Source organism: Pseudomonas sp. (assembly GCF_050739935.1).
Lineage (GTDB): Bacteria > Pseudomonadota > Gammaproteobacteria > Pseudomonadales > Pseudomonadaceae > Aquipseudomonas.
Genome location: NZ_JBOICF010000072.1, coordinates 1 through 81,799, shown reverse-complemented (window position 1 = coordinate 81,799; position 81,799 = coordinate 1). Strand labels below are relative to the sequence as shown.

The 81,799-nt window shown below is 59.1% G+C and carries 76 protein-coding genes and 1 pseudogene; 37 read left to right on the top strand and 40 right to left on the bottom strand.

Annotated elements, in window-relative coordinates; translation table 11 throughout:
* Positions 1-112 precede the first annotated feature (112 nt).
* The 4 genes from sutA to glnK all read right to left on the bottom strand — a co-directional run bounded on the left by sutA (position 113) and on the right by glnK (position 2,930).
* Positions 113-445, bottom strand: a complete 333-nt coding sequence (sutA, locus tag ACRER8_RS15045) for a transcriptional regulator SutA (RefSeq protein WP_431747026.1) — start codon at positions 443-445, stop codon at positions 113-115.
* Positions 446-538: 93 nt separating this feature from the next.
* The gene (locus ACRER8_RS15040) at positions 539-970 is read right to left on the bottom strand and encodes a secondary thiamine-phosphate synthase enzyme YjbQ (protein WP_110948811.1); all 432 of its coding nucleotides are present in this window, start codon (positions 968-970) and stop codon (positions 539-541) included.
* Positions 971-1,220: 250 nt separating this feature from the next.
* Positions 1,221-2,558: an ammonium transporter gene (locus ACRER8_RS15035; protein WP_431747025.1), complete on the bottom strand. Its 1,338-nt coding sequence runs from the start codon at positions 2,556-2,558 to the stop codon at positions 1,221-1,223.
* A 33-nt stretch (positions 2,559-2,591) separates the two neighbouring features.
* Positions 2,592-2,930, bottom strand: a complete 339-nt coding sequence (gene glnK, locus ACRER8_RS15030; RefSeq protein ID WP_002555808.1) for a P-II family nitrogen regulator — start codon at positions 2,928-2,930, stop codon at positions 2,592-2,594.
* A 421-nt stretch (positions 2,931-3,351) separates the two neighbouring features.
* Between glnK and ACRER8_RS15025 the strand changes: the two genes are divergently transcribed.
* Together ACRER8_RS15025 and ACRER8_RS15020 are read left to right on the top strand one after the other, a co-directional pair.
* Entirely contained in the window at positions 3,352-3,615 is a 264-nt protein-coding gene (locus ACRER8_RS15025) for an accessory factor UbiK family protein (RefSeq protein ID WP_431747024.1), read from the top strand.
* Positions 3,616-3,788: 173 nt separating this feature from the next.
* Positions 3,789-5,282 carry a YifB family Mg chelatase-like AAA ATPase gene (locus tag ACRER8_RS15020; protein ID WP_431747023.1) on the top strand — a complete coding sequence of 498 codons (1,494 nt, stop codon included), beginning with the start codon at positions 3,789-3,791 and terminating at the stop codon, positions 5,280-5,282.
* Between the two features lie 277 nt (positions 5,283-5,559).
* Here the strand turns inward: ACRER8_RS15020 and ACRER8_RS15015 are convergent, their stop codons facing one another.
* Entirely contained in the window at positions 5,560-7,536 is a 1,977-nt protein-coding gene (locus tag ACRER8_RS15015) for a methyl-accepting chemotaxis protein (protein WP_431747022.1), read from the bottom strand.
* Positions 7,537-7,874: 338 nt separating this feature from the next.
* A complete protein-coding gene (locus ACRER8_RS15010) occupies positions 7,875-8,795 on the bottom strand; it encodes a LysR substrate-binding domain-containing protein (RefSeq protein WP_431747021.1) in 921 nt (306 codons plus the stop codon).
* A gap of 165 nt (positions 8,796-8,960) precedes the next feature.
* Between ACRER8_RS15010 and ACRER8_RS15005 the strand changes: the two genes are divergently transcribed.
* Complete coding sequence (locus ACRER8_RS15005) at positions 8,961-10,343, top strand: NorM family multidrug efflux MATE transporter (RefSeq protein ID WP_431747029.1); 1,383 nt, start codon at positions 8,961-8,963, stop codon at positions 10,341-10,343.
* A gap of 32 nt (positions 10,344-10,375) precedes the next feature.
* Here ACRER8_RS15005 and ACRER8_RS15000 read toward each other — a convergent pair whose 3' ends face one another.
* Positions 10,376-12,046, bottom strand: coding sequence for a putative bifunctional diguanylate cyclase/phosphodiesterase (locus ACRER8_RS15000; RefSeq protein ID WP_431747020.1), 1,671 nt, complete (start codon positions 12,044-12,046; stop codon positions 10,376-10,378).
* A 202-nt stretch (positions 12,047-12,248) separates the two neighbouring features.
* Here ACRER8_RS15000 and rep point away from each other — a divergent pair, with 202 nt between their 5' ends.
* The 4 genes from rep to ACRER8_RS14980 all read left to right on the top strand — a co-directional run bounded on the left by rep (position 12,249) and on the right by ACRER8_RS14980 (position 16,919).
* Positions 12,249-14,258: a DNA helicase Rep gene (gene rep / locus ACRER8_RS14995; RefSeq protein WP_431747019.1), complete on the top strand. Its 2,010-nt coding sequence runs from the start codon at positions 12,249-12,251 to the stop codon at positions 14,256-14,258.
* Positions 14,259-14,298: 40 nt separating this feature from the next.
* Complete coding sequence (locus tag ACRER8_RS14990) at positions 14,299-14,871, top strand: xanthine phosphoribosyltransferase (protein ID WP_431747018.1); 573 nt, start codon at positions 14,299-14,301, stop codon at positions 14,869-14,871.
* 154 nt (positions 14,872-15,025) lie between these two features.
* Entirely contained in the window at positions 15,026-15,910 is an 885-nt protein-coding gene (locus ACRER8_RS14985) for an MBL fold metallo-hydrolase (RefSeq protein ID WP_431747017.1), read from the top strand.
* Positions 15,911-16,103: 193 nt separating this feature from the next.
* A complete protein-coding gene (locus ACRER8_RS14980; RefSeq protein WP_431747016.1) occupies positions 16,104-16,919 on the top strand; it encodes a sulfite exporter TauE/SafE family protein in 816 nt (271 codons plus the stop codon).
* A 128-nt stretch (positions 16,920-17,047) separates the two neighbouring features.
* On the opposite strand, the pseudogene ACRER8_RS14975 reads toward ACRER8_RS14980, so the two are convergent.
* The 8 genes and pseudogenes from ACRER8_RS14975 to dadA all read right to left on the bottom strand — a co-directional run.
* A pseudogene (locus ACRER8_RS14975) lies at positions 17,048-17,149 on the bottom strand (hypothetical protein); the annotation flags it as partial.
* Between the two features lie 200 nt (positions 17,150-17,349).
* Positions 17,350-19,272, bottom strand: a complete 1,923-nt coding sequence (locus ACRER8_RS14970; RefSeq protein ID WP_431747015.1) for an acetyl-CoA hydrolase/transferase C-terminal domain-containing protein — start codon at positions 19,270-19,272, stop codon at positions 17,350-17,352.
* A gap of 156 nt (positions 19,273-19,428) precedes the next feature.
* Complete coding sequence (locus tag ACRER8_RS14965; RefSeq protein WP_431747014.1) at positions 19,429-19,731, bottom strand: DUF2845 domain-containing protein; 303 nt, start codon at positions 19,729-19,731, stop codon at positions 19,429-19,431.
* A gap of 31 nt (positions 19,732-19,762) precedes the next feature.
* Positions 19,763-20,185 (bottom strand): c-type cytochrome, encoded by a 423-nt coding sequence (locus tag ACRER8_RS14960; RefSeq protein WP_431747013.1) that lies wholly within the window; start codon positions 20,183-20,185, stop codon positions 19,763-19,765.
* Positions 20,186-20,356: 171 nt separating this feature from the next.
* Positions 20,357-20,905 (bottom strand): cupin domain-containing protein, encoded by a 549-nt coding sequence (locus tag ACRER8_RS14955; RefSeq protein ID WP_110947737.1) that lies wholly within the window; start codon positions 20,903-20,905, stop codon positions 20,357-20,359.
* Positions 20,906-21,054: 149 nt separating this feature from the next.
* The gene (gene alr, locus ACRER8_RS14950; RefSeq protein ID WP_431747012.1) at positions 21,055-22,128 is read right to left on the bottom strand and encodes an alanine racemase; all 1,074 of its coding nucleotides are present in this window, start codon (positions 22,126-22,128) and stop codon (positions 21,055-21,057) included.
* A gap of 88 nt (positions 22,129-22,216) precedes the next feature.
* Positions 22,217-22,570 (bottom strand): RidA family protein, encoded by a 354-nt coding sequence (locus ACRER8_RS14945; RefSeq protein WP_431747011.1) that lies wholly within the window; start codon positions 22,568-22,570, stop codon positions 22,217-22,219.
* Positions 22,542-23,843 carry a D-amino acid dehydrogenase gene (gene dadA / locus ACRER8_RS14940; RefSeq protein WP_431747010.1) on the bottom strand — a complete coding sequence of 434 codons (1,302 nt, stop codon included), beginning with the start codon at positions 23,841-23,843 and terminating at the stop codon, positions 22,542-22,544. Before dadA ends, ACRER8_RS14945 begins: the two co-directional genes overlap by 29 nt.
* A gap of 154 nt (positions 23,844-23,997) precedes the next feature.
* Between dadA and ACRER8_RS14935 the strand changes: the two genes are divergently transcribed.
* Positions 23,998-24,486, top strand: coding sequence for an Lrp/AsnC ligand binding domain-containing protein (locus ACRER8_RS14935; protein WP_431747009.1), 489 nt, complete (start codon positions 23,998-24,000; stop codon positions 24,484-24,486).
* A 142-nt stretch (positions 24,487-24,628) separates the two neighbouring features.
* On the opposite strand, the gene ACRER8_RS14930 is transcribed toward ACRER8_RS14935, so the two are convergent.
* The gene (locus tag ACRER8_RS14930; RefSeq protein ID WP_431747008.1) at positions 24,629-24,982 is read right to left on the bottom strand and encodes a YkgJ family cysteine cluster protein; all 354 of its coding nucleotides are present in this window, start codon (positions 24,980-24,982) and stop codon (positions 24,629-24,631) included.
* A 255-nt stretch (positions 24,983-25,237) separates the two neighbouring features.
* Here ACRER8_RS14930 and ACRER8_RS14925 point away from each other — a divergent pair, with 255 nt between their 5' ends.
* Entirely contained in the window at positions 25,238-26,527 is a 1,290-nt protein-coding gene (locus ACRER8_RS14925) for an NAD(P)/FAD-dependent oxidoreductase (RefSeq protein WP_431747007.1), read from the top strand.
* Between the two features lie 133 nt (positions 26,528-26,660).
* Here the strand turns inward: ACRER8_RS14925 and ACRER8_RS14920 are convergent, their stop codons facing one another.
* Positions 26,661-26,894, bottom strand: coding sequence for a DUF1127 domain-containing protein (locus ACRER8_RS14920; RefSeq protein WP_431747006.1), 234 nt, complete (start codon positions 26,892-26,894; stop codon positions 26,661-26,663).
* A gap of 174 nt (positions 26,895-27,068) precedes the next feature.
* Here ACRER8_RS14920 and ACRER8_RS14915 point away from each other — a divergent pair, with 174 nt between their 5' ends.
* Both ACRER8_RS14915 and ACRER8_RS14910 read left to right on the top strand, forming a co-directional pair.
* The gene (locus ACRER8_RS14915) at positions 27,069-28,496 is read left to right on the top strand and encodes a PLP-dependent aminotransferase family protein (protein ID WP_431747005.1); all 1,428 of its coding nucleotides are present in this window, start codon (positions 27,069-27,071) and stop codon (positions 28,494-28,496) included.
* Between the two features lie 59 nt (positions 28,497-28,555).
* On the top strand, positions 28,556-30,139 hold the full coding sequence (locus ACRER8_RS14910) for a phospholipase D family protein (RefSeq protein WP_431747004.1): 1,584 nt from the start codon (positions 28,556-28,558) through the stop codon (positions 30,137-30,139).
* Here the strand turns inward: ACRER8_RS14910 and ACRER8_RS14905 are convergent.
* Together ACRER8_RS14905 and ACRER8_RS14900 are read right to left on the bottom strand one after the other, a co-directional pair.
* Positions 30,136-31,281 (bottom strand): MFS transporter, encoded by a 1,146-nt coding sequence (locus ACRER8_RS14905; protein WP_431747003.1) that lies wholly within the window; start codon positions 31,279-31,281, stop codon positions 30,136-30,138. The genes ACRER8_RS14910 and ACRER8_RS14905 overlap by 4 nt on opposite strands.
* A gap of 870 nt (positions 31,282-32,151) precedes the next feature.
* Positions 32,152-33,645 (bottom strand): aldehyde dehydrogenase, encoded by a 1,494-nt coding sequence (locus ACRER8_RS14900; RefSeq protein WP_431747002.1) that lies wholly within the window; start codon positions 33,643-33,645, stop codon positions 32,152-32,154.
* 275 nt (positions 33,646-33,920) lie between these two features.
* Between ACRER8_RS14900 and ACRER8_RS14895 the strand changes: the two genes are divergently transcribed.
* On the top strand, positions 33,921-34,283 hold the full coding sequence (locus ACRER8_RS14895; protein ID WP_431747001.1) for a cupin domain-containing protein: 363 nt from the start codon (positions 33,921-33,923) through the stop codon (positions 34,281-34,283).
* A 190-nt stretch (positions 34,284-34,473) separates the two neighbouring features.
* Here the strand turns inward: ACRER8_RS14895 and rpmG are convergent, their stop codons facing one another.
* Complete coding sequence (gene rpmG / locus ACRER8_RS14890) at positions 34,474-34,629, bottom strand: 50S ribosomal protein L33 (protein ID WP_010225867.1); 156 nt, start codon at positions 34,627-34,629, stop codon at positions 34,474-34,476.
* An 11-nt stretch (positions 34,630-34,640) separates the two neighbouring features.
* Complete coding sequence (gene rpmB, locus ACRER8_RS14885) at positions 34,641-34,877, bottom strand: 50S ribosomal protein L28 (protein ID WP_108236194.1); 237 nt, start codon at positions 34,875-34,877, stop codon at positions 34,641-34,643.
* A gap of 361 nt (positions 34,878-35,238) precedes the next feature.
* Between rpmB and ACRER8_RS14880 the strand changes: the two genes are divergently transcribed.
* Positions 35,239-36,828, top strand: a complete 1,590-nt coding sequence (locus ACRER8_RS14880) for an ABC transporter substrate-binding protein (protein WP_431747000.1) — start codon at positions 35,239-35,241, stop codon at positions 36,826-36,828.
* Positions 36,829-36,987: 159 nt separating this feature from the next.
* Here the strand turns inward: ACRER8_RS14880 and radC are convergent, their stop codons facing one another.
* Positions 36,988-37,662: a RadC family protein gene (gene radC, locus ACRER8_RS14875; RefSeq protein ID WP_431746999.1), complete on the bottom strand. Its 675-nt coding sequence runs from the start codon at positions 37,660-37,662 to the stop codon at positions 36,988-36,990.
* Positions 37,663-37,796: 134 nt separating this feature from the next.
* Here radC and coaBC point away from each other — a divergent pair, with 134 nt between their 5' ends.
* From coaBC to argB, 4 genes are all read left to right on the top strand, one after another.
* Positions 37,797-39,005, top strand: coding sequence for a bifunctional phosphopantothenoylcysteine decarboxylase/phosphopantothenate--cysteine ligase CoaBC (coaBC, locus tag ACRER8_RS14870; RefSeq protein ID WP_431746998.1), 1,209 nt, complete (start codon positions 37,797-37,799; stop codon positions 39,003-39,005).
* Between the two features lie 6 nt (positions 39,006-39,011).
* Positions 39,012-39,467: a dUTP diphosphatase gene (gene dut / locus ACRER8_RS14865; protein ID WP_431746997.1), complete on the top strand. Its 456-nt coding sequence runs from the start codon at positions 39,012-39,014 to the stop codon at positions 39,465-39,467.
* Positions 39,468-39,573: 106 nt separating this feature from the next.
* Positions 39,574-42,174: a phosphomannomutase/phosphoglucomutase gene (locus ACRER8_RS14860; RefSeq protein ID WP_431746996.1), complete on the top strand. Its 2,601-nt coding sequence runs from the start codon at positions 39,574-39,576 to the stop codon at positions 42,172-42,174.
* A gap of 25 nt (positions 42,175-42,199) precedes the next feature.
* Positions 42,200-43,105, top strand: a complete 906-nt coding sequence (argB, locus tag ACRER8_RS14855) for an acetylglutamate kinase (RefSeq protein WP_431746995.1) — start codon at positions 42,200-42,202, stop codon at positions 43,103-43,105.
* A 156-nt stretch (positions 43,106-43,261) separates the two neighbouring features.
* On the opposite strand, the gene ACRER8_RS14850 is transcribed toward argB, so the two are convergent.
* Together ACRER8_RS14850 and pyrE are read right to left on the bottom strand one after the other, a co-directional pair.
* Entirely contained in the window at positions 43,262-43,876 is a 615-nt protein-coding gene (locus ACRER8_RS14850; protein ID WP_431746994.1) for a DUF4124 domain-containing protein, read from the bottom strand.
* A 22-nt stretch (positions 43,877-43,898) separates the two neighbouring features.
* On the bottom strand, positions 43,899-44,540 hold the full coding sequence (pyrE, locus tag ACRER8_RS14845) for an orotate phosphoribosyltransferase (protein WP_431746993.1): 642 nt from the start codon (positions 44,538-44,540) through the stop codon (positions 43,899-43,901).
* A gap of 82 nt (positions 44,541-44,622) precedes the next feature.
* Between pyrE and ACRER8_RS14840 the strand changes: the two genes are divergently transcribed.
* Positions 44,623-45,402 carry an exodeoxyribonuclease III gene (locus tag ACRER8_RS14840; RefSeq protein WP_110948345.1) on the top strand — a complete coding sequence of 260 codons (780 nt, stop codon included), beginning with the start codon at positions 44,623-44,625 and terminating at the stop codon, positions 45,400-45,402.
* A 219-nt stretch (positions 45,403-45,621) separates the two neighbouring features.
* On the opposite strand, the gene ACRER8_RS14835 is transcribed toward ACRER8_RS14840, so the two are convergent.
* Both ACRER8_RS14835 and rph read right to left on the bottom strand, forming a co-directional pair.
* On the bottom strand, positions 45,622-45,990 hold the full coding sequence (locus ACRER8_RS14835) for a DUF4870 domain-containing protein (RefSeq protein ID WP_431746992.1): 369 nt from the start codon (positions 45,988-45,990) through the stop codon (positions 45,622-45,624).
* Between the two features lie 37 nt (positions 45,991-46,027).
* Complete coding sequence (gene rph / locus ACRER8_RS14830) at positions 46,028-46,750, bottom strand: ribonuclease PH (protein ID WP_431746991.1); 723 nt, start codon at positions 46,748-46,750, stop codon at positions 46,028-46,030.
* A gap of 278 nt (positions 46,751-47,028) precedes the next feature.
* Here rph and ACRER8_RS14825 point away from each other — a divergent pair, with 278 nt between their 5' ends.
* The 6 genes from ACRER8_RS14825 (at position 47,029) to ACRER8_RS14800 (ending at position 52,442) form a co-directional block, all read left to right on the top strand.
* Positions 47,029-47,892 carry a YicC/YloC family endoribonuclease gene (locus ACRER8_RS14825; RefSeq protein WP_431746990.1) on the top strand — a complete coding sequence of 288 codons (864 nt, stop codon included), beginning with the start codon at positions 47,029-47,031 and terminating at the stop codon, positions 47,890-47,892.
* 13 nt (positions 47,893-47,905) lie between these two features.
* Positions 47,906-48,526 carry a guanylate kinase gene (gene gmk, locus ACRER8_RS14820; RefSeq protein ID WP_431747028.1) on the top strand — a complete coding sequence of 207 codons (621 nt, stop codon included), beginning with the start codon at positions 47,906-47,908 and terminating at the stop codon, positions 48,524-48,526.
* Between the two features lie 277 nt (positions 48,527-48,803).
* Positions 48,804-49,067: a DNA-directed RNA polymerase subunit omega gene (gene rpoZ / locus ACRER8_RS14815; protein WP_025257879.1), complete on the top strand. Its 264-nt coding sequence runs from the start codon at positions 48,804-48,806 to the stop codon at positions 49,065-49,067.
* Positions 49,068-49,127: 60 nt separating this feature from the next.
* The gene (spoT, locus tag ACRER8_RS14810) at positions 49,128-51,236 is read left to right on the top strand and encodes a bifunctional GTP diphosphokinase/guanosine-3',5'-bis pyrophosphate 3'-pyrophosphohydrolase (RefSeq protein WP_431746989.1); all 2,109 of its coding nucleotides are present in this window, start codon (positions 49,128-49,130) and stop codon (positions 51,234-51,236) included.
* A gap of 23 nt (positions 51,237-51,259) precedes the next feature.
* On the top strand, positions 51,260-51,640 hold the full coding sequence (locus tag ACRER8_RS14805) for a RidA family protein (protein ID WP_133751196.1): 381 nt from the start codon (positions 51,260-51,262) through the stop codon (positions 51,638-51,640).
* Between the two features lie 64 nt (positions 51,641-51,704).
* On the top strand, positions 51,705-52,442 hold the full coding sequence (locus ACRER8_RS14800; protein ID WP_431747027.1) for a hypothetical protein: 738 nt from the start codon (positions 51,705-51,707) through the stop codon (positions 52,440-52,442).
* Positions 52,443-52,583: 141 nt separating this feature from the next.
* On the opposite strand, the gene ACRER8_RS14795 is transcribed toward ACRER8_RS14800, so the two are convergent.
* A complete protein-coding gene (locus ACRER8_RS14795) occupies positions 52,584-53,444 on the bottom strand; it encodes an SDR family oxidoreductase (RefSeq protein WP_431746988.1) in 861 nt (286 codons plus the stop codon).
* Between the two features lie 211 nt (positions 53,445-53,655).
* On the opposite strand from ACRER8_RS14795, the gene exbB reads away from it, so the two are divergent.
* From exbB to ACRER8_RS14765, 6 genes are all read left to right on the top strand, one after another.
* A complete protein-coding gene (gene exbB, locus ACRER8_RS14790; protein WP_431746987.1) occupies positions 53,656-54,621 on the top strand; it encodes a tonB-system energizer ExbB in 966 nt (321 codons plus the stop codon).
* Between the two features lie 3 nt (positions 54,622-54,624).
* The gene (gene exbD / locus ACRER8_RS14785) at positions 54,625-55,050 is read left to right on the top strand and encodes a TonB system transport protein ExbD (RefSeq protein WP_108236211.1); all 426 of its coding nucleotides are present in this window, start codon (positions 54,625-54,627) and stop codon (positions 55,048-55,050) included.
* Positions 55,047-55,790 (top strand): energy transducer TonB, encoded by a 744-nt coding sequence (locus ACRER8_RS14780; protein ID WP_110948335.1) that lies wholly within the window; start codon positions 55,047-55,049, stop codon positions 55,788-55,790. The genes exbD and ACRER8_RS14780 overlap by 4 nt, the downstream gene beginning before the upstream one ends.
* Positions 55,791-55,881: 91 nt before the next feature.
* Positions 55,882-56,811 (top strand): hydrogen peroxide-inducible genes activator, encoded by a 930-nt coding sequence (locus tag ACRER8_RS14775; RefSeq protein WP_431746986.1) that lies wholly within the window; start codon positions 55,882-55,884, stop codon positions 56,809-56,811.
* A gap of 8 nt (positions 56,812-56,819) precedes the next feature.
* Positions 56,820-58,895 carry an ATP-dependent DNA helicase RecG gene (gene recG / locus ACRER8_RS14770; protein ID WP_431746985.1) on the top strand — a complete coding sequence of 692 codons (2,076 nt, stop codon included), beginning with the start codon at positions 56,820-56,822 and terminating at the stop codon, positions 58,893-58,895.
* Positions 58,896-58,980: 85 nt separating this feature from the next.
* Positions 58,981-60,375 carry an HDOD domain-containing protein gene (locus ACRER8_RS14765; protein WP_431746984.1) on the top strand — a complete coding sequence of 465 codons (1,395 nt, stop codon included), beginning with the start codon at positions 58,981-58,983 and terminating at the stop codon, positions 60,373-60,375.
* A gap of 162 nt (positions 60,376-60,537) precedes the next feature.
* On the opposite strand, the gene ACRER8_RS14760 is transcribed toward ACRER8_RS14765, so the two are convergent.
* The 4 genes from ACRER8_RS14760 to ACRER8_RS14745 form a co-directional block, all read right to left on the bottom strand.
* Positions 60,538-60,912 (bottom strand): SCP2 sterol-binding domain-containing protein, encoded by a 375-nt coding sequence (locus ACRER8_RS14760; protein ID WP_431746983.1) that lies wholly within the window; start codon positions 60,910-60,912, stop codon positions 60,538-60,540.
* 261 nt (positions 60,913-61,173) lie between these two features.
* On the bottom strand, positions 61,174-61,503 hold the full coding sequence (locus ACRER8_RS14755; protein WP_431746982.1) for an HU family DNA-binding protein: 330 nt from the start codon (positions 61,501-61,503) through the stop codon (positions 61,174-61,176).
* Between the two features lie 189 nt (positions 61,504-61,692).
* Positions 61,693-62,841, bottom strand: coding sequence for an NAD(P)/FAD-dependent oxidoreductase (locus tag ACRER8_RS14750; RefSeq protein WP_431746981.1), 1,149 nt, complete (start codon positions 62,839-62,841; stop codon positions 61,693-61,695).
* A 33-nt stretch (positions 62,842-62,874) separates the two neighbouring features.
* Positions 62,875-63,042: a rubredoxin gene (locus ACRER8_RS14745; RefSeq protein WP_431746980.1), complete on the bottom strand. Its 168-nt coding sequence runs from the start codon at positions 63,040-63,042 to the stop codon at positions 62,875-62,877.
* A 202-nt stretch (positions 63,043-63,244) separates the two neighbouring features.
* On the opposite strand from ACRER8_RS14745, the gene ACRER8_RS14740 reads away from it, so the two are divergent.
* Positions 63,245-63,820 (top strand): chorismate--pyruvate lyase family protein, encoded by a 576-nt coding sequence (locus ACRER8_RS14740; RefSeq protein WP_431746979.1) that lies wholly within the window; start codon positions 63,245-63,247, stop codon positions 63,818-63,820.
* Positions 63,820-64,710 (top strand): 4-hydroxybenzoate octaprenyltransferase, encoded by an 891-nt coding sequence (gene ubiA / locus ACRER8_RS14735; RefSeq protein ID WP_431746978.1) that lies wholly within the window; start codon positions 63,820-63,822, stop codon positions 64,708-64,710. The genes ACRER8_RS14740 and ubiA overlap by 1 nt, the downstream gene beginning before the upstream one ends.
* 33 nt (positions 64,711-64,743) lie before the next feature.
* Here ubiA and ACRER8_RS14730 read toward each other — a convergent pair whose 3' ends face one another.
* Positions 64,744-65,124 (bottom strand): COG4315 family predicted lipoprotein, encoded by a 381-nt coding sequence (locus ACRER8_RS14730; RefSeq protein WP_431746977.1) that lies wholly within the window; start codon positions 65,122-65,124, stop codon positions 64,744-64,746.
* 171 nt (positions 65,125-65,295) lie between these two features.
* On the opposite strand from ACRER8_RS14730, the gene phoB reads away from it, so the two are divergent.
* The 3 genes from phoB (at position 65,296) to ACRER8_RS14715 (ending at position 68,771) form a co-directional block, all read left to right on the top strand.
* Positions 65,296-65,985 carry a phosphate regulon transcriptional regulator PhoB gene (phoB, locus tag ACRER8_RS14725; protein WP_062379821.1) on the top strand — a complete coding sequence of 230 codons (690 nt, stop codon included), beginning with the start codon at positions 65,296-65,298 and terminating at the stop codon, positions 65,983-65,985.
* Positions 65,986-66,030: 45 nt separating this feature from the next.
* Entirely contained in the window at positions 66,031-67,332 is a 1,302-nt protein-coding gene (gene phoR / locus ACRER8_RS14720) for a phosphate regulon sensor histidine kinase PhoR (RefSeq protein ID WP_431746976.1), read from the top strand.
* A gap of 98 nt (positions 67,333-67,430) precedes the next feature.
* Positions 67,431-68,771 carry a hemolysin family protein gene (locus ACRER8_RS14715; RefSeq protein WP_431746975.1) on the top strand — a complete coding sequence of 447 codons (1,341 nt, stop codon included), beginning with the start codon at positions 67,431-67,433 and terminating at the stop codon, positions 68,769-68,771.
* Between the two features lie 275 nt (positions 68,772-69,046).
* Here ACRER8_RS14715 and ACRER8_RS14710 read toward each other — a convergent pair whose 3' ends face one another.
* The 8 genes from ACRER8_RS14710 to ACRER8_RS14675 form a co-directional block, all read right to left on the bottom strand.
* Positions 69,047-69,955, bottom strand: a complete 909-nt coding sequence (locus tag ACRER8_RS14710) for a peptidoglycan DD-metalloendopeptidase family protein (RefSeq protein ID WP_431746974.1) — start codon at positions 69,953-69,955, stop codon at positions 69,047-69,049.
* Positions 69,956-70,379: 424 nt separating this feature from the next.
* Positions 70,380-71,276, bottom strand: coding sequence for a response regulator (locus ACRER8_RS14705; RefSeq protein ID WP_431746973.1), 897 nt, complete (start codon positions 71,274-71,276; stop codon positions 70,380-70,382).
* Positions 71,277-71,460: 184 nt separating this feature from the next.
* The gene (phoU, locus tag ACRER8_RS14700; protein ID WP_431746972.1) at positions 71,461-72,219 is read right to left on the bottom strand and encodes a phosphate signaling complex protein PhoU; all 759 of its coding nucleotides are present in this window, start codon (positions 72,217-72,219) and stop codon (positions 71,461-71,463) included.
* A gap of 54 nt (positions 72,220-72,273) precedes the next feature.
* Positions 72,274-73,104, bottom strand: a complete 831-nt coding sequence (gene pstB, locus ACRER8_RS14695) for a phosphate ABC transporter ATP-binding protein PstB (RefSeq protein ID WP_431746971.1) — start codon at positions 73,102-73,104, stop codon at positions 72,274-72,276.
* A 107-nt stretch (positions 73,105-73,211) separates the two neighbouring features.
* The gene (gene pstA, locus ACRER8_RS14690) at positions 73,212-74,882 is read right to left on the bottom strand and encodes a phosphate ABC transporter permease PstA (RefSeq protein ID WP_431746970.1); all 1,671 of its coding nucleotides are present in this window, start codon (positions 74,880-74,882) and stop codon (positions 73,212-73,214) included.
* A gap of 16 nt (positions 74,883-74,898) precedes the next feature.
* Positions 74,899-77,184 carry an ABC transporter permease subunit gene (locus tag ACRER8_RS14685; RefSeq protein WP_431746969.1) on the bottom strand — a complete coding sequence of 762 codons (2,286 nt, stop codon included), beginning with the start codon at positions 77,182-77,184 and terminating at the stop codon, positions 74,899-74,901.
* 191 nt (positions 77,185-77,375) lie between these two features.
* A complete protein-coding gene (locus ACRER8_RS14680) occupies positions 77,376-78,347 on the bottom strand; it encodes a phosphate ABC transporter substrate-binding protein PstS family protein (protein ID WP_431746968.1) in 972 nt (323 codons plus the stop codon).
* 157 nt (positions 78,348-78,504) lie between these two features.
* A complete protein-coding gene (locus tag ACRER8_RS14675) occupies positions 78,505-79,797 on the bottom strand; it encodes an MFS transporter (RefSeq protein ID WP_431746967.1) in 1,293 nt (430 codons plus the stop codon).
* A 380-nt stretch (positions 79,798-80,177) separates the two neighbouring features.
* Between ACRER8_RS14675 and ACRER8_RS14670 the strand changes: the two genes are divergently transcribed.
* Both ACRER8_RS14670 and ACRER8_RS14665 read left to right on the top strand, forming a co-directional pair.
* Positions 80,178-80,579 carry an acyl-CoA thioesterase gene (locus tag ACRER8_RS14670; protein ID WP_431746966.1) on the top strand — a complete coding sequence of 134 codons (402 nt, stop codon included), beginning with the start codon at positions 80,178-80,180 and terminating at the stop codon, positions 80,577-80,579.
* A 99-nt stretch (positions 80,580-80,678) separates the two neighbouring features.
* Positions 80,679-81,590, top strand: coding sequence for a D-hexose-6-phosphate mutarotase (locus ACRER8_RS14665; RefSeq protein ID WP_431746965.1), 912 nt, complete (start codon positions 80,679-80,681; stop codon positions 81,588-81,590).
* The last annotated feature ends 209 nt before the right edge of the window (positions 81,591-81,799 follow it).

Genomic DNA, 81,799 nt, shown 5'->3' with positions numbered 1-81,799 from the left:
ATAGCTGACCCACCGCATTCGCCAGCAAGCCGACTCCTAAGGTCACGATACCCACAGGCAAAAAAAAGCCCGCAGCGACAGCGGGCTTTTCTTCAGCAGGCATCAGACACCCTTAGATAGGGCGGCTACCATACTTGTTGTCAGGCTTCTTGGGCGGATCGGCGACCACATTGGCCTCCACTTCCTGCACTTTGCCGCCACGAGCAAGAAACTCTTCCATTGCGCGAGCCAGAGCATCGCGTTCTTTGTTCTTGGCTTCTACGCTAGGCAGTTCATCTACCGAAACCGCAGCCTTGGCCTTGCCTTTGGTCGGGGTTGCCGATGCTTCGGGGCTGTCTTCGACATCCGCTACATCGTCATCGGGAGCAGCAGCAAGCTCCTCACCGTCGTCCTCACCTTCCAGATCGTCTTCCAGACCTTCGTTATCGATGTCATCGTCGCTCATGTTCTACCTCATGACTTGCGAAAGCAGATTAGTTATAGCCCAGCTGCGCTTAATTTCTAAGACAGCCAGAAAAAATTCAACTACCGCTGACAATCAGCGGTCGTGCCCCTCTCCCTGAAGGGTAGCGAGGACTTTACGCGCACCGCCTGCATCGCGATGCTCTCCTAAATAAACACCTTGCCAGGTTCCCATCGCCAGGCGCCCGTCCGTGACCGGAACAAGCAACTGACAACCCAGCAAGCTGGCTTTGAAGTGCGCGGGCAGGTCATCCGGGCCTTCGTCGTCATGTTCATAACCGTCACGCCCTTGTGGGATGAGGCGGTTGAAGAAGCGCTCGAAGTCGCGCCGTACTGCCGGATCGGCATTCTCGTTGATGGTTAACGAGGCCGAGGTATGCTGCAGCCACAAATGCAAAAGCCCGACTCGGCAATCACGCAGTCCGGGAACGCCTGCGACGATCTCGTCGGTTACCAGATGAAATCCGCGAGGCCGTGCCCGCAGGGTGATTCTGGTCTGTTGCCACATACAGTTCTCCGCCCTTCGGCGCGCATTCTAACGCGGTAAAAAAAAAAGCAAAGTGCGTAATGAGTGACGTTTTTTGTAAGCCTCAAACCCGGAGCGCCAGGCCATTGCAATCAGGGCCAAAGCTGCCCTGAAACCAAGACAGTTCAAGGGTTCGCGCTCAGCTTGTCCATCATCGGTTCGCTGTCCTGCCTATCGACAAACTCCAGACAAAAAAATGCCCGGAAATCCGGGCATTTTTTTACAGCCGTAATTACAGGTTGTAGCCACGCTCGTTATGTTGCGCAAGGTCCAGGCCCACAGCTTCTTCTTCCTCGGTCACACGCAGACCCATGACGGCGTCCAGCACCTTAAGGATGATGAAAGTCACGACCGCGGTGTAGATGATCGTGAAGCCTACGCCTTTGCACTGAATCCAAACTTGTGCAGCGATGTCGGTCACAGTACCGAAGCCGCCCAGCGAAGGTGCTGCGAAGACACCGGTCAGGATCGCGCCGAGGATACCGCCGATACCGTGAACGCCAAAGGCATCCAGGGAATCGTCGTAGCCCAGCTTGCGTTTCAGGCTGGTTGCGCAGAAGAAGCAGACCACGCCAGCAGCCAGACCGATGATCAGGCCGCCCATCGGGCCGACAGTGCCGGCAGCCGGGGTGATGGCGACCAGTCCGGCAACCACGCCGGAGGCGATGCCCAGTGCGCTTGGCTTACCGTGGGTCAGCCATTCAGCGAACATCCAGCCCAGTGCAGCGGCGGCGGTTGCGATCTGAGTGACCAGCATCGCCATACCGGCAGTGCCGTTGGCCGCAGCGGCGGAGCCAGCGTTGAAGCCGAACCAGCCTACCCACAGCATCGCCGCGCCGACCAGGGTATAACCCAGGTTGTGCGGAGCCATTGGGGTGGTCGGGAAGCCTTTGCGTTTGCCCAGTACCAGGCACGCTACCAGGCCAGCCACACCGGCGTTGATGTGAACGACGGTACCGCCCGCGAAATCGAGAACGCCCCAGTCCCACAGCAGACCACCGACGCCACTCCAGACCATATGCGCGATCGGCGCGTAAACCAGGGTGAACCAGATAGCCATGAAGATCAGCATCGCGGAGAACTTCATGCGTTCTGCGAAGGCGCCGACGATCAGAGCCGGGGTGATGATGGCGAAAGTCATCTGGAAGGTGACGAACACGGCCTCTGGGAACAGAGCCGTTGCGCCCGTGATGCTGTCGGGGGTAATGCCCGCCAGGAACGCCTTCGACAGGCCGCCGACGAAGGAGTTGAAGTTAACGACGTTGGCTTCCATACCGGTGGTGTCGAACGCCAGGCTGTAGCCGTAGATGCACCACAGGATGCTGATCAGGCCGGTGATGGCGAAACACTGCATCATGACCGAAAGAACGTTTTTCGAGCGAACCATGCCGCCGTAGAACAGCGCCAGACCGGGAACGGTCATGAACAGCACCAGCGCGGTGGAAGTCAGCATCCAGGCGGTATCGCCTGAGTTGAGTACTGGGGCTGCCACTTCGTCTGCCGCCATGGCCAAGCCAGGGGTTACGAGGGACAACAGGGCTCCTAGCCCTGCGAATTGACGCAGAGTCATATTGTTTTCTCCTGGGGCGTTGGGTTTGGCGGCTTAGATTGCGTCGGTATCGGTTTCGCCGGTACGGATGCGAATAGCCTGTTCCAGATTGACCACGAAGATCTTCCCGTCACCGATTTTGCCGGTGTTGGCCGCTTTGGTTATCGCTTCGATAACGCGGTCCAGATCCTTGTCGTCGATCGCAACGTCGATCTTCACCTTGGGAAGGAAGTCGACTACATATTCCGCACCGCGATACAGCTCGGTGTGGCCTTTCTGACGTCCGAAGCCTTTGACTTCAGTTACCGTGATGCCCTGCACGCCGATTTCCGACAACGACTCGCGTACGTCGTCCAGCTTGAACGGCTTGATGATGGCAGTGACTAGCTTCATGAAACTTTCTCCCGAATTGGTGGACTTGCCCCAGGAAAACAAACCCGTCTCAAGTCTAAGCGCAGTGTCTGGCTTTGTAACGCGTCGATGGCCCGAAACAGACCCGACCAACTCCAGAAAACCGCTTCTGACGAAAACCTTCCCCGCTCCGCCTGCCGCACTGCATTCGTCACAGCGACTGCATCAGTGCATGGGTCATATGCCACTAAGCAGAAAGCTTGCCATCTCGTGAAATCCCGCGAATTACGGGACATTGAGCGGGCTCCTGCAGGTTCAGATCGCCATCATCCAATTCCTCCGCACAACAACAGTGCGGACGTGCACCGCCGCATGCGCGAAAATCGTGCAATGCCACTCTGGCCAAAGGACTATAAAAGCCGCGTGCTACACTCCCGCCCATCTGATATTCCGGAAGTTGACCATGCTCGCGCCCAAAGCCTTTCTAGATGCCCTGAGTGGCCACGCCTCGCGGTTGTTCAACGGCGAGACCCCACTGCCCCGCAACGAATTCGAAACCCAGTTCAAGGCGCTGCTGCAAAGCGGCTTCAGCAAACTGGATCTCGTGAGCCGGGAAGAATTCGACAGCCAGATGATCGTCCTGGCCCGCACCCGTGCCCGTCTTGAGGCACTGGAGGCGAAGATGGCAGAGATGGAAGCGCAGGTGGCGGGGCAGCCGAAGGAATAAAGGATTCGCCTATCCGGTGCCCTGCGCAGGGGCAAGGCTGCTCTCCAGGTGGGCTGCCGTGCATCAACAGGGTCCCCTGGAAACACCCGGTAGAACTTGCGCCATCCTTCCCCACAATCCCATGACTATCCTTCAGCACGCCGCAGGAAGCGGTGCTGCCATCAAGGATCGACATGTCTCTCGCCATCGTTCTGAGCCGCGCGCAAGTCGGCGTCGAAGCACCTGCTGTCACCGTCGAAACCCATCTGGCGAACGGCTTGCCCGCATTGACGCTGGTGGGTCTGCCCGAGGGCGCGGTAAAGGAGAGCAAGGATCGGGTACGCAGCGCGATTCTCAATTGTCGGCTGGATTTTCCGGCGCGACGCATCACCTTGAATCTCGCGCCTGCCGATCTGCCCAAGGACGGCGGACGTTTCGATCTGGCAATTGCGCTTGGGTTGCTGGCGGCGAGCGCGCAGGTTCCGACACGGGCGCTCGATGGTGTGGAGTGTCTGGGCGAACTGGCGCTGTCCGGCGCGATACGGCCGGTGCAAGGCGTATTGCCCGCCGCATTGGCCGCTCGGGAAGCGGGACATACATTGATCGTTCCGGCAGTAAACGCTGAAGAAGCCTGCCTGGCTTCGGGATTGAAGGTAATTGCGGTCAGTCATCTGCTGGAGTTGGTGTCTCATCTCAACGGTCACACCACCATCGCCCCTTACAAATCCAATGGCCTGATCCTGCAAACCCAACCTTATCCGGACCTGAACGAAGTTCAGGGTCAGCCCGCCGCCAAGCGCGCATTGCTGGTTGCGGCTGCTGGCGCGCATAACCTGCTGTTCAGCGGACCACCGGGCACCGGGAAAACTCTGCTCGCCAGCCGACTTCCGGGGCTGTTGCCACCGCTGGACGAGCGTGAAGCGCTGGAAGTCGCGGCGATTCAGTCGGTCGCCAGTCATGCACCGCTGACCAGTTGGCCTCAGCGCCCTTTTCGACAGCCTCATCACTCAGCCTCTGGGCCTGCATTGGTCGGCGGCGGCAGTCGTCCCCAGCCCGGCGAAATCACCTTGGCCCATCATGGGGTGCTATTTCTTGACGAGCTGCCGGAATTTGATCGACGAGTGCTGGAGGTTTTGCGGGAGCCTTTGGAGTCAGGGCATATCGTGATTTCACGGGCCAGAGACCGCGTACGCTTCCCTGCGCGTTTTCAATTGGTAGCGGCGATGAACCCCTGCCCTTGCGGTTATCACGGCGAGCCGACCGGGCGTTGCCGCTGTTCCACTGATCAGATTCAACGCTATTGCAATAAATTGTCCGGTCCGTTGCTGGATCGAATCGACCTGCACCTGACCGTCGCCCGCGAGGCAACGTCACTGGCCGCCACGCCGCAAACCGGGGAGAACAGCGCCAGCGCGGCACTTTTGGTTTCCGAAGCGCGCGAGCGTCAACAAAAGCGGCAGGGGTGCGCCAACGCGTTTCTCGACCTCCCCGCATTGCGCCGGCACTGCGCGCTGGCGGCCGAAGACGAGGCTTGGCTCGAAAGCGCTTGTGAACGTTTGAGCCTGTCGCTACGTGCGGCTCATCGCTTGCTGAAAGTAGCGCGCACACTGGCGGATCTGGAGCGGGTGGATGCAATCTCCAGAAGCCATATTGCGGAGGCGCTGCAGTATCGGCCGTCGACGGGGTGAGCAAACATGAGGTGTGTGATACAGCATGCTTTTGATTCTGGCCGTAGGCCGTAGGAGCAAGCTTGCTCGCGATCTGGCGCGCAGCGGCAGTAAAACCTAACGACACCGTCTGTCAGACATGACTAAGGCGCCTGAATTTACTCTGTGGGAGTGAGCTTGCTAACGAAGATTTAGCGTCAGGCGTCAACAATTCTGCGTATGTATTGACGCTTTCGTGAGCAAGCTCACTGCCACAGGTCGCGCGCCGTTCTCGTGAACTGGTGCAATCGCAATCAAATCACCGAAACCGATCAACTTCGTTACGCAGATCCGCTGCCAGTGCATTCAACTCCTGCGCGGTCACGGCCAGGTTTGAAACCACTTCGCGCTGCTCGCTGTTGGCCAGGGCGATGCTTTGCAGGTTGGCGCTGAGCAGGGTGGCGGTATTGCTCTGCTCTTGGGTAGCGGTGGTAATCGACGCGAATTGCTCGCCCGCCGAGCGGCTTTGTTCGTCGATATGCGCCAGAGCCGCAGCGACCTTGGCGTTGCGCGACAGACCTTCCTGCATCAGCGTGTTGCCCTGTTCCATGGTGCTGATGGCGTTGCCGGTTTCCTGCTGGATGCTGGCGATCATGCCGGAAATCTCGTCGGTCGCCTGACGAGTGCGCGAGGCCAGATTGCGCACTTCATCAGCAACCACTGCGAAACCACGGCCTTGTTCGCCCGCACGCGCCGCTTCGATGGCAGCGTTGAGTGCCAGGAGGTTGGTCTGTTCAGCGATGGACGTAATGACGCTGACGATGCCGCCGATTTCCTGCGAGCGCTGGCCAAGGGTGTCGATCACCTGTGCGGTGCTGCCCAAAGAACCGGCAATCTGCTCAAGCGAAGCCGACGCTTCTTCCATTGATGCGCGACCGATGCGGGTCTGTTGTGCATTTCCCTGAGCAAGGCGCTCGGTATGGCCCATGTTGTCGGCGATGGTCAGGGCCGTGGCACTGAATTCTTCGACGGCCCCGGCCATGCTGGTGATTTCGCCGGACTGCTGCTCCATCCCTTCGTAAGCGCCTCCCGACAACCCGGACAACGCCTGAGCGCGTCCGCTGACTTCCTGCGCCGCCGTTCGAATATGCGACACCATCGTCTCCAGCGCCTCACCCATCTTGTTGAAGCTACCGGCCAACTGACCAATTTCATCGTGACTGGCAATGTTCAGGCGAGCGCTGAGATCGCCCGCGCCAAGGGCTTCGGCCTGGTTCACCAGATCCGACAGCGGCTGCAATTTGCTGCGCAGCAACCAGATCGCCGCGCCCACGGCAATCAGCATCGCCAACAGGCTGCCGATTGCCAGTTGAGTACCAACGCTCCAGGTCACCGCGCTGATTTCAGCCTTGGGCATGGTCGCCAGAATCGACCACGGGCCGCCAGAGAAAGGCACCCCGACGGTGTAGAAATCGGCCCCGGCGTCTTGCCAGAAACCGCCTTTACCCGGCGTTTTCACAAACTCCGCCAAGGTTTTACTCGCCTGATCCGGATCCTTCACACCCGCTGGCGGCACCAGCCACTTGTTCTGTTCGTCGAGCAAGGCCAGCGAGCCGGTCGAACCAATGCGGAAGCTTTTGAGATTATCGAACTGCGCATTCTGCGCTTCGGTGTAGTCGAAGCCCACGAACAGCACGGCGATGACCTTGCCGCTGCTGTCGCGCACCGGAGAATACTGGGTCATGTACAGGCGATCGAACAGCAGCGCGCGGCCCACATAACCTTGGCCGGTCAGCAGTTTCTCGTAGGCCGGGTGCTTGTGATCGAGCACCGTGCCGATGGCGCGGGAGCCGTCCTGCTTGCTCAGCGAGGTGCTGATGCGGATGAAATCGTCGCCACTGCGCACGAAGACCGTCGCTACGCCGGCGGTCATTTTCTTGAAATCATCGACTTCCAGGAAATCGTTATTCAAAGGCTTGCCGTCGAGCAACAACGCCGGGGTTTGCATGCCCGCTACGGTGATTTGCTGATCGGCCCGCACAGTCAGCCCGCTGCTGAAGCGCTTCTCGAACAGCCCGCTCAAACGCTGGGTACTGTCGCGCAAGGTGCTGTGGAAAGTGTTCAACTGGTCCGCCAGCAACCGTGCTTCGCTGCCCATGTGTTCCTCGCGGATGACGAGGTTCGCCGAGTCCAGCGATCGCAGGGCGAACAGGGTACTGCCGCTGATGACAACGGCCAGAATAACCGCCAGGGCGATGCCAAGCTGCGAGGCGATACGGGCACGGGGCTGAGGCATGAAGACTCCTTGCCGAACGACTGGACCATCCTGATCTCAGGCAAGCATTCGGACTGATTTGTAATAGAGGGTATTGATGAACCGATAGCGAAGACTCGGTTCTGTAATTACAGATTCGGCTGACAGGAAAAATACTTGAGTCCTACACGTGGTCTTAAGGCGGCAGATGGATCTAAGGTATCTATGGCGAACCTCAGTGGGACGAATTCATTCGCGAGAGGCCGGCAAAGACACGACATATGGTCGTCTGAAATGCCGCATCTCGAATGAATTCGCTTCCACAGGTTGATTAGCGCTCGCCTGAATTCCAACACAACGCCTAATTCGCGCCCTTTGTTTCACTCCAATATCGTCACATCCGGTAATTCCATCGCCTGCACTTCGCCCTGCAGAAAATCACCGAGCCTGCGCAGGCGCTCGCCACCGGGGCGGGTCTTGGGCCAGACCAGGTAATAGTTCTCGCCACTGACCACCGCGGTGCGCCAAGGCAGGCTGAGACGGCCCTGGATCACATCCTCGGCAACCATCAGCAGGTCGCCCATGGACACCCCATAACCCCGCGCAGCCGCGATCATTCCCAGTTCCAGCGTGTCGAACACCTGCCCGCCCTTGAGCGAGATCTGGTCCGACAGCCCCATCCGCTCCAGCCAATTGCGCCAATCCCGGCGGTCGGGGGTGGGATGCAGCAGTTCGGCGCTGGCCAGCCTTTCGACATCCCAAGGTGCGTCATCGAGCAAACTTGGAGAGCCCACCGGAATCAACAACTCGGGAAACAGATAGGTCGCTTCCCAGTCCGGCGGAAAATGCCCACGGCTGAGCAGTACGGCGCAGTCGAAAGGCTCCTGAGTGAAGTCGACATTGTCGATATCCATCCAGGCGCTGGTCAGTTGCACCTCATTACCTACCTGCAAATGACGAAACCGGCTGAGCCGCGCGAGCAACCAGCGCATGGTCAACGTCGATGGCGCCTTCATGCGCAAAATGCCCTCTTCCGCCATCAGCGCACTACAGGCCCGCTCCAGGGCCGAAAACCCTTCACGCACGCCGGGTAGTAACTCCCGTGCAGCCTCGGTCAATTGCAGATTACGACCGTTGCGGCGAAACAAACGACAGGCAAAGTGCTGTTCGAGGGTGTGGATATGTCGGCTCACCGCGCTCTGGGTGATCGACAATTCTTCGGCGGCGCGGGTAAACGAGCTATGTCGCGCCGCAGCTTCAAATGCACGCAGCGCATACAACGGAGGGAGACTACGAGACATTCGGCGCGTTCCTCTTTGCCTGATAGCGGGAGAAGGCACTGTACTGGAAAATTCTCAGGATGAGTTTTACTCATGCCAGTGATCGTATTTATCCCTTTGTGCATTGAGCGTCGAATCATGACAATGAGCTGCTCATCAATGCCTCAATCTTCCGAGCGCCAAGACATGCAACAGCACGCCTTCAAAGAACTGTGGATCATCCTGCGCGTGGCCGGACCGCTGATCGCATCGCAGATGGCGCACATGCTGATGGTCTTCACCGACACCGTGATGATGGGCAAGCTCGGCCCGGAGTCACTTGCCGGGGGCGGGCTGGGCGCGGCCAGTTATAACTTCGTATCGTTCTTTTGCGTCGGCGTGATGGCAGCGGTCGGCACGTTGGTCGCCATTCGCAAAGGCGCCAACGACGACGCAGGCGCTACTCGTCTGATTCAGGCCGGGCTGTGGCTGGCGTGGGGCATGGCGCTGATTGCTGCGCTGATTCTGTGGAATCTTGAGCCGATCCTGCTCAACTTCGGCCAGGACGAAGCCAATGTACACATGGCCAGCCAATTCCTGCTCACTCTGCCATTGGCTTTGCCCGGCCTGTTGAGCTTCATGGCACTGCGCGGTTTTACCAGCGCGCTGGGGCGTGCGACGCCGGTGATGGTCATCAGTCTGGTGGGCGTGGCGCTGAACTTCGGGCTTAACTACGCCTTCATTTACGGGCTGTTCGGCCTGCCGCATTGGGGCCTGATGGGGATCGGGCTGGTCACGGCGATCGTCACCAACAGCATGGCCTTGGCCCTCGCGCTGCACATTCGATATCACAAGGCTTACGCTGCGTACCCGATTCACAAGGGCCTGATGAATCTGTCGCGTACCTGCCTGAAAGAGCTGTGGCGTCTGGGACTGCCGATTGGTGGCACCTATGCGGTCGAAGTCGGCTTGTTCACGTTCGCCGCGTTCTGCATGGGTGCGATGGGCAGCACCGAAATGGCCGCGCACCAGATTGCCCTGCAATCGGTGTCGATGGCGTTCATGGTTCCCGTGGGAATTTCTTACGCAGTCACCATGCGCATCGGCCTGCATTACGGCGGCGGCAATCTGCTGCTGGCGCGCACCGCCGGCCGCGTGGGGATCGCCTTTGGTGGGCTGCTGATGCTGGCGTTCGGCATTCTATTTTGGGTCGCGCCTTATTTGGTGATCGGCCTGTTCGTGGACGTCAACGATCCGAAGTATCAGGGTGTGGTCGAACTGGCAGTGAAGCTGTTGGCGATCGCTGCGTGGTTCGAGATTCTGGATGGCACGCAGACGATTGCGATGGGCGCGATTCGGGGCTTCAAGGACGCCAAGACGACTTTTCTCATCGGGCTGGCGAGCTATTGGGTGGTCGGCGCGCCGCTGGCATGGAGCTTCGGCTTCCTCGCGCATCAAGGCGCGGTCGGCGTGTGGTGGGGCCTGGCGATCGGCCTGCTGTGTTCGGCAGTCGCCCTTACCTACGCCTTCGAACGCAAGAGCGCCAAGCTGTTGCGTAAAGAGGCAACGGGTGTGGTGGTGATGGGTTGACACACCGTATTTCTAGTAAGGTCGGGGATAGTTCACAACCCCTGCGTCACCCGCCCTTGCCCTTGATCGAACGCCAGATACTCCAGCAGCTCCGACAATGCCAGCGGATGGCTGATCAGATAGCCCTGCGCCTGATCGCAACCAAAACTGCGCAACAGCGCCAGCTGCTCCGGCGTTTCGACGCCCTCGGCCACTACTTCCAGACTGAGGTTGTGCGCCAGGTTGATCATGGCGTGAACCAGCTTGCGGTTTTCTTCACGCTGCTCCATCTCGCCGACGAAGCTCTTGTCGATCTTGAGCAGGGTGATCGGCAGGCTGTTCAGGTGCACGAACGATGAAAAGCCAGTTCCGAAGTCATCCAGCGAGAAGCGCACACCCAGCCGCCCCAGCGCGTCCATCGTCTGCTTGACCAGATCGCTGCGGCGCATGACGGCGGTTTCGGTGAGTTCGAATTCCAGCCACTGCGCATCCACGCCGCGATCGGCGATCAAACGGCTCAAGGTCGGCAACAACTGGTTGTCCTGGAATTGGCGGAACGACAGATTGATTGCCATGTGCAGAGGCGGCAGGCCCTTTTTGCGCAAGGTCTGCATGTCACGCAGGGCGCGGGAGATGACCCAGTAACCCAGCGGCACGATCAGCCCGCTTTGCTCGGCCAGCGGCACGAATTCGCTCGGCGGCAACAGCCCCCGCTCGGCATGGCGCCAGCGCACCAAGGCCTCAAGTCCGAGAATGTTTCCGGTGTTCAGGCACAGGCGCGGCTGGTAATGCAGCTCCAGCTCGTCGCGACGCAGCGCCCCGCGCAGCTCGCTTTCCAGATCGGCCAGGCTGCGAGCGTTGCGGTTGATGCGTTCGTTGAAGACGTGAAACGTACAGCCCTGCGTGCCCTTGGCCTGCTGCATGGCGATGTGCGCGTGCCACATCAACGGATCGGCACCGGCATCGACGCGGGCATGGGCAATGCCCAGGCTGCAGCCGATCAGCAGGCTTTCGCCATCAACCCAGTAAGGCTCGGACAACGCCTCGGTGATGCGCTCGGCCATCCATTCGGCACGTTCCGGGGCGCGGCGGGTATCGATCAGCAGTGCAAATTCGTCGCTGCCCAGACGCGCCAGTTGATCGCAGGCTTCGAGCTGACTTTTCAGACGCGACACAACCTGCAGAATCAACCGGTCCCCGGCCTGATGCCCCAAGGCGTCGTTGGCGCGGCGGAAGTTATCCAGATCCAGATGCCCCAGCGCCAGCCCGCGTCCGTCGAACTCTGCCAATCGCGCGGCAAGTAGGGTCTGAAAGCCCTGACGATTGGCGATGGCGGTCAACGGATCCTGTTCGGCCAGACGCTGAAGGGTGTTCTCCAGCAGACGTCGCTCGCGAACATGACGTAGGCAGCGGCGCAGGTTTTGGGTCGATAAGACGTCACGGACCAGCCAGTCGCTGACGCCCAGCGGTTCAGCGTCAGGCTCGACATCGAGCAACAGCACCGTGGGCCAGTTGCATTGGCCGGCCGCAGGCTGCAAGGCGAGCGTGGTGAAAAGAATGAAAGAATGCGAAGGGTCGCCTGGTTCGCCAACAGCGTCCCAGCTCGATGCGCAGTCGAGAAACACGGCTTCCCCAAGGGGCGCCAGGCACTCGCGCATCAATGCTGGCCATTCCGGCGTATCTGCCAGAAGCAGCAAACGCAAGGGTTCGACAGGCGTAGACAAGCTAGCTCCCCACACAAACTAAAGATATTGGCATCCACTCAAACGAGGGTCACCAAACGCGGAAATCTGCCGCGCTGCGCAAATGTAACAAAACGGAGAAATATAGATAGCGTGGCGCATCACAGTGTCGGACGGTCGCTGCACAATCCTCGGACCCTGTTAAAATGCCCGCCCATTTTGCAATCGACCCCCTTTTTCTCTCATGTCCCGACTCAATCCCCGGCAACAAGAAGCCGTGAACTACGTCGGCGGCCCTCTTTTGGTGCTCGCCGGTGCAGGCTCCGGCAAGACCAGCGTGATCACACGCAAGATTGCCCATCTCATCCAGAACTGCGGCATTCGCGCGCAGTACATCGTCGCCATGACCTTTACCAACAAGGCGGCGCGGGAAATGAAGGAGCGGGTCGGCACCCTTCTGCGCGCGGGCGAAGGGCGCGGCCTGACGGTTTCGACGTTCCACAACCTGGGCCTGAACATCATCCGCAAGGAGCATGCCCGCCTGGGTTACAAGCCTGGCTTCTCGATCTTCGACGAGACTGACGTCAAGGCGTTGATGACCGACATCATGCAGAAGGAATATTCGGGCGACGACGGCGTCGACGAGATCAAGAACATGATCGGCGCCTGGAAAAACGACCTGATCCTGCCTGCCGAGGCCCTGGCCAACTCGCGCAATCCTAAGGAACAGACCGCTGCCATCGTCTACAGCCACTACCAGCGCACGCTCAAGGCATACAACGCGGTGGATTTCGACGACCTGATCCTGCTGCCAGTTAAGCTGTTCGAAGAGCACGCCGACATTCTGGAAAAGTGGCAGCACAAGGTGCGCTACCTGCTGGTGGATGAATATCAAGACACCAACGCCAGTCAGTATCTGCTGGTGAAAATGCTCATCGGCACCCGTTGTCAGTTCACCGTGGTGGGCGACGATGATCAGTCGATCTACGCCTGGCGCGGCGCGCGGCCGGAAAATCTGATGTTGCTCAAGGACGACTACCCATCGCTCAAAGTCGTCATGCTGGAGCAGAACTACCGTTCCACCAGCCGCATCCTGCGCTGCGCCAACGTGCTGATCGCCAACAATCCCCATGCGTTCGAGAAGCAGCTGTGGAGCGAGATGGGTCACGGCGACGAGATCCGCGTGATCCGCTGCAGGAACGAAGACGCCGAAGCCGAGCGTGTGGCGGTCGAAATTCTCAGCCTGCATTTGCGCACCGACCGGCCCTACAGCGACTTCGCGATCCTCTATCGCGGTAACTATCAGGCAAAACTGATCGAGCTCAAGCTTCAGCACCACCAGATTCCCTATCGTCTGTCGGGCGGCAACAGTTTCTTCGGGCGTCAGGAAGTCAAAGACCTGATGGCCTACTTCCGCCTGCTGGTGAACCCGGATGACGACAATGCCTTCCTGCGCGTGATCAACGTGCCACGCCGGGAAATCGGCTCCACGACCCTGGAAAAGCTCGGCAATTACGCCACCGAGCGCAAGGTGTCGATGTATGCGGCCACCGATGAGATCGGCCTGGGCGAGCATCTGGACAGCCGCTTCACCGACCGTCTCAAGCGCTTCAAGCATTGGATGGACGGCGTGCGACAACAGTGCGCCACCCAAGACCCGATCGCCGCCTTGCGCAGCATGGTCATGGATATCGACTACGAAAACTGGATTCGTCAGAACAGCTCAAGCGACAAGGCCGCCGATTACCGCATGGGCAACGTGTGGTTCCTGATCGAGGCGCTGAAAAACACGCTGGAGAAAGACGAAGAAGGTGGCATGACGATCGAAGAGGCCATCGGCAAGCTGGTCCTGCGAGACATGCTCGAGCGTCAACAGGAAGAGGAAGATGGTGCAGAAGGTGTGCAAATGATGACCTTGCACGCCTCCAAGGGCCTGGAATTTCCCTACGTGTTCATCATGGGCATGGAAGAGGAAATCCTCCCGCACCGCTCCAGCATCGAAGCCGACACCATCGAGGAAGAACGTCGCCTGGCCTACGTGGGCATCACCCGCGCCCGTCAGACCCTGGCTTTCACCTTCGCCGCCAAGCGCAAGCAATACGGCGAAATCATCGATTGCCTGCCAAGCCGCTTCCTCGACGAACTGCCACCGGACGATCTGGCCTGGGAAGGCAACGACGACACACCTACCGAAGTAAAAGCCGTTCGCGGCAATACGGCATTGGCGGACATTCGCGCCATGCTGAAAAGATAAACTCTACATTTCGCGCATTCGCGCCCTGAGGAACAGCAACGTGGAAGCACTGCACAAGAAAATTCGCGAGGAAGGCATCGTACTTTCCGACCATGTATTGAAGGTCGACGCGTTTCTCAACCATCAGATCGACCCGGTCCTGATGCAGCAGATCGGTGACGAGTTCGCCACGTTATTCGCCGACTCAGGCATCACCAAAATCGTCACCATCGAAGCCTCGGGCATTGCGCCTGCGGTGATGACCGGACTGAAACTGGGGATCCCGGTGATTTTCGCGCGCAAGCATCAGTCACTGACCCTGACGGAAAACCTGTTTTCGGCGAGTGTCTATTCATTCACCAAGCAGACCGAAAGCACCATCGCGATCTCCACGCGCCACCTGACCAGCAGCGACCGCGTGCTGATCATCGATGACTTCCTGGCCAACGGCAAGGCGTCCCAGGCACTGATCTCGATCATCAAACAGGCCGGCGCCAGCGTGGCCGGGCTTGGCATCGTGATAGAGAAGTCGTTCCAGGGCGGCCGCGCGGAACTGGACTCGCAAGGCTATCGTGTAGAGTCTCTGGCACGCGTTAAATCGTTGAACGGTGGCGTGGTGACGTTCGTGGAATGATGTCCACGCGTCTGCCGCAGGCGTAGGGGCCGGCTTGTTGGCGAAGGCGGTGTGTCAGCTGCCTGATTCATTTCTGACACGAGGCCTTCGTCAGCAAGCCGGCTCCTACAATGTCGAGAGAAACCGGGCGAACAAGGTAAAAACGGAGAGAAGCATGAACATCGGTGAAAAACTGAGCGTAGAAGCGTTCTTCGATCCGCAAACCTCGACCATCAGTTACCTGGTCCTGGACCGCTCGACCCTAAAGGCCGCGCTGATCGACAGTGTGTTGGACTATGACCCGAAATCCGGGCGCACTGGTACCGAATCGGCGGACAAGCTGATCGCCAGGGTCCATGAGCTGGGCGTTTCGGTGGAGTGGATTCTGGAAACTCACGTTCACGCCGATCACGTGTCCGCTGCCGCTTATCTCAAGGACCAGCTTGGCGGTACCGTCGCCATTGGCAGCCACATCACCCGCGTGCAGAAGGTCTTCGGCACCTTGTTCAATGCCAAGGGCGAATTCGCCCGCGACGGCAGCCAGTTCGATCGGCTGTTGGAGGACGATGCGCACTTCCAGATCGGCTCGCTGCAGGCCAGAGCCATGCACACCCCCGGCCACACGCCCGCCTGCATGACTTACCTGATCGAAGCAGACGGCCAGACCATCGCCTTCGTCGGCGACACCCTGTTCATGCCTGACTACGGCACTGCCCGCTGCGATTTCCCCGGCGCCGACGCGCGCATGATGTATCGCTCGATCGGCAAGATCCTCAGCCTGCCACCCCAGACACGCCTGTTCATGTGCCATGACTACCTGCCCAACGGCCGTGAGCTGATGTATATGACCACCGTCGCCGAACAACGCGCGAACAACATCCACATTCGCGAGGGCATCGATGAAGAAGCCTTCGTGCAGATGCGTGAAAAGCGCGATGCAACACTGGACATGCCAGTGCTGATCTTGCCCTCGGTACAGATCAACATGCGCGGCGGCCACATGCCAGAGCCAGAAGACAACGGCGTGCGCTACCTGAAGATCCCGATCAATGCGTTGTGAGTTGTGATGCTCACGCAGCCCCTAAACTTTAGGAGCGAATTCACCCGCGAGGCGGGTACATCCGACACATAAATGTCGCCTGCCACGTCTTTCGCGAATGAATTCGCTCCCACAGAAGATTTTCGTCGACTATTGCATGCGGTAAAACCGCCCAACGAGTTGATCAATCCCAACAACAAAAGCCCCACTGAACATGAATGGACACGAACTGATCGGAGCCGGCCTCGGTACGATCATTGGAGCGGTATTGGCGCTCACTGGCGCAGGCGGTGGAATTCTTGCGGTGCCTTTGCTGGTGTTTGGCCTGGGCCTGACGATGGTCGAAGCGGCACCAGTCGGACTGCTGGCGGTGGGGCTGGCTTCGGCGGTGGGCGCCTTGCTGGGTTTGCGTCAGGGCATCGTGCGCTATCGAGCGGCCTTGTTCATCGCAGCGATCGGCGTCTGTTTCGCGCCGCTGGGTCTGTGGCTGGCCCATCAGGTGCCCAATACGCCACTGGCGCTGAGTTTCGCGCTGGTGCTGCTGTATGCCTGCGGCCGAATGTATCGCAAGGCAACCCATGAGCTACGACACGGGAAGCCACTGGACCGCGCGGGGTTTCTGCCGTGCGTGCTCAATCCACTGGAAGGCCGCCTGCGTTGGACCCTGCCCTGCGCCCGTTTTCTGGCGGTTACGGGAATGTTATCGGGCTTGATGTCTGGGCTCCTTGGGGTTGGCGGCGGTTTCGTGATCGTTCCGGCGTTGACCCGCTACACCGACCTGAATCTGAAAAGCATCGTGGCAACATCGCTGGCGGTGATCGCCTTGGTTTCCACCGGCAGCGTGGTGGCCGCCAGCATAAGCGGAGTGATGCACTGGGCGGTGGGCCTGCCCTTCGCGGCAGGTGCCGTAGTGGGATTGATGGCCGGGCGGCAGGTGTCGCGGTTTCTGGCGGGGCCGAGACTGCAGCAGTTGTTTGCCATGACCGGTTTTTTCGCGGCGATCTTGTTGATCATCAAATCCGTTTCCTGACGCGACGCAATCATCCCTGTGGGAGCGAATTGATTCGCGAGAGGCCAGTACATCCGACTCATAAATGTCGCCTGCTAAATCCTTCGCGAATGAATTCGCTGCCACAGGGTATGCGTACTGCCAACTACCTAACTCGTCGCCTGCAAGCCTGCCAGCATCAGCCGTTGATACAGCTCCTCACGCAGCCCCTGCGGATCATCCAGACCCATGCGCCGCAGGTGCTTGGCGAAGCAGCAGTTGTTTGCCATGACCGGTTTTTTGTCGGGCGCGGCGACCTTGTTGATCGTCAAATCCGTTTCCTGACGCGACGCAATCACCCTGTGGGAGCGAATTCATTCGCGAGAGGCCAGTACATCCGACACATAAATGTCGCCCCTCAAATCCTTCGCGAATGTATTCGCTCCCACAGGGTATGCGTACTGCCAACTATCTAACTCGTTGCCTGCAAGCCTGCCAGCATCAGCCGTTGATACAACTCCTCACGCAGCCCCTGCGGATCATCCAAACCCATGCGCCGCAGGTGCTTGGCAAATGCGCCTGGCTCCGGCGCTTCCAGCGTTGCCTTGCCCAGCTCGATGATTTCCGTGAGCTTGAATTTGCTCTTGAGCCAATTGAGCGCGCGCAGCAAATCACGCTCCTCGGTGGTGAAATCGCTGCCCAGCGGGTACTCGACGAACAATGACGGAAACTGATCGCGAATCTCTTTCAGTCGTTCCGGGGTGTTCTGGGTGAACAGCGGATCAAGGCGAAAACCTTTCGGCAGCTTGCCAGCCTTCTGCGCCTGATCGATCAGGCCCGGCTGAAACCGTGCGTCGGTGATGTTCAGCAAGGCTTCGATCACCGCCGCGTCAGTCTTGCCACGCAGGTCGGCAATGCCGTACTCGGTGATGACGATATCGCGCAGGTGGCGGGGAATCGTGGTGTGGCCGTACTCCCAGACGATGTTCGAACTGACCTCGCCGCCCGACTCACGCCAGCTGCGCAGGATCAGAATAGAACGCGCGTCTTCCAGCGCATGGGCCTGAGCCACAAAGTTGTATTGCCCTCCCACACCGCTGACCACGCGCCCATCCGCCAGCTGATCGGACACCGCCGCGCCAAGCAGCGTCACCGTAAACGCGCTGTTGATGAAACGCGCATCGCGTCGTTGCAAGCGCTTCAAGGTTTCATCGCCATACAGTTCGTTGATGTAGCTGATGGCCGTCATGTCGATCTGCTCCGTCTGAGCAGGCGAAAACTCGCGCAGGCGCTCATAGAAACTTCGCGGCCCCAGGAAGAAACCACCGTGGATCAACACGCCGTTGCCGTGCGTCGACTCGTCCAGCAGCCCGGCATCAGCCAGTTTCTGTAGCGCGGTATCCGGATAGACCTTGCGCCGGATAATGCCGGCGTCGAGCAACACCAACAGGCCATTGACCAGCATTTCGCTGCAACCGTAGAGACCGGCGGCAAAGGGCATCACCCCACCCTCGGCTTCGATCAGCGGCTTCCAGGTGGCAATCCCATCCAGTTCGGCCAGGCATGCGCGGTAAGTCTCGTTGTCGGCTTGCCGCGCCAGCAACGCCGCAGTCAGCGCGTCGCCCATGGAGCCGATGCCGACCTGTAACGTGCCGCCATCCCGCACCAACGTGCTCGCATACAGGCCGATAAGGTGATCCTGAAAGCCGACCGGCATATTAGGCGTAGAAAATAAAGTGCTGCGTTCTTCGTATTCGATCAACAGATCGAAGGTATCGGCGCTCACCTCTGCATGACCTGGCATATAAGGCAGATCGGCGTGGACGTGGCCGAGCACGAGAATGCGCTCGCCTGCTGCGCGCCGCTTTTCCAGCATGGGCAGCAAATCGAGGGTGATGTCCGGGTTGCAGCTCAGGCTCAGGTGATCAGGACGTTGCTGATCATGAGCTATCAATTGCGCGACCAGATTCAGGCCGTTCGCGTTGATGTCGCGCGCGGCGTGGCTGTAGTTGCTGCTGACGTAATCCTGCTGCGCCTGAACACTGTCCAGAAGACTGCCGGGCTGCATGAAGAATTGCTCGACCTGGACATTCGGCGGCAGGCTGCTTTTGTGCAGATCGGCGAGAAAATCCAGCTCCACATAGTCGCCAAACACGCGCTCGATAAAGGGTTCGAGAAAGCGTCCCTGCAAACCATCGCCCGCTTTTGGACGTCCCAGACACAGCGCGGTATAGATGGTCAGTTGCCGGTCAGGCAGCGATTTGATCCGGGCATAAAGCGCATTGGCGAACCGGTTGGGCTTGCCCAGCCCCAAAGGCATCCCCATGCGGATGTGCGCCGGCAGCTCGGCCAGCACATGATCGACAGCTTGCTCGATCGAGCAGGAATGCGGCATCCGGCCTCTCCTGGTTTGTTATTCGTTGTACTTGGACCGGGAATGAGGGGCAATTGCTGCATGGACGGGCGGCAATCTGCTTTTTGATTCCAGCCGCAGGAGCAAGCTTGCGCCTGCGGCCTGCCGGGCAGAAGCGAGATTGTGTTGAGAAGAAGATCAATTCCTTCGGGTATCGATCGCTACGAGCTTGTCATCGATGAATCGCAGGTGCTGATACGCACCATTCCGAGGGCCGTATACCCAGAGGCTGACCTTGGCAGCGTTAAAAGGTCTCGCACTACCGCTTCGCATGACCGGAGGCTGCTCGACACTGCTGTCCGGCGCGCCGCATTTTTCGCGAACCACGCTAGCGGTATCGCCCAGACTGATCAACGACGTCCCGCAGCGCATCGTGGCGGCTGCCATATCGGCGAACATCAGTAGATAAATGCCCAGCAACAGCAGTGTTTTCTTGAACATACGATCCTGTTTTAGCCATGTCCTGAAGCTGTCACAGCCCCGACATTTTCTTGATCGCGCCCTTCAAATCGTCATCCGAGCAATCGGCGCAGGTGCCTTTGGGCGGCATGGCGTTGATGCCGGTGATCGCCTTGGCGAGAAGGCCGTCGAGTCCACCCTGCTCCTTGGCGCGCTTGCCCCAGTCCGCGCTGTCGCCGATCTTTGGCGAACCCAGCAGGCCAGTGCCGTGGCAGGCGTTGCAGTGTTTGCCTATGACATCGTCCGGGGATTTTGCGCCACCCGCTCCGCCTGCGGTTGCAGCGACGTCCATGCCCGGACATTCCTTGCCCTGAACACAGACCTGTCCGACCGGCTCAAGGCGTTTTGCGAGGTCATCTTCGGTGGAGGCCTGAGCAGCAAAAACCCAATAGGCGAGAAGTGCAACGACAGCCAGGATCTTATTAGTAAGGTTCACGCTTTCACCCTCATGGTGGCTATAACGCGCCCGCGCACTAGCCGCAGGTAGCGGAAGTATAGCTCGTTGGCCGTAACATCCCTGAACGAAGCAGGGTTATTAGCGCGTCGACCTGTACTCCGGGGTAAACCTCCCATCCCCCGGCAGGCGCAGGGAGATGGCTGTCGCTAATCAGAAATTCGCGGGCGTGGCCGCGCTGATGAGCCGCGCCGGCACGTCAAACGGATTGCGGAAGCGATGAGGTCGTGTGCTTTCGAAATAGTAGCTGTCGCCTGCTTCGAGTACATAGGTATCAAGGCCGACCACCAGCTCCAGACGGCCTTCGACCAGGATCCCGGTCTCTTCGCCCTCGTGAACGAGCATTTCCTCGCCGGTATCTGCGCCTGGCGGGTAGACCTCGGTCAGAAAGGCTATCGCCCGACCCGGATGGGATTTGCCCACCAGCTTCATGGTGACAGCGCCGTCCGAAATATCGATCAGTTCGCTGGCTTTGTAGACCACTTGGGTCGGGTTTTCTGGCTCAAGCTCTTCGGAAAAGAACTCCACCATAGACATCGGAATGCCGCTCAGCACCTTGCGCAGGGAGCTGATCGAGGGGCTGACGCTGTTCTTCTCGATCATGGAAATGGTGCTGTTGGTCACACCCGCTCTTTTGGCGAGTTCACGTTGCGACAGACCTTTGAGTTTGCGAATGGATTGCAGTCGTTCACCGACGTCCAATGCGGGGGTCCTCCGGATAATCAAGCACGGTCAAGTGGCCGCCATGATGGCAACAGCGTTCAGTATTTACAACACTTGGAGCCGCTGGCTGATCAGCCAAAAGACTCGCGGCCATTCAAGGCCGCGCAGGGACGAGGGGCAAGAAGCTTTCAAGCCCCGGAATAGAGCCTCGGCACACGTTTTAGGTTGCAGAAGATTTGATAAGGAATGGTTCCGGCACTGGCTGCAACCTCGCTTGCCAACACATTTTTGCCCCACAGTTCGACGCGACTGCCCAAGCCTGCGCCCGCTACATGGGTCAGGTCGACGCAAAGCATGTCCATCGATACGCGGCCCAGCAACTGGCTGCGCTGGCCGTCGATCATCACGGGCGTGCCGGTGGGCGCCTGACGCGGATAGCCGTCGGCATAGCCCATCGCCACGACGCCGATGCGCATATTGCGATCAGTGACAAACGCACCGCCATACCCCACCGGCTCACCCGCTGGCAGTTCACGTACGCAAATGACCTTGGACTCCAGAGTCATGACCGGCTGCAAGCGATCGGCAACAGATTGCGGCTGATCGAAAGGCGTCGCGCCGTAGAGCATGATGCCGGGACGAACCCAGTCGCTCGGTACGTTCGGCCAGCCCATTACCCCCGGCGAGTTGCGCAGGCTGACTTCTGCCGCCATCCCTTCGCGGGTCGACTGGAAAATCGCTACCTGTTCCTCGGTACGCGCGCTGCCCAGCTCATCGGCGCGGGCGAAGTGGGTCATCAGCACGACCTCTGCTGTTTTGCCGGTGGCCAGCAGTCGTTGGTAAGCAGCCTTGTATTCAGTTGGATGAATACCGACGCGGTGCATGCCGGAATCCATCTTCAACCAGATGTTCAGCGGCTTGCCGATGTTGGCTTTTTCGATGGCTTCGAGCTGCCAGAGCGAATGAATCACGCACCAGAAATCATGCTCGACGATCAGCCCCAGCTCCTCGGCTTCGAAAAAGCCTTCCAGCAGGAGCACCGGCCCACGAATGCCGGCCTGACGCAGCTCCAGCGCTTCTTCGATGCAGGCCACGGCAAAACCATCGGCTTGGGTTTCCAGCGCCTGCGCAACACGCACCGCGCCATGTCCATAGGCATCGGCCTTAATCACGGCAAGTGCCTTGGCACCGGTGGTTTCACGGGCCAGTTGGTAGTTGTGGCGCAGGGCGGATAGATCGATGAGGGCGCGGGCTGGACGCATGGTGGCGTGATTCTGATCGTAGGGAGTTGGGAGAGATCTGTGGAAGTGAGCTTGCTCGCTCCCACAGGGATGATGGTGGATCAACGGTTTACGGCAATGCCGCGGTTACGGACAGCTCGACCAGAATTTGCGGCTCGCACAACTTGGCTTCAACCGTAGCGCGGGCCGGGGCGACGCCTTTTGGCAGCCACGTGTCCCAGACGCTGTTCATTCCGGCGAAATGCGCGTCGATGTCCTTCAGGTAAATCGTGACCGACAGAATGCGGCTTTTATCGGTGCCAGCCAAATCCAACAGGCGCTCGATGTTGTCCAGCACCTCGCGGGTTTGCTGTTCGATACCCGCTGTCATGTCGTCACCCACTTGTCCGGCCAGATAAACAGTGCCGTTGTGGATGACGATCTGACTCATGCGCTCATTGGTGAGCTGGCGCTGTACTGACATGTTTGGCGATCTCCTTGGAACTTGAGTAGCGGGAAATATCGAGGCCTTCGGCGCTGATCTGTGGCTTTTTACGGGCAATCAGGTCGGCGAGCAAACGACCGGAACCGCAAGCCATGGTCCAGCCCAGCGTTCCGTGACCGGTATTGAGGAACAGGTTGCGATACGGCGTGGCACCGACGATCGGCGTGCCATCCGGCGTGGTCGGACGCAGACCGGTCCAGAAACTGGCCTCGCTTAGATTGCCGCCCTGAGGATAGAGATCGTTGACGATCATCTCCAGCGTTTCGCGCCGACGCGGATTGAGCGACAGGTCAAAACCGGCTATTTCGGCCATGCCGCCGACGCGGATGCGGTTGTCGAAACGGGTAATCGCAACCTTGTACGTCTCGTCGAGAATGGTCGAGGTGGGAGCCATGTCAGGGTTGGTGATCGGTACGGTCAGCGAGTAACCCTTGAGCGGATACACCGGCGCTTTGATACCCAAGGGCTTGAGCAATTGCGGCGAGTAGCTGCCTAGAGCCAGTACGTAACGGTCTGCGGTTTCCAGCTTGCCATTGACGCGCACGCCATTGATCCGGTCGCCCGCGAAATCGATCGACTCGATGGACTGGCCGAAACGGAATTCAACGCCTAACTTCACACACATCTCGGCCAGACGCGTGGTGAACAGTTGGCAATCTCCGGTCTGGTCGTTTGGCAAACGCAGCGCGCCGCTGAGGATATTGCTGACGCTGGCCAAGGCCGGCTCGACGCGAGCGATGCCTGCACGGTCAAGTACTTCGTAGGGCACGCCAGCCTGCTCGAGGACGGCGATGTCCTTGGCGGCGTTATCCAGTTGTTCTTGGGTGCGGAACAGCTGAGTGGTGCCCAGGCTACGGCCTTCGTAAGCGATACCCGTCTCGGTGCGCAGTTCGTCGAGGCAGTCGCGGCTGTACTCGGACAGACGCACCATGCGCTCCTTGTTCACCGCGTAACGGCTTTGCGTGCAGTTGCGCAGCATTTGCGCCATCCACAGATACTGATCGATGTCGGCGGTCGCCTTGATCGCCAGTGGCGCGTGACGCTGCAACAACCATTTGATGGCCTTGAGAGGCACGCCCGGCGCGGCCCATGGTGACGCATAGCCCGGCGAAACCTGCCCGGCATTGGCGAAACTGGTTTCAAGCGCGGCAGCGGGCTGACGATCGACGACCGTCACCTCGAATCCTGAACGGGCCAGGTAGTAAGCACTGGTGACACCGATTACGCCACTTCCAAGGACCAGGACGCGCATGTTGATTACCTCATCGCGGATATCCGCTGACGTTTTGAAGTTTTAACCAAGGATGTGCGCAGTATAAAAAGCATTGAGCAGTGCTTTTCACTATATAAACGCCTATATTCGGCGTTAATTCTCGGTAACCAATGCTTTCGCAGAGGGGGTTTCAATGCGCACCCAGCATCAATCAAAACGGGAGCTGGACAAGATCGATCGCAACATCCTGCGCATCCTGCAAAGCGACGGCAGAATTTCCTTCACTGAACTGGGGGAGCGCGTGGGGCTGTCTACCACGCCGTGTACGGAGCGGGTTCGTCGGCTTGAGCGCGAAGGCATCATCATGGGCTACAACGCCCGGCTCAATCCTCAGAACCTCAAAGCCAGCTTGCTGGTCTTCGTGGAGATCAGCCTGGATTACAAATCGGGCGACACTTTCGAGGAATTCCGTCGGGCGGTGCTTAAATTGCCGCATGTGCTGGAGTGCCATCTGGTATCGGGGGATTTCGATTATCTGGTGAAGGCGCGTATTTCCGAGATGGCCTCATACCGCAAGTTGCTGGGCGACATCCTGCTCAAGCTGCCGCATGTGCGGGAATCCAAGAGTTATATCGTGATGGAAGAGGTGAAGGAGAGTTTGAATCTGGCGATTCCGGAGTGAATACGTTTTCCACCATGAATACGTCCATTGCAGGAGCCGGCTTGCTGGCGAACCTCAGTGCGTAAGCCTCTCCATGTGGCGCTGATCCAACGCCGTTCGCCAGCAAGCCGGCTCCTACAAGTACAAAACAGCATCAAACCGGTTACACCAGGACCTGCCGCGTCGATGCGATGAATTCATGCACCTGCTTTTCGACTCGCGGGTGGATCAACGTTTCGGGGCGGCGACCATTGGGGCACGGCAGGGTGGCGGTGGTGCCGAACAGGCGGCAGATCAGCGGACGCTCGTCGTAAACCGTGCATCCATTAGGTCCCAAGTGAACGCAATTCAGTTCGTCGAGCGCTGCCTTTTGCTCCGCAGCGGTCTTGCGTGGCAGGCGCGCCATTTCTTCGGACGAAGTCGTCACCGGCCCACAACAATCGTGGCAGCCTGGCACGCATGCGAAGGACGGGATTTGCCGCCTCAAATCGCGGATTTTCTGGCTATTGCAGCTCATTGCGAGAGTTTTCCCTGTAACGAGCGCTAATTGTGCCCCAGCGAACTTCAGATCAACAGAGAGCTTGTCCTATGGGGAATGGGCTTCTCAGGAAGGCTGGCTCGCAGGCACTGAAGATTTCAAACGGCCCCTTTCGCAAGCAGGCTCCTCCCACAAGGTGCTTCGCACCTTGCCAGGGTCTAGATTCCTTGCCCCTGCATCTTCACGCCGCTACGCTCTGTAAAATTTTCCAAACAGTTCTGTGAGACCCATTGCATGAATGCCTCTCGCCACGCTGCTTCCTATTACGCGGCCAGTAGTCACGCGCAACCCGACTATCCTGCCCTCACCGGCGAGCTGACGGTTGATGTCTGTGTCGTCGGCGGTGGGTTTTCGGGCCTCAATACAGCCATCGAGCTGGCAGAACGAGGCTTGAGCGTAGCCTTGGTCGAAGCGCACAAGATCGGTTGGGGCGCCAGCGGACGCAACGGCGGCCAGTTGATTAGGGGCGTCGGTCATCACGTCGAGCGGTTCCGCGATGTGGTTGGCAACGAGGGCGTGCGTCAATTCAAGCTGATGGGGCTTGAGGCCGTTGAAATCGTCCGTCAGCGCGTCGAGAACTATCAGATCGATTGCGACCTGACCTGGGGTTACTGCGATCTGGCCAACAAATCCAAGGAATTCGACGGGCTCGCCGAAGATGCCGAGGAACTGCGCAGTCTGGGCTATCGTCACGACTTGCAGCTCATCCAGGCTCAGGACATTCGCAGCGTGATCGACTCAGGCAACTATGCGGGCGGCCTGCTCGACATGGGCTCGGGCCACCTGCATCCGCTGAATCTCGCGCTGGGCGAGGCTCGGGTCGCTCAATCCCTCGGTGTGCAGTTGTTCGAACACTCTGAGGTAACCCGCCTGGAATATGGCCCGCAGGTCAAGGTGCACACTGCCCGAGGTCTGGTCCGGGCCAACACGCTGGTCCTTGGCTGCAACGCCTACCTGAACGATCTCGATCCGACACTCAGCGGCAAGGTGCTTCCCGCGGGTAGCTATATCATCGCCACCGAGCCGCTGGGTGAAGAACTCGCTCAACAGTTGCTGCCGCGCAACACCGCGATGTGCGATCAGCGCGTAGCTGTGGATTATTTCCGACTTTCCGCAGACAGACGGCTGTTGTTCGGCGGTGCCTGCCATTATTCCGGCCGTGACCCGCAGGACATTGGCGCATACATGCAGCCGAAAATGCTCAAGGTGTTTCCGCAACTGAAGGACGTGAAAATCGATTTTCAGTGGGGTGGCATGATTGGTATCGGTGCCAACCGCTTGCCGCAGATCGGACGTCTGAAAGAGCACCCCAATGTGTTTTATGCGCAGGCGTATTCTGGCCACGGCCTGAATGCCACGCATTTGGCGGGCAAGCTGCTGGGTGAAGCGATCAGCGGTCAGCACAGCGGCGGTTTCGAGCTGTTCGCCAAAGTGCCACACATGACGTTTCCCGGGGGCAAGCATCTGCGCTCGCCATTGCTGGCGTTGGGAATGCTTTGGCACCGGCTCAAAGAAATGTTGTGATTTCTATCTGACTGAATTGTGGGAGCGAATTCATTCGCGGAGGCCGGTACAGCCGACGCATCTATGTCAGCTCAATTTTTCGCGAATAAATTCGCTCCCACAGGTTGGATTGCGTGCGTCCAATAAGGCCCCATCAACCTCTCCAGAACGGCTTGAGGCCTTCGCGGCGCGCCTGCTCGTAAGTCAGCCCGATATCGCGCAGTTGCTCATCCGTCAGCCCCAACAACGCCAGTCGTGTGCGCCGACGATGTTGAAACAGGCCCCACAGGCTCAGCCCTTGAGGCGCGTTCATGCGAACGTTTACTTCCCGCTCCCGAGCCAACTCCCCTGCATACAGCGTTAACCGGACATCGCTCATTCCGTTCATTCCAGACACCTCATCATGGGTTTCAAGTGATTCCATGATGCGTCTGTATGCAAAACCATTACAGATCCAAAGAATTCTAATTTTCTTCATACAGATTCATTACATCGTCGCCTGAATGCTGTATTTTCACCCCATCTGTACCGGTCAACCGACGGCACTGCACGGGAGTACGCCATGACCCTTTACGTCAATCTTGCCGAACAGCTCGGCACGCGGATCGAAAACGGCTTCTATCGTCCCGGCGATCGGCTGCCCTCGGTTCGGGCCTTGAGTCTTGAACACGGCGTCAGCCTGAGCACCGTGCAGCAGGCGTATCGACTGCTGGAAGACAACGGTCTGGCGTCGCCGCGTCCAAAGTCAGGCTATTTTGTCCCCGCTGGACGCAAGACACCCGCCCTGCCTGCCGTAGGACGTCCGGCGCAGCGGCCCGTGGATATTTCGCAGTGGGATCAGGTGCTGGAACTGGCCCGTGCCATTCCCAGTCCTGACATCGTGCAACTGGCGCGCGGGATGCCTGATATCACCAGCCCGACCCTGCGCCCGCTAACTCAGGCACTGGGCAAGATCAGTCGCCGCCAGGACATGCCAGGCCTGTATTACGACAACATCTATGGCACCCAATGCCTGCGGGATCAGGTGGCGCGTCTGCTGCTGGATTCGGGCACGCGCATCGACCCGAACGATCTGGTGATCACTACCGGCGCGCAGGAAGCATTGGCCGTCAGCATTCGCTCGATCTGCCAGCCGGGGGATATCGTGGCGGTGGATTCGCCCAGTTTTCACGGCGCGATGCAGGCCCTGAAGGGACTGGGAATGAAAGCACTGGAGATCCCCACCGACCCGGTCACCGGGATCAGTCTCGATGCACTGGAGCTGGCACTTGAACAGTGGCCGATCAAGGCCATACAGCTGACGCCCAGCTGCAACAATCCACTGGGCTACATCATGCCCGAGGAGCGCAAACGCGCGCTGCTGACCCTTGCTCAACGCTTCGACGTGGCGATCATCGAAGACGACGTGTATGGCGATCTGGCATACACCTATCCTCGACCGCGCACGATCAAATCCTTCGACCAAGACGGACGCGTCCTGCTGTGCAGTTCGTTCTCGAAAACCCTGGCCCCCGGCCTGCGGGTCGGCTGGATTGCTCCGGGGCGTTATCTGGACCGGGTGCTGCACATGAAGTACATCAGCACCGGCTCGACGGCGACCCAGCCACAACTGGCGGTCGCCGAATTCCTCCAGGCCGGGCATTACGAGCCGCATATGCGCCGGATGCGCGGCCAGTACCAGCGCAGCCGCGACCTGATGACCGATTGGGTGACGCGCTATTTCCCGGAAGGCACCCGCGTCAGTCGCCCGCAGGGAGGCTTCATGCTGTGGATCGAGTTGCCCGAGGATTTCGACTCCTTGCGGCTGAATCGCGCGCTTGAAGGCCAGGGCGTACAGATCGCAGTGGGCAATATCTTTTCGGCCTCAGGCAAATACAGAAATTGCCTGCGCATGAACTTCGCCGCCAAGCCAACGCCGCAGATCGAGGAGGCCGTACGCAAGGTCGGCGCCATGACCGCGCAACTGATGGCTCAGGCCGATTCGGCATGACTTAACCTTTTGCAGAAAATGCGGTCATATCGCCATGATGTGACTTCTGGATGAATGTGTTGACGAAAAAATGGGCACTACCCCTTCTTTTGGCCTTTGCCCTTGGCGTCGGCGGGTGTGCGCACACCACTGCGCAGCAGGACGCACCGAGCCAAGCTCTGCCAGCTGCGCAGTCGGCCTTTGGGCGGTCGATCCTCGCCGAGGCCGCCCCCTATGAGGGCCGTTCGGGCTTTCGCCTGCTGCCCAACAGCACCGAAGCCTTCATGGCGCGTGCCGAGCTGATTCGCAACGCCAAGACCAGCCTGGACCTGCAGTACTACATCGTTCACGACGGCCTCAGCACCCGCGCGTTGATTGACGAGCTACTCAAGGCAGCCGATCGCGGCGTGCGCGTGCGCATTCTGCTGGACGACACCACCAGCGACGGCCTGGATGAAGTGATCGCCACCCTCGCCGCGCACCCTAACATCCAGATTCGCCTATTCAACCCGCTCAATCTGGGACGCAGCACGGGCGCAACGCGTTCGCTCGGTCGGCTGTTCAACCTCTCCCAGCAGCATCGACGCATGCACAACAAACTATGGCTGGCGGACAGCGCGGTGGCGATCGTCGGCGGGCGCAATCTCGGTGATGAATACTTCGATGCTGAACCGAACCTGAACTTCACGGACATCGACATGCTCAGCGTCGGCCCGGTGGCAGAGCAGTTGAGCCACAGTTTCGATCAGTACTGGAACAGCACCCTGAGCAAGCCGGTCGATGACTTCGTCTATTGGCCGCCGGACGCAAAGGATCTAGCCGAAGCCCGCAAGCAGCTGGAGGCCTCGCTGGAACAGGCGCATGTCGAGAAAAAAGCACTCTACGAACAGTTGATGGCGTACAAGACTCAGCCGCGCATGAAAACCTGGTTGAACGAGCTCATATGGGCTCACAACCAGGCGCTCTGGGATGCGCCGACCAAGGTGCTGTCGCGCGGTGAGCCCGATCCGCATCTGTTGCTGACCACTCAGCTGAGTCCGGATCTACTGAACGTGCATCAGGAACTGATGATGATCTCGGCCTATTTCGTGCCGGGTCAGGAAGGCCTGACGTATCTCACAGGCTTGTCGGATAAAGGTGTGTCGGTGAATCTGTTGACCAACTCGCTGGAAGCTACGGATGTGCCAGCGGTCCACGGCGGCTATGCGCCGTATCGCAAGGCTTTGCTGGCGCACGGCGTGAAGCTGTTCGAACTGCGGCGCCAGCCTGGCGACCCGAGCAACGCCGGCGGCAGCGGGCCAAAGTTTCTGCGAACCAAAACCCTCAAGGGCGGCTCGGAGTCCAGCCTGCACAGCAAGGCGATGATTTTCGATAGGCGGAAGGTCTTTGTCGGCTCTTTCAACTTCGATCCCCGCTCCGTGCTGTGGAATACCGAAGTGGGCGTGCTGGTCGACAGCCCCGAACTCACCGGATACCTGCGAGATCTGGCCCTGCAAGGTATGGCGCCTGCGATCAGCTATCAGGCGAAGCTGGAAAATGATCGCGTGGTCTGGGTCACTGAAGACAACGGCAAGATTCACACGTTGTACAAGGAACCTGGAGACTGGTGGCGCCGACTGAACGCATGGTTCAGCAGCGCCGTGGGCCTGGAGCGAATGCTCTAGGCCGTTGCTGGTTGCACGCCGAAAGCCCGTGGTTGCTGCGACAGGATCACCAGGCCCAGCGCACCGGCCGCCATCAGCAACGGCAATGCCTGACCGCTGATCCACTGGCTGCCAGCCCCGGCGGCCAATGGTCCCAGCAGACAGCCGATGCCCCATAGTTGCGCCACGTGAGCGTTAGCTCGCACCAGTGCATCGTCGCGATAACGTTCGCCGATCAGAATCAGCGACAGGGTGAACAGCCCGCCTGCACTGGCGCCGAACAATACCCACAACGGCCAGATGGCGATGGTGTCGACCAGCAACGGGATCGCCAGGCTCGACAGCATCAGCGCCAGCGCACAGCCCGAGAACAATCGGCGCCGGGAAATACGGTCGGCCAGCGCGCCTATCGGCAGTTGCAGCAGCGCATCGCCCACCACCACGGTGCTGACCATCGCCAGCGCCACTTCGGGGGTGAAGCCTTGTTGCAGGCAATACACCGGTAGCAACGTCAGGATCATCGCTTCGAAGCCTGCGAACAGCGCGATGGCCCACGCAATAGCGGGCAGTTTTCGACAAAAACCACCCAGGTCACGCAGCGAAACATGACTCGATTCAGCGCTCGGCGCGCCCGTCCGGCCCAGCAACAGTAGGGGCGACGTCGCGAGCAGCGCGGTACCGACCCAAAACCCGTAATCAGCTTCGGTGCCAATGGCGCCGACTAACAGCGGGCCGCCCAGTTGGCTCAAGGCATAACAACTGCCATACAGCGCCACCAGCTTGCCACGCAGGTTTTCGGTGACCAGTTGGTTGATCCAGCTCTCGCCGAGAATGAACACCATGGTCAGGATTACGCCTAGCATCAGGCGCAGCACCAGCCAGATCCAGTAATTGGGCATCAGCGCCAGCAAGCCGACGGAAATCGAACCGCCCCACAGACACAGACGCATCACGTTGGCAGTGCCGAGCATGGAAGCCAGCCGGCTGGCAAGACTGGCGCCCAGCAGAACGCCAATGGCCGGCATCGCCGCCATCACGCCAATGGCAAAGGCGCCGTAGCCCCAGGCTTCGAGGCGCAACGACACCAGCGGCATGCTCACGCCCAGCGCCAGACCGACGCTCAACACGGACGACAGCACCGCGAAATAAGTACCCCAACGCATCACCACGCTCCTGTGGCTCAAAGGGATAAAAAGAAAAAGCCGGGCTTTTATTGGGGGAAGCCCGGGCTGTTTCGAGAGTTCAGGCTATGCATCGCTATCGTCTGATCCATTTTCGCGAATGAATTCGCTCCCACAGTTTGACCCACACCCGGCTCTGAAGCTTGCTCAGGGTTGAATGCGTACCGTGGATTTACAACTTCCAGGTCGCTTTCAGTTCGGTGTACTTGTCGCGGATGAGCCGCGTATGTATTCAGCAAACACGATCCCTGTGGGAGCGAATTCATTCGCGAGAGGCCTGGGCAGGCCATGCATCTCTATCGCCTGATCCATTTATCACGAATGAATTCGCTCCCACAGCTTGTCCTGGGGCAGCCTTGAAATCGGATCAGATCAAAGCTGCTTGCTTCCGATCGCAGACTTACAACTTGATCCAGGTCGCTTTTAGTTCGCTGTATTTGTCGCGGATGAGCCGCGTATGTATTCAGCAAACATGATCCCTGTGGGAGCGAATTCATTCGCGAGAGGCCCGGGCAGGCCATGCATCTCTACCGCCTGATCCATTTTTCGCGAATGAATTCGCTCCCACAGTTTGACCCACACCCGGCTCTGAAGCTTGCTCAGGGCTGAATGCGTACCGTGGACTTACAACTTCCAGGTCGCTTTCAGTTCGGTGTACTTGTCGCGGATGAGCCGCGTATGTATTCAGCAAACACGATCTCTGTGGGAGCGAATTCATTCGCGAGAGGCCTGGGCAGGCCATGCATCTCTATCGCCTGATCCATTTATCACGAATGAATTCGCTCCCACAGCTTGTCCTGGGGCAGCCTTGAAATCGGGTCAGATCAAAACTGCTTGCTTCCGACCGCAGACTTACAACTTGATCCAGGTCGCTTTCAGTTCGGTGTATTTGTCGAACGCGTGTAGCGACTTGTCGCGGCCGTTGCCGGACTGCTTGAAGCCGCCGAATGGAGCAGTCATGTCGCCGCCATCGTACTGGTTCACCCACACGCTACCGGCGCGCAATGCGCGGGCCGTCAGGTGCGCCTTGGACAAATCAGCCGTCCACACCGCAGCCGCAAGACCATAGGGGGTGTCATTGGCGATCTGCACCGCTTCTTCCGCGGTATCGAAGGTCAGCACCGACAGCACCGGGCCAAAGATTTCCTCCTGCGCGATCTTCATGGCATTGGTCACGCCGTCGAAAATCGTTGGCTCGACGTAAGTACCGCCGGTCTCCTGCATGATGCGCTTGCCACCGGCAACCAGCGTGGCGCCGTCGGTGTGACCGGCTTCGATGTAGGACAGCACGGTATTCATCTGCTGCGTGTCCACCAGCGCGCCGACATTGGTTGCAGGGTCGAGCGGGTTGCCCGGCTTCCAGGCTTTGAGCGCCTCGATCACCATCGGCAGGAATTTGTCCTTGATCGAACGCTCCACCAACAGACGCGAACCTGCGGTACACACCTCGCCCTGGTTGAAGGCGATGGCGCTGGCAGCGGATTCGGCAGCGGCCTGCAGGTCCGGGGCATCGGCGAAGACGATGTTCGGGCTCTTGCCGCCGGCTTCCAGCCAGACACGCTTCATATTCGATTCGCCCGCATAGATCAGCAATTGCTTGGCGATCCTGGTCGAACCGGTGAACACAGCAGTGTCGACGTCCATGTGCAACGCCAACGCCTTGCCGACTGTGTGACCATGGCCCGGCAAGACGTTGAGCACACCTTTCGGTATGCCAGCCTCGACGGCCAGTTGCGCGACGCGGATAGCGGTCAGCGGTGATTTTTCTGACGGCTTGAGTATCACAGAGTTACCGCTGGACAACGCAGGTCCCAGTTTCCAGCTCGCCATGAGCAACGGGAAGTTCCACGGCACGATCGCCGCGACCACACCAATCGGCTCGCGAGTGACCAAACCCAACTGATCGTGCGGGGTGGCGGCAACTTCGTCATACAGCTTGTCGATGGCCTCGCCGCTCCAGCTCAACGCCTGCGCCGAGCCCGGGATGTCGATGCCGTAGGAGTCACTGATCGGTTTGCCCATGTCGAGGGTTTCGAGCAGGGCCAGTTCTTCGATATTTTCTTTGATCAGGGCTGCGAAGCGGATCATCGCAGCCTTGCGTTTGACCGGCGCCAGGCGCGACCAGACGCCGGAATTGAAGGTGGCGCGGGCGCTTTCGACAGCGCGCTGGGCGTCGGCGGCATCACAGCTGGCCACTTTCGCGAGGAATCGGCCATCGACCGGGCTGATGCAGTCGAACGTGGCGCCGGATGCGGCATCGGTGTATTCGCCATTGATGAAGGCACGGCCTTCGATCTTCAGAGCCTGGGCGCGTTTTTCCCAGTCAGCATGAGTCAGGGTGGTCATGAAAGGTCCTCCTCTTATGAATGTGCGCGCCCTCACGCTCATGAACCGCGCCGCAGGACATTGCCTGACGTGCTGTCGGATCGGCCAAAGGCATTCGTCACCCTAAACCAGCGCCAAGGGAATTTCCAATATATTGGACAAAAATGGGCGAAACGGCGTTTTATCGTGCATTTTATTCAACAGCCCGTTCGATGACGCGCCATCGAGATTTGGCACTATCGTCAACGGCCCTCATCCAATAACCATCTTCCATCGCCGATTCAGGAGCCAGGGACATGAGTATCGAAACCATCGTTGACTTCAGCGAAGCCACCACCGCCGCAGAACGTTACAAGCCCGCTGCCGAGAAGATTCTGAAGGGCGATCCCGAGCAGACTATCTACAACCACTACAACAGCCCTTGCGGCCAGATGAGCGCGGGCGTGTGGGAAGGAGAAGTCGGACAGTGGAAGGTCAATTACACCGAACATGAATACTGCGAAATCGTGCAAGGGGTTTCGGTGTTGCGAGATGAACAAGACAACGCAAAAACCCTGCGCGCGGGGGACCGGTTCGTGATTCCGGCAGGATTCAAAGGGACGTGGGAAGTGCTGGAAGCATGCCGCAAGATTTATGTGGTGTTTGAGCAGAAGGTTTGAACCTGTCACCGCATTCGCATTGTAGGAGCCGGCTTGCTGGCGAAAGCGGATCAGCCACCACATCCGCAGCTGACCCACCGCGTTCGCCAGCAAGCCGGCTCCTACAGGCGTTCGCTCTCTGCTTCACCCAAATCGCGCCCACAAAAAAGCCCGCATCGCTGCGGGCTTTTTCGTAAGAGGCAAAGATCAATTACTTGATTTTGGCTTCTTTGTAGATCACGTGCTTGCGAACAACCGGATCGAATTTTTTAATTTCGATTTTGTCCGGAGTAGTGCGCTTGTTCTTGTCGGTGGTGTAGAAGTGGCCGGTGTTAGCGGTCGACACCAAACGGATCAATTCACGCATGATTTTCTCCCTTAAACCTTAGCGCCATCACGGCGAATTTCGGCCAGAACGACATCAATGCCGCGCTTGTCGATGATACGCATGCCTTTGGCAGATACGCGCAGACGTACGAAGCGTTTCTCGCTCTCAACCCAGAAGCGGTGATGCTGCAGGTTTGGCAGGAAACGACGACGGGTTTTGTTGTTTGCGTGGGAAATGTTATTCCCGGTTACCGGACCCTTACCGGTAACTTGACATACTCTCGACATGCCTCAGCCCTCTAAAACCACATGCCCAACCCGGCATGGGTTGGCCGCTTAATCTCTCAGTCATGGCGCTAGGCGCCGCGTTTCTTCAGGGGTCTTACCGGCCACACCTACGAAGAAGGAAGCGGGCCCCTAGAAAAGAGCGCTGCTTTATACCAGAAAGCCCACGGCGCAACAACACAAACGACGAATTACCTGCAATAAGCTCAGGGCTTTCAGCCTGACGGAGCCAGCAGCAGCGGGCGAGGCGGGAAATATACCACTCGTCGCGCCAGATAGATTGTCCTGTGCCGACGCATGGTCTAGGGTAACTCACTCTCCAGACTGCGCCGGCAGATGGGCTATCTCTGAAAGGAAAATCGCCATGCGCCTAGCTGTTTTACCCTTTTTGCTCGCGTCCCTGACTGCGCCATTGATGGCTCAGGCCGCCACCAGCTTGAGCGTTTGCACCGAAGCCAGTCCTGAAGGTTTCGATGTGGTGCAGTACAACTCACTGACCACGACCAACGCCTCGGCCGACGTGCTGATGAATCGCCTGGTGGATTACGACGCACAGACCGGCAAGCTGGTCCCTAGTCTGGCAGAAAGCTGGAGCGTCTGGCCGGACGGGCTGACGTACGATTTCAAATTGCGCTCGGGGGTGAAATTCCATCACACCGACTACTTCACCCCTACTCGCAATTTCAACGCCGACGACGTCGTATTCAGCTTCCAGCGCATGCTTGACCCGGCTAACCCGTGGAACAAGGTCGCTGCCCAGGGCTTCCCGCATGCCCAGTCGATGCAGTGGCCATCGCTGATCAAGAAGGTCGAAGCGCCTGATGCCAACACCGTGCGCATCACGCTGGATCATCCGGACGCGACCTTCCTCGCCACCCTGAGCATGGGCTTCGCTTCTATTTATTCCGCTGAGTACACCGCGCAACTGCTCAAGGCCGGTACGCCAGAGAAGCTCAACAGCCAGCCAATCGGCACCGGGCCATTTGTCTTCAAGCGTTTTCAGAAAGATTCGGTGGTGCGTTACGCAGCCAACCCGGACTACTTCGCGGGGAAACCGGCCATCGACACGCTGGTGTATGCGATCACTCCAGATGCCAACGTTCGCCTGCAGCGGATTCGCACGAACGAGTGTCAGGTCGCCCTATCGCCCAAGCCGTTGGACGTGACCGAAGCAGGCAAGGATCCGAATCTGAAAGTCGAAAAGACTGACGCTTTCATGACCGCATTCCTGGCGATCAACAGCCAACACCCGCCTTTGGACAAGCCAGAAGTACGTCAAGCGATCAACCTGGCGTTCGACAAGGACAATTACCTCAAGGCCGTATTCGAAGGCTCGGCCCGCGCCGCCAATGGCCCGTACCCTCCCAATACTTGGGGTTATGCCAGCGATCTTCCCGGATACAAGCATGACGCAGCCAAGGCCAAGGAGCTGCTGGCCAAGGCTGGCTTGAAGAATGGCTTCAAGACCACCATCTGGACCCGCCCCTCCGGCAGCCTGCTCAACCCGAACCCCAGCGCCGGTGCGCAACTGCTGCAAAATGACCTCGCCGCAGTCGGCATCAAGGCAGAAATCAAGGTGATCGAATGGGGCGAGCTGATTCGCCGAGCCAAGACCGGCGAGCATGATCTGCTGTTCATGGGCTGGGCGGGCGACAACGGCGACCCGGATAACTTCCTGACGCCGCAATTCTCCTGCGCTGCCGTCAAATCCGGCACCAACTTCGCGCGCTATTGCGATGAAGGTCTGGACAAGCTGATCAGTCAGGGCAAGGCCGTAACCGATCAGGGCCAACGCAGCAAGCTTTACCATCAGGCTCAGGAACAGATCCAGAAACAAGCGCTGTGGCTACCGCTGGCCCACCCGACTGCCTTTGCCCTGACCCGCAAGAACGTGTTGGGCTACAACGTCAGCCCGTTTGGGCGACAGGATTTTTCCAAGGTGTCGGTGAAATAAGAAAGTTCGAAAACAGCGCGAAAGATCACTTTGGAGCGAATTCAGGCGCGATGCGGTATTTCTGGCGATGAAGATGCATCGCCTGGACCGACGTCTCGCAAATGAATTCGCTTCCACAGGTATTGCGGCAGTTCGATGGCTTCATCGGATCAAATCCACTTACATCAACCCATGCTCCACCATCGACAACGGATCACCATCCCCCACGATGATGTGATCGACCACCATCACGTCGACCATTGCCAAGGCCTTCTTGAGATGTTGGGTCAGTTCGATATCGGCCTGGCTCGCATCGCACACGCCGGAAGGGTGGTTGTGGCAAAGGATGACGCCCGCAGCGTTATGCGCCAACGCCCGCTTTACGACTTGCCTGGCATGAACATGCGCCACGTTGATTGACCCCTGAAACAGCGCCTCGAAAGCCTGAACCCGGTTCTTGCTGTCCAGAAACAGGCAGCCAAACACTTCATGCGGCTCATGCCGAAGTAACGCCTTGAGATAGCTGCGGACCTGAGTCGGGCTTTTCAGGACTGAACCACGCCTGAGGCCTTCATCCATATGCCGCCGGGCCATTTCCATGACGGCCTGCAATTGCGCATATTTGGCAGGCCCAAGACCCAGCTCGTTGCTGAAGGTGGAAAGATTGGCTTCGAGCAGGGAGCGCAAGCTGCCGAACCGCGTCAAAAGATGACGCGCAAGGTCCACGGCGCTTTTCCCCGACACGCCGGTGCGCAGAAAAATGGCGAGCAATTCGGCATCGGAAAGGCTCGCCGCGCCTCGCTCAAGCAGCTTCTCCCTTGGCCGTTCCGCCTCTGGCCAATCGCGAATACTCATAGCACCTCCCTGTCTGTGGACGCCGCTGTTCCCGTACGGTCGCTGTGCTATCTTAGCCATCTTTTTACGCGTCGATCCGGCCCTGGGAGGCCACTTGATTGCCGCGTGTAACTCGACCAAAAAAAGGCAGGCCTATGCAACGGCTGTATCGGAAACGCATCGTCCTCGGCGTAGGCGGTGGCATCGCGGCCTATAAAAGCGCCGAACTGGTCCGTCGGTTGCGCGATCACGGAGCCGAAGTGCGCGTCGTCATGACCAAGGGCGGGGCCGAATTCATTACCCCGCTGACCATGCAGGCGCTGTCCGGCCATCCTGTTCATCTGGACCTGCTGGACCCCGCTGCAGAAGCCGCCATGGGACACATCGAACTGGCGAAGTGGGCGGACATGGTGTTGATCGCGCCAGGCACCGCCGACCTGATCGCACGTCTTGCCCAAGGCATCGCCAACGACCTGTTGACCACCGTGGTGTTGGCCACCGATGCCATCGTCGCGGTCGCCCCGGCCATGAATCAGGCCATGTGGCGCGACCCTTCGGTGCAGGCCAATCTTCAGACCCTCGAAACCCGTGACTTCCGGATGTTCGGCCCGGCCAGCGGCAGCCAGGCATGTGGCGACGTGGGTTACGGCCGGATGCTTGAGCCCAACGATCTGGCGCAATCGGCTGCCGACTGTTTCCAGCGTCTGAGCCTGACAGGCAAACACGTGCTGATCACGGCCGGTCCGACCCAGGAAAACATCGATCCGGTGCGTTACATCACCAACCATAGCTCCGGGAAAATGGGCTTTGCCCTCGCCGAAGCTGCTGTCGAAGCGGGCGCACGAGTCACGCTGATCACCGGCCCGGTCAATCTGCAAACGCCAGAACGCGTATCGCGCATCGACGTGGTCAGTGCCCGCGACATGCTCGCCGCCTGCGAAGCCGCAATGCCCTGCGACTTGTTCATCGCCTCGGCTGCGGTAGCAGACTACCGTCCCGAAGTCGTCGCCCCACAGAAGTTGAAAAAAGATCCTGCGACCGGCGATGGACTTTTGCTGCAGATGGTCCGTAACCCGGACATTCTCGCCACCATCGCGCAACGCCAGGATCGTCCGTTCAGTGTCGGTTTCGCCGCCGAGACCGAACATCTGCTCGACTACGCCGCACGCAAGCTCAAGGACAAGAACCTCGATCTGATCATCGCCAATGATGTCGCCAATCCAAGCATTGGTTTCAACAGCGAGGAAAATGCGTGCAGCGTGATCGACCGAGCGTTGCAGACAACGCTCTTCGCCCAGACCAGCAAGGCCAAGATTTCCCGCCAGCTGGTGACCTTTATCGCTGATCGTTTGAACCAGGTTTAATCACGTATGCACGCTCTACAAGCCAAAATCCTCGACCCTCGCATTGGTGGCGAATTCCCGCTCCCGGCCTACGCCACCACCGGCTCCGCCGGTCTGGACCTGCGCGCCATGCTCAAAGAGGAAACGGTGCTCGAACCCGGCCAGACCCTGTTGATTCCCACCGGCCTGTCGATATATATCGCCGACACGAGCCTTGCCGCGCTGATTCTGCCGCGTTCGGGCCTGGGGCATAAACACGGCATCGTATTAGGGAATCTGGTTGGTCTGATCGACTCCGATTATCAAGGCGAGCTGATGGTGTCCTGCTGGAACCGAGGCCAGACCGCTTTCAAGATTTCCATCGGCGAGCGCATCGCCCAACTGGTTTTGGTTCCGGTGGTACAGGCGCACTTCGAGGTGGTTGAGGAATTCGACGAAAGCCAGCGCGGCGTAGGTGGTTTCGGTCATTCCGGCAGTCATTGATTCTGCGCGAAGCCGCTTGGCATGGATGTCGCTAAACGCTTGAGTCGGCCATGCACGATGCAGAAAACAAAAACGCCCCAGGTAGTCAGAGCAGGGAGACTCGAGTTTGAAAGGCATCAAGCGCACAGCTAAAGCGGCTTCTCGCCCAGAAACGACTGATGGAACGCTCAAGGATTCAAACCTGAGCCTGGCAAGTCCGGGGCTTCTCCCCTCGCTCATCGGCCTGATAGCCGCGGGTATTCTGGTCTGGCTCGGCATGCTCAGTCAGCCGCAACAGAAAGACCAGTTGGCCCAGGCCTGGGGCACCGCTCAAGCGGGTGCTGTGGGCAAGGCGCTGCGCCAGATCACTGCCGGCACACAGGCGGCAGCCGCCGACGAAGCGCTGGCTCAGGCCCTGCAAAGCAATGATCCGGTACAGATCCAGAACGCCCAGAGTCGCTTGCTGTATCGAGACAACGTGATTGGCGCACGCCTGAACCCGCTGGGCTTCAACAGTGTCGACAATCAGGGGCCGCTGCCGATCAGTTTCGCCACGCTGGACATGCTCGCCAAAGCCAGCAAAGGCGAAACGCCTGCGCCGGAAGCCCGCAAAGTCGGCGACAGTTGGATAATTTACAGCGTCGCCCCCCTGCGGACCGCCTCCGATGCACCGATCACCGGCACGCTGCTGCTGGCCTTCAAAGTCCAGAGGCTGACCAATGTCCTGCCAGAGGCGCCCGCCGACGTTGGCCAGATTGTGCTCAGCCAGCAGTTCGGCGATGCCACGGCGCAAAGCTTTCTGACACGCGGTCAGGGCGATGGCAGTCGCGCGGTGGACTTCCCGACGGGTTATCCCAACTGGAAGCTGTCGTTCACGCCCGGCCCCGCCCTGGAATCTTCGCCCCCCTCTCTGATGCTGCTGCTGGCTGCGCTTGTAGCTATCGGCAGCGTGCTATTGGGCCTGTATCTGAATGAAAGCGCGCTCAAACGTCGCGTGGCCGCCGACGCCCGACAGCTGGAGCAACTGCTGCAAGAACTCTCGGGGGGTAAAGCCGTCAAATCGTTCGGTTTGAGCATGCCGGCCCTGAACGGGCTGGCGCAGGCCCTGGCGAGGTTTTCGTTGCGCAATCAACCAACGACGCCCGTCGCGGTGGTCGGTAGCGTTTCGCCTGTCGCCGATGCCGACGCTGCGAGCAGTCAGACTGTATTTTCGTCAGTCGATCACGATGACAGCGATTTGACCGATCCGCTGTTTCAAGACACCGACATTCTCGACATCGACCTGCTCGATGATCCACAGGACTTCCAGAAGTCGGAGCACTTCCACGCAATGAGCAGCACCGTATCCATCGCCCCCGAATTCCCGGACTCGATCTTCCGCGCTTATGACATCCGCGGCATCGTCGGCGAAACCCTGAGCGCAGAAACCGCCTACTGGCTCGGCCGCGCCATCGGTGCACAAAGCCTGTCGCAGGGTGAGCCGAACGTCTGCGTGGGCCGCGACGGGCGCCTTTCCGGGCCGCAACTGGTCGCCGAACTGATCAAGGGGCTGTATGACAGCGGTTGCCACGTCAGCGATGTCGGGCTGGTTCCGACCCCTGCGTTGTATTACGCCACCCATGTGCTGAAAGGCCGCACGGGCGTGATGCTCACCGGCAGCCACAATCCCAGGGATTACAACGGTTTCAAGATCGTCATCGCCGGCGACACCCTGGCGAACGAACAGATTTTGGCGCTGCACGATCGCATCAAGCGCAATAATCTGCCACCGGGCAAAGGCAGCGTGACCCGAGTCGATATTCTCGACCTCTATGCCAGCCAGATCACCAATGACGTGGTGCTGGCTCGCCGCCTCAAGGTTGTGGTCGACTGCGGCAACGGTGCAGCGGGGGTCATCGCTCCGCAACTGATCGAAGCGCTGAATTGCGAAGTCATTCCGCTGTTCTGCGAAGTGGACGGCAACTTCCCGAATCATCACCCCGATCCGGGCAAACTGGAAAATCTTCAGGACCTGATCGCCAAGGTCAAGGAAACCGAGGCAGATCTGGGCCTGGCATTCGATGGCGACGGCGATCGTGTGGGCGTCGTCACCAATGCGGGCAGCGTCATATACCCGGATCGCCTGCTGATGCTATTCGCCCGCGACGTGGTCAAGCGCAACCCTGGAGCGGATATCATCTTCGACGTGAAATGCACACGCCGCCTGATACCGTTGATCCAGGAATATGGTGGTCGCCCGGTCATGTGGAAGACGGGTCATTCGTTGATCAAGAAGAAGATGAAGGAAAGCGGTGCGCTGCTGGCTGGTGAGATGAGCGGCCATATCTTCTTCAAGGAGCGCTGGTTCGGTTTCGACGACGGCATTTACAGCGCCGCGCGCTTGCTGGAAGTTCTCAGCCAGGAAAAACTCAGCGCCGAAGAGCTATTCCAGACTTTTCCTAACGACCTGTCGACCCCGGAAATCAACATCAAGGTCACCGAGACCAGCAAATTCGGCATCATCGAAGCGCTGGAGCGGGATGCCCAGTGGGGTAATGCCAACCTGACGAGCATCGACGGCGTGCGTGTCGACTATCCGAAGGGCTGGGGCCTGGTTCGTGCTTCCAATACCACCCCGGTGCTGGTATTACGCTTCGAAGCCGAGACCGAGGCCGAGCTGCAACGGATCAAGGACGTGTTCCACACCCAGCTGAAAAACGTAGCACCGGATTTAGAACTTCCTTTTTGATCAACCTTTCTTGAGTGGAGCCCAAATGACCCTCGAACGCGATGCCGCAGCCAATGCCGCCAAAGTTCTTTCCGAAGCGTTGCCTTACATCCGCCGCTTCGTCGGCAAGACGCTGGTGATCAAGTACGGCGGTAACGCCATGGAGAGCGACGAGCTGAAAACCGGCTTTGCGCGCGACATCGTGCTGATGAAGGCTGTGGGCATCAACCCGGTCGTGGTTCATGGCGGTGGGCCGCAAATCGGCGATCTGCTCAAGCGTCTGTCCATCGAAAGCCACTTCATCGACGGCATGCGCGTGACCGATGCGCAGACCATGGACGTCGTGGAAATGGTGCTGGGCGGCCAGGTCAACAAGGACATCGTCAATCTGATCAACCGTCACGGCGGTAGCGCCATTGGCCTGACCGGCAAGGATGCGCAACTGATCCGCGCGAAAAAGATGAACGTGACGCGTCAGACGCCAGAGATGACCAAGCCGGAAATCATCGACATCGGCCATGTCGGCGAAGTCGTGGGGATCAATACCGATCTGCTGAACATGCTGGTCAAGGGCGACTTCATCCCGGTGATCGCGCCAATTGGCGTGGGCGCTGACGGCGAGTCCTACAACATCAACGCCGACCTGGTTGCTGGCAAGGTCGCTGAAGCCTTGAAAGCCGAAAAGCTGATGTTGCTGACCAACATTGCGGGCCTGATGGACAAGGAAGGCAAGGTGCTGACCGGTCTGACCACAGAGCAGGTCAATGAATTGATTGCCGACGGCACAATCTACGGCGGCATGCTGCCGAAGATCCGTTGCGCGCTTGAGGCCGTTCAGGGTGGCGTGACGACCTCGCACATCATCGATGGACGCGTGCCGAATGCCGTGCTGCTGGAAATCTTTACGGATACTGGCGTGGGTACATTGATCAGCAATCGCAAACGGCACTGATCCGGCTGGGGAGCCGCGCCGCAAGCCTGTAGCAATACGGCTTGCTGGCGCTGGCGTCCTCGGGATCGCCGCCAACGGCAAGCAGGACTGCTACAAAGATGTGCGTGTACCGAATCCCGGCACACTGCATGACCTGTGGCTTTTTCATCAAATCGTTTACTGCGACAACAACTGCTGCAATCGCGCTCGATCCTGAGCGAAGCCCGTATCAGCCTGCTTTCGCGCAGCCTGATAACGCAAGATATCGTCCTTCAGATGCTGCTGCTGATCGCTGGCATCATTCATCTGATCAATCAGACTCTGCGACACGGCTCGCCCGGCACGCTCCTGATCAGCCGCCTGACTGCGAAGCGACGCCTGCTGGTTTGTCAGCGCCTGAATATTGCCTTGTGCCACGGAAATCAGCGAATCCAGCTCGGCCAGTTTGCGCGCTCGCGCCCGATCCACATCGTCCACGCTGCTGTACAGATGCAACAACTGGGCATCGGCATCCGCACGCAGCTTGGCCGCTTTCGCAGCCGCCTGAGCCTCCCGCGCCTGATCGGCGGAAGGCGCGGGCGGAACCACTTGGATCACACGCCCGCGCATGTTCAACACCTCATACCCCTTGCCGGAATACTCGGCCGGCACACCCTGCCGATCAAGCACGGTCACACCACGACTATCGACATAGCGATAGAACACGATACCGGGTTTATCGGCGGCTTGAACGCCCGCAATGCAGCCCATCCCCAGCGACAAACAAAGACCTACTGTGCCCAGCTTGAGCATGACAACGAGATCCTCTGAGGCCTCAGATTCCGTACTGAGCCCGGTACGCTTCCACGGCAGGCAAATGTTGCTTGAGCTGAGGATCGTCCGCCAGGAACTCGAGAACCTGATTCAACGAAACGATGCTCACCACCGGGATGCCGAAGTCACGCTCGACTTCCTGGATCGCGGAAAGCTCACCATTACCGCGCTCCTGGCGATTCAATGCAATCAGCACGCCAGCAGCATTTGCGCCCTGGGCCTGAATGATTTGCATGACTTCACGAATTGCGGTGCCAGCGGTGATGACGTCGTCGATGATCAGCACATTGCCAGTCAACGGAGCGCCCACCAGACTGCCGCCTTCGCCATGAGACTTGGCTTCCTTGCGGTTGAAACACCAAGGCAGGTCAAGGCTGTGATGATCGGCCAAAGCCACGGCTGTCGCGGCTGCGAGGGGAATACCCTTGTACGCCGGGCCGAACAGAACATCGAAGGAAATACCGCTTTCAACAACAGCCGCCGCATAGAACTTACCCAGTTGGGCAAGTGCCGAGCCGCTGTTGAAAAGACCGGCATTGAAGAAGTAAGGACTGGTGCGTCCCGACTTTAAAGTGAACTCACCGAAGCGCAAAACCCCGCGATCGATGGCAAAACGAATGAAATCGCGCTGATACGCCTGCATGAAAAAAGCCCCGAATACCACGGATTTAGCTAATTAGGTAGAGCTCGGGTATCATACACGCACGTGATTTTTGGGGCCATTTATGCGGATCATCAGTGTGAACGTTAATGGTATTCAGGCTGCAGTCGAGCGTGGTTTGCTCAGTTGGCTGCAAGCCCAGAATGCCGACGTCATCTGCCTTCAGGACACCCGCGCCTCCGCCTTTGAAATGGATGATCCAGCCTTCCAACTGGATGGCTACTTCCTGTATGCCCGCGATGCCGAAGTTCCTGCCCAGGGTGGCGTGGCACTTTACTCGCGACTGCAACCAAAGGCGGTGATCTACGGTCTGGGCTTTGAAACAGCCGACCGTTACGGGCGTTACCTGCAAGCGGATTTCGACAAAGTCAGTATCGCAACATTGCTGCTTCCTTCCGGAATGAACGGCGATGAAGACTTGAACCAGAAGTTCAAGCTCATGGACGATTTCGGCAAGTACCTGGACAAGCAACGGCGCAAACGTCGCGAGTACATCTACTGTGGCTCGCTCTACGTTGCGCAGCAGAAACTGGACATCAAGAACTGGCGCGACAGCCAGCAATCTCCTGGCTTCCTGGCACCGGAACGTGCGTGGATGGACGAGATTGTCGGCAACATGGGTTATGTCGATGCCCTACGCGAAGTCAGCCGCGAAGGCGATCAGTACAGTTGGTGGCCGGACAACGAACAGGCCGAGATGCTGAATCTGGGCTGGCGGTTCGACTATCAACTGCTGACCCCGGGCCTGCGCCGTTTCGTACGCAGCGCACGCCTGCCACGCCAGCCGCGGTTCTCGCAACACGCGCCACTGATCGTGGATTACGACTGGACGCTGACCATCTGACGTCCGGTTGCTCAAAAAAAGCCGACGTGAAGTCGGCTTTTGTTTGTCTGAAATAAAGCTTGCGGTCATGTTGCCCTTGCAGGAGCCGGCTTGCTGGCGAATGCGGTGTGTCATCCACGGATGGTGGATGGTCGACTGAGCCACCGCGTTCGCCAGCAAGCCGGCTCCTACAGGAATACGTCGTTCGGAAGAGGCAGGAAATCGCCCGCGCCAGCGCAGCTACTTGATCAACCGCCAGGTAAACGGGTATCGATAGGCGATCCCGTCATTTGCCTTGATCCCGGCGATGATGGTCAGCACCAGCGCGCCAATACCTACCAGCATCAGCAGCGGGAAGCCGATGACGATCACCATCAGCAGGAAGCAGATCATCGCAGCAATGGCGACCGTGATCTGGAAGTTGAGGGCCTCCTTGCCCTGGGCATCGATGAACGGATCGGTCTCTTTCTTCAACTGCCAGACAATCAACGGCCCCAGCAGATTTCCGAATGGGAAGATAAGCCCGAAAAACGCTGCAAAATGGCACCACATGGCCCACTGTCGAACTTCCTTGCTCGGCACTGGCAGCGGCGTTTGACTATCGATCATCATGCTTTCCCTGTTCTGACGAATGTTTAAGGTCCAATCAGTCGGCCAACGCTGCCTGTTGCAACTCGAAGATCTCGCTCATGCCTTTCTGCGCCAGTGCCAGCATCGCGTTCAGCTCTTCAGGCTGGAATGGTGCGCCCTCGGCCGTGCCCTGAACTTCAATGAATCCGCCCGCGCTGGTCATGACCACATTCAGGTCGGTCTCGGCAGCGGAGTCTTCCAGGTAATCCAGATCCAGCACCGGCTCACCTTGATACATGCCAACGGAAACCGCCGCGATCATCTGCTTGAGAGGGTCGCCTGCTTTGAGGCCGCCGCGCTTCTTGATGGTTTTCAAAGCATCGACCAGCGCCACCATGGAGCCGGTGATGGAAGCAGTACGGGTACCGCCATCGGCCTGGATCACGTCGCAGTCGACATAAAGGGTGACGTCGCCCAGTTTGGACATATCCAATGCAGCGCGCAGGGAGCGGCCGATGAGACGTTGAATCTCCAGCGTACGTCCGCCCTGCTTGCCACGGCTGGCCTCGCGCTGGTTACGCTCACCGGTCGCACGCGGCAGCATGCCGTATTCGGCGGTCAACCAGCCCTGGCCCTGACCTTTGAGAAAACGTGGTACGCCGTTCTCGACGCTGACGGTGCAGATCACCTTGGTGTCGCCAAACTCGACCAGCACAGAACCCTCCGCGTGCTTGGTGTAGTTGCGGGTGATGCGGATCGAGCGGAGCTGATCGGCAGCGCGACCACTTGGACGTTTCATCTGGGATACCTGTACTGAGACGGAAAACTGACGTGCATTATAGAGGCGCAAGCTCGCGCTTGGGACATCTTATGAACCATCAATGACCACTGGCACACGCCTGGGCTTACAAAACACGCGGCCTGGCAACGAAACCGCGACCTCTGCGACAACGCCACATTTGGGCGCACACCCTGCTCTGCGCTACAATCTTGCGCCTTTATAGCCTGTCGATTTCTTCACGACGTTCATCGGGCAACACATCGGCCCGTATGCTGACTTTTATAGAGGTACTTCCCATGGTGCACAGCATGACGGCTTTCGCCCGTGCCGAACGAGCCGGCACACAAGGCACGCTGAGCTGGGAATTGCGCTCGGTCAATCATCGTTACCTCGAACCGCATCTGCGCTTGCCGGAATCTTTCCGCGATCTGGAAGGCGCTGTGCGCGAAGCGCTGCGTCAGGGCCTGTCCCGGGGCAAGATCGAATGCACGTTGCGCTTCACCGAGGAGACGGCTGGCAAACCGCTGCAGGTCAATCGCGAACGGGCAAGTCAGTTGGTTGCCGCCGCAGAAACCGTCGCCAGCCTGATCAAGCAACCGGCCGCACTGAATCCGCTGGAAGTCTTGGCCTGGCCGGGCGTGCTGGTGGCGGACGCGACTGATCCACAGGCGTTGAACAATGACGCCTTGGCGCTCTTCAACGAAGCACTAAACGAACTGAAAGCCGGCCGCGCGCGCGAAGGCGCAGATCTGGCCAGACTTCTCGACGAACGGCTCGCGTCGATCAAGACTGAAGTCGCTACCCTGCGCACCCTCGTGCCGCAGATGCTTGCTACCCAGCGCCAGAAAGTGCTCGATCGCTTCGCCGACATGAAGGCCGAGCTCGATCCACAGCGCCTGGAACAGGAAATGGTCCTGCTGGCGCAGAAAAGCGACGTCGCCGAAGAACTCGACCGCCTCAGCACCCACGTCACCGAGGTGCGCCGCGTGCTCAAGGCCGGCGGACAGGCCGGGCGCCGGCTGGACTTCCTGATGCAGGAACTCAACCGCGAAGCGAACACACTGGGCTCCAAAGCCTTCGACCCTCGCAGCACTCAAGCCGCGGTCAACCTGAAGGTGTTGATCGAGCAGATGCGCGAACAAGTGCAGAACATTGAGTAAGGCCAATCACGACATGACCCACAGCACCGGCACTCTCTACATCATTTCCGCCCCCTCGGGCGCGGGCAAGACCAGCCTGGTCAAAGCCCTGATCGATGCCCAGCCGCAGATTCGCGTCTCCGTTTCCCACACCACGCGGGCCATGCGTCCGGGTGAAGTGGACGGTGTGAACTACCACTTCGTCGATCGCGCCGAGTTCGTGCGGATGATCGAGCACGGCGACTTTCTCGAACAGGCTGAAGTCTTCGGCAACATGTATGGCACCTCGCAAAGCCATCTGCAACAGACGCTGGACGAGGGCCATGACCTGATTCTGGAAATCGACTGGCAAGGCGCCGAGCAAGTGCGCAGGCTGATGCCCCACGCCCGCTCGATCTTCATTCTGCCGCCGACCCAGCAGGCCTTGCGTCAACGTCTGACCAACCGTGGCCAGGACAGCGACGAAATCATTGAAGGCCGCATGCGTGAAGCGGTCAGCGAAATGAGTCATTACGTCGAGTACGACTACATCGTCATCAACGACGACTTCGCCACTGCACTGGAAGACCTGAAAGCGATCTTCCGCACCAACCTACTCAGCCAGGAACATCAGCAGCAGCGTCATAGCGAGTTGCTGGCTCAGTTGTTGGCGTAACCAAGGGCCATCGCACTGTCCTCCTGTGGGAGCGAGCTTGCTCACGAAAGCTGCCAGATCTGCATCTCTTGCGGATATGCTGGCCTCTTCGTGACCAAGCTCACTTCACAGAGACCCTGCAGAGTTTCAAGTTCAGCTTGACCAACATTGCTGCAAGAGCGCAAAAACCGACCGCTCGTGGCTTGCCGCTTGAAGCTTGAGCCGGTCCGCTTGTAAACTACCGAGTCCGCTCGCCCATCCGGGCACCGCGCATCCGCATTTGCTACGAGGAATACCCATGGCCCGCGTGACCGTTGAAGACTGCCTGGAACATGTAGATAACCGTTTTGAGCTGGTCATGCTCGCCACCAAACGCTCGCGTCAACTGGCGACCGGCGGCAAAGAACCGAAGCTGGCCTGGGAAAACGACAAGCCTACCGTTGTTGCCCTGCGCGAAATCGCAGCCGGCCTGATGGATTATGCCGTCATTGCAGAAGCTGAAATCGTCGAAGACGAACCACTGTTCGCAGCGTTCGAGGACGAGTCCAGCGAGGCCGTCTAAGCCTATGCCCGGTCGACGTAGCAAGGCGCAGGGTCAAAAACCTCGGCACGGAGTTCCATCTTGCCGAGCATAGACGCCCTCGCCGATCGCCTGTCGACCTACCTCGGCGCAGACCAGGTCAATCTGGTCCGCCGGGCGTATTTCTACGCCGAACAAGCCCACGACGGCCAGCGCCGTCGCAGCGGTGAAGCCTACGTCACGCACCCGCTGGCGGTGGCCAATATCCTTGCCGACATGCACATGGACCATCAGAGCCTGATGGCCGCGATGCTGCATGACGTGATCGAAGACACCGGCATCGCCAAGGAAGCGCTCTGTGCGCAGTTTGGCGAAACCGTCGCCGAACTGGTCGACGGGGTCAGCAAGCTGACCCAGATGAACTTCGAGACCAAGGCCGAAGCCCAGGCTGAAAACTTTCAGAAAATGGCCATGGCCATGGCGCGCGATATCCGCGTGATCCTGGTCAAGCTCGCCGACCGCCTGCACAACATGCGCACGCTGGAAGTCCTCTCCGGCGAAAAACGTCGGCGCATTGCCAAGGAAACCCTCGAAATCTACGCCCCCATCGCCAATCGCCTTGGCATGCACAGCGTGCGTATCGAATTCGAGGATCTGGGCTTCAAGGCCATGTACCCCATGCGCTCGTCGCGCATCGGCCAAGCAGTCAAGCGCGCCCGTGGCAACCGCAAGGAGCTGGTCAACAAGATTGAAGAGTCGTTGAGCCACTGCCTGGCCGTCGACGGCATAGAAGGCGAAGTTAGCGGCCGGCAGAAGCACCTGTACGGCATCTACAAAAAGATGCGCGGCAAACGTCGGGCCTTCAACGAAATCATGGACGTCTACGCGTTCAGGATCATCGTCGACAAGGTCGATACCTGCTATCGAGTGCTTGGCGCTGTACATAATTTGTACAAACCGCTGCCTGGCCGCTTCAAGGATTACATCGCGATTCCCAAGGCCAACGGTTATCAGTCGTTGCATACCACGTTGTTTGGCATGCACGGCGTACCCATCGAAATCCAGATCCGCACCCGCGAAATGGAAGAGATGGCCAACAACGGTATCGCGGCGCACTGGCTATACAAGTCTTCCGGTGACGAGCAGCCGAAAGGCACCCACGCTCGCGCCCGGCAGTGGGTCAAAGGCGTGCTGGAGATGCAGCAACGCGCCGGCAACTCGCTGGAATTCATCGAGAGTGTGAAGATCGACCTGTTCCCGGACGAGGTCTACGTATTCACCCCCAAGGGCCGGATCATGGAGTTGCCCAAAGGCTCCACGGCCGTCGACTTCGCCTATGCGGTGCATACCGACGTCGGAAACAGCTGCATCGCCTGTCGGATCAATCGTCGTTTGGCGCCATTGTCCGAGCCATTGCAAAGCGGCTCGACCGTCGAGATCGTCAGCGCACCGGGCGCTCGGCCAAATCCGGCCTGGCTCAACTTCGTGGTCACCGGCAAGGCGCGCACGCACATCCGTCATGCGCTCAAGCTGCAACGCCGCTCCGAGTCCATCAATCTGGGCGAACGCCTACTGAACAAGGTGCTGAACGGTTTCGACAGCACGCTGGAGAAGATTCCCAACGAGCGTCTGCAGTTGATCCTCGCCGAATATCGGGTCGAGGTCATTGAAGACCTCCTCGAAGACATCGGCCTGGGCAATCGCATGGCCTACGTCGTTGCCCGACGCCTGCTGGCCAGCGAAGGTGAAGAGCTGCCGAGCGCCGAAGGGCCGCTAGCGATTCGCGGCACCGAAGGTCTGGTGCTCAGCTACGCCAAGTGCTGCACGCCGATTCCGGGCGACCCGATCGTCGGCCATCTGTCTGCGGGCAAAGGCATGGTCGTGCACCTGGACAACTGCCGCAACATCAGTGAAATCCGTCACAACCCGGAAAAATGCATCCAGTTGTCCTGGGCCAAGGATGTCACCGGCGAATTCAACGTCGAGCTGCGGGTCGAGCTGGAACATCAGCGCGGGCTCATTGCCTTGCTGGCCAGCAGCGTCAATGCGGCCGATGGCAACATCGAGAAAATCAGCATGGACGAGCGCGATGGTCGTATCAGCGTGGTCCAACTGGTGGTCAGCGTGCACGACCGCGTGCATCTGGCCCGCGTGATCAAGAAACTGCGCGCGCTGACCGGAGTGATCCGCATCACCCGCATGCGTGCGTAGCCAACCGCCAACAGGAGTTTTTCATGAGCAAGACCGTTATCTCCAGCGACAAGGCCCCTGCCGCCATCGGCACGTATTCTCAGGCGATCAAAGCTGGCAATACCGTCTACATGTCCGGCCAGATTCCTCTGGACCCGAAAACCATGGAGTTGGTGGAAGGCTTCGAAGCCCAGACCACTCAGGTCTTCGAGAACCTCAAGGCCGTGGCTGAAGCCGCAGGCGGCTCGTTCAAGGATATCGTCAAGCTGAATATCTTCCTGACCGACCTGAGCCACTTCGCCAAGGTCAACGAGATCATGGGCAAATACTTCGAACAGCCTTACCCGGCCCGTGCTGCGATCGGCGTCGCCGCGCTGCCACGTGGCGCCCAGGTTGAAATGGATGCTGTGCTGGTCATCGAGTAAATCCCTCGCGGAGCGCACCCGCGCTCCGTCACCCTCAGAGCAAAGGAAGGACTCCGCCATGCGTATGCGCGTTGCGTTCGCCCTCTCGCTGCTAGCCGCGCTGCTGAGCGGTTGCGCTAGCCACTCCAACAAAACCCCTGATGGGGTCTGGATCAACCAGGCCGCTATCGACGCAGCAGCTGAAGGCGGCAATCTGCGCCAGTCGCTGCTGGCTTATGGTCCGACGCTTGAGTGGAATATCAACACCGCGGCTGGCCAGGCGACGTCGTACAACGGTTTTGAACTGACCGAGGGCAAGATCGCCAAGGACCCGGACGGCACGTGGAAAGTGAATGTCTACGGCAGCGCCTCGGACGATCTCAAGCTCAAGAGTGATGAACTGGTACAGAGCGCCAGCGATTCCGGTCCAGAACAGCATTTCCGAACGCCCAAAGAGGCTGCACCTGCAGGTGCTCAACCGGGCACCAGTTTCGAACGCGCGCTCTATACCGCCTATCTTGGCGGCAAATGGAGCATCGTCAATGGCGATGGCCAGGGCGGCGTCGTCGAATTCGCACCCGATGGCAGCGTCACCGGCCTGCCGGGCAACGACCGCTACGCCCTTTGTCTAGCGGGGGATTGCGCAGCCATGAGCGGTGAATACGACAGTATGTGGCTGGAGCAGAATGAGCGCGGCAACCCTTGGGTCTTCGTGCGTCAGGGCAAGCAACTGGAGATCTTCCAAGCCGTGAACAATGCCCAGGCCACCGAAATGCCGGACCTTCGTCCAGGTGAGCGGCATTGGGTGCTGGAGAAGAACTGATCCACCGCTGCACTGTAAAGCTCGCTTGCGGCCCTTTGTATGAGTGAGCTTGCTCACAAAGACCGACTTTCAGACGTCGAGAATGCGGCGGATGCAATGACGTCTTCGTGAGCAAGCCCCCTACAGATCAGGGCTCACCGATCAATCCTGAGTACCTGCCAACATCGCCTCATACCCTTCCTTGTAGCTCGCATAACGCGGCACCCAGCCCAGCGCCCTGGCTCGGGCGTTGCTGCAGCGCTTGCTGCCTGCGCGGCGGACACTGTTTTCATCAGACCATTGCGTCACGCCGAGCCGTTCGCGCATCCAGTCGACCACCTCGGCCAAGGGGGCTGGCGCATCGTCGACACCAATATAGACATCATCCAGCGCTACACCGCGAGCATCTGCCCGCAGCAGAAACGCCAGCAGCCCGGCCGCATCATCGGCATGGATCCGGTTGCCATAGAGAGGCGGATCAATTGCCACGCTGTAGCCCTGACGAACGCGGTTCATCAGATCGCTACGTCCCGGACCATAAATGCCGGTAAGCCTGACGACAGTGGCAGGCAACCCGCTGTCTAGCGCAACCTGTTCGGCCTCACGCATCACTTGCCCTGAGAACCCTAAGGCCTCGGCAGGCGAAGTTTCGTCGATCCACTCCCCTTGCTTCTGCCCGTAGACACTGCTGCTTGAGACGAACAGGATGCGCCGTGGTTTCTGCCCGCTGCGCTCGACCCAGCCCAACACATGACGCAGTCCCTGAACGTAAGCTGCGCGATAGCCGGTTTCATCACGTTCCGTCGGCGTGGCGCAATACACCAGATAATCGATGCGACCTTCGGGCCAATGCACGGGAATACGCGCATCGAACAGATCGCCATTTACACCACGCACACCTTCCGGCAACTTCGCCACGCTTCTGCGCAAACCGTACACGGTCCATCCTTCTAGCAACAATTGCGAAGCCAGGCGCCCTCCGATGTCTCCACATCCAGCAATTAAAACGGATGGCATTGCCATGACAATCTCCACATCAAAAGTAGGTTTGAACCAATGAAACGGGGGATGAAGGCGACCATCGGGACGCATTCGTGTTAAAAAAAGATACTCTATTACTTTTGTTAACAAGAATTACTTGCAATAATGTCGGCCCTTTGTTCTCCTCCGCTCGCCTCGCGCCAGCGTGACGCATTGAGAACGAAACACCTTTTTCATATCAGGTCGGGCCAGCATGACACTTACTCTATCCCCCGCTTCGTCAATCACGTCTTCGGGTCTGCCACGCGCAGGGCGCGCTATCGCAGCGGTGCTTTTCAGCCTGATGCTGGCACCTGTCGCCCTCGCCGACTCCAGCGCTCCGACGCAGACGCCAGCGGTGCAATCGGCCACGCCCGCCACTACGCCAGTGGACACCACGGAGGCACCCGCCGTTCAGGAACCTGCCGCACCGTCCGAATCGCTGGACGCTGCCGCTGAAGACAACAGCCTTGGCATGTCCCACGACCTTTCGCCCTGGGGTATGTACAAGAACGCCGACATCGTCGTCAAAGCCGTGATGATCGGTCTGGCTATCGCCTCGATCATCACCTGGACCATCTGGATCGCCAAAGGCTTCGAGCTGCTGGGTGCCAAGCGTCGCCTGAAGGGCGAAATCGCAGCCCTCAAGCGTGCCCGTACTCTGGACGAAGCCAGCGCCAGTGCCAAAAAGCAAGGCACGCTGGCGAATCTGCTGGTCCACGACGCACTGGAAGAAATGCACCTGTCAGTCAATAGTCGCGAGCGCGAGGGCATCAAGGAACGCGTCAGCTTCCGTCTCGAACGTTTGGTTGCTGCTTGTGGCCGCAACATGAGCATGGGCACCGGCGTGCTCGCCACCATCGGTTCGACCGCGCCCTTCGTCGGCCTGTTCGGTACCGTGTGGGGCATCATGAACAGCTTCATCGGTATCGCCAAGACCCAGACCACCAACCTTGCCGTCGTCGCTCCCGGCATCGCAGAAGCCCTGCTGGCCACGGCGCTGGGTCTGGTCGCGGCAATCCCTGCGGTGGTCATCTACAACGTCTTCGCCCGCTCGATCGCGGGTTACAAGGCGCAAGTGTCGGACGCATCGGCTCAGGTTCTGTTGCTGGTCAGCCGCGATCTGGATCACCAGCCCGCCGCTGACCGTGCTCAGCCGCACATGGTAAAAATGGGGTAAACCATGGGCCTGCATCTTAACGAAGGTGGCGACGATCTCGCCGAGAACCACGAAATCAACGTGACGCCGTTCATCGACGTCATGTTGGTGCTGTTGATCATCTTCATGGTGGCGGCGCCTCTGGCCACGGTGGACATCAAGGTCGACCTGCCCGCTTCCACCGCGAAACCGGCGCCCCGACCCGAGAAGCCGGTCTTCCTCAGCGTCAAGGCCGACCAGAGCCTGTATCTGGGTGATGAAAAGGTCGCTCGCGAGCAGATCGGTCCGGTTCTGGATGCCAAGACCAAGGGCAAGAAAGACACAACCATCTTCTTCCAGGCCGATAAAGGCGTGGACTACGGCGATCTGATGGAGGTCATGAACCTCCTGCGCGGCGCCGGTTACCTGAAAGTCGGTCTGGTGGGTCTCGAGACGGTTGGTAAGAAATGATCAATACGCGCCAAAAACTGACGCGCTATAGCGGTAGTCTGTTGTTGGTGCTGGCGGTACACGCCGTTGCGATCCTGGTCGCACTGCGCTGGCCCACCTCGCAGGCCATCGAGCTGCCACCGGCGGCAATGATGATCGAGCTGGCGCCTGTTCCCGAGCCCGCTCCGCCGCCACCGCCGAAGGTCGTTCAGCCGCCGCAGCCTCCTGCGCCGGAAGAACAACTGCCGATTCCGCCTATCGCTGAAGCGCCGAAACCGGAAATCGCAATTCCCAAACCGGTCAAGCCAAAGCCCAAACCACAGCCGCCCAAACCTGTGAAGAAGGTTGAGCCGCCGAAGGAAGAGAAACCCGCCGATGAAAAACCGGTAGACACTCCACCATCCAACGCCAAGCCGGAAAAATCCGCAGCCCCTGAACAGGCCCCGCCAGCGCCACCGAGCACTGCACTGCCAAGTTGGCAGGGTGATCTGCTGCGTCACTTGAGCAAGTTCAAGCGTTATCCGGAAGACGCCCGGCGTCGTGGCATGCAAGGCATCAACCGTCTGCGCTTCGTGGTCGATGGTGAAGGCCGGGTACTGTCCTACGAAATCGCTGGCGGTTCTGGCAGCGCGGCACTGGACCGGGCCACGCTGGAGATGATTCGGCGTGCCCAGCCGTTGCCAAAACCACCCGCCGAATTGCTCAACAACGGCACGCTGGAAGTTGTCGCACCCTTCGTTTATTCGCTGGATAAACGCTGAAACGACGATTTTGCAACAACAGAGCGCCTGATAACGTGCGTCTATCGATTGCACCCGCTATGCTGGGGCCGCAACTTCATGGACGCACGCTATGACCCTCACAGAATTGCGCTATATCGTTACCCTCGCTCAAGAGCAGCATTTCGGCCATGCGGCCGAGCGCTGCCATGTCAGCCAGCCGACATTGTCGGTGGGCGTGAAGAAGCTGGAAGATGAACTCGGTGTGCTGATTTTCGAGCGCAGCAAGAGTGCGGTACGTCTTACGCCCGTCGGCGAGGGCATCGTGGCTCAGGCGCAGAAGGTGCTCGAACAAGCTCAAGGCATTCGTGAACTCGCCCAGACTGGCAAGAACCAGCTGACCGCACCGCTGAAAGTCGGCGCGATCTACACCGTCGGTCCTTACCTTTTCCCGCATCTGATCCCGCAACTGCATCGGGTCGCCCCGCAAATGCCCTTGTACATCGAAGAGAACTTCACCCATGTGCTGCGCGACAAGCTGCGCAACGGTGAACTCGATGCGATCATCATCGCCCTGCCGTTCAACGAAGCCGACGTATTGACCATGTCACTGTACGACGAACCGTTCTACGTGCTGATGCCGGCCGACCATCCCTGGACTCAGAAAGACACCATCGACGCAGCGGCGCTGAACGACAAGAGCCTGCTGCTGCTGGGCGAAGGTCACTGCTTCCGCGATCAGGTCCTCGAAGCCTGTCCGACGCTGGTCAAGGGCGGCGACAGCGCCAAGCACACCACTGTCGAATCCAGCTCGCTGGAAACCATTCGACACATGGTGGCTTCGGGTCTTGGAGTTTCGATCCTGCCAATGTCGGCAGTCGACAGCCACCATTATGCCCCTGGTGTAATCGAGGTCCGTCCGATGTCCGCTCCAGTGCCATTCCGCACGGTAGCCATCGCCTGGCGCGCAAGCTTCCCACGGCCAAAAGCTATCGAAATCCTCGCCGACTCGATCCGTCTGTGCTCCGTCGCTCGCCCTAAAGCCCAGGCACAAGCGAGTTAAGTGGCGGTATGACTGAGCTGTCCCACGTCTCGGTCACGGCGCTCAAGGGCGTCGGCGAGGCCATGGCTGAAAAGCTGGCGAAGGTCGGACTCGAGAACATTCAGGACGTTCTCTTTCATCTGCCCCTGCGTTATCAGGATCGCACTCGCGTCGTGCCCATCGGCGCGCTGCGGCCTGGGCAGGACGCCGTGATCGAAGGCGTGGTCAGCGGTGCCGATGTGGTGATGGGTAAACGTCGCAGCCTGCTGGTGCGGCTGGGTGACGGCACAGGCGTGCTGAGCCTGCGCTTCTATCACTTCAGCAACGCGCAGAAGGACGGCCTCAAACGCGGAACTCACGTGCGTTGCTACGGCGAAGCCCGGCCTGGCGCATCGGGACTTGAGATTTATCACCCCGAATACCGCGCCATCACCGGCGAAGAACACGTCGCGGTCGAGCAGACGCTCACGCCGATCTATCCAACCACCGAAGGCCTGACGCAACAGCGTCTACGCCAACTGTGCCAGCAAAGTCTGGGCATGCTCGGTCCCAGAAGCCTGCCCGACTGGCTGCCTGAAGAGCTGGCGCGCGACTATCAACTCGCGCCGCTGGCCGACGCCATTCACTACCTGCACAACCCGCCCGCCGATGCCGATGTCGAAGAACTGGCCCTCGGTCATCACTGGGCCCAGCACCGGCTGGCGTTCGAGGAACTGCTGACGCATCAACTGTCGCAGCAACGTCTGCGCGAAAGCCTGCGCTCCCAGCGCGCCCCATCGTTGCCGCTCGCCAAACGACTGCCGAAAAAATTCCTCGCTAACCTGGGTTTTCCGCCTACAGGCGCGCAGCAACGGGTCGGCAAGGAAATCGCCTACGACCTCAGCCAACAGGAGCCTATGTTGCGGCTCATTCAAGGTGATGTTGGCGCGGGCAAGACCGTTGTCGCAGCGCTCGCGGCGTTGCAGGCGCTGGAAGCGGGCTATCAGGTGGCGTTGATGGCGCCGACGGAAATTCTCGCCGAGCAGCATTTCATCAACTTCAAACGCTGGCTCGATCCATTGGGTATCGAGACGGCGTGGCTGGCCGGCAAACTCAAAGGCAAGCTGCGCGCAGCGTCTCTGGAGCAGATCGCCAACGGTGCGCCGATGGTCGTCGGTACTCACGCGCTGTTTCAGGATGAAGTGCAGTTCAAGAATCTCGCGCTGGTGATCATCGATGAACAGCATCGTTTCGGCGTTCAGCAACGTCTGGCCCTGCGCAAGAAGGGCGTCGGCGGCCTGATGTGTCCGCACCAGTTGATCATGACCGCCACTCCGATCCCGCGAACGTTGGCGATGAGTGCCTACGCGGACCTCGACACGTCGATCCTCGATGAACTCCCCCCAGGCCGAACACCGGTCAACACGGTATTGGTCGCCGATAGCCGCCGCATCGAGGTGGTCGAGCGAGTGCGCAACGCCTGCGCCGAAGGTCGCCAGGCATATTGGGTCTGTACGCTGATTGAAGAATCCGAAGAGCTGACGTGTCAGGCGGCCGAAACTACGTTCGAGGAACTGACCAGCGCGTTGGGCGAACTTAAAGTCGGGCTGATTCACGGGCGCATGAAGCCTGCGGAAAAGGCCGTAGTAATGGCCGAATTCAAACAGGGCAACTTGCAGCTGTTGGTCGCCACGACTGTCATCGAGGTTGGTGTGGATGTGCCCAATGCCAGCCTGATGATCATCGAGAACCCGGAACGACTGGGCCTGGCCCAGCTTCATCAATTGCGTGGGCGGGTTGGACGTGGCAGTGCGGCGAGTCATTGCGTGCTGTTGTACCATCCACCGCTGTCGCAAATCGGCCGGCAGCGGCTGGGAATCATGCGCGAGACCAACGACGGTTTCGTGATCGCTGAGAAGGATCTGGAGCTTCGCGGGCCGGGCGAGATGCTCGGAACGCGCCAGACGGGGCTGCTGCAATTCAAGGTCGCAGACCTGATGCGCGATGCGGACCTGCTGCCGGCAGTCAGAGATGCAGCCCAGGCCCTGCTTGAGCGATGGCCTACCCACGTCAGTCCGCTGCTGGAGCGCTGGTTGCGCCACGGCCAGCAATACGGACAGGTATGACGTAGTCAGCACGAAGACTGCGTATCACCTCTATAACAACTAAGCTGGTTATACTTCAGCAATTGTAGGAATCTGGATACAGGCTATGACAGAAGTTGCCCACATCGATGACGCCCAACACACCCCATCTGTCATCCGGCACCTGCTTGATAAAGCAGCCGTCAGCTACCGCGAAGTCATGGACGATGAAATGCTCCCCGTCGAGCGGAAGGTCCAGGCCGTTCTGGTCCATGACACTGTGGGCGCGCTGCTGGTCCTGTTCCCGAAAAGCCACCTGCTGGACCTCAATCGCATTACCGAGCTGACCGGGCGCAAGCTTACAGCGGTCACTCAAGAGCATCTGGACAAGATGCTGGGCAAAAACAGCCTGCGCGCCTTGCCGGCCCTTCCGGCGTTGACCAGCTCGCCTTGCCTGTATGAAGAACGCATCCTGCAAGCGCCGACTGTACTGATCGACTCCGGCGAGCCCGGCCTGCTGCTGGAAATCAGTAGCGATGACTTCAAGACGCTGTTGAGCAAAGCCAGCGCCGCCATTTTCGGTGAGCCGGTGACGTCGGTGCAGCCTAACCTGACACGTCCCGACGACGACCGCGAAGAGATCACCAAGGCAGTACAGCATTTCACCGCGCGCCGCATTCAGCAGCGTCTGGAAGCGACAGTGGAGATCCCCCCGCTGGCTGACACCGCACAGAAAATCATTAAGCTGCGGGTCGACCCCGACGCGACCATCGATGACATTACCGGCGTCGTCGAAACCGATCCTGCGCTGGCGGCGCAAGTGGTGAGTTGGGCGGCGTCGCCGTACTACGGTTCGGCTGGCAAGATTCGCTCGGTCGAAGACGCCATCGTGCGCGTGCTGGGCTTCGATCTGGTGATCAATCTGGCCCTGGGTCTGGCGCTCGGCAAAACCCTGGCATTGCCAAAGGATCAACCCCAGCACTCAACGCCGTACTGGCAGCAATCGATCTACAGCGCGGCGGTCATCGAAGGCTTGACCCGCGCCATGCCACGAGCCAAGCGCCCCGAGAGCGGCCTGACTTACCTGGCCGGTCTGCTGCATAACTTCGGCTATCTGTTGCTGGCCCACGTGTTCCCGCCGCATTTCTCGCTGATCTGCCGACAGATCGAGGTCAACCCGCACCTGCACCACAGTTTCGTGGAACAGCATCTGCTGGGCATCACCCGCGAGCAGATCGGCGCCTGGCTGATGCGCAACTGGGACATGCCTGAGGAGTTAGCCACTGCCCTGCGCTTCCAGCACGACCCGCATTACACAGGCGAACATCACGAATACGCCAACCTGGTGTGCCTGGCGGTTCGTCTGTTGCGCAAGGAAGGCATTGGCTCAGGTCCGATGGAAAGCATTCCTGACGAACTGTTCGAGCGCCTGGAACTGTCCCGCGACAAAGCGGAGGATGTGGTGAAAAAGGTGCTGGAAGCCGAAGTGTTACTGCGCGAATTGGCTTCGCAGTTTCATTGATTGAGTCTTCCAACCGCCTTGATCCTGAGGCGGTTGGAGATCCTGTGGTAGCGAATTTCGCGAGGCGGGGGCACAACCGACACATATCTACCGTCTGAACTATCTATCGCGAATGAATTCGCTGCCAGAGGTTCAGCGCAGGGCCCGAACCTCATCGGCCCGTCACTTTTTCTTCCTCGGCTTCAAATATTTCGTCAAACCCTGAAACCACATCACCAGCCCGGTGTTGCCGGTGACCTGAATATCCTTGTTCTGAATCCCCTGCATGAACGCCAGTTGCTTGTTCTTTGCCTGCATCGTGGCGAAGCCGTAGGCCGCATCCTTAAAGGAAATCGCAAATGCTGGCTCGGCGATCGCGCCTGCCCGGCTGCTGACTCGTTGATCACGAACCACGAAATGGCGGGCGATCTTGCCGTCACTGGTCTGCAGTTGGAAGGTCAGGTCCTTGCCGGCCAGTTGTTGCGTGAAGGCGGGGTTGTTGCGGCTGGCACGAGCCATCAACAGGCCCAACATCCAGAGAAGAAACCGAAACTTCATAGCTCAATGCCTCTACCGACCATGCGAATACCGCGACGTGCGGCAGTGTAGCGAGCTTCAGAGAGACGCGAGGGAGCAGAACTCATTAGTCGCAAAGTGGCGAGCTAGACAGATCCAGAGATTCGGTGCGGCCATCTGTGGTACGCCATGGCCGGCGGGCCATGCCGATACACAATGCAACGTCGGCCATAAAAAATGGGCATCCAACGTGTTGGCATGCCCATTTTCGTACTGCTCGCCTTCCGCAAGGCGTACAGCGATTTATTTCTTCTTCGATGCAGCTGCTTTCGGCTTCGCTGCAGGCTTTGCCGGCGTGTCCGGATTGACGCTGTCTTTCAGGAATTTGCCCGGTTTAAATGCGACCGTGTTACTGGCCTTGATTTTCACCGGCTCGCCGGTCTGAGGATTTTTACCTGTGCGCGCGCCGCGATGGCGTTGCAGGAAGGTGCCGAAGCCGACGAGGGTCACGCTGTCCTTTTTGTGCAAGGCGTTGGTGATTTCGTCCAGGACGGCATTGAGGACGCGATTGGCTTGTTCTTTGGTGAGATCTGCTTTTTCCGCGATAGCGGCTGCGAGTTCAGGTTTGCGCATATGAAGCCTCTTTTACGGTTTTTTGTTTTTATGTCCTGTGCAGCCCTTGGCGGGCAGCGAGCAGGTGCCGCGACGGCTCTACGTAGCGGCAGACCGGAATGAGGATGGCATGCTGCCGAATTCGGCGCCAGTGCGTGAGCGAGGTTTGTATCAACAAAAACGCGCCTTATCCGACAGAACGACAGGTATTTATGCCAACAAGGGCGGCAGTACCTTGTTCAGCGCGAGTTTGTCCATCACCGCCGACCCTGTCAGGGCGTAACCCAACAAATTTCCTTCCGAATCACGACACAGTGCCTTGATGTCGGCGCCCTGCCCTTCGACGCTCCATATGCCTTCCAGGCCCTTTGGCACAGGCGACACCACCAGTGGGCAAACGGGGGTTTTCACGGTGACTGGCATCGGTCCGTATTTGACGGCGGTCGGGGTCCCCGCCAGGGTTTGCGCCAGCGCTCGCGCGCAGCTCATCAGCGGCATCACGTACAACAGATTGAGTCCGTCGACTTCTGCGCAGTCACCCAGCGCATAGATATTGGCGTGGGAGGTCTGCAGGTGACGATCCACCACTACGCCACGGCCAATCTCAAGACCGGCCGCAGCAGCGAGATCAACACGGGGACGCAGGCCAATCGCCGACACCACCACATCGCACTGCAACACTTCGCCATCGGACAGATGCGCTTGCAGGCCATCTTCGACTCTCGAAAGTCGCGTCAGCACCGGCCCCAGATGAAACCGCGCGCCAAGGCTCTCAAGCCCGGCCTGGACCGCTGTCGCTGCGGCCGGATGCAGCAGGGTTGGCATGACCTGCTCGCAAGGCGCGACGAGATCGACTTCATAGCCGCCGAGGATAAGATCGTTGGCGAATTCGCAGCCGATCAGGCCGACGCCCAGAATCAACACCCGGCGCTTGCCTGCGGCCGCTGAGCGAAAACGTGCGTAGTCTTCCAGATCGTTGATCGGGAAAACCGCATCGCTGGCATCGCCCTCCACCGGCACGCGCACGGTTTCCGCGCCCCAGGCCAGAATCAGGTCGCGATAGTGGACCGACTCTTCGCCTATCCATAGCCGCTTGTGACCAGCGTCGATACCGCTAACCCGCGTGTGGGTGCGGACCTCGGCCTTCAATTGCTCTGCCATCGCGCCCGGTTCGGCCATGCTCAGGCCGTCGGCTTCCTTGTTCTTGCCGAAACCGGTCGAAAGCATGGGTTTGGAATAGGAGCGACCGTCATCGGCGGTGATCAGCAACAGCGGCGTTTCGCCATCGAGCTTGCGAAATTCACGGGCCAGGTTATAGCCCGCAAGGCCGGTACCGATGATCACCACTGGTGCGTTCATTCATATCTCCAGAGTCAGTCAGGGAAATGGGTATCAGATGATTTCGATCATTTCGAAATCCATCTTGCCGACGCCGCAATCAGGGCAGAGCCAGTCTTCAGGCACATCTTCCCAGCGGGTGCCCGGTGCAATGCCGTCATCCGGCCAACCATCGGCTTCGTTGTAAATCAGGCCACAGACAATGCATTGCCACTTTTTCATCGGTTGATTCTCTCGGTTCTCAGGCTATACGGGCCCAGACGTTCGGCGTTGGTCGCGCCTTTTTCGAATGGGTCTGGGCGTTTTACTGATCGAAGGACGATGACGCAAGCTTCATCGACGCTCAAGGCCTGGTCCGGTCGTCGGCCAGAATCGCCAATCATGCTAAGCTCGCCGCCTCGATTGCTGCCAATAACTGCTCACTGTGATCCAGCAAAATCCTGTATGTCCGACGCCCGAATGGCTGTTGCGCGATCAACTGACCGAAGCACCCGCGCCTGTCGTCGTCGAGTGGCTGTTCCATGAAGACTCCCTGACCCGCCGGCTGACCCGGCTTTCCAATGATGGCTTCAGCGTCAGGCCGCTGTTCGAAGGCTGGCAGCGTCTGCGCGCCGATGAGTGCGCCGCGCTGCAGTTGCCCGAAGGCAGCGAGGGTTGGGTGCGCGAGGTGTATCTACTTGGGCATGACCAGAAGTGGGTATTTGCCCGCAGCGTCGCGGGTCGTGGCGCTCTGGAAAACGACGGCCTGCATATGGACGAACTTGGCACGCGCTCATTGGGCGAACTGCTGTTCAGCGACCGGGCCTTCGCCCGCGGGCCTCTGCAGATCTGCCAATACCCCGCGTCTTGGCTGCCGCAGGCCGATACGGCAACAGGGCTCTGGGGCCGTCGATCCTGTTTCCTCCGTGGGCCATTGAGCATTCTGGTGGCCGAAGTGTTTTTGCCCAGCGTGTGGCGCGCCATCGATCAGTCTGCCGACTCAAGCAAGGAGCGTCGCTGATGTACCTGTCGCTGCTCAAATCCCTCAGCCGCCTGCATCCTCGCGCCTGGGACTTCATCCAACTGATGCGGATCGAAAAACCCATCGGCATCTACCTACTGCTGTGGCCGACGCTATGGGCGCTGTGGATTGCGGGCAAGGGTTCGCCTTCGCTGGGTAACGTGTTGATCTTCGTGGTCGGCGTCTTTCTGATGCGCGCGGCGGGCTGCGTGATCAATGACTTCGCCGACCGCAAGGTCGACGGCCACGTCAAACGCACGGAGCAACGCCCGCTGGTGAGCGGCAGGATCACGTCAAAAGAAGCGTTGATACTGTTCGCGGTGCTGGTGGCGCTGAGCTTCGGGCTGGTGCTGTTGACCAACGCCACCACAGTCTGGCTGTCGTTCGGCGGTCTGGCGTTGGCGGCCACGTATCCGTTCATGAAGCGTTACACCTATTACCCGCAAGTGGTGCTGGGCGCGGCGTTCTCGTGGGGCATGCCAATGGCGTTCACCGCGCAGACTGGTGATCTGCCTGCTGCGGCGTGGCTGCTGTACATCGCCAACCTGTTGTGGACCGTGGGCTACGACACCTATTACGCCATGACCGATCGCGAAGATGACTTGAAGATCGGCGTGAAATCCACCGCCGTGCTGTTCGGCGATGCTGACCGGGTGATCATCCTGACGCTGCAATGCCTGGCGCTGTTCTGCCTGATGCTGGCCGGTTCACGCTTCGAGCTGGGGCTGTATTTCTTCATCGGCCTGGTAGTCGCGGCCGGGTGCTTCGCCTGGGAATTCTGGTCGACGCGGGATAAAGATCCGCAAGCCTGCTTCAAGGCGTTTTTGCATAACCACTGGGCAGGCTTGGCGATCTTTGTCGGAATCGTGGTGGATTACGCGCTGCGCTGACCCGATGCGGGACAGCGCAGGCAATTGCGTAGATCAGGGTTTGGCCACGTGCCAGACGTCGCCCTTGCCGTCGCCGGTCTTGTCTCCAGCGGCTTTATCGTTCTTGAAGGTGTATAGGGGTTTGCCTTTGTAAACCCACTGCGAAGCACCGTCATCACGCTTGATGATAGTCCAGTCGCCCTCGGCCTTGTCACTGGCACCGGCAGTCAAAGGCGGCCAGTTGGTCGCGCATTGATCGTTGCACACTGACTTGCCGGCAGAGGTGTCCTTGTCGAAGGTGTAAAGGGTCAGGCCCTGATGGTCGGTCAACACGCCATCCTTGGTCATTGCGGGGTCAGCAGCGAAAGCCATTCCGGACGATGCCAATGCGGCCGCGGTGAGCAGGCCCATAAAAGCACAAGAAATTTTAGCCATAGATACATCCTCTTTTTGTTCGTCGAGGTTCCGACAGGTGTTGTAGGACAAGACCGATAGCTTAGCTCTAGACCGGCCATTGCGCATCGTTAGAACCAACCTGTCACACGACTGCAATAATTCCGTTATCTAATGCGCCCCAAGACAGTTAAATGACATGAGGTTCAAGGCATGGTTGGCAGGAGCATTCTGATCGTCGACGACGAAGCGCCGATTCGCGAGATGATCGCCGTCGCACTGGAAATGGCCGGCTATGACTGCATGGAGGCAGAGAACTCTCAGCAAGCCCACGCCGTCATTGTCGATCGCAAACCCGATCTGATCCTGCTCGACTGGATGCTACCTGGCACATCCGGCATCGAACTGGCGCGGCGTTTGAAGCGTGACGAACTGACCGGGGACATCCCGATCATCATGCTTACCGCCAAAGGCGAAGAGGACAACAAGATCCAGGGTCTTGAAGTCGGCGCCGATGATTACATCACCAAACCATTCTCTCCTCGCGAACTGGTCGCGCGCCTCAAGGCCGTGCTGCGTCGCGCCGGTCCCAACGATGGAGAGTCGCCGATAGAAGTCGGCGGCCTGCTGCTCGACCCGATCAGCCACCGCGTGACCATCGACGGCAAGCCGGCCGAGATGGGACCGACCGAATACCGCCTGCTGCAATTTTTCATGACTCATCAAGAGCGCGCCTACACTCGCGGCCAACTGCTCGATCAGGTCTGGGGCGGCAATGTCTATGTTGAAGAGCGCACCGTCGACGTCCACATTCGTCGCCTGCGCAAGGCCCTCGGCGATGCCTATGAAAATCTGGTACAAACCGTCCGCGGTACTGGCTACCGTTTCTCCACCAAAAGCTGATCAAGCTTTTGGACACAGCCTGCGCTGATGACAAGGACGCGTTAATTGAATCACAACTGGCACGGCACCCTGATCCGCCACTTGCTGCTGTTGGTCACGGGCTCGCTGCTCGCCGGCCTGATCAGCGGGCATTACGGCTGGTGCCTGGCCATCGGGCTGGGACTCTATCTGGCCTGGACCCTCAAACAGTTGCTGCGTCTGCACAACTGGCTGCGCAATCACAAACCTGACGAACCGCCACCGGATGGTTATGGCCTGTGGGGCGATGTCTTCGACGACATTTATCATCTGCAACGTCGCGACCAACGCGTACGTGGCCGGCTGCAAGCGGTCATCGACAGGGTTCAGGAATCCACCGCTGCGCTGAAAGACGCTGTGATCATGCTCGACAGCGAAGGCAACCTGGAATGGTGGAACCGCGCTGCCGAAACCCTGCTCGGTTTGAAGACACCTCAAGACAGCGGCCAGCCGGTGACCAATCTGGTGCGGCATCCGCGCTTCAAGGAATACTTCGAGCAAGCCAGTTACGCCGAGCCGCTGGAAATCCCCTCGCCGGTCAATGACCGACTGCGCATTCAGATGCTGATCACCCGCTACGGCAACAACGAGCACCTGATGCTGGTGCGCGACGTCACCCGGCTTCATCAGTTGGAACAGATGCGCAAGGATTTTGTGGCCAACGTTTCCCACGAACTGCGCACGCCACTGACGGTGATCTGCGGCTATCTTGAAACGCTTTTGGATAATGTCGACGAGGTGAACCCGCGTTGGGTCCGCGCGCTGCAGCAAATGCACCAGCAAGGTGGACGCATGCAGACGCTGCTCAACGACCTGCTGTTGTTGGCCAAGCTCGAAGCCACCGATTACCCATCGGATAACCAGCCCATTGCCGTGTCTGCATTGCTGCAGAGCATCACCAACGACGCACAAGCGCTGTCAGGCAGCAAGAATCAACAGATCACGCTGGATATCGAAGACAAGGTGAACCTCAAAGGCAGTGAGGCGGAGTTACGCAGCGCATTCTCCAATCTGATTTTCAACGCAGTGAAATACACCCCCGCCGAGGGCAACATCCGCATCCGCTGGTGGGCCGACGGGCGCGGCGCGCATTTGAGCGTGCAAGACTCAGGCATCGGCATCGACAGCAAGCACATCCCGCGTCTGACCGAGCGCTTCTATCGCGTCGACTCCAGCCGCGCGTCCAACACAGGCGGCACGGGACTTGGGCTCGCGATCGTCAAGCACGTGCTGCTGCGCCATCGCGGTTCGCTGGAGATCAACAGCGTGTTGGGCAAGGGCAGCGTGTTTATCTGCAACTTCGCCCCCATCCAAATGACCAAGCCCTAGCAAACGTAGCGGATAGCCGCTAAATTGCTTCGCTTATGCCCTCTATCTGTGAGGGTTTATTTAATCCTTTTTCGAAACGGAACCTGCAAAACTCCATCATGGACCCTTCCCCTGGTATTAGCCTGGCTTCAATTTTCGCCGACTTCGGCATGATTCTCTTCGCAATGATTCTGGTCCTGCTTAACGGTTTTTTCGTTGCTGCAGAGTTCGCCATGGTCAAACTGCGCTCCACTCGCGTGGAATCCATTGCCGGGAAAAACGGCTGGCGCGGCCGTATTCTGCGCACGGTTCACAGTCAGCTGGATGCCTACCTGTCGGCCTGTCAGCTGGGCATCACCCTCGCTTCTCTGGGGCTGGGCTGGGTCGGTGAGCCGGCATTCGCACATCTGCTGGCGCCGCTGCTGGAAATGCTGGGCGTGAATTCGCCGGAAGTCGTCAAAGGCGTTTCGTTCTTCACTGCCTTCTTCCTCATCTCTTATCTGCACATTGTGGTTGGCGAACTGGCCCCCAAATCCTGGGCCATCCGCAAACCCGAACTGCTGTCGCTGTGGACGGCCGTGCCGCTGTACCTCTTCTATTGGGTCATGTACCCGGCCATTTATCTGCTCAACGCCAGCGCCAACGGCATTCTGCGTATTGCCGGCCAAGGCGAGCCCGGCCCGCATCACGAGCATCACTACAGCCGCGAAGAGCTCAAGCTGATCCTGCACTCCAGCCGCGGTCAGGACCCGAGCGACCAAGGCATGCGCGTGCTGGCTTCTGCCGTGGAAATGGGCGAGCTGGAAGTGGTGGATTGGGCCAACTCCCGGGAAGACCTGGTGACGCTGGAATTCAACGCGCCGCTCAAGGAAATTCTCGCGCTGTTCCGCCGCCACAAATTCAGCCGCTACCCGGTGTATGACGCCGACCGTGGCGAGTTCGTCGGCCTGCTGCACATCAAGGACTTGCTGCTTGAGCTGGCGGCATTGGACCACATTCCCGAATCGTTCAACCTGGCCGAGCTGACACGCCCGCTGGAGCGTGTTTCCAAGCACATGCCACTGTCACGCCTGCTGGAGCAGTTCCGTCAAGGTGGCGCGCACTTTGCGCTGGTAGAGGAAGCCGATGGCAAGGTGATCGGTTACCTGACCATGGAAGACGTGCTGGAAGTGCTGGTGGGTGACATTCAGGACGAACACCGCAAGGCCGAGCGCGGCATCCTCGCCTATCAGCCAGGCAAACTGCTGGTTCGTGGCGATACACCGCTGTTCAAGGTCGAACGCCTGCTGGGCATCGATCTGGATCACGTCGAAGCCGAGACGCTGGCGGGCCTGATCTACGACAGCCTCAAGCGCGTGCCTGAGGAAGAGGAAGTCATGGAGATCGAGGGTCTGCGCATCATCATCAAAAAGATGAAAGGCCCGAAGATCGTGCTGGCGAAGGTTTTGAAGCTGGATTGATCCAGTACATCTGAAAACCAAATCGGACTTGTAGGAGCCGGCTTGCTGGCGAACCCGATGAGCCAGTCGATATTGCAGTGAATGACCCTTCGCATTCGCCAGCAAGCCGGCTCCTACAGATATCGGGGCGGTTCCAGAAGTGGGCTTTGACCAGAAACCTCTGTAGGAACGAATTCATTCGCGACGTGGATGTTTCAGTCGACAGAGATGTATCCACCGTACCGGCCAATCGCGAATGAATTCGCTCCCACAAAGACACACGCTACGTGCTGGTATCAATTCCCACCAATCGCAAAATTCGGCAGGTTCTGCACTGGCTGTGCGAATTCGTAGGGGATCGACTCCAGCGCCAGCCCGACGTTGCGCTGCACCACGAAGTGCAGATGCGGGCCAGTGCTGTTGCCGGTATTGCCTGAATGCCCCAGTGGCGAGCCTACGGTGACCCGCTCGCCCTCTTTCACGCTGACCGATCCCTGCTGAAGGTGCAGATAGACGCCCATCGTGCCGTCGTCATGCAGGATTCTCACGAAGTTGCCCGACGGATTCGCACCTCGGCCAGACTGGCTGTTTTCGGTCTTGATTACAGTCCCGCCGCGCGCCGCGATAATCGGGGTGCCTTCCGGCATGGCGATGTCGATGGCATAACGACTCTTGGCGCCGACGTGGCTGTAGGAACCCTGAGGGCCCTGGCTGATGCGAAATGGACCACCAACCCAAGGCAGCGGATACCGGTACGCCAGTCCATTGCCCGAAATGCTGCGCTGCGGATCACCGACGATGGAACGCAGGCTTGGCTTGTAGGCCATGGCCTTGCCTGGCGTGACCGGGCTCAGTGCGATCAGGCGTTCATTGCTGCGGGCGGGAATCGTGCGGCGGATGACTTGATCGGCGACCCCCACTACGTTCTTCACGCCTGAGAGCTTCAGCTCGATTTCTACCGGTGCATACAGGTCGTTGCGCACGTACAGGCTGTCGGTGCCTTTGGCTTTCTTGACGTTCAGGCGGACCTGGCTGTCGATACGCTCGACCATGCGCTCGCGAAGCTTCATCACCTGCGCGCCGGCAACGGGCTGGTCGGTAAACGAAACCACTCCGTTGGCATCGGTGAATCTGTAGATGGTGACGGCTGTGGCCGATTGAGCAGCCAGAAGCAATGCACACACTACCAGCAAGCGCTCTAACATCTGGATAGGCCTGGCGTAGGGGAGGATTGGGGCAAGCCTAACAGCGAAGCCGATAGAAATGGACTCATCCGTATCAATCGGTAATAGACGAAGCGTCAAGGAAATCGCGTCAGGGTCGGACGCGACAGGTTTTGCAATTTCTATGCTGGGTAGGGTGCGGTTTGTCAGACCGCCGAGGATCGCGTAGTGCCCACATCTCTGTGGAGCGAATTCATTCGCGACTATGTGTAAGTCGATAGCGATGTATCGGCTGTATCGGCCTTTCGCGAATGAATTCGCTCCACAGTGGATGGCGATGCATCTCAGACTCGCCGCATACCTGTAGCAGCCGGCTTGCTGGCGAACCTTGGCGTATCAGCCGGCCCCTCCGGTCACTGACACTGCGCATTCGCCAGCAAGCCGGCTCCGACTGCGCTCAGGCAGCTTAAGCGCCAGGCACGAAATGCTTCAGCGCCGTACCACGGGCGATCAGGCGGGACACGTAGTCGAGCTTCTGAGTGTCTTGGTCGACGAAACGGAAGGTCAATTGCAGCCAGTCGCTGTCCGGCTTTTGCTCGAAGGCGGCGATGGCGTGCAGGTACCCGTTCAGCCGAGCGACCTCGGCGTTCTCGCCCTGCTCCAGGTCGAGTACAGCGCTGTCCAGAATCTGCGGCAGCGACTCGCTGCGACGCACTACCAGCAAAGCTTCTTTCAACGTCAACGCCTTGATTACGCACTGCTGCGTGCCGCTGGACAGGCGCAGTTGACCCTGGCCACGGCCGGTCGGTTCTTTTGCAGCTACGGGTTGAGCCGCAGGCTTGCTCAATGGCTGGGCAGGTGCCGAAACAGCCGGGGTCGCGGAAACCACTTCAGGCCGGTTACCGGTCAATGCACTCAGCGAGTCGTTGGCGAATGCCGCGTTCGCGCGTGCCGGCGCCGTGGACATCAGCGCCTCCAGCTTGCCTACCTTGTGCAGCGCTTTCTTGACCTTGGTCAGCAGCTGCTCGTTGGTGAATGGCTTGCCGATGAAGTCAGAAACACCGGCCTGGATCGCTTGAATGACGTTTTCCTTGTCGCCACGGCTGGTCACCATGATGAACGGCATGGTTTTCAGGCTTTCTTGCTCACGACACCAAGCCAGCAACTCAAGCCCGGACATCTCGGGCATTTCCCAATCGCACAACACCAGGTCGAAAGCCTCGCGGGTCAGCAAACCCTGGGCTTTGCGACCGTTGATTGCGTCTTCCAGCACGATGCCGGGAAAGGCGTTACGCAGCCCTTTCTTGACCAGATCGCGGATGAACGGCGCGTCATCCACCACCAATACACTGACTTTACTCATCGACGCTCCTGATGGCGTGTTCACCGCAAATGGCGAGCATATTCGCTGGCTGGTGGCCAACTGCCAAATTGTTTGACGACACCGGGATATTTATTCGCGGGTGACAGAAGATAGGCGAGCGAAAACGGCTCACTGCCCCCAAAAAAAAGCCCGGCATTCGCCAGGCGTTTTTTCTCAGGCAATCTTAGTTATCGTCAGGTGCGTCCGGAACATTAGGTATTTCGGCGGACAGGCCTTTGACTTCTTCCTGCATGCGCTTGAGGCCCAGATGACGTACGTCGGTACCGCGCACCAGATAGATCACCAGCTCTGAGATGTTGCGCGCATGGTCGCCGATACGCTCCAGCGAACGCAGGACCCAGATCACGTTGAGCACGCGGGAGATTGAGCGCGGATCTTCCATCATGTAGGTGACCAGCTCACGCAGCGCGGTCTTGTACTCGCGGTCGATGTTCTTGTCGTACTGCGCAACCGATAGCGCCAGATCGGCGTCGAAACGGGCGAACGAGTCCAGCGCGTCACGCACCATTTTGCTGACCTGATCGCTGATGTGGCGCACTTCCACGTATCCGCGCGGCGACTCGCCTTCTTCACAGAGCTGAATGGCGCGACGGGCGATCTTGGTGGACTCGTCACCGATGCGCTCCAGGTCGATCACTGACTTGGAGATGCTGATGATCAGACGCAGATCTGAAGCCGCAGGCTGACGACGGGCCAAAATGCGCAGGCATTCTTCGTCGATGTTGCGCTCCATCTGGTTGATGCGGTCGTCGACTTCACGAACCCGCTGGGCCAGGCCCGAATCGGCCTCGATCAGTGCCGTGACCGCGTCGTTGACCTGCTTCTCGACCAGACCACCCATTTCCAGCAGGTGGCTGCGAACTTCTTCCAGTTCAGCGTTGAACTGCTGGGAGATGTGATGTGTATGGCTGTCTTTGATCATGCTGAGTGTCCGTCCGATTGATTGCGCGGTGGTTCAGGGCTGACAAAACAGGTGCTAGCCGTAACGACCGGTTATGTAGTCTTCAGTCTGCTTTTTGGTCGGATTGGTGAACAACGTATCGGTGTCCCCGATCTCGACCACCTTGCCCATGTGCAGAAATGCGGTGTAATCCGACACGCGCGCAGCCTGCTGCATGTTGTGGGTAACGATCACAATGGTGTATTTGGATTTCAGTTCGTAGATCAGCTCTTCGACTTTTAACGTCGAAATCGGGTCGAGCGCGGAGCACGGCTCATCGAGCAGCAGCACTTCGGGTTCAACGGCGATGGTGCGGGCGATCACCAGACGCTGCTGCTGACCACCGGAAAGGCCAAGCGCCGACTCATGCAGGCGGTCCTTGACCTCATCCCACAGCGCCGCGCCACGCAATGCCCACTCGACGGCCTCGTCGAGCGTGCGCTTCTTGTTGATGCCCTGAATCCGCAGTCCGTAGACCACGTTTTCATAAACGGTCTTGGGGAACGGATTGGGCTTCTGGAACACCATGCCGACCCGACGACGCAGTTCGGCGACGTCTTCACCCTTGGTGTAGATGTCGTGGCCATATAGCTTGATCTCGCCCTGTACGCGGCAGCCGTCCACCAGATCGTTCATGCGATTGAAGGTGCGCAGCAAGGTCGACTTGCCACAGCCTGACGGGCCGATGAACGACGTCACCCGACGCCTGGGAATGTTCATCTGAATGTCGTACAGCGCCTGTTTCTCGCCATAGAACAGATTCAGGCCAGGCACTTCCAGCGCCACATCTTCGCTGGCGAGGTCCAGCCCTCCGCGCTTGCGACCCAGTGCCGACATGTTGATGCCGTGAGTGTGGGGATCTTGCATATCTCACTCCGTTCGTAGCTGCGAGCTTTAAGCTGCAAGCGGCAAGTCTGGTATAGAAACGGCGCGGCTTTGAGCCGGCCGCTTGTAGCGTGAAGCTCGACGCTGGTTCACCCGTCGAGCGCTTTGTACTTCTCGCGCAGACGGTTGCGGATGAACACCGCCGACAGGTTCAGCAGAGCGATCACCAACACCAGCAACAGCGCCGTGGCGTACACCAGCGGCCGCGCGGCCTCGACGTTGGGGCTCTGAAAGCCGACGTCATAGATGTGGAAGCCCAAGTGCATGATCTTCTGGTCCAGGTGCAGATACGGATAGTTGCCATCCAGCGGCAGCGACGGCGCCATCTTCACAACACCCACCAGCATCAGCGGCGCGACCTCACCGGCAGCGCGGGCCACCGCGAGAATCAAGCCGGTCATCATCGCCGGGCTGGCCATGGGCAGAACAATCTTCCACAGCGTCTCGGCTTTGGTAGCGCCCAAAGCCAGCGAGCCTTCACGCAGAGTCAGCGGGATGCGCGCAAGCCCTTCTTCAGTGGCGACGATCACCACCGGCACTGCCAGCAGCGCCAGGGTCAGCGAGGCCCAGAGCAAGCCGGGCGTGCCGAAAGTCGGCGCAGGCAGCGCTTCGGCAAAGAACAAATGATCCAGCGAGCCACCCAGCACATAGACGAAGAACCCCAGACCGAACACGCCATAGACGATAGCCGGCACACCCGCGAGGTTGTTCACGGCAATACGAATCATCCGTGTCACCGGCCCCTGACGGGCGTATTCCCGCAGGTAAACCGCCGCGAGCACGCCAAAAGGCGTCACGATCACGGCCATGATCAACGTCATCATCACCGTGCCGAAAATAGCCGGGAAGATCCCGCCCTCGGTATTGGCTTCACGGGGGTCGTCGCTGAGGAATTCCCAGAGTTTCTGAAAGTAGAAGCCCAGCTTGGTCGCGACACCCATCGCGTTGGGCTGATAGGCGTGAACCACTTTGCCCAGACTGATCTCGACTTCCTTGCCGTTGGCATCACGGGCGGTCAGGCTCTCGCGGTTGAAGTCGGCGTGCAGTGCGCCCAGACGGGATTCGATTTCCTTATAACGCGCATCGTATTCAGCGCGCTCAGAAGCCATGTCCGCCTGAGCTTCGGCGTCCAGCTGACCGTTGAGCTCCAGCTTGCGGGCTTTCAGGCGCAGGCGCTCGATGCCGTGGTTGATAGCGCCGAGGTCGGTCTTTTCCAGACCCTCCAACTGTCCGGAAATCTTCTGCACTCGCGCGATACGCTCACGCAGTTGCGACCAGGCGCCCTCGCCCTCGGCGATGACTTTACCGTCTTCCTTGACGTTGACCAGATAACCGTAGAAGTTGCCCCATTCGCGGCGCTCGACAGTCATCAGCTCGGCGGGCTTGCTCTGCTCGGTCAGCCACTCGCCCACCACCCAGGTGAAATCGCTGGGGTTGAGATCGCGGTTGCCGACCTTGAACAAATCGCGAGTCATGAACTCCGGACCTTGATCGGGCACCGGCAGCCCGGCGCCCTTGAGCCGCGCACGTGGCACTTGCTCGGACTCCACTCGTTCGCCCACCAGCACGTGCGTTTCCTGACCGGGCACGTTGTACTGCGCGGCAATTACGTCCGCGGGCCAGAAATGTCCCAACCCGCGCACAGCGATTATTGCCAGCAGGCCGATGGTCATGATCACGGCGATGGACACCGCGCCCGCGCTGATCCAGACGCCGGGGGCGCCGCTGTTGAACCAACTCTTCAGGGAGGTCTTTTGCATCTGTTTTCTACCTGCCCTAGAGAGACGAATACTTCTTGCGCAGACGCTGACGGATCAGCTCTGCCAAGGTGTTCAAGACGAAAGTGAAGGTCAGCAGTACCAGCGCAGCGAGGAACAACACGCGGTAATGACTGCCGCCCACTTCCGATTCCGGCATCTCCACCGCGACGTTCGCAGCCAGCGTGCGCATGCCTTCGAACAGGTTCATGTCCATGATCGGTGTGTTGCCGGTGGCCATCAGCACGATCATGGTTTCGCCGACCGCTCGGCCCATGCCGATCATCAGTGCCGAAAAGATGCCGGGGCTGGCGGTCAGGATCACCACGCGGGTCAGGGTCTGCCAAGGCGTGGCGCCGAGGGCCAGCGAGCCTAAGGTCAGGCCGCGAGGCACACTGAACACGGCGTCTTCGGCAATCGAATAGATGTTGGGAATGACTGCAAAACCCATGGCCAGACCCACCACCAGGGCGTTGCGCTGATCGTAGGCGATGCCCCACTCATTGGTTATCCAGGAGCGCATGTCACCGCCGAAGAACCAGTTCTCCATGTGCGAGCTCATGCTCAGCGACACCCAGCCCACCAGCAGAATGACCGGAATCAGAATCGCGCTTTCCCAACCATCGGGTACACGCAAACGAAGCGAGTCAGGCAGGCGCGTCCACCCAAAGCCCGCCAGCAGAATGCCGATCGGGGTGAAGATCAGCAGACTGAAAATCCCCGGCAGATGCCCTTCCAGATACGGCGCCAGAAACAGCCCGGCGAAGAACCCGAGGATCACTGTCGGCAACGCTTCCATCAGCTCGATCACCGGTTTGACCTTGCGGCGCATACCGGGGGCCATGAAATAAGCGGTGTAGATCGCAGCGGCCACGGCCAGCGGCGCGGCCAGCAACATGGCGTAGAACGCGGCCTTGAGCGTGCCGTAGGTCAGCGGCGCCAGGCTGAGCTTGGGCTCGAAATCACTGTTGGAGGCCGTTGATTGCCAGATGTACTTGGGCTCGTCGTAATTCTCGTACCAGACCTTGTCCCACAGCGCGCTCCAGGAGACTTCCGGATGCGGGTTGTTCAGCATCAACGGCAGCAGCTTGCCGTTGTCTTCGACGATGATGCGATCGGCGCGCGGCGACAGGCCCATCACTGCCGGGCCGCTGGCAACCGGGTCGATTAACAATGTGCGATGCGCGGTGCTGTGGAACACGCCGAGCTCGCCGGAGGCGTCCATCGCAATAAAACCCTTGCGGCGCTGTTCGGCGGTGATCTGCGTAATCGGTGCGCCGCCCATCTTGAAGTCCCGGATGTGCTGCAAACGCATCTCGCCGTCGACATCGCGGGCCATGAACCACTGGGCAATGTTGCCTCTGGAACTGCCAATGACCAAAGAGATGCCGCCGACCAACTGCGTGCTGGCAGTGGTTTCGGCGTTGGCGTCTTCGAGCAGTTTGTAGCGGCCATTGAGCGTACGGTCCTGCAGGTTGAACACGTCAGCCTGAGCGCGACCGTTGATGACGTATAGCCATTGCTGTCGCGGGTCGACGTAGATCGCTTTGACCATTGCCGACAGTTGCGGCAGCTCTATGCGACTCTGCTCGTTGGTGCTTTCGCCGGTCATCAGATTCTCTGTCTGGGTCAGAGACAGCACATGCAACTGCGCACCGGTCGCGCCCGCGAGAATCAGCGTGGTGTCGCCGGCGTTGAGACTGACATGCTCCAGCGCCCGTCCTGCTTCATCCAACGCCAGCGGGGTTTGACCGTAGGGCCAACTGATGGTCGGCGTGATGGTCTTTTTGTTCTCGGGATAGCTGATTGGGTAGGCGTGTTTGAACACCAGCACCCGACCGTTGGACAGGCCGACAGCCACCAACGCCTTGCCGGGCTGGTCCTGAGCGATGGAGGTGACGTGAGCGTCTGGAGGCACAGGCAGCGTCACGCGGGACAACTCGCTGCCATCTTCGACGTTGAAGAACAGCGCTTCGCCTTTGTCGGACACACGCATACCGACCTGATTCTGCTCTTCGATGGTCAACACCATGGGCTTACCAGCGCTCTGCATCCAGACGGGGGATTGCACAGTCTGCGCCGTCAGTTTCGCGCCTTGAAACAAGGGGGCGACGACATAGGCCAGATAAACGAAGATCAAGGTAATTGCAGCAAGAACGGCCAAGCCACCCACCAACACGTACCAGCGCGTCAGACGGTCTTTGAGCGCACGAATACGACGCTTGCGTTGCAGCTCCGGGGTATTGAAATCAATACGCCGGGGCGGGGATTTTTCACTCATCGATGAATTGGCCAAATCATTCATGCGCACACCCTAGCGGCTATGTATGACAGATACATGACAGCATGGTGACGCAAAAAAGCCCGTCGCCTCGATATCGTGGCAACGGACTGTTCAAATTTCGCAAGCCTCTTTCTAAAGGCCCTTTAATCCGGCGGCGGTACGAACCTGTCACCCCGCATTGGGGTTATCTGTCGCGGTTCGCGCGACCCCTGTCATAGCCCCAGATCAGCCAATGTCTTGCTGACGACCTTGGCTGGTAAAGGAATGTACCCGTCTTTCATGACAACTTCCTGACCTTGTTTCGACAACACCAGTTTGACGAACTCGGCTTCCAGCGGGTTGAGCGGCTTGTTCGGTGCCTTGTTGACATAGACATACAGAAAACGCGCCAGCGGGTACGTACCGTTCAGGGCGTTGGCCTCGCTGTCTTCGATGAACGCCTCGCCTTCCTTCTTCGCCAGCGGGACCGTACGCACGCTGGACGTTTTATAACCAATGCCGGAATAACCGATGCCGTTCAAGGAGCTGCTGATGGAGCTGACCACCGAGGCCGAGCCGGGCTGTTCATTAACGTTCGGCTTGAAGTCACCCTTGCACAGCGACACTTCCTTGAAGAAACCGTAGGTGCCAGACACCGAATTGCGCCCGAACAGCTGAATGGACTTGCCCGCCAGATCCCCCGTCACGCCCAGATCGCCCCAATTCTTGGCGTCAGCCTTGGCGCCACACAGGCGGGTCGCGGAAAAAATCGCGTCCACTTGCTGCAGCGTCAGGCCCTTGACCGGATTGTCCTTGTGCACGAATACCGCCAACGCATCCACCGCCACCGCAATGGCCGTTGGCTTGTAGCCATACTTCTGCTCGAACGCTGACAGCTCGCCATCCTTCATCTTGCGACTCATCGGGCCGAGTGTCGCTGTGCCTTCGGTCAAGGCCGGCGGCGCAGTCGACGAACCCGCTGCCTGAATCTGGATGTTCACCGAGGGGTATTCACGCTTGTAGGCCTCAGCCCACATGGTCATCAGATTGGCCAAGGTGTCAGAGCCGACACTGGACAGGTTGCCCGAGATACCGGAGGTTTTTGCGTAAGGTTTGATCGCAGGGTCAACTGCAGCAGCGGCGTTCGCGGCGGCAACGCTGGCTGCGACAAAAGTAAGGGCTGTCATCAAACGCTTGAACGTCATGCCTGGCTCCTGGCGAGGTCGAAAAGGCGGCCGGGATCGGTGGTGGCCATGTGACTACTCTATGACCGAGATGTGACAAAAAAATGAAAGGCCGCCATCATTTTCAGATGGCGGCCTTACAGTCAGCCGATTATGTCCAACAAAAGCGGGGTTGGGCTCAGGCGACTTTTTTCTTCAGCAGATAAACGCCAATCACCATCCCCATCGCACACAGAATCGCCACATACCACGCAGGCCCCATAGGGTTGGCCTTGTTCATCAGGCTCACGACCATGGGCGTCAGGCCGCCGAAAATGGCGTAGGCCAGGTTGTATGAAAACGACAGTCCGGAGAAGCGCACAACGGGCGGGAAGGCTTTGACCATCACGAACGGCACGGCGCCGATGGTGCCGACAAACAGACCGGTGATGGCGTACAGCGGAAAGAGCAGATCCGGGTGGTCGCCGACGGTGTGATAGAAGGTCCAGGAACTGATCAGCAGGCCGAGCGAACCCAGCAGGAACACCAGGCCGGCCCCGAAACGGTCAGCCAGCGCGCCCGCGCCGATGCAGCCCAGGCTCAGCAGCACGATCGCCAGGCTATTGGCCTTGAGCGTGACCGCTGGTGTGAAACCGTAGGTAGTTTGCAGCAGGGTCGGGGTCATGAGGATGACGACTACGACGCCGGCCGAGAGCAGCCAGGTCAAGGCCATCGACAGCACCACGGCGCCGCGATGATCGCGCAGCACGGCCTTGAGTGGGACCTCGTCTGCCAATTCCTTGCGCAGTTGAAGTTCGGCGAAGACCGGCGTTTCATGCAGCCAGCGGCGCAGGTAGACAGACATCAGACCAAATACACCACCGAGCAGGAAAGGAATCCGCCAGGCGTAGTCCGAAACCTCGGTCGGGGTGTAAAGGCTGTTGATCCAGGTGGCGACCAGCGAACCGAGCAAGATCCCAGCAGTCAGACCGGACGTGAGGGTACCGCACGCGTAACCGACGTTACGTGCGGGAACGTGCTCGGAAACGAATACCCACGCGCCCGGCACTTCGCCACCAATTGCAGCGCCTTGAATGACGCGCATCAGCAGCAATAAAAGGGGCGCCCAGATACCGATCTGCGCATAGGTCGGCAGCAAACCCATGATCAGGGTCGGCACAGCCATCAGGAAGATACTCAGCGTGAACATTTTCTTGCGGCCTAGCAGATCGCCGAAATGCGCCATGACGATGCCGCCCAGCGGGCGGGCGAGATAGCCAGCGGCAAAAATGCCAAACGTTTGCATCAGCCGCAGCCATTCCGGCATATCCACGGGGAAAAACAGCTTGCCGACCACCGCCGCGAAGAACACGAAAATGATGAAGTCGTAGAATTCCAGCGCGCCACCCAGGGCGGAAAGCGACAGGGTTTTGTAATCGTTACGGGTCAGTGGACGCGAGGGCTGCGCGACACTTGAAGACACAGAGGACATGACAATGGCTTCTCTTTTGAGGCTCTCTTGGGACGAATAAACAATAGCGATGCAGCCATGGGTAACGGCTGTGCACGCGATTTATCGACTCGAAGAGTTGATCGGGCATCAAAATTGCGTGCCAATATCGGCTGAGTGTGCCAAATCGGTCCGGCACGATAGCAAATTGCGCGCAGATGCACATGGATTGCAACGAGCACAGGGCTAAATGGGAACCGAGCGGTCGTATGGCGGTGCTATGACCGATATACTTGCCCGCCGCGACTCAGCCCTTCATTCAGGGAATTTGTGCGAAACCATTTATCCAAGTCGTTTTCGCAGAGTTTCCCTAATTAACGCGATGAAAGACTTTGAGAGTCATGGGTCAGAGGGACCCCTTAATGAACGAACTTGAACAGGAAGATCCAATTCCGCAGGGCGATCTCGCCTTGCAAATTACCGCATTGCCGCGCGAAACCAATGGTTTTGGTGACATTTACGGCGGTTGGCTGGTCGCGCAGATGGACCTGGCCGGCACCGCGATGGCAAGCAAAGTCGCAGGCGGACGGGTGGCAACCGTTGCGATCGATCGCATGGCGTTCCTGGTGCCGGTGGCAGTGGGGGCGCAGTTGTCCTTCTATACCCAGACCCTGGAAATCGGACGCAGCTCGATCCAGATGATGGTCGAGGTCTGGAGCGACGATCCGCTGTCCAGTGAATGGCGCAAGGTAACTGAAGCGGCATTCGTTTTCGTCGCTATCGACGGTAGCGGTCGCACACGCTCGGTTCCTGCCCGGCGCTGAGCCAGACGGCACTGGCTACATCGCACTTGGCAGCGCGCAGTAAACTCATCAAGCTTGGCACAGTCTGATTCAGTCACTGTCCTTTAAGTGAGTAACCTTATGCCTACGCCAGAAGTCGAATCCATCCAGCTCGGTGAGCTCAATTGCTGGCGTATTCGCCACGGTCAGGCCGAACTGGTGGTCGCCCAGCAGGGCGCGCACGTCATCAGCTATCAAATCGACGGCGATCAGCCTTTGATCTGGTCCAACCCGGGCGCGGTGTTCAAGCATGGCAAGGCGATTCGCGGCGGTATGCCGGTGTGCTGGCCGTGGTTCGGCAACTTCCAACGCAACCCGCAAAGCGTGCAGGACATGCGCCAGAGCAGCGAACCGGCGAACGCTCACGGCGAAGTCCGGGCGATCGACTGGGAGCTGATGGGCATGGGTGAAGACGGCGATGCGCTGATCGTCGAGTTCATCCAACCCAAAGCCGAAGGTCATCTGCCGGGGTGGCCCCACACGGTCGGTGTGAAATTGCAGATTCGCATGGATGCTGCGTTGAACGTCAGCCTGATCAGCTTCAATGCCGGGCCCGAAGACGTGATCATGAGCCAGGCGCTGCACAGCTATTTCGCCGTTAGCGACGTGCATCAGGTCAGTATCGAGGGCCTGGACGGCGTGAGCTACCTGAACACCCTGGAAAGTTGGGAAACCGTGAACGTGCAAGCGGGTGACATTACGTTCACCGGTGAGACGGATCGTATCTATCAGGACACGCCTGACCTGATTTCCATCGTTGATCCTGAATGGAAGCGCAGGATTCAGATCCAGACCGTTGGCTCGAAATCATCGGTGGTCTGGAACCCATGGATCGAGAAGACCAAGACCTTCAGCGACATGGAAGCCGATGGCTGGAAGGGCATGGTTTGCGTCGAGACGGCGAATGTCATGAGGGATATCGTCACGCTCAAGCCCAATGAAATGCATGTGATGAGTGTGAGTATCTGGGCTGAGCCGTTGGCCCAGTATTGATCTGACGCTGACTTACCCCCGTGAGAGCGAATTCATTCGCGAGACGTTAGTGCAGACGACACTCCTTTATTGGATGTACCTACGAATCGCGAATGAATTCGCTCCCACAGGTGTTCCGGGGCTTCATAAAATCGGGGCTTGAACGATCCTGCAAACCACGCCTTACAAATCCTGGAGCGGCACGACTTGCCGGCAGTACCGAGTTCAAG

What these genes read in the sequence shown, in the direction of transcription:
- ACRER8_RS14895 (WP_431747001.1), top strand. Translation starts at nt 33,921, where the DNA reads ATGAGTATCGAAACCATCGTTGACTTCAGCGAAGCCACCACCGCCGCA.
- pyrE (WP_431746993.1), bottom strand. Translation starts at nt 44,540, where the DNA reads ATGCAGGCGTATCAGCGCGATTTCATTCGTTTTGCCATCGATCGCGGG.
- ACRER8_RS14945 (WP_431747011.1), bottom strand. Translation starts at nt 22,570, where the DNA reads ATGTCAGTACAGCGCCAGCTCACCAATGAGCGCATGAGTCAGATCGTC.
- ACRER8_RS14710 (WP_431746974.1), bottom strand. Translation starts at nt 69,955, where the DNA reads ATGTTAGAGCGCTTGCTGGTAGTGTGTGCATTGCTTCTGGCTGCTCAA.
- phoU (WP_431746972.1), bottom strand. Translation starts at nt 72,219, where the DNA reads ATGATCAAAGACAGCCATACACATCACATCTCCCAGCAGTTCAACGCT.
- ACRER8_RS14970 (WP_431747015.1), bottom strand. Translation starts at nt 19,272, where the DNA reads ATGCCGCATTCCTGCTCGATCGAGCAAGCTGTCGATCATGTGCTGGCC.
- rpmG (WP_010225867.1), bottom strand. Translation starts at nt 34,629, where the DNA reads ATGCGTGAATTGATCCGTTTGGTGTCGACCGCTAACACCGGCCACTTC.
- sutA (WP_431747026.1), bottom strand. Translation starts at nt 445, where the DNA reads ATGAGCGACGATGACATCGATAACGAAGGTCTGGAAGACGATCTGGAA.
- ACRER8_RS15020 (WP_431747023.1), top strand. Translation starts at nt 3,789, where the DNA reads ATGTCTCTCGCCATCGTTCTGAGCCGCGCGCAAGTCGGCGTCGAAGCA.
- ACRER8_RS14680 (WP_431746968.1), bottom strand. Translation starts at nt 78,347, where the DNA reads ATGACGTTCAAGCGTTTGATGACAGCCCTTACTTTTGTCGCAGCCAGC.
- recG (WP_431746985.1), top strand. Translation starts at nt 56,820, where the DNA reads ATGACTGAGCTGTCCCACGTCTCGGTCACGGCGCTCAAGGGCGTCGGC.
- ACRER8_RS14750 (WP_431746981.1), bottom strand. Translation starts at nt 62,841, where the DNA reads ATGAACGCACCAGTGGTGATCATCGGTACCGGCCTTGCGGGCTATAAC.
- rph (WP_431746991.1), bottom strand. Translation starts at nt 46,750, where the DNA reads ATGAAACGTCCAAGTGGTCGCGCTGCCGATCAGCTCCGCTCGATCCGC.
- ACRER8_RS14900 (WP_431747002.1), bottom strand. Translation starts at nt 33,645, where the DNA reads ATGACCACCCTGACTCATGCTGACTGGGAAAAACGCGCCCAGGCTCTG.
- ACRER8_RS14980 (WP_431747016.1), top strand. Translation starts at nt 16,104, where the DNA reads ATGAATGGACACGAACTGATCGGAGCCGGCCTCGGTACGATCATTGGA.
- phoB (WP_062379821.1), top strand. Translation starts at nt 65,296, where the DNA reads ATGGTTGGCAGGAGCATTCTGATCGTCGACGACGAAGCGCCGATTCGC.
- ACRER8_RS14825 (WP_431746990.1), top strand. Translation starts at nt 47,029, where the DNA reads ATGGTGCACAGCATGACGGCTTTCGCCCGTGCCGAACGAGCCGGCACA.
- argB (WP_431746995.1), top strand. Translation starts at nt 42,200, where the DNA reads ATGACCCTCGAACGCGATGCCGCAGCCAATGCCGCCAAAGTTCTTTCC.
- gmk (WP_431747028.1), top strand. Translation starts at nt 47,906, where the DNA reads ATGACCCACAGCACCGGCACTCTCTACATCATTTCCGCCCCCTCGGGC.
- dut (WP_431746997.1), top strand. Translation starts at nt 39,012, where the DNA reads ATGCACGCTCTACAAGCCAAAATCCTCGACCCTCGCATTGGTGGCGAA.
- coaBC (WP_431746998.1), top strand. Translation starts at nt 37,797, where the DNA reads ATGCAACGGCTGTATCGGAAACGCATCGTCCTCGGCGTAGGCGGTGGC.
- ACRER8_RS15010 (WP_431747021.1), bottom strand. Translation starts at nt 8,795, where the DNA reads ATGTCTCGTAGTCTCCCTCCGTTGTATGCGCTGCGTGCATTTGAAGCT.
- ACRER8_RS14675 (WP_431746967.1), bottom strand. Translation starts at nt 79,797, where the DNA reads ATGTCCTCTGTGTCTTCAAGTGTCGCGCAGCCCTCGCGTCCACTGACC.
- ACRER8_RS15015 (WP_431747022.1), bottom strand. Translation starts at nt 7,536, where the DNA reads ATGCCTCAGCCCCGTGCCCGTATCGCCTCGCAGCTTGGCATCGCCCTG.
- glnK (WP_002555808.1), bottom strand. Translation starts at nt 2,930, where the DNA reads ATGAAGCTAGTCACTGCCATCATCAAGCCGTTCAAGCTGGACGACGTA.
- ACRER8_RS15025 (WP_431747024.1), top strand. Translation starts at nt 3,352, where the DNA reads ATGCTCGCGCCCAAAGCCTTTCTAGATGCCCTGAGTGGCCACGCCTCG.
- rpoZ (WP_025257879.1), top strand. Translation starts at nt 48,804, where the DNA reads ATGGCCCGCGTGACCGTTGAAGACTGCCTGGAACATGTAGATAACCGT.
- radC (WP_431746999.1), bottom strand. Translation starts at nt 37,662, where the DNA reads ATGAGTATTCGCGATTGGCCAGAGGCGGAACGGCCAAGGGAGAAGCTG.
- rpmB (WP_108236194.1), bottom strand. Translation starts at nt 34,877, where the DNA reads ATGTCGAGAGTATGTCAAGTTACCGGTAAGGGTCCGGTAACCGGGAAT.
- ACRER8_RS14775 (WP_431746986.1), top strand. Translation starts at nt 55,882, where the DNA reads ATGACCCTCACAGAATTGCGCTATATCGTTACCCTCGCTCAAGAGCAG.
- ACRER8_RS14850 (WP_431746994.1), bottom strand. Translation starts at nt 43,876, where the DNA reads ATGCTCAAGCTGGGCACAGTAGGTCTTTGTTTGTCGCTGGGGATGGGC.
- ACRER8_RS15040 (WP_110948811.1), bottom strand. Translation starts at nt 970, where the DNA reads ATGTGGCAACAGACCAGAATCACCCTGCGGGCACGGCCTCGCGGATTT.
- ACRER8_RS14800 (WP_431747027.1), top strand. Translation starts at nt 51,705, where the DNA reads ATGCGCGTTGCGTTCGCCCTCTCGCTGCTAGCCGCGCTGCTGAGCGGT.
- exbB (WP_431746987.1), top strand. Translation starts at nt 53,656, where the DNA reads ATGACACTTACTCTATCCCCCGCTTCGTCAATCACGTCTTCGGGTCTG.
- ACRER8_RS14760 (WP_431746983.1), bottom strand. Translation starts at nt 60,912, where the DNA reads ATGAAGTTTCGGTTTCTTCTCTGGATGTTGGGCCTGTTGATGGCTCGT.
- ACRER8_RS14745 (WP_431746980.1), bottom strand. Translation starts at nt 63,042, where the DNA reads ATGAAAAAGTGGCAATGCATTGTCTGTGGCCTGATTTACAACGAAGCC.
- ACRER8_RS14915 (WP_431747005.1), top strand. Translation starts at nt 27,069, where the DNA reads ATGACCCTTTACGTCAATCTTGCCGAACAGCTCGGCACGCGGATCGAA.
- ACRER8_RS14765 (WP_431746984.1), top strand. Translation starts at nt 58,981, where the DNA reads ATGACAGAAGTTGCCCACATCGATGACGCCCAACACACCCCATCTGTC.
- ACRER8_RS14715 (WP_431746975.1), top strand. Translation starts at nt 67,431, where the DNA reads ATGGACCCTTCCCCTGGTATTAGCCTGGCTTCAATTTTCGCCGACTTC.
- dadA (WP_431747010.1), bottom strand. Translation starts at nt 23,843, where the DNA reads ATGCGCGTCCTGGTCCTTGGAAGTGGCGTAATCGGTGTCACCAGTGCT.
- ACRER8_RS14685 (WP_431746969.1), bottom strand. Translation starts at nt 77,184, where the DNA reads ATGAATGATTTGGCCAATTCATCGATGAGTGAAAAATCCCCGCCCCGG.
- ACRER8_RS14755 (WP_431746982.1), bottom strand. Translation starts at nt 61,503, where the DNA reads ATGCGCAAACCTGAACTCGCAGCCGCTATCGCGGAAAAAGCAGATCTC.
- ACRER8_RS14905 (WP_431747003.1), bottom strand. Translation starts at nt 31,281, where the DNA reads ATGCGTTGGGGTACTTATTTCGCGGTGCTGTCGTCCGTGTTGAGCGTC.
- ACRER8_RS14665 (WP_431746965.1), top strand. Translation starts at nt 80,679, where the DNA reads ATGCCTACGCCAGAAGTCGAATCCATCCAGCTCGGTGAGCTCAATTGC.
- ACRER8_RS14670 (WP_431746966.1), top strand. Translation starts at nt 80,178, where the DNA reads ATGAACGAACTTGAACAGGAAGATCCAATTCCGCAGGGCGATCTCGCC.
- rep (WP_431747019.1), top strand. Translation starts at nt 12,249, where the DNA reads ATGTCCCGACTCAATCCCCGGCAACAAGAAGCCGTGAACTACGTCGGC.
- ACRER8_RS14730 (WP_431746977.1), bottom strand. Translation starts at nt 65,124, where the DNA reads ATGGCTAAAATTTCTTGTGCTTTTATGGGCCTGCTCACCGCGGCCGCA.
- ACRER8_RS15035 (WP_431747025.1), bottom strand. Translation starts at nt 2,558, where the DNA reads ATGACTCTGCGTCAATTCGCAGGGCTAGGAGCCCTGTTGTCCCTCGTA.
- ACRER8_RS14920 (WP_431747006.1), bottom strand. Translation starts at nt 26,894, where the DNA reads ATGAACGGAATGAGCGATGTCCGGTTAACGCTGTATGCAGGGGAGTTG.
- alr (WP_431747012.1), bottom strand. Translation starts at nt 22,128, where the DNA reads ATGCGTCCAGCCCGCGCCCTCATCGATCTATCCGCCCTGCGCCACAAC.
- pstB (WP_431746971.1), bottom strand. Translation starts at nt 73,104, where the DNA reads ATGCAAGATCCCCACACTCACGGCATCAACATGTCGGCACTGGGTCGC.
- ACRER8_RS14835 (WP_431746992.1), bottom strand. Translation starts at nt 45,990, where the DNA reads ATGATCGATAGTCAAACGCCGCTGCCAGTGCCGAGCAAGGAAGTTCGA.
- ACRER8_RS14935 (WP_431747009.1), top strand. Translation starts at nt 23,998, where the DNA reads ATGCGCACCCAGCATCAATCAAAACGGGAGCTGGACAAGATCGATCGC.
- ACRER8_RS14930 (WP_431747008.1), bottom strand. Translation starts at nt 24,982, where the DNA reads ATGAGCTGCAATAGCCAGAAAATCCGCGATTTGAGGCGGCAAATCCCG.
- ACRER8_RS15005 (WP_431747029.1), top strand. Translation starts at nt 8,961, where the DNA reads ATGCAACAGCACGCCTTCAAAGAACTGTGGATCATCCTGCGCGTGGCC.
- ACRER8_RS14795 (WP_431746988.1), bottom strand. Translation starts at nt 53,444, where the DNA reads ATGGCAATGCCATCCGTTTTAATTGCTGGATGTGGAGACATCGGAGGG.
- ACRER8_RS14925 (WP_431747007.1), top strand. Translation starts at nt 25,238, where the DNA reads ATGAATGCCTCTCGCCACGCTGCTTCCTATTACGCGGCCAGTAGTCAC.
- ACRER8_RS14780 (WP_110948335.1), top strand. Translation starts at nt 55,047, where the DNA reads ATGATCAATACGCGCCAAAAACTGACGCGCTATAGCGGTAGTCTGTTG.
- ACRER8_RS14840 (WP_110948345.1), top strand. Translation starts at nt 44,623, where the DNA reads ATGCGGATCATCAGTGTGAACGTTAATGGTATTCAGGCTGCAGTCGAG.
- ACRER8_RS14805 (WP_133751196.1), top strand. Translation starts at nt 51,260, where the DNA reads ATGAGCAAGACCGTTATCTCCAGCGACAAGGCCCCTGCCGCCATCGGC.
- exbD (WP_108236211.1), top strand. Translation starts at nt 54,625, where the DNA reads ATGGGCCTGCATCTTAACGAAGGTGGCGACGATCTCGCCGAGAACCAC.
- ubiA (WP_431746978.1), top strand. Translation starts at nt 63,820, where the DNA reads ATGTACCTGTCGCTGCTCAAATCCCTCAGCCGCCTGCATCCTCGCGCC.
- ACRER8_RS14880 (WP_431747000.1), top strand. Translation starts at nt 35,239, where the DNA reads ATGCGCCTAGCTGTTTTACCCTTTTTGCTCGCGTCCCTGACTGCGCCA.
- ACRER8_RS14965 (WP_431747014.1), bottom strand. Translation starts at nt 19,731, where the DNA reads ATGTTCAAGAAAACACTGCTGTTGCTGGGCATTTATCTACTGATGTTC.
- ACRER8_RS14705 (WP_431746973.1), bottom strand. Translation starts at nt 71,276, where the DNA reads ATGAGTAAAGTCAGTGTATTGGTGGTGGATGACGCGCCGTTCATCCGC.
- pstA (WP_431746970.1), bottom strand. Translation starts at nt 74,882, where the DNA reads ATGCAAAAGACCTCCCTGAAGAGTTGGTTCAACAGCGGCGCCCCCGGC.
- ACRER8_RS14985 (WP_431747017.1), top strand. Translation starts at nt 15,026, where the DNA reads ATGAACATCGGTGAAAAACTGAGCGTAGAAGCGTTCTTCGATCCGCAA.